The 114209-nt window shown below is 37.8% G+C and carries 123 protein-coding genes, 6 pseudogenes and 1 riboswitch (1 of these 130 cut by a window edge); of the genes and pseudogenes, 96 read left to right on the top strand and 33 right to left on the bottom strand.

Annotation, left to right across the window (positions count from 1 at the left end; translation table 11 throughout):
- The 4 genes from H1D32_RS02515 to H1D32_RS02530 all read right to left on the bottom strand — a co-directional run.
- Positions 1-324, bottom strand: the 5' portion of a protein-coding gene (locus tag H1D32_RS02515; protein WP_261176584.1) for a DMT family transporter. Its footprint begins 18 nt before the window's first position; the window shows 324 of its 342 coding nt (coding positions 1-324); it begins with the start codon at positions 322-324; its stop codon lies beyond the left edge, outside the window.
- A 63-nt stretch (positions 325-387) separates the two neighbouring features.
- Positions 388-484: riboswitch (guanidine-I (ykkC/yxkD leader) on the bottom strand.
- Positions 485-1258: 774 nt separating this feature from the next.
- Entirely contained in the window at positions 1259-1669 is a 411-nt protein-coding gene (locus tag H1D32_RS02520; protein WP_261176585.1) for a hypothetical protein, read from the bottom strand.
- Positions 1624-2724 carry an NADP-dependent isocitrate dehydrogenase gene (locus H1D32_RS02525; RefSeq protein ID WP_261176586.1) on the bottom strand — a complete coding sequence of 367 codons (1101 nt, stop codon included), beginning with the start codon at positions 2722-2724 and terminating at the stop codon, positions 1624-1626. Before H1D32_RS02525 ends, H1D32_RS02520 begins: the two co-directional genes overlap by 46 nt.
- A gap of 127 nt (positions 2725-2851) precedes the next feature.
- A complete protein-coding gene (locus H1D32_RS02530; protein ID WP_261176587.1) occupies positions 2852-3436 on the bottom strand; it encodes a TetR/AcrR family transcriptional regulator in 585 nt (194 codons plus the stop codon).
- A 331-nt stretch (positions 3437-3767) separates the two neighbouring features.
- Here H1D32_RS02530 and H1D32_RS02535 point away from each other — a divergent pair, with 331 nt between their 5' ends.
- Positions 3768-4670: an ABC transporter ATP-binding protein gene (locus H1D32_RS02535; RefSeq protein WP_261176588.1), complete on the top strand. Its 903-nt coding sequence runs from the start codon at positions 3768-3770 to the stop codon at positions 4668-4670.
- Positions 4670-6272, top strand: a pseudogene (locus H1D32_RS02540) (ABC transporter permease). Before H1D32_RS02535 ends, H1D32_RS02540 begins: the two are co-directional and overlap by 1 nt.
- A 394-nt stretch (positions 6273-6666) precedes the next feature.
- Here the strand turns inward: H1D32_RS02540 and H1D32_RS02545 are convergent.
- Positions 6667-7683, bottom strand: coding sequence for a DUF3231 family protein (locus tag H1D32_RS02545; protein ID WP_261176589.1), 1017 nt, complete (start codon positions 7681-7683; stop codon positions 6667-6669).
- Positions 7684-8125: 442 nt separating this feature from the next.
- On the opposite strand from H1D32_RS02545, the gene H1D32_RS02550 reads away from it, so the two are divergent.
- The gene (locus H1D32_RS02550; protein ID WP_261176590.1) at positions 8126-8257 is read left to right on the top strand and encodes a hypothetical protein; all 132 of its coding nucleotides are present in this window, start codon (positions 8126-8128) and stop codon (positions 8255-8257) included.
- Positions 8258-8603: 346 nt separating this feature from the next.
- Here H1D32_RS02550 and H1D32_RS02555 read toward each other — a convergent pair whose 3' ends face one another.
- The gene (locus H1D32_RS02555) at positions 8604-9014 is read right to left on the bottom strand and encodes a hypothetical protein (protein WP_261176591.1); all 411 of its coding nucleotides are present in this window, start codon (positions 9012-9014) and stop codon (positions 8604-8606) included.
- 271 nt (positions 9015-9285) lie between these two features.
- Here H1D32_RS02555 and H1D32_RS02560 point away from each other — a divergent pair, with 271 nt between their 5' ends.
- The 8 genes from H1D32_RS02560 (at position 9286) to H1D32_RS02595 (ending at position 15470) form a co-directional block, all read left to right on the top strand.
- Positions 9286-9873 (top strand): hypothetical protein, encoded by a 588-nt coding sequence (locus H1D32_RS02560; protein ID WP_261176592.1) that lies wholly within the window; start codon positions 9286-9288, stop codon positions 9871-9873.
- A gap of 561 nt (positions 9874-10434) precedes the next feature.
- A complete protein-coding gene (locus tag H1D32_RS02565) occupies positions 10435-11127 on the top strand; it encodes a response regulator transcription factor (protein WP_261176593.1) in 693 nt (230 codons plus the stop codon).
- Positions 11127-12560, top strand: coding sequence for a sensor histidine kinase (locus H1D32_RS02570; protein ID WP_261176594.1), 1434 nt, complete (start codon positions 11127-11129; stop codon positions 12558-12560). The genes H1D32_RS02565 and H1D32_RS02570 overlap by 1 nt, the downstream gene beginning before the upstream one ends.
- A 218-nt stretch (positions 12561-12778) precedes the next feature.
- Positions 12779-12931, top strand: a complete 153-nt coding sequence (locus tag H1D32_RS02575) for a DUF6407 family protein (RefSeq protein ID WP_261176595.1) — start codon at positions 12779-12781, stop codon at positions 12929-12931.
- The gene (locus H1D32_RS02580; protein ID WP_261176596.1) at positions 12924-13058 is read left to right on the top strand and encodes a DUF6407 family protein; all 135 of its coding nucleotides are present in this window, start codon (positions 12924-12926) and stop codon (positions 13056-13058) included. Before H1D32_RS02575 ends, H1D32_RS02580 begins: the two co-directional genes overlap by 8 nt.
- A gap of 187 nt (positions 13059-13245) precedes the next feature.
- Positions 13246-13608: a PadR family transcriptional regulator gene (locus H1D32_RS02585; protein WP_261176597.1), complete on the top strand. Its 363-nt coding sequence runs from the start codon at positions 13246-13248 to the stop codon at positions 13606-13608.
- Complete coding sequence (locus H1D32_RS25240; RefSeq protein WP_396126128.1) at positions 13595-14113, top strand: HAAS signaling domain-containing protein; 519 nt, start codon at positions 13595-13597, stop codon at positions 14111-14113. The genes H1D32_RS02585 and H1D32_RS25240 overlap by 14 nt, the downstream gene beginning before the upstream one ends.
- An 853-nt stretch (positions 14114-14966) precedes the next feature.
- A complete protein-coding gene (locus H1D32_RS02595) occupies positions 14967-15470 on the top strand; it encodes a hypothetical protein (protein ID WP_261176599.1) in 504 nt (167 codons plus the stop codon).
- A 214-nt stretch (positions 15471-15684) separates the two neighbouring features.
- Here the strand turns inward: H1D32_RS02595 and H1D32_RS02600 are convergent, their stop codons facing one another.
- Positions 15685-16119 carry a YndM family protein gene (locus tag H1D32_RS02600; protein ID WP_261176600.1) on the bottom strand — a complete coding sequence of 145 codons (435 nt, stop codon included), beginning with the start codon at positions 16117-16119 and terminating at the stop codon, positions 15685-15687.
- Between the two features lie 601 nt (positions 16120-16720).
- Between H1D32_RS02600 and H1D32_RS02605 the strand changes: the two genes are divergently transcribed.
- From H1D32_RS02605 to H1D32_RS02615, 3 genes are all read left to right on the top strand, one after another.
- Positions 16721-17050: a hypothetical protein gene (locus tag H1D32_RS02605; protein WP_261176602.1), complete on the top strand. Its 330-nt coding sequence runs from the start codon at positions 16721-16723 to the stop codon at positions 17048-17050.
- Positions 17051-17206: 156 nt separating this feature from the next.
- The gene (locus H1D32_RS02610) at positions 17207-17722 is read left to right on the top strand and encodes a zinc ribbon domain-containing protein (RefSeq protein WP_261176603.1); all 516 of its coding nucleotides are present in this window, start codon (positions 17207-17209) and stop codon (positions 17720-17722) included.
- Positions 17723-18143: 421 nt separating this feature from the next.
- A complete protein-coding gene (locus H1D32_RS02615) occupies positions 18144-18842 on the top strand; it encodes a hypothetical protein (RefSeq protein WP_261176604.1) in 699 nt (232 codons plus the stop codon).
- A gap of 92 nt (positions 18843-18934) precedes the next feature.
- Here H1D32_RS02615 and hpaB read toward each other — a convergent pair whose 3' ends face one another.
- Positions 18935-20386 carry a 4-hydroxyphenylacetate 3-monooxygenase, oxygenase component gene (gene hpaB, locus H1D32_RS02620; RefSeq protein ID WP_261176605.1) on the bottom strand — a complete coding sequence of 484 codons (1452 nt, stop codon included), beginning with the start codon at positions 20384-20386 and terminating at the stop codon, positions 18935-18937.
- A gap of 207 nt (positions 20387-20593) precedes the next feature.
- Between hpaB and H1D32_RS02625 the strand changes: the two genes are divergently transcribed.
- From H1D32_RS02625 to H1D32_RS02650, 6 genes are all read left to right on the top strand, one after another.
- Positions 20594-21091 (top strand): small multi-drug export protein, encoded by a 498-nt coding sequence (locus H1D32_RS02625; protein WP_261176606.1) that lies wholly within the window; start codon positions 20594-20596, stop codon positions 21089-21091.
- A 26-nt stretch (positions 21092-21117) separates the two neighbouring features.
- Entirely contained in the window at positions 21118-21858 is a 741-nt protein-coding gene (locus H1D32_RS02630; RefSeq protein WP_261176607.1) for a hypothetical protein, read from the top strand.
- 15 nt (positions 21859-21873) lie between these two features.
- A complete protein-coding gene (locus H1D32_RS02635; RefSeq protein WP_261176608.1) occupies positions 21874-22260 on the top strand; it encodes a GntR family transcriptional regulator in 387 nt (128 codons plus the stop codon).
- 11 nt (positions 22261-22271) lie between these two features.
- Positions 22272-23159, top strand: a complete 888-nt coding sequence (locus H1D32_RS02640; protein WP_261176609.1) for an ABC transporter ATP-binding protein — start codon at positions 22272-22274, stop codon at positions 23157-23159.
- 88 nt (positions 23160-23247) lie between these two features.
- Entirely contained in the window at positions 23248-23445 is a 198-nt protein-coding gene (locus tag H1D32_RS02645) for a hypothetical protein (RefSeq protein WP_261176611.1), read from the top strand.
- Between the two features lie 219 nt (positions 23446-23664).
- Positions 23665-24996 carry an MFS transporter gene (locus H1D32_RS02650; protein WP_261176612.1) on the top strand — a complete coding sequence of 444 codons (1332 nt, stop codon included), beginning with the start codon at positions 23665-23667 and terminating at the stop codon, positions 24994-24996.
- A gap of 199 nt (positions 24997-25195) precedes the next feature.
- Here H1D32_RS02650 and H1D32_RS02655 read toward each other — a convergent pair whose 3' ends face one another.
- The 3 genes from H1D32_RS02655 to H1D32_RS02660 form a co-directional block, all read right to left on the bottom strand.
- Positions 25196-25618, bottom strand: a complete 423-nt coding sequence (locus H1D32_RS02655; RefSeq protein WP_261176613.1) for an RDD family protein — start codon at positions 25616-25618, stop codon at positions 25196-25198.
- 220 nt (positions 25619-25838) lie between these two features.
- A complete protein-coding gene (locus H1D32_RS25245; protein ID WP_396126140.1) occupies positions 25839-26084 on the bottom strand; it encodes a hypothetical protein in 246 nt (81 codons plus the stop codon).
- On the bottom strand, positions 26015-26332 hold the full coding sequence (locus tag H1D32_RS02660; RefSeq protein ID WP_261176614.1) for a hypothetical protein: 318 nt from the start codon (positions 26330-26332) through the stop codon (positions 26015-26017). Before H1D32_RS02660 ends, H1D32_RS25245 begins: the two co-directional genes overlap by 70 nt.
- Before the next feature lie 150 nt (positions 26333-26482).
- Here H1D32_RS02660 and H1D32_RS02665 point away from each other — a divergent pair, with 150 nt between their 5' ends.
- Both H1D32_RS02665 and H1D32_RS02670 read left to right on the top strand, forming a co-directional pair.
- On the top strand, positions 26483-27751 hold the full coding sequence (locus H1D32_RS02665) for a TolB family protein (protein WP_261176615.1): 1269 nt from the start codon (positions 26483-26485) through the stop codon (positions 27749-27751).
- 556 nt (positions 27752-28307) lie between these two features.
- On the top strand, positions 28308-29702 hold the full coding sequence (locus H1D32_RS02670) for a tetratricopeptide repeat protein (RefSeq protein ID WP_261176616.1): 1395 nt from the start codon (positions 28308-28310) through the stop codon (positions 29700-29702).
- A 6-nt stretch (positions 29703-29708) separates the two neighbouring features.
- Here H1D32_RS02670 and H1D32_RS02675 read toward each other — a convergent pair whose 3' ends face one another.
- Positions 29709-29915 (bottom strand): hypothetical protein, encoded by a 207-nt coding sequence (locus H1D32_RS02675; RefSeq protein ID WP_261176617.1) that lies wholly within the window; start codon positions 29913-29915, stop codon positions 29709-29711.
- Between the two features lie 191 nt (positions 29916-30106).
- Here H1D32_RS02675 and H1D32_RS02680 point away from each other — a divergent pair, with 191 nt between their 5' ends.
- From H1D32_RS02680 to H1D32_RS02690, 3 genes are all read left to right on the top strand, one after another.
- Positions 30107-30316, top strand: a complete 210-nt coding sequence (locus H1D32_RS02680; RefSeq protein WP_261176618.1) for a hypothetical protein — start codon at positions 30107-30109, stop codon at positions 30314-30316.
- Between the two features lie 62 nt (positions 30317-30378).
- Positions 30379-30867: an RNA polymerase sigma factor gene (locus H1D32_RS02685; RefSeq protein WP_261176619.1), complete on the top strand. Its 489-nt coding sequence runs from the start codon at positions 30379-30381 to the stop codon at positions 30865-30867.
- Entirely contained in the window at positions 30860-31465 is a 606-nt protein-coding gene (locus H1D32_RS02690) for a zf-HC2 domain-containing protein (RefSeq protein WP_261176620.1), read from the top strand. The genes H1D32_RS02685 and H1D32_RS02690 overlap by 8 nt, the downstream gene beginning before the upstream one ends.
- Here the strand turns inward: H1D32_RS02690 and H1D32_RS25250 are convergent.
- Positions 31394-31825, bottom strand: coding sequence for a BC1872 family protein (locus tag H1D32_RS25250; RefSeq protein WP_396126129.1), 432 nt, complete (start codon positions 31823-31825; stop codon positions 31394-31396). The genes H1D32_RS02690 and H1D32_RS25250 overlap by 72 nt on opposite strands.
- Before the next feature lie 529 nt (positions 31826-32354).
- Here H1D32_RS25250 and H1D32_RS02700 point away from each other — a divergent pair.
- From H1D32_RS02700 to H1D32_RS02735, 8 genes are all read left to right on the top strand, one after another.
- A complete protein-coding gene (locus tag H1D32_RS02700) occupies positions 32355-32921 on the top strand; it encodes a GNAT family N-acetyltransferase (protein WP_261176621.1) in 567 nt (188 codons plus the stop codon).
- A complete protein-coding gene (locus H1D32_RS02705) occupies positions 32918-33277 on the top strand; it encodes a hypothetical protein (protein WP_261176622.1) in 360 nt (119 codons plus the stop codon). The genes H1D32_RS02700 and H1D32_RS02705 overlap by 4 nt, the downstream gene beginning before the upstream one ends.
- A gap of 23 nt (positions 33278-33300) precedes the next feature.
- Positions 33301-33450 carry a hypothetical protein gene (locus tag H1D32_RS02710; protein ID WP_261176623.1) on the top strand — a complete coding sequence of 50 codons (150 nt, stop codon included), beginning with the start codon at positions 33301-33303 and terminating at the stop codon, positions 33448-33450.
- 218 nt (positions 33451-33668) lie between these two features.
- A complete protein-coding gene (locus H1D32_RS02715; RefSeq protein ID WP_261176624.1) occupies positions 33669-34649 on the top strand; it encodes a CAP domain-containing protein in 981 nt (326 codons plus the stop codon).
- Between the two features lie 179 nt (positions 34650-34828).
- Positions 34829-35317, top strand: a complete 489-nt coding sequence (locus H1D32_RS02720) for a hypothetical protein (RefSeq protein WP_261176625.1) — start codon at positions 34829-34831, stop codon at positions 35315-35317.
- A gap of 177 nt (positions 35318-35494) precedes the next feature.
- Positions 35495-36559, top strand: coding sequence for a dual-specificity RNA methyltransferase RlmN (gene rlmN, locus H1D32_RS02725; RefSeq protein WP_261176626.1), 1065 nt, complete (start codon positions 35495-35497; stop codon positions 36557-36559).
- A gap of 107 nt (positions 36560-36666) precedes the next feature.
- On the top strand, positions 36667-37113 hold the full coding sequence (locus tag H1D32_RS02730; protein WP_261176627.1) for a hypothetical protein: 447 nt from the start codon (positions 36667-36669) through the stop codon (positions 37111-37113).
- 150 nt (positions 37114-37263) lie between these two features.
- Entirely contained in the window at positions 37264-37659 is a 396-nt protein-coding gene (locus tag H1D32_RS02735) for a hypothetical protein (RefSeq protein WP_261176628.1), read from the top strand.
- A gap of 19 nt (positions 37660-37678) precedes the next feature.
- Here the strand turns inward: H1D32_RS02735 and H1D32_RS02740 are convergent, their stop codons facing one another.
- Positions 37679-38401, bottom strand: coding sequence for a DUF421 domain-containing protein (locus H1D32_RS02740; RefSeq protein WP_261176629.1), 723 nt, complete (start codon positions 38399-38401; stop codon positions 37679-37681).
- Between the two features lie 118 nt (positions 38402-38519).
- Between H1D32_RS02740 and H1D32_RS02745 the strand changes: the two genes are divergently transcribed.
- The 4 genes from H1D32_RS02745 (at position 38520) to H1D32_RS02760 (ending at position 40289) form a co-directional block, all read left to right on the top strand.
- The gene (locus H1D32_RS02745) at positions 38520-38837 is read left to right on the top strand and encodes a DUF3784 domain-containing protein (protein ID WP_261176630.1); all 318 of its coding nucleotides are present in this window, start codon (positions 38520-38522) and stop codon (positions 38835-38837) included.
- Positions 38834-39178 carry a hypothetical protein gene (locus H1D32_RS02750; protein ID WP_261176631.1) on the top strand — a complete coding sequence of 115 codons (345 nt, stop codon included), beginning with the start codon at positions 38834-38836 and terminating at the stop codon, positions 39176-39178. The genes H1D32_RS02745 and H1D32_RS02750 overlap by 4 nt, the downstream gene beginning before the upstream one ends.
- 148 nt (positions 39179-39326) lie before the next feature.
- Positions 39327-39632: a hypothetical protein gene (locus H1D32_RS02755; RefSeq protein ID WP_261176632.1), complete on the top strand. Its 306-nt coding sequence runs from the start codon at positions 39327-39329 to the stop codon at positions 39630-39632.
- Positions 39633-39788: 156 nt separating this feature from the next.
- On the top strand, positions 39789-40289 hold the full coding sequence (locus H1D32_RS02760) for a hypothetical protein (protein WP_396126141.1): 501 nt from the start codon (positions 39789-39791) through the stop codon (positions 40287-40289).
- Between the two features lie 61 nt (positions 40290-40350).
- On the opposite strand, the gene H1D32_RS02765 is transcribed toward H1D32_RS02760, so the two are convergent.
- The gene (locus H1D32_RS02765) at positions 40351-41604 is read right to left on the bottom strand and encodes an erythromycin esterase family protein (RefSeq protein ID WP_261176634.1); all 1254 of its coding nucleotides are present in this window, start codon (positions 41602-41604) and stop codon (positions 40351-40353) included.
- Positions 41605-41711: 107 nt separating this feature from the next.
- Here H1D32_RS02765 and H1D32_RS02770 point away from each other — a divergent pair, with 107 nt between their 5' ends.
- The 4 genes from H1D32_RS02770 (at position 41712) to H1D32_RS02785 (ending at position 43882) form a co-directional block, all read left to right on the top strand.
- Positions 41712-41903, top strand: a complete 192-nt coding sequence (locus tag H1D32_RS02770) for a hypothetical protein (protein ID WP_261176635.1) — start codon at positions 41712-41714, stop codon at positions 41901-41903.
- Between the two features lies 1 nt (position 41904).
- Positions 41905-42021, top strand: a complete 117-nt coding sequence (locus H1D32_RS02775; RefSeq protein ID WP_261176636.1) for a DUF6254 family protein — start codon at positions 41905-41907, stop codon at positions 42019-42021.
- Between the two features lie 203 nt (positions 42022-42224).
- Complete coding sequence (locus H1D32_RS02780; protein ID WP_261176914.1) at positions 42225-42683, top strand: RNA polymerase sigma factor; 459 nt, start codon at positions 42225-42227, stop codon at positions 42681-42683.
- Positions 42683-43882, top strand: a complete 1200-nt coding sequence (locus H1D32_RS02785; protein WP_261176637.1) for a hypothetical protein — start codon at positions 42683-42685, stop codon at positions 43880-43882. The genes H1D32_RS02780 and H1D32_RS02785 overlap by 1 nt, the downstream gene beginning before the upstream one ends.
- Before the next feature lie 49 nt (positions 43883-43931).
- Here the strand turns inward: H1D32_RS02785 and H1D32_RS02790 are convergent, their stop codons facing one another.
- Complete coding sequence (locus tag H1D32_RS02790; RefSeq protein ID WP_261176638.1) at positions 43932-44888, bottom strand: arsenic resistance protein; 957 nt, start codon at positions 44886-44888, stop codon at positions 43932-43934.
- A gap of 140 nt (positions 44889-45028) precedes the next feature.
- Between H1D32_RS02790 and H1D32_RS02795 the strand changes: the two genes are divergently transcribed.
- From H1D32_RS02795 to H1D32_RS02870, 16 genes are all read left to right on the top strand, one after another.
- Positions 45029-46432 carry a Na+/H+ antiporter NhaC family protein gene (locus H1D32_RS02795; protein WP_261176639.1) on the top strand — a complete coding sequence of 468 codons (1404 nt, stop codon included), beginning with the start codon at positions 45029-45031 and terminating at the stop codon, positions 46430-46432.
- A 204-nt stretch (positions 46433-46636) separates the two neighbouring features.
- A complete protein-coding gene (gene hutP, locus H1D32_RS02800) occupies positions 46637-47086 on the top strand; it encodes a histidine utilization transcription antiterminator HutP (protein ID WP_261176640.1) in 450 nt (149 codons plus the stop codon).
- Between the two features lie 121 nt (positions 47087-47207).
- Positions 47208-48716, top strand: a complete 1509-nt coding sequence (gene hutH, locus H1D32_RS02805; protein WP_261176641.1) for a histidine ammonia-lyase — start codon at positions 47208-47210, stop codon at positions 48714-48716.
- Between the two features lie 85 nt (positions 48717-48801).
- Positions 48802-50472 (top strand): urocanate hydratase, encoded by a 1671-nt coding sequence (gene hutU / locus H1D32_RS02810; RefSeq protein WP_261176642.1) that lies wholly within the window; start codon positions 48802-48804, stop codon positions 50470-50472.
- Complete coding sequence (hutI, locus tag H1D32_RS02815) at positions 50469-51725, top strand: imidazolonepropionase (protein ID WP_261176643.1); 1257 nt, start codon at positions 50469-50471, stop codon at positions 51723-51725. Before hutU ends, hutI begins: the two co-directional genes overlap by 4 nt.
- On the top strand, positions 51718-52677 hold the full coding sequence (gene hutG / locus H1D32_RS02820) for a formimidoylglutamase (protein WP_261176644.1): 960 nt from the start codon (positions 51718-51720) through the stop codon (positions 52675-52677). The genes hutI and hutG overlap by 8 nt, the downstream gene beginning before the upstream one ends.
- Before the next feature lie 172 nt (positions 52678-52849).
- A complete protein-coding gene (locus H1D32_RS02825; RefSeq protein WP_261176645.1) occupies positions 52850-53272 on the top strand; it encodes a hypothetical protein in 423 nt (140 codons plus the stop codon).
- 20 nt (positions 53273-53292) lie between these two features.
- Complete coding sequence (locus H1D32_RS02830) at positions 53293-53907, top strand: cache domain-containing protein (protein WP_396126142.1); 615 nt, start codon at positions 53293-53295, stop codon at positions 53905-53907.
- Positions 53904-55190 (top strand): putative bifunctional diguanylate cyclase/phosphodiesterase, encoded by a 1287-nt coding sequence (locus tag H1D32_RS02835; RefSeq protein WP_261176646.1) that lies wholly within the window; start codon positions 53904-53906, stop codon positions 55188-55190. The genes H1D32_RS02830 and H1D32_RS02835 overlap by 4 nt, the downstream gene beginning before the upstream one ends.
- A 265-nt stretch (positions 55191-55455) precedes the next feature.
- Positions 55456-57681 (top strand): GGDEF domain-containing protein, encoded by a 2226-nt coding sequence (locus tag H1D32_RS02840; protein ID WP_261176647.1) that lies wholly within the window; start codon positions 55456-55458, stop codon positions 57679-57681.
- A gap of 580 nt (positions 57682-58261) precedes the next feature.
- On the top strand, positions 58262-58426 hold the full coding sequence (locus H1D32_RS02845; RefSeq protein WP_261176648.1) for a hypothetical protein: 165 nt from the start codon (positions 58262-58264) through the stop codon (positions 58424-58426).
- A gap of 75 nt (positions 58427-58501) precedes the next feature.
- Positions 58502-58975: a hypothetical protein gene (locus H1D32_RS02850; RefSeq protein WP_261176649.1), complete on the top strand. Its 474-nt coding sequence runs from the start codon at positions 58502-58504 to the stop codon at positions 58973-58975.
- 106 nt (positions 58976-59081) lie between these two features.
- A complete protein-coding gene (locus H1D32_RS02855; RefSeq protein WP_261176650.1) occupies positions 59082-59276 on the top strand; it encodes a hypothetical protein in 195 nt (64 codons plus the stop codon).
- A gap of 126 nt (positions 59277-59402) precedes the next feature.
- Complete coding sequence (locus H1D32_RS02860) at positions 59403-59600, top strand: DUF2281 domain-containing protein (RefSeq protein WP_261176651.1); 198 nt, start codon at positions 59403-59405, stop codon at positions 59598-59600.
- Positions 59590-59928 (top strand): type II toxin-antitoxin system PemK/MazF family toxin, encoded by a 339-nt coding sequence (locus H1D32_RS02865; protein ID WP_261176652.1) that lies wholly within the window; start codon positions 59590-59592, stop codon positions 59926-59928. The genes H1D32_RS02860 and H1D32_RS02865 overlap by 11 nt, the downstream gene beginning before the upstream one ends.
- Positions 59929-60343: 415 nt before the next feature.
- On the top strand, positions 60344-61765 hold the full coding sequence (locus H1D32_RS02870; RefSeq protein ID WP_261176653.1) for a hypothetical protein: 1422 nt from the start codon (positions 60344-60346) through the stop codon (positions 61763-61765).
- A gap of 145 nt (positions 61766-61910) precedes the next feature.
- Here the strand turns inward: H1D32_RS02870 and H1D32_RS02875 are convergent, their stop codons facing one another.
- Entirely contained in the window at positions 61911-62105 is a 195-nt protein-coding gene (locus H1D32_RS02875; RefSeq protein WP_261176654.1) for an alpha/beta-type small acid-soluble spore protein, read from the bottom strand.
- Between the two features lie 197 nt (positions 62106-62302).
- Between H1D32_RS02875 and H1D32_RS02880 the strand changes: the two genes are divergently transcribed.
- The 14 genes and pseudogenes from H1D32_RS02880 to H1D32_RS24855 all read left to right on the top strand — a co-directional run bounded on the left by H1D32_RS02880 (position 62303) and on the right by H1D32_RS24855 (position 76691).
- Positions 62303-63292, top strand: coding sequence for a sodium-dependent bicarbonate transport family permease (locus tag H1D32_RS02880; protein WP_261176655.1), 990 nt, complete (start codon positions 62303-62305; stop codon positions 63290-63292).
- 31 nt (positions 63293-63323) lie between these two features.
- On the top strand, positions 63324-63545 hold the full coding sequence (locus H1D32_RS02885; RefSeq protein WP_261176656.1) for a YdbC family protein: 222 nt from the start codon (positions 63324-63326) through the stop codon (positions 63543-63545).
- 236 nt (positions 63546-63781) lie between these two features.
- Positions 63782-67024 (top strand): winged helix-turn-helix domain-containing protein, encoded by a 3243-nt coding sequence (locus tag H1D32_RS02890; protein WP_261176657.1) that lies wholly within the window; start codon positions 63782-63784, stop codon positions 67022-67024.
- A gap of 255 nt (positions 67025-67279) precedes the next feature.
- Positions 67280-68539 carry a substrate-binding domain-containing protein gene (locus tag H1D32_RS02895; protein ID WP_261176658.1) on the top strand — a complete coding sequence of 420 codons (1260 nt, stop codon included), beginning with the start codon at positions 67280-67282 and terminating at the stop codon, positions 68537-68539.
- A 100-nt stretch (positions 68540-68639) separates the two neighbouring features.
- Positions 68640-69404, top strand: coding sequence for an ABC transporter ATP-binding protein (locus tag H1D32_RS02900; RefSeq protein WP_261176659.1), 765 nt, complete (start codon positions 68640-68642; stop codon positions 69402-69404).
- The gene (locus tag H1D32_RS02905; protein WP_261176660.1) at positions 69391-70095 is read left to right on the top strand and encodes an ABC transporter ATP-binding protein; all 705 of its coding nucleotides are present in this window, start codon (positions 69391-69393) and stop codon (positions 70093-70095) included. The genes H1D32_RS02900 and H1D32_RS02905 overlap by 14 nt, the downstream gene beginning before the upstream one ends.
- Before the next feature lie 171 nt (positions 70096-70266).
- The gene (locus H1D32_RS02910; RefSeq protein ID WP_261176661.1) at positions 70267-71136 is read left to right on the top strand and encodes a branched-chain amino acid ABC transporter permease; all 870 of its coding nucleotides are present in this window, start codon (positions 70267-70269) and stop codon (positions 71134-71136) included.
- Positions 71133-72158: a branched-chain amino acid ABC transporter permease gene (locus H1D32_RS02915; RefSeq protein ID WP_261176662.1), complete on the top strand. Its 1026-nt coding sequence runs from the start codon at positions 71133-71135 to the stop codon at positions 72156-72158. Before H1D32_RS02910 ends, H1D32_RS02915 begins: the two co-directional genes overlap by 4 nt.
- Before the next feature lie 14 nt (positions 72159-72172).
- A complete protein-coding gene (locus H1D32_RS02920) occupies positions 72173-72352 on the top strand; it encodes a hypothetical protein (protein WP_261176663.1) in 180 nt (59 codons plus the stop codon).
- A gap of 6 nt (positions 72353-72358) precedes the next feature.
- Complete coding sequence (locus tag H1D32_RS02925) at positions 72359-73393, top strand: 3-oxoacyl-ACP synthase (protein WP_261176664.1); 1035 nt, start codon at positions 72359-72361, stop codon at positions 73391-73393.
- Between the two features lie 39 nt (positions 73394-73432).
- Complete coding sequence (gene phaZ / locus H1D32_RS02930; RefSeq protein ID WP_261176665.1) at positions 73433-74332, top strand: intracellular short-chain-length polyhydroxyalkanoate depolymerase; 900 nt, start codon at positions 73433-73435, stop codon at positions 74330-74332.
- A gap of 20 nt (positions 74333-74352) precedes the next feature.
- Positions 74353-75093 carry a 3-oxoacyl-ACP reductase FabG gene (gene fabG, locus H1D32_RS02935; protein ID WP_261176666.1) on the top strand — a complete coding sequence of 247 codons (741 nt, stop codon included), beginning with the start codon at positions 74353-74355 and terminating at the stop codon, positions 75091-75093.
- Positions 75094-75208: 115 nt separating this feature from the next.
- Positions 75209-76395 (top strand): annotated as a pseudogene (locus tag H1D32_RS02940) (AMP-binding protein).
- On the top strand, positions 76392-76691 hold the full coding sequence (locus H1D32_RS24855) for an AMP-binding enzyme (protein WP_314733324.1): 300 nt from the start codon (positions 76392-76394) through the stop codon (positions 76689-76691). Before H1D32_RS02940 ends, H1D32_RS24855 begins: the two are co-directional and overlap by 4 nt.
- 91 nt (positions 76692-76782) lie before the next feature.
- Here the strand turns inward: H1D32_RS24855 and H1D32_RS02945 are convergent, their stop codons facing one another.
- Together H1D32_RS02945 and H1D32_RS02950 are read right to left on the bottom strand one after the other, a co-directional pair.
- Positions 76783-77619 carry a 1,4-dihydroxy-6-naphtoate synthase gene (locus H1D32_RS02945; RefSeq protein ID WP_261176667.1) on the bottom strand — a complete coding sequence of 279 codons (837 nt, stop codon included), beginning with the start codon at positions 77617-77619 and terminating at the stop codon, positions 76783-76785.
- A gap of 3 nt (positions 77620-77622) precedes the next feature.
- Complete coding sequence (locus tag H1D32_RS02950; protein WP_261176668.1) at positions 77623-78261, bottom strand: futalosine hydrolase; 639 nt, start codon at positions 78259-78261, stop codon at positions 77623-77625.
- 245 nt (positions 78262-78506) lie between these two features.
- On the opposite strand from H1D32_RS02950, the gene H1D32_RS02955 reads away from it, so the two are divergent.
- Positions 78507-78947 (top strand): hypothetical protein, encoded by a 441-nt coding sequence (locus tag H1D32_RS02955; RefSeq protein ID WP_261176669.1) that lies wholly within the window; start codon positions 78507-78509, stop codon positions 78945-78947.
- 82 nt (positions 78948-79029) lie between these two features.
- Here H1D32_RS02955 and H1D32_RS02960 read toward each other — a convergent pair whose 3' ends face one another.
- Entirely contained in the window at positions 79030-79209 is a 180-nt protein-coding gene (locus tag H1D32_RS02960; protein ID WP_261176670.1) for a hypothetical protein, read from the bottom strand.
- Positions 79210-79421: 212 nt separating this feature from the next.
- Between H1D32_RS02960 and H1D32_RS02965 the strand changes: the two genes are divergently transcribed.
- The 3 genes and pseudogenes from H1D32_RS02965 to H1D32_RS02975 all read left to right on the top strand — a co-directional run bounded on the left by H1D32_RS02965 (position 79422) and on the right by H1D32_RS02975 (position 81007).
- Complete coding sequence (locus tag H1D32_RS02965; protein WP_261176671.1) at positions 79422-80318, top strand: aspartate-alanine antiporter-like transporter; 897 nt, start codon at positions 79422-79424, stop codon at positions 80316-80318.
- Positions 80291-80386, top strand: a pseudogene (locus tag H1D32_RS02970) (hypothetical protein); the annotation flags it as partial. The gene H1D32_RS02965 and the pseudogene H1D32_RS02970, both read left to right, overlap by 28 nt.
- Before the next feature lie 135 nt (positions 80387-80521).
- On the top strand, positions 80522-81007 hold the full coding sequence (locus H1D32_RS02975) for an aspartate-alanine antiporter-like transporter (protein WP_261176672.1): 486 nt from the start codon (positions 80522-80524) through the stop codon (positions 81005-81007).
- Positions 81008-81108: 101 nt separating this feature from the next.
- On the opposite strand, the gene H1D32_RS02980 is transcribed toward H1D32_RS02975, so the two are convergent.
- A complete protein-coding gene (locus tag H1D32_RS02980) occupies positions 81109-81522 on the bottom strand; it encodes an HIT family protein (RefSeq protein WP_261176673.1) in 414 nt (137 codons plus the stop codon).
- A 170-nt stretch (positions 81523-81692) separates the two neighbouring features.
- Here H1D32_RS02980 and H1D32_RS02985 point away from each other — a divergent pair, with 170 nt between their 5' ends.
- Together H1D32_RS02985 and H1D32_RS02990 are read left to right on the top strand one after the other, a co-directional pair.
- A complete protein-coding gene (locus H1D32_RS02985) occupies positions 81693-82085 on the top strand; it encodes a CidA/LrgA family protein (RefSeq protein ID WP_261176674.1) in 393 nt (130 codons plus the stop codon).
- Positions 82060-82746: an LrgB family protein gene (locus H1D32_RS02990; RefSeq protein ID WP_261176675.1), complete on the top strand. Its 687-nt coding sequence runs from the start codon at positions 82060-82062 to the stop codon at positions 82744-82746. The genes H1D32_RS02985 and H1D32_RS02990 overlap by 26 nt, the downstream gene beginning before the upstream one ends.
- Positions 82747-83607: 861 nt before the next feature.
- Here H1D32_RS02990 and cbiQ read toward each other — a convergent pair.
- The 3 genes from cbiQ to H1D32_RS03005 all read right to left on the bottom strand — a co-directional run bounded on the left by cbiQ (position 83608) and on the right by H1D32_RS03005 (position 85410).
- Entirely contained in the window at positions 83608-84354 is a 747-nt protein-coding gene (cbiQ, locus tag H1D32_RS02995; RefSeq protein WP_261176677.1) for a cobalt ECF transporter T component CbiQ, read from the bottom strand.
- A gap of 5 nt (positions 84355-84359) precedes the next feature.
- Positions 84360-84968 (bottom strand): CbiM family transporter, encoded by a 609-nt coding sequence (locus H1D32_RS03000; protein WP_261176678.1) that lies wholly within the window; start codon positions 84966-84968, stop codon positions 84360-84362.
- A 121-nt stretch (positions 84969-85089) separates the two neighbouring features.
- The gene (locus H1D32_RS03005; protein ID WP_261176679.1) at positions 85090-85410 is read right to left on the bottom strand and encodes a DUF4870 domain-containing protein; all 321 of its coding nucleotides are present in this window, start codon (positions 85408-85410) and stop codon (positions 85090-85092) included.
- A 109-nt stretch (positions 85411-85519) separates the two neighbouring features.
- On the opposite strand from H1D32_RS03005, the pseudogene H1D32_RS03010 reads away from it, so the two are divergent.
- The 3 genes and pseudogenes from H1D32_RS03010 (at position 85520) to H1D32_RS03020 (ending at position 89697) form a co-directional block, all read left to right on the top strand.
- Positions 85520-87413, top strand: a pseudogene (locus tag H1D32_RS03010) (ABC-F family ATP-binding cassette domain-containing protein).
- A 129-nt stretch (positions 87414-87542) separates the two neighbouring features.
- Positions 87543-88277, top strand: a complete 735-nt coding sequence (locus tag H1D32_RS03015) for a YkgJ family cysteine cluster protein (protein ID WP_261176680.1) — start codon at positions 87543-87545, stop codon at positions 88275-88277.
- A 157-nt stretch (positions 88278-88434) separates the two neighbouring features.
- Positions 88435-89697, top strand: coding sequence for an SEC-C domain-containing protein (locus tag H1D32_RS03020; protein ID WP_261176681.1), 1263 nt, complete (start codon positions 88435-88437; stop codon positions 89695-89697).
- Positions 89698-89764: 67 nt separating this feature from the next.
- Here the strand turns inward: H1D32_RS03020 and H1D32_RS03025 are convergent, their stop codons facing one another.
- Complete coding sequence (locus tag H1D32_RS03025; protein WP_261176683.1) at positions 89765-90955, bottom strand: GTP-binding protein; 1191 nt, start codon at positions 90953-90955, stop codon at positions 89765-89767.
- A gap of 150 nt (positions 90956-91105) precedes the next feature.
- On the opposite strand from H1D32_RS03025, the gene H1D32_RS03030 reads away from it, so the two are divergent.
- The gene (locus tag H1D32_RS03030) at positions 91106-92254 is read left to right on the top strand and encodes an FAD-dependent oxidoreductase (RefSeq protein ID WP_261176684.1); all 1149 of its coding nucleotides are present in this window, start codon (positions 91106-91108) and stop codon (positions 92252-92254) included.
- Between the two features lie 713 nt (positions 92255-92967).
- Here H1D32_RS03030 and H1D32_RS03035 read toward each other — a convergent pair.
- Both H1D32_RS03035 and H1D32_RS03040 read right to left on the bottom strand, forming a co-directional pair.
- The gene (locus H1D32_RS03035) at positions 92968-93324 is read right to left on the bottom strand and encodes a sterol carrier protein domain-containing protein (protein WP_261176685.1); all 357 of its coding nucleotides are present in this window, start codon (positions 93322-93324) and stop codon (positions 92968-92970) included.
- A gap of 26 nt (positions 93325-93350) precedes the next feature.
- Positions 93351-94145, bottom strand: coding sequence for a GNAT family N-acetyltransferase (locus H1D32_RS03040; RefSeq protein ID WP_261176686.1), 795 nt, complete (start codon positions 94143-94145; stop codon positions 93351-93353).
- A gap of 174 nt (positions 94146-94319) precedes the next feature.
- Here H1D32_RS03040 and H1D32_RS03045 point away from each other — a divergent pair, with 174 nt between their 5' ends.
- The 4 genes and pseudogenes from H1D32_RS03045 (at position 94320) to odhB (ending at position 101642) form a co-directional block, all read left to right on the top strand.
- Positions 94320-94547: a hypothetical protein gene (locus H1D32_RS03045; protein WP_261176687.1), complete on the top strand. Its 228-nt coding sequence runs from the start codon at positions 94320-94322 to the stop codon at positions 94545-94547.
- Positions 94548-94604: 57 nt separating this feature from the next.
- A complete protein-coding gene (adhE, locus tag H1D32_RS03050; RefSeq protein WP_261176688.1) occupies positions 94605-97208 on the top strand; it encodes a bifunctional acetaldehyde-CoA/alcohol dehydrogenase in 2604 nt (867 codons plus the stop codon).
- Positions 97209-97594: 386 nt separating this feature from the next.
- Positions 97595-100413: pseudogene (locus H1D32_RS03055) on the top strand (2-oxoglutarate dehydrogenase E1 component).
- Positions 100410-101642 carry a 2-oxoglutarate dehydrogenase complex dihydrolipoyllysine-residue succinyltransferase gene (gene odhB / locus H1D32_RS03060; RefSeq protein ID WP_261176689.1) on the top strand — a complete coding sequence of 411 codons (1233 nt, stop codon included), beginning with the start codon at positions 100410-100412 and terminating at the stop codon, positions 101640-101642. Before H1D32_RS03055 ends, odhB begins: the two are co-directional and overlap by 4 nt.
- 73 nt (positions 101643-101715) lie before the next feature.
- On the opposite strand, the gene H1D32_RS03065 is transcribed toward odhB, so the two are convergent.
- Both H1D32_RS03065 and H1D32_RS03070 read right to left on the bottom strand, forming a co-directional pair.
- Positions 101716-102939, bottom strand: a complete 1224-nt coding sequence (locus tag H1D32_RS03065; protein ID WP_261176690.1) for a hypothetical protein — start codon at positions 102937-102939, stop codon at positions 101716-101718.
- On the bottom strand, positions 102923-103468 hold the full coding sequence (locus tag H1D32_RS03070) for an RNA polymerase sigma factor (RefSeq protein ID WP_261176691.1): 546 nt from the start codon (positions 103466-103468) through the stop codon (positions 102923-102925). The genes H1D32_RS03065 and H1D32_RS03070 overlap by 17 nt, the downstream gene beginning before the upstream one ends.
- 150 nt (positions 103469-103618) lie before the next feature.
- Here H1D32_RS03070 and H1D32_RS03075 point away from each other — a divergent pair, with 150 nt between their 5' ends.
- The 3 genes from H1D32_RS03075 (at position 103619) to H1D32_RS03085 (ending at position 104694) form a co-directional block, all read left to right on the top strand.
- Positions 103619-103777 (top strand): small, acid-soluble spore protein L, encoded by a 159-nt coding sequence (locus H1D32_RS03075; RefSeq protein ID WP_261176692.1) that lies wholly within the window; start codon positions 103619-103621, stop codon positions 103775-103777.
- Between the two features lie 183 nt (positions 103778-103960).
- Positions 103961-104125 (top strand): hypothetical protein, encoded by a 165-nt coding sequence (locus H1D32_RS03080; protein ID WP_261176693.1) that lies wholly within the window; start codon positions 103961-103963, stop codon positions 104123-104125.
- Between the two features lie 59 nt (positions 104126-104184).
- Positions 104185-104694, top strand: coding sequence for a lysophospholipid acyltransferase family protein (locus H1D32_RS03085; protein ID WP_261176916.1), 510 nt, complete (start codon positions 104185-104187; stop codon positions 104692-104694).
- A 107-nt stretch (positions 104695-104801) separates the two neighbouring features.
- Here H1D32_RS03085 and H1D32_RS03090 read toward each other — a convergent pair.
- Positions 104802-105918: pseudogene (locus tag H1D32_RS03090) on the bottom strand (RNA-guided endonuclease TnpB family protein).
- Between the two features lie 513 nt (positions 105919-106431).
- On the opposite strand from H1D32_RS03090, the gene H1D32_RS03095 reads away from it, so the two are divergent.
- The gene (locus tag H1D32_RS03095) at positions 106432-106764 is read left to right on the top strand and encodes an SCP2 sterol-binding domain-containing protein (RefSeq protein ID WP_261176694.1); all 333 of its coding nucleotides are present in this window, start codon (positions 106432-106434) and stop codon (positions 106762-106764) included.
- Positions 106765-106837: 73 nt separating this feature from the next.
- Here H1D32_RS03095 and H1D32_RS03100 read toward each other — a convergent pair whose 3' ends face one another.
- Positions 106838-106975, bottom strand: coding sequence for an FbpB family small basic protein (locus H1D32_RS03100; protein WP_261176695.1), 138 nt, complete (start codon positions 106973-106975; stop codon positions 106838-106840).
- A gap of 209 nt (positions 106976-107184) precedes the next feature.
- On the opposite strand from H1D32_RS03100, the gene H1D32_RS03105 reads away from it, so the two are divergent.
- The 7 genes from H1D32_RS03105 to cspD all read left to right on the top strand — a co-directional run bounded on the left by H1D32_RS03105 (position 107185) and on the right by cspD (position 112930).
- On the top strand, positions 107185-107685 hold the full coding sequence (locus tag H1D32_RS03105) for a ferritin-like domain-containing protein (protein WP_261176696.1): 501 nt from the start codon (positions 107185-107187) through the stop codon (positions 107683-107685).
- A gap of 338 nt (positions 107686-108023) precedes the next feature.
- On the top strand, positions 108024-108173 hold the full coding sequence (locus H1D32_RS03110) for a hypothetical protein (protein ID WP_261176697.1): 150 nt from the start codon (positions 108024-108026) through the stop codon (positions 108171-108173).
- 284 nt (positions 108174-108457) lie between these two features.
- On the top strand, positions 108458-109423 hold the full coding sequence (locus tag H1D32_RS03115; RefSeq protein WP_261176698.1) for an MBL fold metallo-hydrolase: 966 nt from the start codon (positions 108458-108460) through the stop codon (positions 109421-109423).
- 115 nt (positions 109424-109538) lie between these two features.
- Positions 109539-109931, top strand: a complete 393-nt coding sequence (locus H1D32_RS03120) for a hypothetical protein (protein ID WP_261176699.1) — start codon at positions 109539-109541, stop codon at positions 109929-109931.
- 421 nt (positions 109932-110352) lie between these two features.
- Entirely contained in the window at positions 110353-111411 is a 1059-nt protein-coding gene (locus tag H1D32_RS03125) for a Cj0069 family protein (protein WP_261176700.1), read from the top strand.
- A gap of 391 nt (positions 111412-111802) precedes the next feature.
- The gene (locus H1D32_RS03130; protein WP_261176701.1) at positions 111803-112591 is read left to right on the top strand and encodes a VLRF1 family aeRF1-type release factor; all 789 of its coding nucleotides are present in this window, start codon (positions 111803-111805) and stop codon (positions 112589-112591) included.
- Between the two features lie 138 nt (positions 112592-112729).
- Positions 112730-112930 (top strand): cold-shock protein CspD, encoded by a 201-nt coding sequence (gene cspD / locus H1D32_RS03135; RefSeq protein ID WP_261176702.1) that lies wholly within the window; start codon positions 112730-112732, stop codon positions 112928-112930.
- A 54-nt stretch (positions 112931-112984) separates the two neighbouring features.
- Here the strand turns inward: cspD and H1D32_RS24860 are convergent, their stop codons facing one another.
- Positions 112985-113533 carry an MFS transporter gene (locus H1D32_RS24860; protein ID WP_314733325.1) on the bottom strand — a complete coding sequence of 183 codons (549 nt, stop codon included), beginning with the start codon at positions 113531-113533 and terminating at the stop codon, positions 112985-112987.
- On the bottom strand, positions 113518-114189 hold the full coding sequence (locus H1D32_RS24865) for an MFS transporter (protein ID WP_314733326.1): 672 nt from the start codon (positions 114187-114189) through the stop codon (positions 113518-113520). The genes H1D32_RS24860 and H1D32_RS24865 overlap by 16 nt, the downstream gene beginning before the upstream one ends.
- Positions 114190-114209: the final 20 nt, after the last annotated feature.

Below are 114209 nucleotides of genomic sequence, written 5' to 3' on the forward strand. Positions count from 1 at the left end.
TTTAACATCTTCTTTTGTCACTAGCTTCAAACCAATGACACCGGATAATAAAATGAGAATGAGCAATATTTTTTCAACTTTAAATGGTTCACCAAAAAACATAATATCCGAAAAAACGGTCCCGGCAGTCCCAAGGCCTACAAAAACAGCATAAACGGTTCCAACCGGTAGCTTTCTGGCTGCCATGATCATTAAATAAAAGCTGACTATGATTGAAATAACCGTCACACTCCAACTCCAAAAACCAGTGGCATACTTTAAGCCGATGACCCAAAAGACCTCAAAAAAAGCAGCAATGAATACTTTAAGCCAATCTCTATTCATTAAAAAAACCCCCTAATGATATTCTTATCAAAAAATACAAAAAAAACGAGAGACCTGTAAAAGATCTCCCGGGCTTTTTTCCCTCCGTGCCACAGCTAAGCTGTGGGTTTTCTCTCGGACCAGACCAATAGTATATTGCGGAACCCTAGAAAACCTTTCATTAGAATTATACAAGAAGGAAGGACAAAGCGAAAGAGTGTGGACACTATGCGAGACTGGGTGTTACTTATTTTAGGGGGAGGGCTTATAGATCGATTCTACGTGACTGGATATCACATATTTTAGGGGGGTGGCTCGTAAGACGATTTTGTGAGACTGAATTTTACATATTTTAGGAAGTTCCGGCGCGTAAAACGATTTTGCAAGACTAGATTTTACATATTTTAGGAGGTTTTGGCACATAAAACGATTTTGTGAGACTGAATTTTACATATTTTAGGAAGTTCCGGCGCGTAAAACGATTTTGCAAGACTAGATTTTACATATTTTAGGAGGCTTTGGCACATAAAACGATTTTGTGAGACTAAATTTTACATATTTTAGGGAGTTGTGGCACATAAAATGATTTTGCAAGACTAGATTTTACATATTTTAGGAGGTTTCGGCACATAAAACGATTTTGCGAGACTGAATTTTACATATTTTAGGAAGTTCCGGCGCGTAAAACGATTTTGCAAGACTAGATTTTACATATTTTAGGAGGTTTTGGCACATAAAACGATTTTGTGAGACTGGATTTTACATATTTTAGGAAGTTGCGGCACATAAAACGATTTTGTGAGACTGGATTTTACATATTTGGGGAGATTGCGGCACATAGGACCGTTCTACGTGACTGAATTTTATATTTTTCAGGAGGTTGCGGTCCGTAGGAACTTATAAATGTAAATTTCTATAGGCAAAAAGGCTGACTATACCAAAGTCAGCCTCTTTCTTATTGTCCTTGCCCTAATGAATATCCTAACTCGCCGTTAAAGCGGTAGAGGTTTTCGATTTTAATGAAATCTAAGCCTGCTTGTTGAACACGGCTTAAAAGTTTCAAGATATCCTCGTTTGTGATTGATTTTTGCTCGGGATTGATTTGAAAGCGGCAGCGCCAGTGGTCGGTAGTGAAGGTTTCTGGGAAACCACCTGGATATACTTTAACGCCGCGATTTGTAATGACAGCGAGAGAAAACTCCGGTCCAGCTACTGCTTCTAGTTTTTCCCCGATCTCATCGGAAACAAGTTCGTTGTTAAATAAGAATACATCAACACCATCTAGTTCGCGAACGACTTCTGCTTTAGGTCGATCTTTCACTAATGGAGCAAGTTTAAATCGATCCTCGTCTGCTGAAGCTTCCACTTTTTATATTCGACTGGGTTAAATGTTGATGGAAGCTGCCCTAGTCTTGCGATGACAGCATCGGCAAATTCTTTTGTACCGACAGCAAAGCGACCTTTGGCAATATCTCCTGTAAAGACCTCGTCTTCAATAGTCTTCAACCAGGCGTTATGTATTCGTGCCGCCACATCTGTTTGACCTATATGCACTAACATCATAATTGCACCGTGTATTAACCCAGACGGATTTGCGATTCCTTTGCCGGCTATATCTGGTGCACTCCCGTGAATTGCCTCGAACATCGCTACCTGATCACCGATGTTTGCTGATCCAGCAAGTCCAACACTACCAGTAACTTGTGCTGCAACATCTGAAGCAATGTCTCCATATAAATTTGGAATTACAATGACATCAAATTCTTGTGGCGTATCAGCGATTTTGGCCATACCGATGTCTATAATCCAATGCTCGGTTTCAATGTCGGGGTATTCAACAGCAATCTCGCGGAATACTTTATGAAAAAGACCATCAGTTAATTTCATAATGTTATCTTTGGTAAAGCAGGTAACTTTTTTACGATTATTTTTACGGGCATATTCAAACGCATAACGGACGATTTTTTCTGTGCCAGGACGGGTTATTAGCTTTAAGCATTGGACAACCTCTGGTGTTTGCTGATGCTCAATGCCAGCATATAGATCTTCTTCGTTTTCACGAATGATGACCATATTCATGTCTGGATGTTTGGTTTGTACGAATGGGGCATAGGATACATTAGGTCGTACATTTGCATATAGGCCTAGCGTTTTACGGATCGTTACATTTAAGCTTTTATATCCACCACCCTGTGGTGTGGTAATCGGGCTTTTTAAGAAAACCTTTGTACGTCTCAGGGACTCCCAAGCGTCATCTGAAATTCCTGATGTTTGTCCACTTAAGTATACTTTCTCACCAATATCAATAAACTCAGGTTCGATCATTGCCCCAGCATGGTCTAAAATTCTTAGCGTAGCATCCATAATCTCCGGGCCAATTCCATCTCCACGAGCAACGGTAATCGCGCGTTTTTCTGTCATAACGATCTCCCTTTCATAGTTAGTTTACAAACTAAGTTGTATTTTACCATATTTTAACTTAATAACGCTATTAAGGTGATTTACCTCGCAAAAAAACCTCCAGCCAATGGAGGTCAGCATGTAGTATTTATTCTTCCCGTTTTCCCATCATTCCATAAAAGAAGATGTTTGTAATGTCCTCAGTCAACGGCAGGACTTTTTGATAGACCTCTTCCTTTTGCATATAATCCTTTAACATGTTGATGTAAAAGAGGATGGCTTCATTTGAAAGGTTTGGGTCAATATAGCCTTTTTCCTTACCCTCTAGGAATAACTGGTTAAAATAAGGAATCGCCTTCTCGGCATAGATCTTTTCAATGTAGTTACCTTCAGAATATTCCTTCATCAAGTATTGATAAAATTCTTCGTTGATTTGAGTAGCCACTTCTTTTTTATTAAAAATAAGTTTCTGTATCTTTTCGGGAAAAGTGATATTTGCATGAATAACCTTTTCAAAATCCTCAACAGCTTTATCTACATAATAGATGAAAATTTCATGAATTAGATTATGTTTGCTTTCAAAATAATTATAGATCGTCACCTGCGATACCTTTGCTTCTTTGGCAATTTCGGCAATAGAGACTTTTTGGACGCCGTGCTTCATAAAAAGATCTAAAGCGGCCTCAAGGATATTTCGTTTCTTTTGTTCACGTCGTCGTTGGAAACCGTCCATGTTTTTCACCTCACTCTTAGTGTAATAAAAATTATGTAATAAAACAATGAAAAGAGTTCATAAACTATTGTCAGGAGTATTGTTTTTGTATATTATGAACTATATAAGTAAAAATATTTCATTTTTTTAAAAGGCTGTTTTTGTAAACTTTGTTTCTTTTAGGTCGTCTTTTGAGAATATATAAGCTTTTTGGGACAAATATATTTGTCCGAATGGCTTTTTATTCTCAAAAGCTTCACGCAAAGCGTGAAGAACCAAGCATTCGCTTGGTTACGACAACAATCTTTTAGAAAAGAGCGTTTAAAAAAGATCCTATAGAGGAGGATTTACGATGACCATATTAAAAACAGTCAATGTCTCAAAACGGTTTGGTAAGTTCGCAGCATTAGATGGTGTAAACATGGAAGTGAAGAGTGGCGAAGTATTTGGTTTTATCGGTCCAAATGGGGCGGGGAAATCAACAACGATTCGAATTTTACTCGGCATCTTAAAAGCGAGCGAAGGAGATGCAACGATTTTTGGTATGGATGCTTGGAAAAATGCAGTTGAAATTCACAAGCGATTATCGTATGTACCAGGAGATGTGAACCTCTGGCCCAATTTAACTGGTGGTGAAGTAATTGACTTATTTATGATGATGCGTGGGTCATCGAACCAAAAACGTCGTGAGGAGTTAATTGAAAAATTTGATTTAGATCCTTCAAAAAAATGTCGCACCTACTCAAAAGGAAACCGACAAAAGGTAGCTTTAGTGGCTGCATTTTCATCCGATGCCGATTTATTTATCTTAGATGAGCCGACATCTGGGCTTGATCCACTCATGGAAAAGGTGTTCCAGGATTGTATCATCGATGCGAAACGGGCCGGGAAAAGTGTCCTGCTCTCAAGTCATATTCTATCTGAGGTCGAACGGTTATGTGACAGGGTCGGAATTATTCGCCAAGGGAAGATCATTGAAACGGGAACACTTCAAGAGCTACGTCACTTAACAAGAACGAATTTGTTGGTGGAGACGAAGCAACCTGTGACCGCTTTACATGAGTTAAAAGGGGTGCATGATCTAACGACGAAAGACCAAGCCTTATCCTTCCAAGTCGATCCAGAGGAATTGGATGCGGTCATGAAGTACGTAAGTCAGTTCGGCTTACTCAGATTAGAAAGCTCACCACCGAAGTTAGAGGATTTATTTATGCGCCACTACGAAACAGATACAGGAGCGGGAGGTGCATCCTAATGTGGAAGCAGCTGTACAATCAGACAGGGAGACTGTCAAGATTTATTGTCAGGCGTGATCGCATCCGTCTTCCAATTTGGTTATTTTCAATAACAGCCATTACGCTCCTGACGGCCAATGCCTTTACGGGATTATACCAAAGTGACTTAGAACGTCAGGCAATTGCTGAAACTATGAAAAATCCGGCGATGACAGCAATGGTTGGTCCTGGGTTTGGATTAGATAATTATACATTCGGAGCAATGATGGCTCATCAAATGCTGTTATTTACTGCAATCGCAGTTGCAATCATGAGTATTTTATTAGTTACTCGCCATACACGTGCCGATGAGGAAGAAGGACGAATTGAATTAATTCGTTCGTTTCCAGTTGGAAGGCTGTCTAACTTAAGTGCCACTGTGCTTGTCCTGTTTGGTGCCAATCTGCTATTAGCATTGCTAGTTGGTTTTGGACTGTTTGCTTTAGGCATTGAAAGTTTCGACTTAAATGGCTCGCTTCTTTACGGAGCAGGGTTAGGCGCAACGGGGATGTTCTTTACAGCTATTACTGCTTTGTTTGCCCAAGCATCAGGAAATACCCGCGGCACGATTGGGTTTTCTTTTGCAATTTTGTTAGGGCGTACCTCGTTCGAGCAGTTGGAGATGTCAGTAATGAGCTCCTTTCCTGGTTTTCACCGCTAGGTTGGATTTTAGGAACAGAAGTGTATGTCAATAACTACTGGTGGCCAATTCTTCTAACGGTTGTGGCTTCAGTTGTAGTGGTAGCGATCGCCTTGTACTTAAATGCAATTCGTGATTTAGGTGCGGGATTGCTCCCGGCAAAGCCAGGTAAAAAACACGCGTCACGTTTTTTGAAAAGCACGATTGGACTACCATTTAGACTACAACGAACAGGAATTATTGCGTGGGCGATTGGGATGTTCATATTAGGAACGTCCTATGGCTCGGTGTTAGGTGACTTAGAAGCCTTTTTAGAAAGCTCTGAAATGATGCGAGAAATGTTACAAGCTACTGAAGGGCTTACGCTAACGGAACAATATTTAACGATGCTAATGTCCGTGATATCAATGATTTGTACGATCCCTGCCCTAATGCTGATCTCAAAGCTTAGAGGCGAGGAGAAGCGAAATCACCTTGAACATATTCTAGCTCGTGCAGTTTCACGCACAAGGTTAATGGCGAGTTACGTATTCCTATCTGTGTTTTTGGATTTATCATGCTATTTTTAGCTGTTATTGGCTTGTGGTCGGCAGCGGCCGCTGTGATGGATGATCCAATTTCTTTCACAACGATCTTTCAGGCAGCGATGGCTTATTTACCAGCTATGTGGATTTTGATTGGTGTAGCGGTGGTGCTCATTGGTTTTTATCCAACGATGACAAGCTTCACATGGCTATACCTAGGCTATTCCTTCTTTATTGTTTATTTAGGAGGCTTGCTGCAATTCCCAGAATGGCTTGGAAAACTTTCACCATTTGGGCAAACCCCTAAGCTTCCAGTTGAAGATTTAGACGTATTTAAGATTTCGGTGCTGACAGGTGTGGCTGTCGTTCTGATCGTCATTGGCTTCATCGGCTTTAAAAAACGGGATCTAACCCTGTAAATAGTTCAGTCTTAGAAAGTTCACTTTCTCTTATCAAGTACAGGTAGAGTAAATCAAATTTACATCCCTAATGGTGAAAGTGACCTTTCATTGGGATCTAACCATATAGAAATAATGTAAACGGTCATCACGTTGAGATGACCGTTTTGTCTTTAAAAACTAACATAAAAAACTAGCTCTCCCTGAATGGAAGAGCCAGTATATTCAGACTTATCCTAACGGAAAATTAGGTTGTGGTTAAGTCTGAGGAGGTATAAAAAGCTTAATAAGTTTAAACGCATTTGATGAAGCATTCGCATCACATTTGGAAAGAGTGCCTTAACCAGAAACGTTATGATTATTAGCATTTGTCTCGCCTCCTTAAGATAAGTTTTTACACTTGGTAGGATAATTATTAGGAGTTTTTATGATAAGCTAGTTTTTCTTTATCAGTAGTGCCAGGTGGTTGTTCAAGCCAATTATTCTCAATCATAATATTTGCGCCAGTTTTCGCATATTGACCAATTTCTATGGAGAGTCGTTCGTAATTTAGAACGATATCACTTCGTTGGCTTGCCGAGGCTGCTAACGCGTAATTTCCAGTCCCCGTAGCACTCAATAACGACATATGGAACATCATTAGTTTATCTGAGAAAGGCGGTATCGTTGAATCGGTTATACAGACGTCAGAGCTAATAGGTGATGGAATATGATTATCAAGGAGTGTTCCTGAAAAAACCTTAACATGTTTTTGAGATATCTCACTACCTCTTATCATAAATTCCTGGACGGCTTTAAGGGGAGAGGTTTGTGCAAAGCTTAAGGCAAGTTTCATCCCGATTAAATTTGTTTGGATGTTCATAAATAAATGAGAAATTTCGATAGAGTTTAGTGGTCGTTGTTTGTTTAAAAAACTAAATCCACTAAAATAATTTTTCTTGTCGATAAAATCAATCTTTTGCGGAACTGGAATATAAGGAGAACGGACGTATACCCCTTTCTCAAGTGCAATCTTTGTCCCTTGATTATACAATTTAGTTGTTTCTACAAGCGCCGAAGTATAGAAATCAATGAGATCCTCTCGTGCACTCATTGATAAAAATCCACTATTTCCTAGCATGCCGACCTTTGCCATGTGGTTAATATAGGTCAAACAGAATGTATCTGTATAAAGACTTGGAGCATTTGGATTGAGATCACTTTCAGTAAAACCAGTGGGAATCGCATAGTTTTCTGCTTGAAACAGTAGTGTCAACTTTTCTAAATGAGCCTTTGTTAGGGTAAGTGCTTGTTCAATGACAGGATAAATATCTTCATCATGAACATGCTTGATCATAAAGCTTAATACGCATTTTGACATACTATCATTCATATAAGAGGTCCATAACGAACCAATTTCAGAAGAAGTAAGGGATATATTTTCTTTAGGCATGTTGAAAACCTCCGCAGAATAGTGTTCTTAGGAATAGTTTTAGATAGAAACTACTTTTTATTCAAGGACACTTCCGTAAACGATATGGTTTTATGCTAATATGTTACGTTTACAACCTTCAAATATTAGCTTAGATATATCTTGTTATTACTGCTTATATAAGCAAAATTTTCCCTTATTCAAAGTGCATTGAAATTCAATTTAAAACCGAACTGTAGTTGCGAATGGTTTTTACGTGAAATTCCTTAAGGTCTTTAATTTTTCATGCTTCGTTAAAAAACCTTTCTTACTTTGGTCATAATTTGATCACATTTTTCCTGTAAATTGTAATTAGATCCAAAAGCGATCAAATTTCTGACATACGAGAGGGGTATTTTAAAATGAAAAAGAAACTTTTATTAGTGTTATCAAGTATATTATTATCAATCGTTTTACTAGTAGGTTGTACGGATGGCGAACCAGGTTTGAGGATGAGCAACCAACAGAAAACTTTGATCCAACTGAAGCTGATGTAGAGTTTAACGAAGATGAAGAATTTGATGAAACAGAAGAAGATGAAGAGACTACTAACTAGGTAGTATCATAAAGAAAACACTAGGAGGCTTCCTAGTGTTTTTTTCTCTTAAAAATTGGAGAATGTAGAAGGTTAAAAGAGTGTTGATCGGAATAAAAAATAGTAATACAAAAATACCTAAACTCCCAAACAACCCAGAAGTCTGTTATGAAAGGTTTGGACATCAAATATAAAAAGGAGGACTATTACGATTGATAAAAAAGGAGTATTGGTGAAAAAAGCAACAAATAAAGCAAACCACTTGTTATTGTTCTTTTTATTAATCAATAGGCTGACCGTAGTAGAAACGAGCAGAGAAAATACGATTAAACCTAATAGTAAAATATTCAGTAAAATCAATCCGTCTTTACCTACCCATGTAATATCCGGTACCGAAAAACTCTTCTTGATTTTCATCAAGAACATAGAAGGCACCCTTTATTTCATCAAGTCCTACGACAATATACGAATTTTTATAGTCAGTCCGATCGTCTGTTTTTTTAATTGTTATCACCGTATCTTTACTTGATGATTGCACCTCAACTAAATCTAGTCGTGTTCCTGGCTTTCCTAGAGAAATAACTACCGCTTTTTTACCTTCTGAAATCGTGAACACTTTATAGCCCTTATACATAACTCTTTCAGTTTGTAATTCGTTCACATAGCTTTCGATCTCAGATAACTCCCCTAAGCGATGGTCCTCTAAAACCCAAGAGTTGTTTCCACACGCTGTAAGGAAAACCAAAGCAAGTAGTAATAAGAAACTTAATTTTTTCATAGTATTCAACTCCTTTAGCATTCTTTTTTACCTTAACATAAAATTCAAATATTTAGCTTTTTTATTTTAGTGAACTTCATAATTACCTTAATCGAGCTATCATCTATAATTAGTTGCGAAAATAATGAATTAGAAAATCATCAAAAAAATTGTTAATAGTTCCTTTAAAAATGTTCTTATTACGGTCATAGTTTGATCATAATTTTCTTCTATAGTTAAACCTAAGCAGCATAGAGCCAGCATACTTAGAGCAAAAAATGAGGAGGAAAAAATGATGAACATAAATCCAAAGCATGGAACAGAAAAAAACACGAGAACACCAATCGTAAAAAAAATGTTACCAGCCTTATTGTCAACGACACTAATAGTTGGAAGCTTAGTAGCTGGTGGATATTCAGCTTCTGCCAATGGTTTGCCTCTTGGAAAAACAGATGTAACTCAATCGCTTGAATCCTCAATGAAACATGGTTCACCTGATACACATTCGGGAGGACTAAAAGCAACGCAGGCAATCTCTACTGGTACTGAGACGGCAGTTTCTGCAGACGTAAAAATCAGCGAACAGCCTTGGCTTATGGCCAAATTCCATAGTTTCATAGGTTTATTTACACTGCTTGTTAATAAAGTAGTAACAACAGAAATCGAAGCAGAAAAGAAAGTAACAGCTGATGCGGATACGACATATAGTGAACAAAAGTCAGAAACGACTACTGAAAAAGTAGAGAAAGAAAACAAAGCGCAAACTAAACAAACAAGCGGAAGTATCAAGCTCCAAAATGAAGCTTCGGCAAACATACAAACTGGAACCACCAAACAGAGCGAGTACTACAAGAGACGGTTGAAAATACGAAGGACGTAACCTTACCAATCCTTGAAAAGACAACAGAATATCGTCCTTTAAGTAATCTTGAGGCTGAGCTCACTCTAAGTGTCAAACAAGAAAATTCAACACGGTAAGAGGAAACAGTAGAGATAAAGATCCTCTCCCGTTTTATATAGATTTCCTTCCTGATTTACAACAGCCCATTTGCATGTAGAACCCAGATTAAGGGTTCTTTTTTTTGTTTTTTTTTACTAGGCTGTTTTCACAAAGTTTGTTGCTTTCGTAAAAATCCCAAAAGCCGGATTTTTACACAAAATACTAAGAATTCACCACTAATTTAGTAAGTATTGCTCTTTTCTTACTTTTTATTGGTGATATCTTCATCTAAGGTATTTTTCCGATTATTTTAGAGTAAAAAAGCAACAAGTTTTTTTGTGTGACGAGTAACCGCAAGAGCAATGTTTACGAAAAGAGCCTTTTACTAAAAAAACAATGATTATAGTAGAAACTTTTTTGTCCCCCCTAAAAATGAAGTTCCCACCGTAAAGATATAATAGGTATTATTTTTTTGCGAAATTGTTGGGAGGAGTGAAAATCATGCAACGGTATAAGGCCTTAGTAATTGATGATGATTCCAATGTTCGTGAGATTATCCGAATTTACTTTAAGCAGCAACAAATCGACTTAGTGGAGGCCGATAACGGGCTGGTCGCACTTGATTTAGTTGAAAAGGAATTACCCGATATTATTCTTTTAGATGTGATGATGCCCCAAATGGATGGGTTTGAGGTCTGTCGTGAACTTCGAAAGAAATTCGATATCCCGATTATTATGTTAACAGCTAAGACAGAAGAGTTTGACCGTGTCCTAGGCTTAGAGCTAGGTGCGGATGATTATGTTAGCAAACCGTTTAGTCCGAGGGAATTAGTTGCTCGGATCAAAGCTATTTTTCGCCGAATGCAACCTAAAGAACAACCTAACAGTGAGAATCAGGCTCTCAAATTTGAGGATCTTATTATTAATATTGATCGTCGTGAAGTACTTGTTAATGGTGAAAAAGTGACGCTTCGGCCGAAGGAATTTGATCTATTAGTTCATCTGGCCAAATCTACAGGCAATGTATTTACAAGAGAACAGCTCCTTGAGCAAGTGTGGGGCTATGACTTTATTGGAGATATCCGAACTGTCGATGTTCATATAAAGAAGCTACGACAAAAGCTCCAACTTTTACAAAAAGAATGCCTACAAACCGTCTGGGGAGTCGGCTATAAATTTGAGGTTGAAGCCTAATGCTAGGCATGAAAAAAAGTATCTTCCGCCGTCTCATCCTAAGCTATATGTTTACGATTGTTCTGGGGATTGGGATTGTCGGAATCCTGATGTTCTACTTTGGTAATAATTATATTTATAGTGCCAAGCAGGAGGAGCTACTCCGTCAAAGCAGGACTGTAAATTCAAATATTCAAGATACGAGATGGATTAATGAAGAAAAGCAAGAAATCTTAGAGTTCTTAAATCAGACGTTTGGCTCACAAATTTGGATTTTTAACGAAAAGGGTGAGATCATTGCCACCTCGACACAGGATGAGGTGTCGATTGGAAAATCTGTGGCAGTATCAATCGTTGAAAAAACACTTCAAGGCGAGAATGTTGTCAGTCGCCTAAAATTCGAGGGATTATCGGAGCCGATGTTGTCTGTTGTGGTTCCCTGGGGCAAGCAGGATAATGTTTATGGTGGAATTGTTCTGCATTCACCGCTACGAGGCTTAAACGATATTGTCGGGAAAATCAGGGAGACTATCCTGTGGGCAACCTTGTTTGGGATTTTATTTTCGACAGCTATGGTTTCGTACCATTCCTGGACAATTTCCCGTCCCTTGCAAAAAATTGATCGTGCCACCTCTAGGATGGCAATGGGAGATTTTCGAGAACGGATCGAGATTAAATCTGAAGATGAAATTGGGGATCTCGCCAATACGATTAATATGATGGCTGAAAAGCTAGAAAAAATTGAGGTCGAACGCCACCGACTTGATAATATCCGAAGTGATTTTTTGGCGAATATCTCACATGAATTACGAACCCCTTTAACAACCATGCAGGGGTTTTTAGAGGCCCTTCAGGATGGTCTTATAGAGGACGAAGGCAGGAAAAGGTATTATGATGTGATGTACGATGAAACGATTCATATGAACCGTCTCGTCGATGATCTATTAGATTTAATTAAGCTAGAAAATAATGAAATTACCCTATCAAAGTATCATGTTGATACGAAATCGATTCTTGAAAAACAAAAGTTTAAGTTTGAAAGAGAGGCTGCTGAAAAAGGTGTTGCGTTAACTCTAACCTTAGGGGAATCACTACCAAATGCGTATACTGATCCTGTACGATTTGAACAAATTATTAATAATATTTTGAAGAACGCAGTCAAGTTTACTGAAACAGGTGAAATATCAATAACAGCAGAAAAAGATGGCCCGTTCTTACTACTGGTAATTACTGATACAGGAATTGGTATTTCAGAAGTAGATCAAGAATTCATCTGGGAACGCTTCTATAAAGTCGATCGTGGCCGTTCTAAACAAAATAAAGGAACCGGTCTAGGGCTGGCGATTGTAAAAAAATTAGTTGAATTACACGACGGGAAAATCACCGTCCAAAGCCAAATTGGCCAGGGCACTACATTTAAAATCTGGATGCCATCAGAAGAAAAACTTAAATAGAAATATATTCTAATAATTATTCTACAAGGCTCTTTTCGTCAACTAGGGTTGCTGCTTGGTTCGTATAATTCCTGTATGTCTTAGCATAGATGTTACAGGTATAGACGAACTAGTCGTAAAACAAAAATCGATGCGAGAACAGCCTTATTCAAGACTAGAGAACAGAAACTTCTATTTGATCCTAAATATCTTACACTTATCAAAGGGAGTTGTGTATTATGACATTAAAACAATTTGTATTAGAAACTATCAATAAAATTCATGATTTCGATGCGAAAAATAGAAAAAGTATCAAGAAGCTAATTAGATTAGCAATTGAAGATCTTCAATTCAGAACCGTTGCAAAAGTAGAGGGGAGTCGAGGTGTTTGAGGTCTTATACTTAGCATCAGGCGTAGAAGAGAAGCTGCTTGCAAAAATCACTGAGTTCGCGATAGGTAACGAAGAAGAGGCAAGTATTGATTCCGTCTATGACGGCTATGTAGTTCGTAATTATTAGATTGATAGAGTTACTCAAAAAAACCTGAGCGCATTGTGCCCTCAGGTTCTTTGCTTTTATTCAAGCTAGAAACTCGACTTTGAACTATCGCTCTGAATACGGACTGTTTTACCGTACCAATTGTCCATTAATGTATTCTTTACAATAGTGTATAACACACAGTATAATGAGAATAGGAGTTGATACCATGAGCGATGTTAATGAAATAGTTGAAAAAATGCTACAGGAATTACGGCGTGGAACAATTTCAATTGGTGTGCTGAGTTTGCTTACCAAGCCTCAGTATGGCTATTCACTTGTTACAATGCTTGCTGATAAGGGCATTCAGGTTGAAGCAGGGACGTTGTATCCACTGTTAAGACGACTAGAGAAGCAAGGGTTATTGGAAAGTGAATGGGATACAAATGAAGCTAGACCGCGCAAATACTATTTGCTTAGTCCAATAGGTAAAGAGGTGTACCAACGCATATGCATCGAGTGGAGAGCAATTGTTAAGAGTTTAGACGGCTTATTAAATGATGAGGGAGGGGTACGTAATGGAGTTGATTAATCGCTATATTTATGCTGTAACCGAACGACTTCCAGAAGCGCAGCGAGCGGATATCGCTAAAGAGCTAAGGGGCTTAATTGAAGATATGCTAGAGGAGCGAGTCGGTGGGGGTGACCCTGCAAAAGGTGATATTGAAGAGGTTCTACTTGAACTCGGTGATCCTGTTTCCTTTGCAGATAAATACCGTGGTACAAAAAGATATTTAATAGGACCGGATTTATTTACTCCTTATTACACAATTTTAAAGATTGTCCTGTTTGCTATAGCAGTAGCGATGAGTGTTGTGTTAGTGATTGAAGTCATCTTTGAACCAACCACTGTTCCAACGCATATATTCAGTTTGTTACCTCGCTCATTAATGCTAGTGCGATGGCTTTTGCCTGGGTCACAGCCGGATTTGCCATTGCAGAATATAAGGGAGTTATTCCAAAAGATCTATCGAATGAACTTGATGACTGGAAGCCTTCTGAGCTTCCGCCAGTTCCTGAACAGCAAAAGCAAATAAAGCGCGGGGAAGTTATAGCGGGTATCGTTTTTACGGTTATCGCGCTAGGGTTTGTCTCCATTTCCAGCCACCTAATTGGGATTCCGATTGTATTGAACAATGAATTTGTGACAATTATTCCGATTTTTAACCGTGAGGCTTTTGTAAGCATACTTCCACTTATTTACCTATTTTTTGGAATTGGTCTTCTCAAGGAATGCTTGAAACTAATCTCTGGCCAGTGGACAAATAAATTAGCCTTCTCGACTCTTATACTCAATGCCATCACAATAGGATTAGTCTTCATTGTTTTTAAAAATGATGCGATTTGGAATCCGAACTTTATGGCTGAAATGAGTCGTCTAACTGGAGTTCAAGGGGAAGCATATCTGACCATCGATCAAATTTGGCAACGTACAACTTTATCGATCTATATTCTTTTTACGATAATTTTGATAGCTGATACAATTACTGCTTTTTATAAGTCCTATAAACGGTAACCAAAAAATCACATGGTAAATACCCATGTGATTTTTTTGATATGCATTGTTAATAATTGGACTGGATATATATGTTAATATGTTAATGAGGAATTCGTGTTTTATTCGTAAGCAATCTTTCATTACTAGATATTTTAAAAGCATCAATGTTTTAGAAAGGCATTTTTCGTAAACTTTGTTGCTTTTGGGTCGTCTTTTGAATAAATAAGCTATTTGGGTCAAATTTATTTGTCACAATGGCTTATTTATTCTTAAAAGCTTCACGCAAAGCGTGAAGAACCAAGCATTCGCTTGGTTACGACCTAAAAGCTTATAGCAACAATATTTAAGAAAAGAGCGTTTAGAAAAGATCCTTGAGAAAAAACGGAGGTATAATGTTGAAAAAGTTAATGGTTCACTTAATGGTACTAAGCGTAATTTTTTTTGGAGTAGTCGGTTGTGGGACGGGTAGTAATACGGAAAATAATAGCGGTGAAGAACCAAAAGGATCTGTAGCAACTAAGCTGGTGGATGATTTCGAGGTATCCATCAATGTGGACGATCGTGAAAATGACCCTATTGTTTATGCGACTATCACTTACCTAGGAGAAGATGCAGAAACAGATATTTATCATGGTGGAAGTATTTTTTTCTTTAATATCTATCAGATAGATGGTGACTTTGAGTACATGGGAGCGATGGACCTACCACTTATTACAACGAGTTTAAAGCGGAATGAGCCACACAATGTACAACTCATGGATAAGTCACTTAAAGCACTAGAAACAGGAACATATGAATTTGAAGCGATTGCAGATTTCTCCTTAGATATCGATGATATGGTTAATACAAGAATGAAGATAGAAGTTTCAACTATACATGAAATTGGCGGGAAGTAAATTTGGTCGCCTAATTGCTAGCGTGTGGAATATTGAGATTTCATTCGAGAAACGATAAAAATTTGAAACTTCAAAAAAAAAATGACGTAGATATAGCATACGCATAAACGGTCCTAAAGAGTTCGCAAGTATAAGTAAGTATCTTCCTTGATTGATAACAAGGTTGACGGAAAACAAAAAAGGACTTTACGAAGTCCTTTCTTATTAAATCTCTCTACTTTTCTTTTGTTGGGTCCGGATCTTTTTCTTCAGCGAATTCAAATGCGAAACTTTGGTTGAAGGTTCGCTGTTTTTCTCGGACGAGAGGTTTTACATTTTTTAAGATATAGGAATGAACAAACACTTCTGAACCTGCAATAAGGGTTGCCGAAATAATACTTCCCCAAGCAATTTGTAGGTAGCTATGTAAGAAAATCGCGCCAAATACCCAGACGATTATGTAGGTTAAGAAAAAGTCAGCGACAACTGAGTTCATTTTTCCGATTCGTGGAAGAAGAATTTGGTCGCCAATAAAATATGAAACAATGGTAACTAGTAAACTAAATGAAATAATTACCGCAAGGCTTGCTTCGAAGAATAAGCCTAAGCTAATCCAGAATACAATAACTGAAGTAACAAACTTAATTAATAGGATATTTAAATGCTTCATGTGTGAATCTCCTTTTTTAAAAGATTAGAAACTATAAATGTTTTAGTACTTGATGTCTAGCTCCATCACCCAGCCCCTCGAGGTCAATTAACCTTCGAGAGAAAAAGTGAACTTCCTTTTTCCTAGAATAAAAGTGAAAGAGCACACTTTTTTCTCGAAGAACATTTGCTTGTCGGGGCTAAAATGGGCGCTTGCGCTTTTCTTATTAGTTTGTGCAAATTGATGAAAAACCATACCTTCAAAGGAGAAGAAAATATGAAACATGATAATAGTGGAAGTCTTTATCTACATATAACTTTTGGTTCAGTAGGTATCATTCTGATCTATGGGTATTTTTGAGTTTCTTAAAACAGTAGAGAGTACATCGGGCTATGTTTTGACATTAGTAGGTTTTGTGATAACGGTTCATTATATATACCATTTGGAAAGGAAAGTCGGGCTTAGTAACAAGGTAATTTGGATTAAAGCAATAATTCTTATTTTAATTTTGGGTAGTATTTATTATTTCCCTTAAGAGTTAAATATTGAATCTAGCAAATAAAATACTAATAACAAATAAAAAAGTAAAGGCGAAACGTCTTTAAAAAATGGAGGTTTTCGGATGTCAAAGCAGATCGTTTACTGTGACAAGTGTTCGCGAGAAATTACGGATAGAGAAGATTTAGTAACAGCAGTATTCCTCTTTTCAGTTGTTCCGTATCATGACAATTGCTACTCGAAGGATTTGAAGGGAGCCAAAACACTGTTCTTAGATAATCAACCGCTCAACGGCTTTTCTGGTAATTTTATCTTTATCATTTCTATCATCATGGCGATTCTTTGGTTCCTTTTTGCTGATGCTAAAATCTATTCATTTCTTGCAATCCTACCAATTGGATACAGATTATATTCTTATTTTATGTATGAAAGACATACGGAAAAATATTATTGAAAAGCTGCTTTCTCAAGGTTGTTAAAAGTAATAAAGTAAAAGTTACTAGCAGGATAATTGATCCTTCAGCTAATTTTCAACAAAAAATAAAGGGACTTTTCAGAGAAGTGAGGACTAAATGTATTCATTACTAAAAAATTTGAAAGGATGTCAAAAATGGGACAAAAAAACTTTATTCCTGAGCAACACGTAAAAGCACGATCATTTTTCAGATTACTAGGTCCTGTCCTTCTTCTCATAGGAGGTGCGTGTATGCTTGTGGCCTTAGTCGACTTTTTTACAATTCAAGGTTTTGAAGAACCAAAGTTTTTCTGGTTATTTTTTGTAGCCATTCCATTCATCTTTAGTGGTTTTGTTGTTTCGGGACTTGGGTATGGTGGGACCGTTGCCAAATATCAAAGTAGAGAATATGCACCTGTAGCAAAAGATACCTTCAATTACTTGGCAAAGGAAACGACTTCAGGAGTAAAAGACATTACGAATGCTATTCAGCAGGGCGTTGGCTCAAAACAAGAGTTAACCTGCCATAGCTGTCAACACCCAAATGCTAGTCATGCTAAATTTTGCAGTGAATGCGGCGAAAAGTTGGCGCAAGTTTGTGGTCAGTGTGAACAAGTCAATTCACAAGAGGCCAAGTATTGTAACAGCTGTGGGAACACACTAGAAAAATAAACATGGAACGGTGCATATTTTCAATTAATAGATACGCTTTTATACTAGTAACAAGGCAAAAACGAATTGGTCATTAGGAGGGAAAAAAATGGGGAAAGCGGTGAATTTGCTACGAAGTTTGTTTATATTATTCGCTTTCATATTTTTTGGTAGTCTACTAGTATTTTATATAGCCCAAATCTATCTATTAGCTGGCTTTAATGTAGATAGTTTCTTGTGGCTAATAAATGTAGGGATTTATATTCTCTGTTTTGTTTTTTATCGGAATAAAGTACAGTTTGCTAGAAAGAAACTAACCAAGAACACATCGAATTCTCTTCTTTTGCTCTCTCTCCTGTTAATGCTATCACCCCTGCTATTAAATTTTTTTCTAGTACATCAGTTAGCGAATAATTTGGAACACTAAATTGAGGTGTTTCTTATGAAGAAATATATGATTGTAGCAATCGCCATTCTTTTGTTTGTAGTCCCGACTAGAACGGATGCAACAATTGAAGGGCACAAAATTGTTGCAAGGGTAAATAATGAGGATATCACGTTATATGCTAAGGAAGTGAATGGGTACTTCCAGGACTTTAAAATTGAGTTCAAAGGTGGAATACTCTCAAGATCATTTTGGGTAAACGAAGGAAATCCTACCTGGGCTCCAGAGATGATGTATGAAGATATTAACCAGGACGGCATGAAGGAGTTAACAATTATCTTGACCAGAGGGCATGGCACAGGGGTGTTAGAACAAGAGGCTTATATTTTTCACATCGAAACAAAAGAATTAGGAGAGGCTCTTGTTGAAGTACCAGTTGAGGTGCTTATTGACAATCCAATGGCAATTATATTAAAAAATGTGAGGACAACTTTAACCCCTGAAATTGCGACGATAAAAGTTGGTGACAAGCCTTATTCAATTGAACTTCAGCGTTTAAACATTCAACCTGAACACTTATTTCATGATGTTTCCTTTGGTAATATCACGAAATTTGAAGTAACCGATAACCAGTTGAAAGCTAAAATTGCAGCGCAAATTTCTCCTACAGGCTTTATTGGTGAGGTAGTCATCAAATATGAATTTCGAGATAAAATGTACCAAGCAAAATCAATTGAATTTAGTGAATACCATTGAAGAACATAAGAAAGCATTGCTGCACCTACAACAGCAATGCTTTTCTCCTATGAGTAACAAAAAGCCATACTTCGAAGCACTACTAAAGCATTCTACACTTCACTCTCTAACCGTAAGAACTTTTGAATTAGTTTGACATAATCGTCTTTTGGATAGGTTTTAGATAATAAGCTTGAAATACGGATCGGGTCGCCAAAAAAGTAACGTTCATAGTGGGTTTGTCTCGTTCCAAACGAACTCATGGTCAGGTCCCAGGCCAAGCGAAATAGTTTGACTCGATCTGCTGCTGATTTATTTGCTCCTTGAAGGTAATGGGTCAGGTCTGTTTGAATAACCGATGAAAAAGCTTTTTCGGTAGGTAGGGTTACCATGCCACTAGCTCCAATTAACTGAATAATTTCGCTGAAGCGAGGGTAAATTTTGGGGGAAATGTTACTAGCAACCTGAAGTGGAATAAGACTCGGGCGCATATAGCCCCATTCATCGACTTTTGCATCATTCTCCGATTTCTCCAACAGCGCTTTCTTCGTTTCAAGCCCGATTATAATCTCTGATAGTTTTTCTTGGATATGCTGGTATTCACCAACGTTAATCGTTTCGATCAGTAACTCCGCTACACCTAAGAAAAATTCCGTTTTGGCAATTTGCCTTGTCAACACTTGGTGAGTTGCGAAATGATGAAAGGAGCTTTGGATTAAAAAATCACGAGCTGCTTCGACATTGTCATAAAAGAATACCCGATTCCATGGAACTAAGACATTGTCAAAGACGATCAACGAATCCATTTCTTCATAGCGTGAACTAAGTGGATGATTAAAATGAGACTCTCCTCCGACAAAGCTTTCCCTGCATATAAATTTAACACCTTTTGTATTCGATGGAATAGCAAATGCGAAAGCTTCATCTTTGTCAAAGAACATACTAGGAGCACTGAATACTAGTACTTCATCCGTTAAACCGCCTTGAGTAGCGAGGAGACGTGCCCCCTTAATGACCAGTCCATCTTTCGTTCGTTCAATAACTTTTGCGGAAATAGGCTCTTTAGAATATTCAAAATAGACCTGGGAACGATTTACTTGAGGCGTAATAAATGTATGAGTAAACGAAAGGTCTTTTTCCCTAGCTTCTTCATAAAGTGCTTGGATATTTTCAGGAAAACAATTGTCTTTATCTTTCAACATTTTTTGTGAGGAGGCAAAGCTCATTAGAACAGTATTAAGATAGTCAGGGCTTCTTCCTAGCATGCCATTCGTATGTTTCGCCCATCGATCAATCATTTTTCTCCTTCTTACTAAATCGTCCTTCGTCTTCGGTTGGAGGTAGGACAGGCCAATCGGTTCGTTTGTTTTTGGTGATGAGAACGTCATCTCGGATTTTAATTCCGGTTTGCATTGCAAATCGTAAAGAGATGCTTTTGTTTGAAGTAGGCCCTTAAATGTGGGGTGTTCAGAGATTTTTCCCTCAACTTTTTCCCCGTCTAACCAAATCTTATTATTCAATCGGTCTAAGCGGTTGAGAAAATCCTCTCCGTTAATTGCTCCCATGTTACCACTCCCATGCGGATAAATAGCTGTATTTTTCTAGATGTTTCATTTTATTAGGGACTAAGTTAACTTGTTCCACATTTATAGAGCGGGCTAAGCCTAAACTAAGGAAAGCAGCCTCTATTTGAAAGGCTCTTTTCAAATAATTAGCTTAGTGTTATAGTGTATATATTGATATACACACTATAACATCTGGAGGGATACTAAATGAGCTTTTTCGAATTATTATGGGCCTATGCTCTTGTATTTTTATTATCGGCAATTCCATTTTTTGAAGCTTACGCGACTATACCACTTGGGATCATTGCGGGATTATCAGTCATACCAGCGTTAGTTATCGGTTTGGCAGGAAACATACTGACGGTAATACTTTTAATTATTTTTATAAATAAAATAAAGGACTGGCGCAAAAAACGTAAAAATGAAACGGAAGAGAATCAGCCGAGTAAACGGTCGCTTAGAGCACAAAAGCTATGGAAAAAGTACGGTTTACCCGGGCTAGCAATGATTGGACCACTATTTGTCGGAAGCCATTTAACGGCTTTTATGAGTGTCACCTTAGGTGGAACGAAAAAACGAACGGTGTATTGGATGATCACTAGTATCACGATCTGGAGTCTACTATTTTCAATCCTAGCTCATTTTGGAATTGACCTTTTTGGAGACAGAGATCATAGTTTTCTAGAGGATTTTATGAATAGATAGTTATTGAAGGGGAGGAGAAGTAAACAATGCTCAAGCAAGCTTTTTGGTTAGCGAAAAGGGAATTAAAAAACAATTGGATAGCATTTTTTTTCACAATGATCGCAACCGTTTTATTTGCGGGCTTCACAACCTTGCTTCTTGATCAATTAGCTAGATCGCTTTTTGGAACGGAAGCAATTCTTTACAACGATCTTCTGCTCGATATTATGTTTGTCGCGATCACACCATCATTAGCAGCAATTTTTATGTCTGGTCCATATTTGAGCTTTAGGACAGTTACCGAAGACCCTTTTAACAAACGAATGGCCTTACTTCGTTCATTACCAATTCCATTAAAAACATTAGCGTTAAGTCGGACGTTGATGATGTTATTGACTTTGTTGGTCATGTCGACAGTTTTTTATACTACCATAGTTTTCGCTTTACCTACTCATTTTTACGAATTGATCACGCGTAGTGAGCTACTCATCTTTATTCTCTTCTGGTTTGGCTATACATTAGCCTTAGGAGGAATCAATCCATTCATTGAGTATGGGACAAACGGGAAAATTTTGCATCTAACTCCATTTATATTACTGGTAGTAATTTTCATTACGATGGTCATTTATCGTAGCATCTTCGAGTACAGCATTGTTGAAATGAGTTTTCTGTTCGTGAAAGACTACAGGTGGAATCTCGTGACCATTTCGTTAATCGTTGGAGTAGTTGGCTGTTGGACTTGGAACCGATTGTTGGCGATGCGACTTCAGAAGAAAGACTTTATGTGATGGGGGGAAGGAACTATGAGGTTACCAATCCGTGTCTCTGAAGATAGTAGAGAACCGATTTATCATCAAATAGAAACGCAAGTGAAGTCGCTCATAGTCAGTGGTCAATTGCCACCAGGGACTCCGCTTCCTTCCATCCGTGCCCTTTCTATTGATTTAGCCTGTAGTGTGATCACGACAAGAAGGGCTTACCAAAACCTTGAAAGCAATGGTTTAATCAAAACAGTTCAGGGTAAAGGTACGTTTGTGAAGGAGATTGAGACCATAAGGAAAACAGAAACAAAGCACAAGGTAGCGTATGACTCGTTGATAAAGGCGATCGAACAAGCGGAGCGAATCGGCTGTACCGAAGAGGAAATCCGCATAATTTTTGATGAAATTTTCACACAACGAAAGCAATAAGGAGGATGAGCATGAACATGAACACCTCAATGGCAACAATAAAGAGTTTAACAAAACAATATAAAAAGTTTACGCTTGGTCCACTTGATTTTCAGATAGAAAAAGGGACTGCAATCGCCTTAGTCGGTCCAAATGGTTCTGGTAAAAGTACGTTTTTTCGATTGCTATTAAATATCATTCAGCATGATGGCGGAACGATTCAATTGTTTGGTAAAGATATAGTTGAAAATGAGACGGAAATTAAACAGAAGGTAGGTTATGTCGGTGACCTTTTAGAACCTTTCGCTCATGTCACCATTAAAGAACTTGCTACTCTAATCTCTTATTGGTATCCAAGTTGGAATCAGAAACAATATGTTCACTTTCTTCAAAGGTATAACATTGATGAAACAGCCAAATATGGAAAGTGCTCAAAAGGAACGAAGAAGAAAGTAGAATTTATTTTTTCTTTGTGTCACAGTCCAGAGTTGTTACTGCTCGACGAACCGACGGCTGGTGTCGATATTGGTTCGCAGCGAAAAATAAAGGAAGACTTACTTAATTTTATGGAGGACGGAGACAAAAGCCTAATCTTAGCCACGCATTCAGTAGATGAGATCAAGCAGCTTTGTGATTACATTACCATTTTGCACGAAGGAAAAATCATCCATTCTCTAAATAAGGATGAGATCTATGAACGCTGGTCAAGGGTGTGGGTATCAGAGGTAACTGATCCAATTAGAAGCCATCCGAATGTCTTAGATATCGACGGACCTCCGTTGCAAATCGTCACCAATGATCGTACAACATTAGAAGTAGCGCTAAAAAACGAGTTGATTTCAATCACCCATACGCAGCGCTTATCATTAGAAGAAGTCATCGAACATCTTATAGAAACGAATAAATCATCAACTGAATAGTTTTTGACATGTTTTGTAGATTTTTTAGGAGAAATGTCTTACTATGGAACCATGTAATAAATGAGTACAGGAAAAATCGGAGGAAGCCATGAAACAAAATCATCGTCAAAATAAATTTTATCAAGAGCTTTGGTTTGCTTGGGCAGGTTTGTTATTAATGCCACCTGTTGGGATATATGCATTATGGAAGTTTGGCCATTATCCAAAAGGTCTCCGAATTGCCTTAACGCTTGTTTTCGGTTTATTTTTCTTATATGTCATTACAGGCGACGAACTAAGGTTTTAAGTTTAGATAAGCAAGATAAAACGCATGGATCAATGATCATGCGTTTTTTTGTTACCTACCATTCAGCTAAATATTTGGTTTTATCTAATTGCCCATAAATTACCTCTTCCTCCGCCTGTAGGCTGAGGAGAAAATCAATCTATGGCTGGTTTTGGTGGAGGGAGTCTGATTTTATAATGAACGTATAGGATGGGAATATAACGAAGGAAGGTAATAGATATGTATAATAAAAGTTTTAAAATGTTTGTATTGATTTGGGTGGGGCAATTCGTTTCGGTTATTGGTACGAGTTTAACTTCGTTTGCTTTAGGATTTTGGGTGTTAACGGAAACTGGCTCGGTTACGCAGTTTTCGATGATCATTCTTTCTTTAGTTCTGCCAACGGTTATTGTTTCTCCTTTTGCTGGAGTGATTATTGATCGATTTTCAAGAAAAAAATTAATGATCCTAAGTAACTGTGTTGCAGCCTTTTCGACATTGATCATCCTTTTATTAGTGCTGACGAACAGTTTAGAAATTTGGCATATCTATGTAACTACGGCGTTCGCCTCGGCCTTTAATACGTTCCTTATGCCTGCTTATCAGTCTGTTATTTCGCTCTTAGTCCCGAATAAGCAGTTGGGACGCGCCAATGGAATGATCCAAGTAGGGGAGTCTGCCTCGATTATTATTGCCCCAACTGTTGCAGGTTTTCTCCTTCATTCAAATGGGTTACAAGCAGTCATTTTTGTTGATTTACTAGCTTTCACGGTTGCCCTTACAACCTTAATTTTTGCAAAAATACCAGAGCTACCAGTCAAGCAAACAACGAAACTAAACACGAAACAGTTTTTCGCTGATGCAAGAGAGGGCTGGAATTATCTCATGAGGCAACCTGCATTTAAATGGCTATTAATCTTCTTTGCCATTATCAATTTGTTACTTGGCTTCGTAAATGTGTTGCTTCAACCATTGATCATCTCGTTGTCTTCTGAACAGACTCTTGGTATGGTTTTATCTGTGACAGGATTTGGAATGTTGCTAGGTGGAATTTTGATTAGTGCCTGGGGTGGGCCAAAAAATAGAATAAACGGGATCTTTCTCAGCTGTGGGTTCGCAGGTCTTTTAATTGCTCTAGCTGGTTTCACGACATCGATTGTTTTCATTACCGCTTGTTTTTTCTTGTTCCTTTTCTTTATACCGATTGTAAATTCGTGCAGTCAAGCGCTATGGCAAAGTAAAGTAGAGCCGACGATTCAAGGTCGAGTGTTTACCATAAGGAGAATGCTTGGAGTTTCCTTATATCCACTCGCGATCATTATCGCTGGTCCGTTAGTAGATCAGGTATTTAATCCAATGATGGAGTCGAATGGAGTCCTAGCAGGAAGTATTGGACAAATGATTGGAGTGGGAGAAGGACGGGGAATCGGATTATTGTTTATAATTATTGGTTTATTATTTATGGTTGTCACTGCTGCCATCTACCTACAGCCTAAAGTACGAAATATGGAAAAAGAAATTCCTGATGCCTTAGTGGAGAGGAAGCATGGGGACGGTTCTAGTGCTTCCTGAAATAGTTGGAACCATGGGGCGCTAGGGAGAAATCTCTTGCGCTTTTGGTGATTAATTAAATTAAGGAATAGGATCGAACTTTTTAATAGAGAAAAACAAAAGGAGTTTGAATTAAAATTAAAATTAGTTAGTGATTTTTTCACTAGTATCGGCTTCTTGGCCGAAGAGCGGGGAAGCAGGAGAACCGCCCCACGCTTCTTTAGTCTGGAGTATGAAATGTAACAATGGTGCCAGCAATAAGATCGTGGATGGCACGCTTATCTTCTCTAAATATCACCATGAAAAAACTAACAATAGATCCAATCCCAAATGTTAATGTATAAATAAGTCCTGAGACGAGATTTCGTAGTAGCATCGTACCAATTCCAACTTGGTCACCGTTCATCTTTACGATCCTGATCCCCATAATTTTTTTTCCGACAGTGTAGCCCTTCCAAACGACTGGAAGGATGATACCATACAAAAACATTAAGATATCAAAGGGGAGAGTAAGTTCTCCGGAAATAGTATAACTTAGAATGCCAATTGGAAGAAAAATGATAAGGAAATCTAATATCTGGGCAAAAAATCTTTCCCCAAATCCAGCAGGATTTTCGTGAGCTGGGGTCTGGTTACTGTGCATAATACCACCTCATAGGTTTATTTTCATATTTCAGAGTGGTTCTAGTAGGTTGCTAGATCTTCTATGAAATCTCATAAGTTTACAGACTATTTTATCATAAAATTGGTAAAATGTGAGAACTAACTTTTCATTTAGGAAGTGCGGGGAAGCAGGAGAACCGTCCCCACGCTTCCAAAAGCTAAGGCACAGAGTTTATCTCTGTGCCTTTCGCTTCCATTTCCTAGTCTACAGTAAAAACGATTGTTTGATTATACGTATTCTCTAGATCTGAATCTAACCAAACCTCTAGTTCATAGGTTCCTTTCTCATAACCGTATAGAATAATAGTAGCTGAAATAGATTCCCCGGCAGAGATTACTTGATTAGTTTCAATCTCTTGAGTGGCAGCTTTCTCACTTACTTCATTACCTTCCTCATCTCGAACGATATAACTAAATCCACCGTTCTCACTGAAGGGAACTTCGATATTTTCCTTTGTATTATTTCTAACTTCATAAACAAATGTTTTTTATCTTTATCAGAAGTTGTTTCTGTAAGTGTAGCCGATAAATCTTCTGTGATTACGCCTGTATTATTTGAACCTTGTTCATTGCTTTCTGTATTTTTGGTTTCGCTGTTATTAATCGGAGCGTTTTGTACTTCCTCTGTAGCTCCACAAGCAACCAATAAAGCTAGAAAACTAATAACTAAAAAAGATACGATTCCTTTTTTCATGTGTACACCTCAAATAGTTTATTTTTAATTTGTTGTTTCTACATTCATTTGACGGCACAGGTATGAATTTCGTTTTAGCAATTAGAGAAAAAAATTTCAGGGAATATTAGTAATAGCTTTTATGTTTTCCTGACAAAAGTAGGAAATATTATGGGAAGGATTTTCGAAGGGAATGATGACAGTCAAATGAAAAAAATACTCTGTTTTCTGCTAATTTTACTTGCTATAGTTCCTTCAATAGCAGTAGCTTCAAAAGAACAACCTTTAAAAGCAGCATTTGTAAGAAACGATGATTTATGGGTGAAAATCGGTGAGGATGAGAAACAAATTACGAATGGAGATTATATCAGATATCCGAAGTGGTCTTATGATGGAAGTTGGATTGCCTATTTAAAAGGGGAAAAAAGTGACTTTCCATTTTATGAAGGTGAACTTTGGCTTTACAACCTCTCTCTAGAAAAACATATAAGACTTTCTGAAACTATAAACCGAAATTTCCAATGGTCTCCTAATAAAAATGCCATTGCCTTTCAATCTAGGCATTTCTTATATAAAAGTGATGAACCGTCATTTAATCTGATTTATCCCATCGGCTCTGGTATAAACAACTTTTCATGGTTGCCTAGTGGAGAAGGAGTTTTAACTTCAACAAAAACAGGATCCCAGCTAGATGCTGATATCCTGCTATCAAAAGTATTTTTTGATGGGTCACTAAATGAGAAAATCACGCAACCACTCTATACAATCCCAGTCTCAAAAGAAGAGTACTTCATCACGACAAGTTCTTTTCAATGGTCAGATGATCAGCAGTGGCTTGCTTTTTTGTTAACCCCAACTGCATCAGCGTCGGCGGACTCAAATACGCTCAGTATTCTTTCTGCTGATGGAAAAACATTTATGAAAATGGATGAAATGTTAAATTATGAAGAGTGGCTTCAATGGGCACCAAGTAAATCGCTCCTTGGCTATATTGGTGGTGGTGTTCGGGAGGCAACTAGAAATAAGAAAGTAAAGGTTTTGAACGTACTTGAACAATCATCTAAGGTTTACACTCCAAAAGGCTTTGTTGATCGAGATTTTACCTGGCTTACTGAACATCTCATGATTACTTCAAGGGCATTAGAAAGCGAGTGGGTAGAAGTTAATCAGAGACCATTACCAGCCTTATATAAAATTAATCTGCTGACAAATGAGCAAACAAAGGTAACCTTTCCTTTACAAAAGCAAGGCGACTTTTACCCGCAATATAGTGACGGTCAGCTGATCTGGATTAGGACCGATCGTCGTGCTGCTGATGTTTGGATAGCAAACCCAGATGGATCGAACTCTAAAAAGTGGATCCAAAATCTCGATGTTGGAAGTGGCTATTATGAAAAGTGGGATTGGGGTGGAGTTTTCGAAGCATGGGGACGGTTCTAGTGCTTCCTTAGATTAATCGAGGCGATCTCAATCCAGGTCTTAGAATGGAAAGAGGCTGTCCTAAAATTGTCTGACACTTTGTTTTGGGACAGCCTCTATTGCATCTTATTTATATTGTTTGCATTTGTTAATATGTAATAGAGGTTGCATTGGAAGAATTAATCAAACGTTTGATTAATTTTACCTTTTTGGCTTTTAGTGGAATTCAGGGGACGGTCCTGCCGCTTCCTCGAGGCTACATACACATTAATGAAGCAGCAGAACCGTCCCCGCGCTTCCCCACGCTTCATTTTTTTCTTTTTCTATTTTTGTATAAGTATATGAGGACTGAAACAATAGTTATCTTAAGTATGAGGTAACAGAAAAAGAATAATAGCTGATCTTTAATGTAATTTATCAAGCTATTCCCCTCCTTATCATTATTATTTCGCTATTCGAAGTGAATTTCCCTTTTATTTTAAAAGTTTTAATTTATCCAAAGAAGAACCGTTACGACACTGCGAGGATTTTTATACTAAAATATGGTATACTAAGGGTAATGATAGGAGGTTATGATATGAGCCAAAATCAATTTTTGCTACATGATCATCAAACACCGATCCGCCTGCAAGCAGAGAGAGTCGCACTGTATCGACAAGGCGAGATAATTGAAGCTTATAATGAAAAAAATGAGGTTTATTATTTGTTTTTCTATAAATGCAAGTTTCTTACCGCTGCTAAGCCAAACAGACTCAGACGCAAGTCTTACATTGAGCATGCTTTTAAAAAAGGTATGGTCTTTCAAGCGCCACATCCGTTTATCAGCCAAATACTTTCGACTAATGACTCTTTCCATATCCTCAGTCTCCAACAATTAGTAAAAAAACTTACTGCTACTTACACCCCACAAGAAAAGGTATTCATCCTAACCTTCTTTGAATCGTTCTTTCCAAAAAAGCATTTGTTTACTGAAATGACTTCGACCTTTTATGAATATCGCCGCAACGGGCAGATGTTTTTGGGCTACCAAATTGTTCGCATTTTAATGGATTTTGCTCCGAAAAATAGTTTGGTGAAACAGCTTGCTAGCGATGTGAATTTTAGTAAATATACTACTCTTTATAACCAAAACTCCAAAGAGATTATTGCAAAAGATCATATCTTTGTTGAAAAGACACTTTATGCCCAGATAGAAAACGAGCAATGTTTTCTTCAGCTTGCCGCTCACCTTAAAAAAGAGTTCCGCTGGCTCGATTTGATTGCTTTATATCTAACTAAATTAGCAAACACTCCTTCTACTGCTTATTATCAGCCACTAATCAATTTGCTTGAACATCATTTTAATAAACAAGAAATTGAATTGATCCTTGAACAGCTTTCCTGCCAACTACCTACGTTTCTCCCATTGCAACAAGATTTATTTAATTACTATGTACAAACGCATAACGTTGAGGCTGTTTTAAAGATGATGAAAACTCATCACTTTAAGCTAACTAGCACTCAAGCACGGACTCTAGGCGACATACTTGAACAGATAGATGTTGATGCCGAAGTTATACATCCAGAATTGCTAACGACGTTGTTGAAAGCAGTACTGAAACACTTTCCGCAAAAAGCTGAGCAGTTACTTACGAAATACGTCATCGCATTACTTAAAACACAGGAACTATCCTATATCAAAGATTGGCTCAATTCGTTTAAAGAAGATCATAAAAATCTACAGATCATAAGAAAAATTGATACAATGCAACGTCTAAATGACAACCTCGAGGACATGTATTCACTTGGGGAATTATATTATCAATTAAAACAGCATGAAAAAGCGGTTGAATGCTTCAGCTGGGAAATGGAGTTAAATCCGACTGACCCAAAACCATTACAATGGTTAGCAAAGCTCTATCGGGAAATGGGAATGGAGCATCAATCAGAAGGCTACCGCCAGCTCTGTATCAACATTCAAAAACGGGCGTAATAGTATCTAGCTTGTCTTTTTTTTCATTAGGTTTGTTTTACGATTTAACGCAGCGGCAAGTAAGTCGTCAAATTGCAGCTTGCTGTCTGCTTTTGATGAAGGGCAAGTGTTGTTTAGTACTTGTAGCCTGTGGCGTTGGTCAGTACTTGCTTGTATTTGACTTGCGCTAGTTATAGATGATTGTCTTCGGAAATACATTACAGTTGAGTTCATGTTCTTCTCCTAAGTTTACGGATTGTCTTCAAATATCTATACGAATGTAACTTATTTTTTAGAGGGGATTCTCTAGTAAACTAATAGAAGGGAAACCGTAGACCTTTGTTGAATGTAAAGGCTAACGAATCAATTAAGCTATGGTGGGCTTGTATGAAACAAAAGATCAATAGTAACTGGAGGAAGAAATATTGTTCAATGGAATTGTCTTTATTATTATCATCGCAATTGTTACGTTTACAGCCAGTAAAGTTAGCTTAGAGTATGGATTTAATGCTCTTTTATTGAGTTTTATTTTCTTTAACTTTTATTTGCTACTCCATATTAATAAGATTAAAAAGAAAAAAGCTCGTAACTATAATCAATTAGCCGCCATTAACTGGTGGCTATTGTTCATTTAATTTTAATTTTTTGTAACGAAACCTGTTTTTTTCGGATATATAGGGCGAAAGGAGGGGGAAATTTGAGAGATCTTTCTGAGATTTATCAACAATATGCGAATGATGTACTGAAGTATTTAATGTGTCTCTGTCATGATGCTGACTTGTCAGAGGAACTAACACAAGAGACCTTTTTTCAAGCGGTGAAATCAATTGAAAGATACAACGGTGAATGTAAGATGTCGGTCTGGTTGTGTCAAATTGCAAAGCACTCCTATTATAAGTATTTGGAAAAGGATCATAAGCAAAAGAAACAACAATGGAATTCACAAGAAACCATTTCTTTTACGACACCAGAGTCTGAATTGATCCGTTCTGAGGATAAGATGTCTTTGTACCGTAAAATACACTTACTTAACGACCCTTATAAAGAGGTTTTCCTATTAAGAACTTTAGGTGATCTTAGTTTCAGAGAGATTGGTGAGATCCAAGAGAAAAATGAAAACTGGGCAAGGGTTACTTTTTATCGAGCGAAATTGAAATTACAAGAAGGGGGTTATGACCGTGCGTAATCAATGTGGAATTGTTCGTGATTTACTTCCATCCTATATTGATGGACTTTGTAGCAATGAGAGCAAAGAGTTTATTGAAATACATAATAAGAGTTGTGATGCATGTAGGGAAGTTCTTAACCAAATGAAGACAGAGGTTTCATTCCCAAATGAAAAAGATCGTGTAGAAAGATTAACAGCGAAAAAACCATTTAAGAAGTTAAAGAATATTTTAATAATCTCTATTAGTAGTCTGCTCATCCTAGCAGTTATCCTAACAGCTATTGTTTTTGAGTATCTGAATCAGCCGCGACCGGTTGATACAAATTCTATCATTATCCAAGAAATTGTTATCGAAAATAATCAACTGACAGTTATAGGGGATACCGCACATAGCGCATTATGGTATTCTGGTGAATACGAAATTAACTATGATGGGGTGGAAACTCTATATTTAATTCCTAGGTATCGTCAAGTGAGTAAAGAAAACTCTTCTGGACGTTTTGTAATTAACCATGAATTTCGAGGAGAACTACTCGAGTTAGACTTAGCGAGTATTAATAAAATATACCTTCAGGGGAAAAATCCAAGCGATATCAGGCTTATTTGGGAGCGATAGAAAAAATAGCTTAGATGACAAAACCCACATTCCATAGGAGTGTGGGTCTTGGTTTTTAAAACCAATCATCAGCGATCGGGTTATTTTCAGCGATTGAGTAGGCGGCATTTGTAATGGCTTCTGCAAGAGTATTGCCAGTAGCACAAACCTCATTAAAGCAAACCTCAGTATCGCCTTTTTTTGTATAGGTAATTCCGAACTCTTTAGGCTATCAACAATGATCATTGCTTGTTCAAGATTTTGATCAGGTTGAAATTTAGAGACATGAATTAGTGTATTTTTTTCAAAGTCATACCAATTACCTGAACTATTTAATTTCCAACCTAATAATCTTCGTGCAATTATTTCTATCTTGTTCATATTTATGTCCCCCTACTTTTCTATATTTTTTTATTTTACCATTTTCTTTGAAGTACTCTGTATAATATTTTTTTAAAAGGCTGTTTTCGCAAATTTTTAAGAAATAAGTTTGGAGAATAAATTCTCTAGGCTTTTATTTTTAAAGATAATGTATAAAATATCGTCTTAAAAAATGTCTAGCTCCAAGACACATCAATGAAGTTACTTCATTGCAGGTTTTGCGACGAGTAAACGTAGTGACGCAGGAGCATCGCACAGCCCCTCGAGGTCAAATAACCTTGTTCATTAAATGCTGCCTCTGTGGTCCAGTAGGTCCTCGAGGCAAAGCTTCATGTAGTAACTCTAGAAGTAACACACGTTGTGAACGAGGTCAGTAGCTTTTGTCGGGGCTAAATGGGTGCTTGCGCTTTTCTTGTTATTTAGAAGTTTAAATAAATGGATAAATATGTTAAATTAAAAGGTAGGAGGGTCATTTTTTTCTATTCATGTTAGCTAGATAGACAACCTTCGGAGTTAGGAGAGTTTTAAGATGGAAATGTTATGTGGTCAAAGGATATCATTGGAGTTTGCTAAACAAAACGATAAAAAGTTAGTCTTTGATATGCTTGTTTCACAAGAGGTAATAGAGTTCATGTTTAATGACGAGCATCCAGCTCCTTCATGGGAGGAGTTCAATGAAGGGGAACCTGACACATATTTTTCTGGGGTGCCAAGTGAAGTTGGGAATTATTTGCTCATTAAGGCCAACGGTGAAACCATTGGATCTATTAGTTACTCATTAAGTAAGGGAAAAAAAAGCGCTGCTGAGTTAGACATTTGGATTTCTTCCTCAAAAAATCTTGGCAAAGGCTATGGAAGAGAAGCCTTAAACATGATTGTCGATTTTATACATACTCACTACAAACTTACGACATTTATCATTAGACCATGGATAAAAAATTCGAATGCCATAAAAGCCTATAAAAAATGCGGCTTTAAAGAAATGGATGTATTTAATATGGAAGATTATTATTCAGAGGAAGATATTGCTCTATACGGCGAAGGTGATTATGGTTCAGGTGAAACGATCAATCTGGTTAAGGAAATAGTTATATGAAAAAAGTCATTTTGGTTGCTTTTTTAGCGTCTTTAGCAGTTATAATCACAATCTGGTACACTTTACCGAAACACCATGATGAAACCTTCGAAGGAATTTTGTATCAATTAGGTTCGGAAAATAGAGGGTTGGAAGAAGCGGTGACTATAGAGGTCAATGGAAAAATCCGAAACACGCTATTAGGAAAAAAGATATTCACCGGAACGCTAAAACTAAATGGTGAAGTCATTCCCCACCCAAATGCAGAGGGAAATTTGGAAATTGAATTTCAAAGTTACGGAAACGGAATGATTAGCTATTGGGTTAACACAGATGCTACGATTGAAGGCAATTATTATTTTGGAGATCTCTTATAAATAATGACCTAAGTGCCCTGACAATGACAAAGCACGAACAATTTGATGGAGGTTCGACATGGGAAGGAAATAACGGTTTCTTAATTTCTGCTCCTTCAACCAACAGAACAGAAGCGATCATGATTTCAAATGAATTAATGAAGGATTTTTTACGTGGATACACATTAGAATAAGAACGGGTGGGCTACTTAAGCCCGTTTTTTTGTTTTTTTAAGTAACTTTATCTAAATCATAGAAGGTAGAACTGTGGTTTATTTCGGTTTGTTTATTCCTTTTTCAGGAAGAAGCCCTGGTAAGTCTGCTTCGAAATCTCTTTATTTTCCACCAATAGTTTTTATTTAAATGAAGAAACTATAAGAAAAATAACATCTTTAAAAAAGGAGCAATAGACATGAAACAAAAATTTCTTGGTTTATTTATATTGTGTGTATTATTAGTTTCAATTATTGGGTGTAACGGCAATCAACAAGCGCTAGATACTCGAAGTGTACAACCACTTGGAGATTTTGGTAATATCAATAGACAAACCCAAACTTTTGATGATTACCGTATAAATGAGGAAGAACAGCTAATGGGACGTAGTCAGGTGGACGCCCAAGCAAATCCATATGGTAACATTTCAAATGCAAATACGGATATCCCAAGTAGTCAATACCCACATACGAAAGCGATTCAAATTCAAGAGGCAAAATACAAATTCGTCGTTGATGGTAGTACGAATCAAGCAAAGCAATGGGCTGGAAAGGTTACAGATTGGGCAAAACAAAGAGCATCACAAGGTGCAGCACCAGCCCGACAGCAACCGGAAGCAACAACACCTGCTCCAGCACAACAACAACCAACCGAGCAACAACCAGAAGCAGCGACACCAGCACCAACGGAGCAACAGCGACCAGAAGCAACGCCAACACCAGCACCAGCGGAGCAACAGCAACCAGAAGCAGCAACACCTGCTCCAGCCGAGCAACAACAGAAACAAGCTCCTACTGCAGGAATTAGTGATGCAGCAGCAAAAGTAATTGAACTGACAAATGCTGAAAGAAGAAAAAATGGATTACCTGATTACCAAGCTGATGCTCAATTAAGTGGCGTCGCGAAAGTGAAATCAGATGATATGCAACAAAATAACTATTTTTCTCACACAAGTCCTACTCATGGTTCGCCTTTCGACATGATCAGAGACCATGGTGTTTCTTATAACTCTGCTGGTGAAAATATTGCCAAAGGGCAACAGACTCCTGAACAAGTCGTCCAGTCGTGGATGAACAGTGAAGGTCATCGTAAAAATATTTTAAGCGCTGATTTCACGCACATTGGTGTAGGGTATAATGAACAAGGGCACTACTGGACACAGATGTTTATTCGTAAATAAATAGTAATAAATGTTGGTGGCTCAATTTTCGAGCCGCCTTTTTCTTTTTTATAGTACTAAAAGAGATGAATATTAAATAGACCTCTTGAATATGATCATAAAGATAGTCTTCAATCACATTCCTCTAGTACATTCCATAGTGGATTACAATTCAAATTTTGAATAGGGAGAGGGTGTAAATGAGATTTACTGTGCATTATATTCCATTAAATAAGATCAAGCCCGATTCTTCGATAAAAGTGACAGGTCAAATTAAAAAGCTGCAACGTTTGATGTGGGATTGTATGAATTTGATTGTTGTGAAAAAAAACAGCAAAGACGGTAGCTACACCATTTTAAGTGGAACTGACCGTTTTGAATACTTAAAGCAGCAGACGAAAAACATCTATGCTCCCTGTATTATTGATAACAGCAGTTCCTCTGGAATTAAAGCCTTCTTTGACCGTTTCCGTAACAAGCAACCTCTTGATGATTTTCCAATGGCTCCAAAAAGCTGGTCGATCGTTCGTTCTTTTTTTAAAGAAGAGCCTCGCTTTCAACAACTGTCCCGAACGCAACAACTAAAAGTCTTGATCTTAGCGGTCCGTTATAAGCATACCGTTATTTCATCAATGAAAACAAAAGTCGACCATATCCTAAAGGATGATAAGAGTTCGAAAAGGCGATAGTAGGAGAAGAACACACCGCCCCTGGGATAGGTGTGTTTTACTTATGGCATATTAAAGTGTATAGACTGCACAACGTTTGCTTGTCTCAGCGCTTTTCAGTAGAATAGGAATGATCTGTTCAATCGACAAAATCCGGGTGGTGACAGGCACCGCCCATAGCTGAAATGAGGAAAACCAATGAATAAACCATCCATTTATGGATTAACATTAGAGCAATTAACAGCCTGGCTGTTAGAATATGGGCACAAAAAAGGACGAGCATTGCAGGTATGGGATTGGCTATATGTTAAACGGGTCAATAGCTTTTTCGATATGACTGATGTAAATCAAGAGTGCCTCACGTTACTTGATCAACATTTTGCAATTAAAACGTTCATGGAGCATATCAAACAAGAAGCATCGGACGGTACAACAAAGTTTTTGTTTAAGCTTCAAGATGGAAACTTAATCGAGACAGTCTTAATGCGCCAGCGGTATGGATTATCAGTGTGCGTCACGACACAGGTTGGCTGTAATATTGGATGCAGCTTTTGTGCAAGCGGATTACTGACAAAAACTCGTGATTTATCGACCGCTGAAATCGTTGAGCAAATTATGATGGTTCAAAATCATTTAGATGAGAACGACCTAGGAAAAGAAGTAACCCATGTAGTCGTAATGGGTATTGGAGAGCCTTTCGATAACTTTGAAAACTTGGTTGCTTTTCTACAGATAATTAAAGACCAAAGAGGGCTTGAAATAGCACCGAAAAATATTACAGTTTCAACGAGCGGACTTTCTGAGAAAATATATGAATTTGCTGATTTGAATTTGCAGGTTCATCTAGCTATTTCGCTCCATGCTCCAAATAACGAACTACGGACTAAGATCATGAAAATCAATCGCGCAATTCCATTAGAAAAGCTAATGGAGGCAATGGATTATTATATCGAAAAAACAAATCGACGTATCATGTTGGAGTATATTATGCTACAGGGTGTTAATGATCAACCAGAACATGCCCGTGAGCTAGTTGAACTAGTTGGCGACTATGACAAAAAAATATCAATCAATCTAATTCCATATAATCCAGTTGATGAACATGATCAATACCAAAGAAGTCTTCAAGAAGACGTTTTTGCCTTCTATACGATACTACGTGAAAAGGCGATTAGCGCAAGTATTCGACAGGAACATGGGACAGATATTGATGCTGCTTGTGGACAGCTACGTAGTAAACAAATAAAGAAAAACAAGCGTTAATTTACAAGAGGGAAAGCCAATGTGAAACCAGTTCTTAACAAAAATTTAACACATGAGCTACTACGAATCCGGGGAAAGTAAGAATAAAAAGGTGGTATAGATAACGAATGCCTAATGTAATTCGCTTATTAATGCTCACGGTTCCTTGGTTTTCAATTGCAGTACTTCCCAAAAAGTCCTTCCGTGAATACTTACCGGTATCTGCCTTTACTTCGCTACTTGTCTGTTGCATGTGTTTAGCAGCTGTAAAAAACAAATGGTGGATTGTAAGAGGTGGTTGGAAATCGACCTTATTTAACGATTTCAGTTTCGTATTTGGCCCATTCTTTATCGGGACCCTATGGGTGTTTCATTTTACGTTTGGAAATTTTAAACGCTATCTTTTGGCTAATTTAATAATGGATCTAGTATTTTCCTATCCGTTAAATTACCTCCTACAACGCTTAGGTCTTTATAAACTGGTTAACTTTAAACCTAAGCATATATTTGCTATGTTTTCGGTCTTTTCGGTAACGATTTATGGCTGTCAGCTGCTTTTTAATCGACTTCGATAACTTCTAAACAGCGTTTCATCAGAAGCGCTTTTTTTTGCGTGTGAATATAGATTGAATTTTCTGACAAATTATGGAGCAAGAATAAAATATTGTCCATATATTGTAGTACGAACTATTATTCTTCTAAAAAGTAGAGAGGAGTGCATCGGTATGCAAAATCGAATGATATATGGAATGGCGATCCTTTTTAGTCTTGTCATTTATCTCTTTTTTGTAATGCCTTTAGACTTTTCACAGTTATTACTCACCGATACACTGATGAAAGTTGGAATTCTGATTGTTATCTTAGTTTTTCCAATGCTCCTAGCCTGGTTAAAGATCACGCGAGGCAATCGAGTCTTTATGTTTGCCCTACCGTTTCATCTGATAGGCTTGTTTTTCCTCCATCGGGGATTGTATTTAGAAGGTCAAATCGTTGTGTTCAAGTACTCTTTTAAAGAATATGGGAGCTCATTAGTAGGGATCGAAAACTTTATTCTTTATCTTGCAATTAGTCTACTTGGACTCATCATAGCACTAGTTTTTCTAGAGCCAAATCAACGCTAGGTTGAATTCATGCCTAGCGTTAATGTAGTATTGGTGGTATTTTAAGGTTTTGGTCATTTTTTAGAGAAATATGCAATTGCAGATCACGATTTACCGCTGCGAAAAATACAGTTTTTTGATCGTATACTCCTTTTTTCTGAAGCTCTTGATTTAGCCATGCCTCAGTTAGATTGAAGTTGCGAAGGACATTGGTATAAACGGTTCCTTCAACCAAAACTGGAAAGGTGATCTGGGAGTTTGTTTTGACAATGTTTAAATCTTCACGAATTACTGGACTTTTACTTGGTTTTTTTAAGACACTAATCGCCCCATTGGCTTCAATAATGGCAGTTTCAACCTCGTTAAGGTCAAAGACATCTTTTTCACGTAGCATTTGCAAAATATTATCAATTGAAAAGCGAATTTTTTTGAGATTTTCATCAAGAAACTTGCCGTTTTGAACAACGACGGTTGGTTCAAAAGTAATAAGTCTACCTATTTTTCGATTTGAAATTTTTAAGTTTGCGACAACTCTTTGGAAAAGCCCAATTAACACGATAGCGACAGCAGTTGGGAAATGATGAATGCTAGGGTCAGCAATGTCAGCACCGACGACAGCCCCAAGTGTTACAATAATTAGGAAATCAAAGATCGGCAATTCACCAATCGCACGCTTTCCCATATAAATCGTCATCAGCAATAATAATGGGATAATTGTAATGATTCTTCCAAAAATAAGTAGTATCTCCTTTATGGTTTCCAAAGTTAGTACGCTCCTTTATTCAACAATGAGCTTATTTTTCCCATTACACAAAGAGAACATGAATAAATTGGTGCCTATTTCTTGTGAATTTGTATAATAGTATTAAGAGGTGAAGAAAATGGTTGTATTAGTAATGGTTCAGCTTTTAACTATAGCTATGTTTTTATTGTTTGGCTGGTTAATTTTAAAAAAAGAAATGTATGGATTAATTTCAGGATTTGCGATGAAAAGTGAAGAAGAACAGCAGGAATTGATTAACAATGGCTATCCACAGGCTAGTGCTAAGGGATTATTAAATTCCGGGTACATTTTGCTGATTGGGCTACTATTAGCATTATTTAAAGTGCCGTTTGTGATTGAACTATCATGGGCTGTCATGCTCGTTTATTTATTTGGATACTTGCTGTCTATCAATAAACTTGAAGCAAAAAAGTGAGAAAGCGTAACTTTCTTATGTTAATGGGGACTATCGTTTTTACATTCGCAATTATTGGTGGGGCGTTTTATGTTGGTCAATCATCAAATGTTTTAACGATTTCAAAAGATGAATTGCACATTAGTGGTACATATGGCGTCGATTGGCAACTTGAAGAAATTACAAACATCGAACTAGTTGAAGAGTTACCAGAGATAAAGATGCGAACTAACGGTTATTCCTTTGGAGGTCGGTTGAAAGGACGCTTTCGACTAGAGGAGCTTGGTAACGGCAGACTTTTATTTACAGAGACAATCCCCCTTTTATCTACATTGAAAAAGGAGAAGATTACTTATTTATAAACTCAAAGCAGCAAGAAGAAACATTATTATGGTATGAATCTGCCAAAGAAGCGTTAAGGTAAGCAAAGTCACATGGGAACATCTCATGTGATTTTTTATTGAATCTGGTCATACTAACTTACATAATTGATGAAAGGAGAGGGTATGTATGCCACGAAAAATAGCGTCAATTACCGAGGATCCCGATCCAAATGTTGAAGAGACGAACGCCGGTGAGGTTGGGAAATTAAATGGTTGGTTGGCTGCGGTCTTAAATTACTTATCAGATGATGACGTAGAAGAAATCGATATCGAATATCTCCTGAAAAATACGGAAGGGTTACAAGAGTGGTGGGATAACTATCGAGAAAGTAATCGTCAACAAATTGAGGAAGAAATCAAGAATGCATTAGGAGATTTAAGCTTAGAAGAATTAGAAGCCATCCGTGAAAAGATCAAAGAAAAAGAAAGTTGAACCAAAAGCGCGATTCCTTTTCGTGCTTTTTTTGTTTAGGGCTTTAAGTACAAATGGTGCCCCTAATTTGCACGCTAGAAGCTTTCGTAAAAACAGCGTGAAACTAAATGTAACATTTTATCGTCTTTTCGTAGTGAGGGGGGACTTATTTTGATCATGAAAAGGCTTGTTACGATATGTCTGGTTTCATTAGTACTCATAGGTATGGTAGGCTGCTTACAAAAACCATCTGATGAAGTCCATACTAAAGTACCAACGGATTTTAATTTTTCGTTGGAATATGGTACTTATGGAAAACAAAAAATCGATACGTTTAACCAGATCATTGTAAAGGATCTGGTCATTGATGGAACGGTAGAAGCGAACATAGCTTTTACAGTGGAAGAAATGAAAGCTATTTATGAGAGAATGGTCAGTATCAATATTATGGGAAACCTCGATTTAGAAAAGGAGAAGGAATGTGGAGTTACCCCAGAGTCTTACTCTAGTTGGACAATTGAAATGAATGGAGAATCCAAGAAGATATTTTACAAGGATTATTGTGAGTATCCAAGGGATGTCCTGAACTTACTAAGGCTTGAAGACTATATCCATAACCTTTTAACCGAAAAAGCTGAATATAAAGAGCTACCGGCATCGAACGGATATTATGAATAAATTCTTAAGTACAAAAAAAGGTGAAACAAAGGCAATGCCTGTTGTTCACCTTTTTTCTAAGTTAAAGGTTGAATGGTGTTAATGCTTTTGTTTCTTCTATATGAATAAACGCATCATAGCGGTCGGAGATTCGTGAAGGAACATAGTTTCCATGGTGTTCATATCCGGGGTGATAGACGACACCGATGGCGCGATGGCCGATAATCTCCCGAAAATGCTTCTGGTTTTCTTTCGTAAAAATCATATATTTTGAAAATGCTCCAGCTTTATGAAGAATATCCTCCCAGCTTCCGGCTGCAGCCGTTGGCACTGTCATAACTTCAGCTTTAGCACCCCATTTAGTTCCGGCAATGACTGTCCCATGATGAGTACCAAAACCAATTGCAAAGATATTTTCCTGCCCGTACTGTTCACGTGTTATTTGTCCGACATTGATCATTCCTTCGCTCGCCATATCTGTAGCTCTAGCATCTCCTATATGGGTGTTATGTTCCCAAATGATGCCTTTGGCTTTTTGACCATAGTAGTTGCCGATATGGTGAAGTGCCTCTGCCATATGGCGATCACGAATGTTCCATGATTCATGATCATTTGTCACCATTGTATGGTAATAATGCTCAGCATTACTTGCGGCAATTGCATTTAATTTTAAGCTAAGTAATGCCTCTGGGTCGTCTTCGTAGGTCTTTTTGTTTTGCTGAATTGTTTGTAAAAGTTCCATAATTTCACTCATACAATCCTCACCGTAAAACGCTGCTGAAATTCCGTATTGTTCTGGTTTACGGTGAAAGGGCTCAAAGCATTCAATCGCATTCAGTGCCTTAGCTAGATCAGGAGACTTAATTTTTTCAAGATATTGAACGATTGCCTCCATCGATTCCCAAAGGCTATAGACATCGAGTCCGTAAAAGCCTATCTTCTGCTCACGCGACTGGTTGTACTCGTACAACCAATCAATTAACTCAACCATTTCATGGTTAGCCCACATCCACGAAGGCCACCGATTAAATGAATTTTGTAAAACATCTTGAGCACTTGAATATTCAGGTGCTAACCCTTTAATATAGCGATTTACTTCGTAACAAGCAGGCCAATCGCCTTCAACAGCGACGAAGGAATAGCCGTGCTCTTTAATTAACGTTTTCGTCAGATCAGCACGAAATGTGTAAAACTCAGAGGTACCATGGCTGGCTTCTCCCAATAAAACGTATTTAGCATGACTCGCTGCTTGAATTAATGGATGTAGTTCTGCTGACTCTGTAAAACGGACAGAATGCTTAGCGATATGGTCTAACATGTGATCGGTTTTAATCATCTGACTCACCTCGTTATTAGTATGAACGTAACGAAAGAAATTTCTCCAACACTTTTCGTTTGTCATTCGTTATCTTAGTGAAATAACTACTAATGACGGGGGAATGAATGATGTATCCGTTTGAAGAATATAGCATGAAACAACGAATGATTGAGTTACAGGAGGAAGCAAGACAATATCAGCTAAGTCGGCATTATCGAAAAGATGACAAAAGTTGGTTTCGAGGCTTGAATATTTTAAAAAGCTTTTCGGCAAAATACGATTCAGATATAAAAAAACACCAAAGTAAGGTGGGATAGTATGACACAGTCAAAATCGCAAGAAGACCGACAATTCCGAGCGCGTAAAGAAGCTCAAAACCCTCATGGTAAAGTAAAGTCATTCAAACGTTTGGCTAATGAGGCGAAAAAAGAATAGTAAGCGTAGCCTACCGACACCGGTAGGTTCTTTTATTGGTTAGAGATATAGATCTTTTAGGCTATTGAAAAATATTATTAAAAAAATTATTTTTCCCCCAACACTTTGCCTCTCTCATCCGTTATCTAGATGAGAATGGCCATTGTGGACACTTAGGATAATAACTAAAATAAAAGTAAAAAAGTGAGTTGGTTACGTTGGAAGTGAGTGATTTATACGAGAAGCTGAAAGATGATCTTCACCGTTTTGCGAAATCAATCGCAAGACATGAACAGGAGGCGTATGATCTTGTTCAAGACGCTTTGGTAAAAGCATTAAAGGAAGAAAAGCTTTTAAACTTAGCGGATTATAAGCAGCGCGCCTGGTTTTTTCGTGTTATGAAGAACCAACTCATTGATGAGCGGAGAAAGGATAGGCGGTTAACCGAGTGGGAGGACGACCTAGATTTTCCAATGCAAGGCCTTGCTATTAACCACCTTGAAATGACGGAGCTTTTATCGAACCTACCACAGGAATTAAGTGATCTCATTTTTAAACGATATTGGCTCGGGCTGTCTAGTCAGGAAATGAGTAAACAATTTGGGGTTCCAGCCTCAACCATCCGTTATAAGCTACACATGGCTATCAAAAGATTAAGAGTAATCCTAGAGGAGGAAAAATAATGAATCAACGTATCGGTAATGTAGGGGTATTAAATTTAACAAATGCGACGGCAGAAAGTATTCAAGGAATTGAACGAATTGAAAATGTAGGTATCGTCTTTTACAAAAAAGAGACAGCTCCTCTTCTTTCGGCATTAAACATAGGCAATATTGGATCAAGTGTTGAAATACCAGAAGGATTTCAGGTATTGAACGGTGTCTTACATGTTAATGGGGCATACCTAGAAGGGATAACAGGGCCTGTTCACCTAATGGTCAACGGAAATGTGATTATCGACAAAGACGTTCGCGAAGATCAGCTCAAAAAGGAGCAACTTCAGCTTATTGTGAATGGAAAGATCTATGCTCCAGATCACCTAGCAAGTTCGATTAATCGTCTCTTAAAAAATGGTTCAGGAAATGTGACTACGTATCAAGATGCACCGCCGCGCTTTGAAAATGGAATTTTCACAGTCTCAAACTCCTTTTTAGAATCAATTGAGGAGCCGCTAACATTAGTCGTGAATGGCATTGTTGAATTAGAAAAAGAGTTGGATTTAGCCTTGTTTACAGAAAAGATTAGCAAGCTTGAAGTGAATGGGATTGCTTTCCTTCATCAAGAGCAAGAAGCCACTTTATATAAAAAAGTTGCCTCTTTTACAAGTTGTCGTAAGGAAGTTATTCCCGCAGGCTTTGACTATATAAAAAAATTACCTCGTTTAAATGCTCGGTCCATTCGCCGGTTTACGAATAAAAACGTATTTACGAAAAAACCAGTCATCATTGAAGCTGATGTTACAAGAGAGATGTTGACGAATGCTTTTGCTGGAATTAATACAAAATCTGTAATCATCTGTCATGAGCAACTAGAAGACTTAGTTTATGAATTAACAAACGTAGAAGCAGAGGTTTTGTCTTATGAGACTAACTTTGTCATGATCGAAGGAGAAGAAGTTTGGTCAAATGATCAGTTCCTAGCATTAAAAACACCAACCAATTTTATTGTAAAAGGACAACTTACTTTAGATCAGGATGTAACAGAGGAAGTTCTGTTTGAGAAAGTGGCGACCCTAGACGTCCTTGGTGAAGTCATCGTCTCAGAAAAGAAGGTAAAAGGTAGTTTGCAAAACATGATAAGGGTTTGTACTGGTAGGATCGGCGAAGCATTTTCGAATGAGACTAGCGCTACACTCAATAATGTTGGGGAATTGTCGTTATAATTGTTGAAGAGACTCAGGCCGGTTGCCTGAGTCTTTCTGGAAATAGAGGCTAGCTTGCCAAATATCCTTTTCGTTTAAACAATAGAAACTGAGTGATGATAGCAAGAAGAGGTAATTCTAACAACGGCCCAATCACAAGAGTTAAAGCGAGTAATGGTAGATCTGGAAAAGCGGTCAAAGCAATGGCTAAAGCAATTGGTGAATTGCGAGCTAACGTCGTTAAGCTTAGGCTTGCGCCATCTTGATACGGGAAATTTAACTTCTGAGCCACTTTTTGAGTGAAGATAAAATTAACCGAAAAAAATATGAGGATAGGAATAGTTAATTTCCACATTAAATCTAAGTTTTCCAGCAGTAGCTGTCCTTGAGAGGCGAACATTGCAACGATTGCAAGACTTAAGAAGAGTATTGGTAATACACTTATTTTAGTTATGATATTGTTTCGAAGTTGTTGTCTATTTTTTAAAGTGACCTTTGTAATAAGTGCTAGAAATAATGGTATACATAAAACGAATAAAATGCTTTCTAACAAAGGCTTAAACTCAATAACCCCGGTGGTTCCCCCAAAAATGAGTAAGTAAATAGGTAATAACACAACCTGCAAAAGTAGATTAATTGGCAAGATTGCCGTTGATAATCCCACATTTCCTTTAGCCATTCCAGTAAAGATTATGTACCAATCTGTACATGGTGTAACCATTAGCATAATAAAACCAAGATATAATACGGGATTGTCACCCAAAAATAATAAAGCTAGTAACCAAGCAAAAATAGGAGTCCAAATAAAGTTTATAAAGACAGAAATTGAAGTAAACCGAATGTTCTTAAACGCCTTTTTTACGTCTTCAATGGGAACTTGCAAGAATGAAATATACAGCATAGCAACTAATAAAGGGAAAATAAAACTTTCTGCATTCGATTGAATTGTTTGAGATTGTCCTAAAACTATGCCAAGAACGACTGCTAGAAAAATAATACCAGTATAAAGTTTTTCAAGAACATTCATTAGAGGTATTCACACCAATCGGTTTAGTTTTTTCAACCGTAATTTTACCATAGTTAATTTGTAAAGATGTCAAATGTTCTTACATAAAATCACTCTTATATCACAACCTAATGTAATCATGTGTAAAGTAGGTGATTTGATTGGATGCAAGTTGGTTATCGATACTGCCGTTTTTAGTCGTGATTCCAATTGCTATTTTTACAAAAGAGGTGCTACCAGGTCTAATCGCTGGATTGATGGTGGGTTGTTACTTAATCTCACCTTCGTTGCTTGGGGGGATGCAGACATTTCTATTTTATGTTGTTCAAGCACTAATTGACGAGAATAATATTAAGATTGTGGTATTTCTATATTCATTTGCCGGTCTTGTTGGCATGATTAAAGTGACAGGAGGAATTAAGGGCTTTGTCGAAAAAGCCGCTGAAAAAATCACAACAAAAAAACAGGCGCTCGCTATTACATATATCTCTACACTTGGAACATTTATAGCGCCAACATTTCGTTTTGTCACGATTACCCCGATCATGAAAGCATTATTAAAGAAAGTGAAGATGTCAACAAAAGAACTTGGATTTGTCATTGAATCTACGGCAACACCGCTGATTGTCTTAATTCCAGTTGCAACAGCGTTTGTCGGATATATGGTTTCTGTCATTCAAATTTCAGTTGAAAACGTCGGGGGCGAGATTGAACCGTACTCTTTATTTATTCAGAGTATCCCCTACAACTTTTTTGCCATTACGATCATTATTGTAGGTATTTACCTGAGTTTCTTTCACCCTTCACACACCGATGCCCCCACTGAAATTGAGGAGGAGAAGGAAGAAGAGGATTGGCATGAATGTCACCCAGCTGTTTCCAAAGACTTGCCGACAAAACCTTGGAACTTAATTGTGCCAATTATACTTGTGATCAGCTTAACGTTATTTTTAACTTGGTGGGATGGAGCATTACAAGGCTATTCTTTTTTTGATGCGTTTATTAATGCAAATGTGTTGCAAGCAATGGTTGTTGCCTTGTTAATTACCGTTTTTGTCTCAATCGCCTTTTTTCTTTTTCAGCGGTTTACTTTATCAGGGATCATCAATAGCTTTATCTCTGGTGGGAATGATTTAATGTCCGTCATTGTCTTATTATCAGTGGTGTGGGGATTGTCCTCAGTCACGGATGACTTAGGCTTTACTGGCTTTGTTACAGCACATACAAACTGGATTCCTGCTAACTTTATCACGCCACTAATGTTTGCCTTTGGGGCTTTAATTTCATATTTCATCGGATCGGCTTGGGGAACGTGGGGTATTCTAATGCCGTTAGGGGTGTCACTTTCGATTGCTGGTGATGTCTCACTGCCATTGATTATTGGTGCTGTTTTTGCGAGTGGTTCGTTTGGAGCCTTTGCCTCTCCTTTAAGTGATGATACCAATACGATTGCGAAGATTTTAGGCCTTTCTGTCATGGACTATGCTCGCTTTAAATTGAAACCGGCCCTGATTGCAGCAGGCATAACCGTTCTTTTATATACAGGTGCCTCGTTTTTGTTATAGATCTCAAATTTGGAAACGTAAGGACCCTCGCTTCTTTTTAAGACGGGGGTTTTTATCTTCTATGTTGAATTGTAGGAATGAATCAAACTTAAAATAGTACGAATATTCAATTGACTTTACATTATGAAACGCTTACAATTAATGTTAAAGTTACTAGTTTTTTAGACTTTAGACACTTTAGACAAATGAGAGAGTTGTTACGATATGACATCATTTAGTAAAGACCGACGTATTGGCAGATTAGCTATGTTACTTTTACTTAGTGACCAGGACCAAGCGGAGCAGCAGAAGTTTATTAGTGAGTTAGGCTGGAAAGGCTGTACTGGAAAGGTTGGTTCAATGGAAGCGCACAAGGTTGTCGCTGCAATTGAAACAGCTGCGAAGAAAAATGGCGTCATTAAAACAGATGTATACCGTGAATCACATGCCTTGTACCATGCAATTATGGAAGCGTTAAGCGGAGTTACGAGGGGACAGGTTCAAATTGGCTCTGTGTTACGAACCGTAGGGCTAAGCTTCTCAATTTTACGAGGTAATCCTTATGAAAATGAGGATGAAGGTGACTGGCTTGCAGTATGCCTTTACGGCACAATTGGCGCACCAGTAAAAGGCTCGGAGCATGAAACGGTTGGTTTAGGAATCAACCATATCTAAATTATATATTTGCCCATAGTAAATTAGTTATTTAGGGGGCTATATCAGTGAAATCAGCGTGATTTCCTTGATATAGTCCCTTTTCTATTGTGACTTTAGTTTGATAAAGGGGAGAAGTAGGATGGTTACATTAACGGGTCAAACATTAACATTTTCCGAAATTGAACAAATTCTTTTTGGAGGTGCAAAGGTTAAGCCTTCCGATGAGAGTATCGAAAAAGTTAAAGCAAGCCGAAAAGCAGTGGAAAAAATTGTTCAAGAAGAAAAAGTTGTGTATGGCATTACTACAGGGTTCGGTAAATTCAGTGATGTCTTTATCGATAAAGAGCATGTTGAAGCTCTCCAACTAAATCTGATTTACTCGCATGCTTGTGGTGTTGGTGATCCATTTCCGGAGGTTGTCTCAAGAGCAATGGTCCTTCTCCGGGCAAACGCACTTTTAAAAGGGTTTTCAGGTGTTCGCCCAATCGTCATTGAACAGTTATTAAAATTAGTCAATGCTCATATACATCCTATCATTCCGCAGCAAGGCTCGCTTGGTGCGAGTGGTGATCTCGCGCCATTATCACATTTAGCACTTGTATTGATTGGTGAGGGAGAAGTGTTTTATAAAGGTGAAAAAACAACTGCGATGAAGGCGTTAACAAGTGAAGGGATTTTTCCTATTACACTCACAGCGAAAGAAGGTTTGGCGCTTATCAATGGTACTCAAGCAATGACTGCGATGGGGGTAGTTGCCTACTTAGAAGCAGAAAAAATCGCTCGACAATCAGAGCTTATTGCTTCGTTAACCATGGAAGGTTTGCAAGGGATTATTGATGCATTTGATGAAAACATTCATCTTGCTCGTGGCTACCAAGAGCAAGTCGACGTTGCTAAACGAATTCGTACGTATTTGGCTGACAGTAAACTAACGACGAGACAAGGAGAAATTCGTGTTCAAGATGCGTATTCACTGCGCTGTATTCCTCAAGTACACGGGGCTACGTGGCAAACATTAAATTATGTAAAGGAAAAATTAGAAATCGAAATGAATGCAGCTACAGACAATCCGTTAATTTTTGATAATGGTGAAAAAGTAATTTCAGGTGGAAACTTCCATGGTCAACCAATTGCCTTTGCCATGGACTTCATAAAGATAGCGATGGCTGAGCTTGCCAATATTTCAGAGCGAAGGATTGAAAGACTCGTAAATCCACAATTAAATGATTTGCCGCCATTTTTAAGTCCAGAGCCAGGTCTTCAATCAGGGGCAATGATTATGCAATATGTAGCAGCCGCCTTAGTTTCAGAGAATAAAACACTCGCACACCCTGCAAGTGTAGATTCGATCCCGTCTTCAGCAAACCAGGAGGATCATGTAAGTATGGGAACGATAGGTTCTCGCCATGCCTATCAAATTATTACCAATGTCCGCCGTGTACTAGCTATCGAAGCGATTTGTGCCATGCAAGCTTGTGAAATTCGTGGTGTCGAAAAAATGGCCTCCGCAACTAAGCAATTTCTAGATGAAGGACGAAAAGTTGTACCGTTTATAACGGCTGATCGCATATTTGCAAAGGATATTGAATCCTTAACTGCTTCGTTAAAAGAGCAGTTTTCGGAATTTATGAATTTCATTAAAATTTAATAGCTGAGGATTATAGATACTTGAAATTCATCTAAACTATGAAACTATTGACCAAATTTTAAAAAAAAAAGAGGAAGTGGCATAAATGACTGAAACCAAAAACCGTGTAATTAAAGCGAAACGTGGAGTCGAATTGCAGTGTAAGGGATGGGAACAGGAAGCAGTCTTACGAATGCTTTGCAATAATCTTGATCCTGAGGTTGCTGAAAAGCCAGAGGATCTCGTTGTCTATGGAGGCATTGGTAAGGCAGCTCGTAATTGGGAATCCTTTGATGCGATTGTTGAGCAGTTAAAAACATTAGAAGCCGACGAAACCTTATTAATACAATCGGGAAAACCAGTTGGACGCTTTCGTACTCACGATCAAGCACCGAGAGTATTGCTTTCTAACTCTGTGTTAGTACCGAAATGGGCGAACTGGGAGCATTTTAATCACCTTGAGAAGCAAGGATTAATGATGTACGGACAAATGACGGCTGGAAGCTGGATTTATATTGGAACACAAGGGATTTTACAAGGTACGTATGAAACGTTTGCAGCAATTGCAAAAAAACATTTTAACAATACCTTAAGAGGAACGTTAACCTTAACGGCTGGACTTGGTGGAATGGGTGGCGCACAGCCGCTCGCAGTTACGATGAATGATGGAGTCGTTATAACCGTTGACGTTGATCAGGAACGGATCCAAAAACGAATTGATACGAAGTATTGTGATCAAATGACCAATTCATTAGATGAAGCTCTTGAGTGGGCCTTAGCTGCTAAAGAGGCCGGAACGCCACTATCCATTGGACTTGTTGGAAATGCGGCAGAGGTTCATCATGAAATCTTAGAACGCGGTGTCAAAATTGATATAGTTACAGATCAAACATCAGCACATGATCCGCTAAATGGCTATGTTCCAGTAGGCTATTCCATCACTGAAGCGGATCAACTTCGAAAAGAAAATCCAGAACTTTATGTTCAGCTTGCAAACCAAAGCATGAAGAAGCATGTCGAAGCCATGCTAATGTTCCAACAAAGAGGTTCGATCGTGTTTGACTATGGAAATAACATTCGCCAAGTAGCCAAAGATGAAGGGCTAGAAAACGCTTTTGATTTTCCTGGATTTGTACCCGCCTATATTCGACCGCTTTTTTGTGAAGGAAAAGGCCCATTCCGTTGGGTTGCATTATCAGGTGATCCTGAGGATATTTACCGGACAGATCGCTTAATTAAGGAACTGTTCCCTGAGAACGAAGCCTTAAATCGTTGGATTGACATGGCACAAGAACGAGTTGCTTTCCAAGGCTTACCTTCACGGATTTGCTGGTTAGGTTACGGCGAACGTGTAAAAATGGGGCTTGCAATGAATGAGCTAGTCAAAAACGGTGAGTTAAAAGCTCCGATTGTCATTGGCCGTGATCATTTAGATTGTGGTTCGGTCGCATCACCAAACCGTGAAACAGAAGCAATGCTAGATGGTAGTGATGCAGTTGGTGATTGGGCAATATTAAATGCTTTAGTTAATACATCAGCTGGTGCTAGCTGGGTATCGGTACACCATGGTGGTGGAGTTGGCATGGGGTATTCTCTTCATGCAGGAATGGTCGTTGTTGCAGATGGTAGTGACCGCGCCAAGGCAAGGCTTGAGCGTGTCTTAAATACAGACCCTGGGATGGGTGTGATCCGCCATGCTGATGCCGGTTATGAGCTTGCGAAAGAGGTTGCAAAAGAAAAAAATATCGTGATCCCAATGGATGGAGGTAAAGAATGACATTACATGTAGATCTCTTATTAACAAACATCGGGCAGCTATTACCGATGCGTTCGGATGGCCCACGCAGCGGCAAAGCGATGCAGGAACTTGTGGTAATTGAGGGAGCAGTTCTTGGGATTAAAGCTGGAGAAATTGCGTATATTGGTACCGATGATTCTGAAGTAACAGCTGATACAATCATCGATTGCGAAGGGAAACTTGTGACTCCTGGGCTGGTTGATCCACATACTCATGTTGTTTTTGGTGGTTCAAGAGAGCATGAAATGGCTTTAAAGCAACAGGGAGTTCCGTATTTAGAAATCTTAGCGCGCGGTGGCGGGATTCTTTCAACAGTTCAAGCAACTAGAAATGCTACAATGGAGGAACTTTATGAGAAGGCCAGTTTTCATCTCGATCGTATGATGACGTACGGTACGACAACAGTTGAAGCAAAAAGTGGCTATGGACTTGATCGTGAAACTGAGCTGAAGCAGTTGAAAGTAGCCAAAGAACTTCAGGAAAATCATCAAATTGATCTGGTCTCGACATTTTTAGGAGCTCATGCAATTCCACAAACACATAAGGAAAATCCAGAGCAATTTTTAGAAGAAATGCTTGCGCTTTTAACTGAAATAAAAGAACAACAGTTAGCGGAATTTGTTGATATTTTTACCGAAACAGGTGTCTTTACCGTCGATCAATCTAGGGAATATTTACGAAAAGCAAAAGAAAAAGGCTTTCGATTGAAAATTCATGCGGACGAAATAGATCCTCTTGGTGGCACGGAAATGGCAGCAGCTCTTGGAGCCACTTCAGCTGATCACCTCGTTGGTGCGTCGGACGAGGGAATTCGAATGCTTGCAGAAACAGGGACAATTGCTGTTTTGTTACCAGGAACGACTTTTTATTTAGGGAAGAGCTCGTTTGCTAGAGCTCGTGAGATGATTGAACAGGGAGTCACGGTTGCGTTAGCGACAGACTTTAACCCAGGTAGCTCACCAACGGAAAACCTTCAGTTAATCATGTCGATTGCAGCGCTACAGTTAAAGATGTCTCCAGAGGAAATTTGGAACGCTGTAACAGTAAACGCGGCTTATGCGATCGGACGTGGTGAGGAAGCAGGGCAGTTAGAAATTGGACGTAAAGCTGACGTCGTGATCTGGGATGCGCCAAACTATTTGTACATTCCTTATCATTATGGTGTCAATCACGTCAACAAAGTCATCAAAAATGGAAAGCTGGTTGCTGAAAGGATGGGAATTCGTGACTAACTTTCAATATTTGAAACCATCTGGTTCCCCTTTTGTTGATCGGCATGTAACAAGATTTTCAGACATTGTTCATACATGGGATGGTCGTGAGCTTCTAGGGGTAGGTCTGATTGGTGCGCCACTTTCAAAATCATCGATTAGTCACTCCGGTGCACATCTTGCACCAGGAACGATTCGAAAGGCCTTTGCAGCTTTTTCTACCTATTCAATTGAGGAGGATTTTGAGTTAGATAAGTGGGACATTAAGGATCTCGGTGATATTGTCATGCATGTGACTGACATTGTTCAATCTCAAGAACGAATATTTACAACGCTTGCTGAAGTTTACGAGCAACATCCGAATTTTTTACCGATTATCCTTGGTGGTGATAACTCAATCACCTATCCGACGGTCAAGGCTTTAGCGAAGGCAAAAGGTAGAGTAGGTGTCATTCAATTTGATGCTCATCACGATGTTCGTAACTTAGAGGATGGTGGTCCTTCAAATGGAACTCCATTCCGCAGTTTGCTAGAAACACAAACAATCAACGGAAATCATCTAGTTCAAATTGGAATTCGTGATTTTTCGAATGGAAAGGCATACCGGACGTATGCAACAGAACACGGAGTAACAATCTATACGATGAAAGATGTTCGTGAACGTCCAATTAAAGCTCTGATCAAAGAGGCAATTGAGCAGTTGCAGAATGAAGTCGATGTCATTTATGTGTCACTTGATATGGATGTTGTTGATCAAGCTGAAGCTCCGGGGTGCCCGGCGATTGGACCTGGTGGAATGAGTGCATCGACGTTAATTGAAGCAATCACTTACTTAGGTGAACAGCCGATGGTCAAAGGCTTAGAAATTGTCGAAATAGACCCAACAGTAGATTTCAGAAATATGACAAGTAGATTAGCAGCCCATGTTGTCTTGCACTTTTTAAAAGGGAAGGAAAAAGCAGGGTTGCGATAATGACCAAAGAGACAGTGCGTAATGATACGCCTGTCTTTTTGTGTTTTAAGTACTGTCGAAGTTTTCAGAAAAATATTACAAAAATCCACAAAAAACGACAAGTATCGAGTATAATAAAGTAACATTAAGTTATTTAGTACATAATTTGCCATCACGATTGGAGATCTAGAGAGTGAATATAAAATCGATTAGAAGTCAGATGCTCATATATTTATTAGGTGGTATGCTTATTTTATTTGGCCTTTTAATCTATGCCGTCAATCAAGAGTTAAATAAATTACCAGAACATATGATGGTTCAATATCAAGAAATTACCAATGCTAGAGCGGATGAAGTTAATAAAGAACTTGAGAAGTTTGCTCAAGAGATTAAGATGATTTCACAGTCTCCAATTGTTAGGTCGATGGATCTGGAAAAAATCCAGGCGTATTTACCAAATCTAGTTATCGAAGGACAGCATCGAAACATGACAATCGCTACACTTGATGGGCATGGCTGGACAACCTTTGGTAGTTTTATCGATATAAGTGAACAGGAGCAATTTGTAAAATTATCAAAGAAGGACAACAATCGTGGATCTCACAACCGTTTCTAAGCCCTTATGCAGAAGCTCAAATACCAATTGTCATTATTTCTCATGAAGTAAGAAGAGATGAAGGGTTAGTTGGTTTAGTCAATATTGTGATCGAAAATACCTTCTTAAATAGTGTTGCCAAATCAATAAACCTTGGAAAAACGGGCTACGCTTGGATTGTTGATCAAGATGGAAGAGTTGTTGCCCATCCGGACAACACGATTGGAGAGAACCGACATATAACTGAACTAGTTCCAATTAATCAAGAGAACATTGCTGCCTTTAACAAAGAAGATAGTATAGGTTGGTTAGAACTGGAGTCCAATTTAGGTGAACAAACGTTTATTTTTTACAAAGGGATTGAAGGCTCCCCGGGATGGACGTTATTACTTTCAATTAACAAAGAAGAGGTACTAGGAGAATTAAGTAGTGCCCGTGTGAAAATTATTTTGTTTTTTATCATGGGACTTATTTTAATGAGTATCTTTGCTTTTTATTATGCAACGACAATTTCCAAACCGATTTTAGAACTCAAAAAGGTGTTTGAAAAAGCGGAAACAGGAGATTTGAATGTTGTTGCTGATGTCAGAGTGAAAAATGAAGTAGGGGCAGCTGCCAAGAGCTTTAATCAAATGCTGAGGCAAATAAAAAGTTGACTTATTATGACTCATTAACGAATTTATACAATCTAAATGGGTTTTTAGTAGATTTACCTCAACGGGCGATCCAACTTCGGAAAAAATATCCTGTCATCGCGATCGCAGTGATCTCCATTGATGACTTTAAGAGGATTAATAGCATCAGTGGCTACATCGGAGGAAATCTAGTCCTTCAAAAGTTAGCTGATCAGCTTTCTCAATTTATTGAAAAGGAGGAAGGGATTGGTCGCTATTTTGGCGATGAGTTTATCTTACTCCTAAAGGAAGAGTCGCTAGAGAAACTAGAGGAACGAATTAAGTTGCTTTGGGAACAGTGTAGTACGGAGATGATCATTAACGATCAGGAATATCGCTTAAAAATCTCGATTGGGGTCGCCATAACGAATAGTTCACTAATTAAAGTTGAGGAAATCGTCAATCAAGCCAATATTGCCAAGGTTCAAGCGAAAAAACAAGGTGGTAATCGCTATCAGTATTACGATATAAACGTGAATGAAGTGATTAAGATGGAGCAAAAGATCGAAAATGCTCTCTACCATGCGATCACGAAAAATGAGTTATACCTCGTTTTTCAACCGATAGTTAATCTGAAAACGAACTCGATCATAGGTTCAGAGGCGCTAATTAGATGGAACAATAAACAATTTAGCAAAGTATCACCACTGAAAATTATTGAAGTAGCAGAACAATCGGGAATGATTGTAGATATCGGAAAATGGGTGCTCAGCGAAGCCTTAAAACAAAACAAACGTTGGCATGATTTAGGCTACAACAACATGTTTGTATCTGTGAATATTTCAGCGATACAATTTGAACAACCAAATTTTTTGGATATGTTAAAAGCCATTTTAGAAGAAACAGCGATGGCTCCACAGTTTCTTGAGCTTGAGGTTACTGAAACGAATGCGATGACAATGGTCGAAGAAAAGCTTGAAAAAATGAGCAAGCTAAAGGAAATGGGGATTCGTATTGCCATTGATGACTTTGGGACAGGCTACTCTTCGTTAGCTTATTTTACAAGATTTCCAATAAATACCCTTAAAATCGATCGCTCTTTTGTCAATGAAATCTACAAAGACGAAAATGCAAAAACGATTATTACGACGATCATAAACATGGCGAAAACCATCAATATTGCAACGACTGCCGAAGGAGTCGAGACGATAGAGCAAGTCAAATTTTTAGAAGAGCAAGGCTGCGACAAAATCCAAGGGTACTTAATCAGTAGACCTGTAAATCCAAATCAAATTGAAGAACTTTTACTTCGGGAAGCCAAATAAGCAAAGGTCAGCATCACATGAAAAGTAGTGGAGCTGACTTTTGTGACTATATGAAAGAGACGACAATTAAGTATTGATTTTACCAGTGGTTTTCATGTATAAGGCTTAATAATAAAGGTAAATTAATAATTAAAAATTGCTTGCGTAACGTGTTTTTTTGGAAAATCCAAAAAAAAATAACTAAATAGTTTAAAAGTTTAGTATAATTACTTAAAATAGATAGGTAGGTTATTTTTACAGTTTTAAAGTAAGTGGAGGGAAAACTTTGAAGGCGATAATAGAAGAATATGAGCCCTTACTCCTTAACTGTTGCGGTTCGGAAGAGAAAATCCGTATCCTAAACCAACTTTCGGAAGACCTTGAACGTAGAAAGCCCCTTCATTCCTTAGCTTTATCTAGGAAGGCTTATGAAATGGCATCATTGCTAGATGGGAATGAGAAAGGTGTAGTAAAGAGTCTTTTACACATAGGAAGAAGCTTGTGGTTAACAGGAGATTTAGAACAAGCATTAGAAGAACTAATTGAGGGATTAAAAAGAGTTCAGAAAATAAATGAAAATGAATATGAGGTTGAATTCCTTAATGCTCTCGGCAACGTTAACATTTATTTAAAAATATACGATAAGGCTCTTGAATATTATGGTCAAGCTTTAAACTTAGCAACCGCTATTAAGTACGATAGATTAATTGCTGGACTATTAAATAATATCGGTGAAATCCACTATCGACTTCAAGATTATACGATTTCATTAAAGTATTATGAAGAAAGCCTCAAAAAGTTTGAAAAGCAGAATGAACTTATGCAAATGACTGTCCCGCTAATCAATTTAGGGGCTGTCTATTTTGCTTTAGATAATTATGTCGAATCCCAAAAGTATCTAGAAAAAAGTTTACTCATTAGTAATCAGGAAAAGGATGGGCTTGGACAAGTAGGTTCTTTGCACTTTCTTGGAAAGCTGGCTTATAAAAAGGGAAACCTAGAGGACGCTATCAGTTGTTTTGAGCAATGCTTAGAAATCAATCGCGAAGTTGGTGATGTTTTTCTAGAGGTAGAGCTTTATATTGATTATTTTCATGTAGTAAAAGATCTAAAACAGAATGACATTGGAATTTCATATTTACGTAGAGGCCTAGAACTGGCTGAAAAAATTAAAGCAAAGGACTTTGTTTCTCAAATTAGTTCCTTATTAGCTAGTATCTATGAAAGCATGGGCGACGTAGAGGAAACAATTTTCTATTATAAAAAGTTCCATGACCAAACAAAAGAGGTTACCAACCTTGAACAGGAAAGTAAGTTAAGAGGGATTGCGATTCAACTAAAGGCTGAGGAATCCCAAAGGAAAAACAAAGCTTTTGAAATCTTGACTGAGAAACTTGAGCAAAAAACCCATGAATTGTCTCGATCTTACACCCAAATGAAAATCATTAGCGAAATTGGGCGTAGTATTACAGCAACCCTAGACGTGAACAAGGTTTTTAGACGCATTTATGAGAATATTAATAGCTTAATGGATGCAACTGTTTTAGGAATTGGCATGTACAATAAACAAAGAGACGCCATTGAATATAAGCTCTACATTGAAGAAGGCGAAAATGCACCTAATTTTGATATTCCCTTAAGTAGTAAATCGAGCTGGGCTGTCTGGTGTTTCAAGAATAAGCAAGAAATCATGGTAAATGACACAGAACAAGAATACCCAAAGTATTTAGAAGGACTAAAAAGTACGTTTGGAACTGTAAGACCTTCAGTCATTTTTTGCCCACTGATTTTAGAAGGGGAAATCATCGGGGTTGTAACAGTTCAGAGTAAAGAAAAAAATGCTTATGATCAGCATGCTCTCGAGTCTATTCGAGCTCTGGTTTCTTATATCGTTATTGCGATAAATAATGCAGAAAAATCCGAGAAGCTCGCTGAAGAAGTTGCTATTCGAAAGCGATCAGAGTTAGAGCTTGTCAAACTAAACAATAAGCTTGTGAAGCTTTCAGAGCAAGATGGCTTAACGGAAATTGCAAACCGAAGAAGATTTGATCAACTGTATATCGAGGAGTGGGAAAGAGCGCGAAGAGACCAACTGCCGCTTTCTGTCATTCTCATCGATGTCGACCAATTCAAGGAATATAACGATCACTATGGGCACCAAGAAGGGGATCGGGTACTTTGCCGAGTAGCCAAGACTCTAAAAAAGGTCCCAAAACGTAAAACCGATTTTGTTGCTAGATATGGTGGAGATGAATTCGTTGCTGTTATACCTAACACAGATATCGATGGAGCTATCAGAGTAGGAAGTAATATGATCAATAATATTACTTCCTTACAAATTGGTCATGAATATTCCCAGGTGGCAAATCATATTACGTTAACGGTTGGAGCAGCTACAATTACGCCGCAACTGGGCATGGATCGTGAAGAATTACTACGCATGGCGGATAAAGCGTTATACCGAGCAAAGGATAAGGGGCGTAATCGCGTCGAACACTTTGCTAGAAAATAGTGGGTATAAATATTATAGGTAGACCAGAGTGCGAATCAGGAGATTCGTACTCTTTTTTTGTAGATTGTCACGTATAAGATTCCTATGAACATTTATCACCTTAAAATGTAAAAACCTAGTAATCATTGCTATTAACAGTAAATTAGCATTATAAAAAGCAAGGGAATTGGTAATTCCTTTGCTTTTTGTTCTCTATGCAATTTGGTGATTATTATGATAGTTATTAAGGTTTATTGGATATATATGTTAATATATTAGTGTAAACTACATTGTCTTTGTGAAAGGCTGTTTTCGTAAACTTTGTTGCTTTTAGGTCGTCTTTTGAGAATAAATAAGCTTTTTGGGACAAATTTATTTGTCCCAATGGCTTATTTATTCTCAAAAGCTTCACGCAAAGCGTGAAGAACCAAGCATTCGCTTGGTTACGACCTAAAAGCAAATAGCAACAATCTTTTAGAAAAGAACGTTGTGAATAGATGTACTTACACTAACGAAGCAGAAGAGTTGAACAATTAAGTATCGAAAATAGTAAACCCATTGAAGAGTTGGGGAGTTTCCCTATAAAAGAGGAGGAATGTTTATGGCTCAAGAAATGTTTTTAATTATTTTTATTTTGTTAATGTTTGTTGGTATAGTTGGCGGAGTAATACTAATCTTCTTTTGGATGAAAAGCAGTTATAGAAAAAAAGATTTAAAAATCAAAGAGCTTCAAAAAGAAATTGAGGAATTAAAAGGAAAGAAATAATTCCGAAATAGGAATGCCAGTTCGTTAATTGAAAAAGGCACAGAGTTTTTGTGGGTAATTTTAGGGAGGGATTTAATGAAACAAAATAAAAAATACAAAGACATTTTGGTGGAAAATAAAGGGAATGTAACTTCTTTATATGTTGGACTGATGTTGGTGTTTTATCTGGGGTATGTTTTATTGGATAATTATCGCTTAAATAAATCTGAACATTGGTTAAGTACCAATTACCTTACTCAAGAAGATATTCAACGTATTCAAGGGTTAGGAACATGGACATCCGTTGTTGAATTCTTATTTTTAGGTTTATTTATACTCACAGCTATAACACTCTTTTATTATCGAAAAAAAAGAAGTGCGTTAAGCTATTTTATAATTTTACAACTATGCTTGTTTCTTGCCATATTTGGATTAGGTTACGTTTTATCATTTCTCCTAACCACACCTATTGGAAATTTAACACAGCCCTTAATAATAGCAACGTTTCTATTACTAATAATAGTGATTTATGCTATTTTTGTTAGGTTAAGAGGGCAATTAGAGAATTAAATAAATTACTATATGTTGTTGTGCTAACGGGAGCTATTCTTTAAGAAGGAGAATGGCTTTTTCTTGTTGAAGTAAAAAACAGGACAAAATTGTTAAGGAGGCGGGAATGAATAAAATTAATAAACTCAAAAAGGGAACTAAAAAATTTCTTATAGTCTTTGTTCCACTTGGAATTATAACTGTTTCACTAGACAACCAAGGATTTTGGCAAATTTCAAGTTTTATGCCTCTTTTAGCAATTAGTATATTTTGGGGTTGGATAATTATCGACGAAAAGTACCGCAATCAAAAACAAAAGTGAAGAAAATCAAACTGTTATTTAAGACGTTTCCCTTGAGCTAACGGAGCTTAACTTAAACCCCAATGGCTTGAAGTTTTATAAAGTGATATAATTAGATAAAATATTCATGGAAGAGGTGATGACATCATGAATACTGCTAAAGAACGATTACTAAAAATTATTGATGAAATTCCAGATCGAGAAGTGGATAAAATTTTAGACTTTGCTGAATATCTAAAGGCAAAAAAAGAAAAAAGCTTATCAGAAGATTTAACAAAAGCGAGCGAAAGTAGCCTTGATTTTTGGGATAATAACATAGACGATGAGGTTTGGAATGATGCATAAACAAGGTGACATTGTTTTAATTCCAGTACCATTCAGTGACTTATCAAATAGAAAACAACGTCCTGTTCTCATCATTTCAAACGATGATTATAATCAGATGACTGATGATATTCTTGTTGTTGCTATTACATCACAATTAAAGGACCTTGATTATTCTGTTATAATTGAACAAAGAGACTTAGACGAAGGTGCCCTTAAAGTTACATCAGCAGTGAGAGCAGACAAAGTTTATACACTTTCAAAAGGAATTATTAGAAAAAGATTTGGTAAAGTAAATACTAAAGTATTGAATAGTGTTAGAACTAAAATAGAACAATTAATAAAGTAGTAATTATACTTGTATTAATGGGCTACGATAAGCAGTCCTTTTTGATTATCAAACGGTACTAAAACTAAAATATATCCATTATGAATATGTTCACTTAAATTAACGAATGCGTTAGTAAAAAACAAATATTAAACAAAAGTACAAACCTCTTGGGAATTTCCCAAGAGGTTTGTTGCTTTCTATGAGTAGATATTCAATTATTGCATAATCCCAATAGGTGAGCAGTAGTTCGATTGCCACAATATAGTACCAATCTGCAATTAATTTATTAGTCCATTTATTCCATCGAATTAGCACCATAATTTAAATTTTCTACTTCAAAACCGCCCCCCTTTTTCTTCTTCACCAATCTGGGTATATGCACATATTATATATTCAAATCTGAGCACGACCAAAGTAAAAGGAGGACAATATCTTGACATTAACAATGGCTCATTGGATATATGGTATCGTTACACTAGCAATCATTGTAACGATGATCTTCAGAAAAGGTGTAGTATTACCAACATTATTAGGAACTTTTCTTGTAGCTACTGTCTATAACGGAAGTATTGTAAGTGGGTTTACTTCTGTATTTAATGCCAATTTAACCGCTGCGCAAGAGCTATTTAGTATTTTTCTAATCATTACTTTTATGGTAGCCTTGTTGCATTCGTTAAAGGATTTAGGTGCAGATAAGCAAATGATTGCGCCAATCCAAAAGTTTATGACCAATGGGCATGTTGCATATTTCATACTCATTGGTGTTACTTTCATTATTTCATTATTTTTCTGGCCAACACCGGCTGTTCCACTAATCTGTGCTTTACTAGTTCCTGCTGCAGTAAGAGCGGGTCTTCCATTAATGGGGGCAGCTATGGCTGTTGCTCTTGCAGGTCAGGGGATGGCTTTATCGTCAGATTATGTTATGCAAATTGCTCCGGGTTTAAGTGCAAGGTCCGCGGGAATTGATACCGCGCTTGTAGCGGATAAAGCCTTAGTGTTGTCGTTAATCTCTGGTGGGGTTGCGCTTTTCATTGCCTACCTTAGTTTTCGAACAAAAATGAGGAAACCTGATAGTCCGCTGATCGAAAAAGAGTTGATTTTACTTCAAGGTAATGAAGAAAAGAAAAAAATTCTAGTAAAGGCTGACAAAAAATGGAGTAAACCTTTTGCAATATTGGTTCCTCTTTCAATGCTCATCGTGATGATATATATGATTTATACGAAAGCTAGTGGCGGTAGAATGGGTGGCTTTGAAGGTGGAGATGGTGCTGCATTTATTGGTGGGGTTGCTGTACTTTTACTAAGTCTTGCGACTATTACCTATAACAAAGCTGAGGCACTAGAAGTAATTAGTGAGCATATCACAGATGGTTTCGTGTTTGCCTTTAAAGCGATGGGTCCTGTTATTCCAATTGCTGGTTTCTTCTTTTTAGGAAGTGGAGAATTCGCAGGAAGTATTCTTTCTCTTGGTGACACAGCACCTCCAGCTTTCTTATTTGATTTAGTGCAGTCAGCCCAAAATTTCATACCAGATAATAGTATTCTTTCAGCCTTTGGAATTTTAATTATTGGGATCATTACTGGACTAGATGGATCAGGATTTTCCGGCCTTCCATTAACGGGTGCTTTATCTGGAGCCTTTGCTTCAAGTTCAATGGATGCTTCAACATTAGCAGCTATCGGGCAAATGGGTTCAATTTGGACTGGGGGAGGTACTTTAATTGCTTGGTCTTCACTCGTAGCAGTAGCTGGACTTTGTGGTGTTTCAGTCATGGAGCTTGTTCGGAAAAATTTCTTCCCGGTTATCATTGGTTTAATTGTATCTACAATTGTCGCTTTGCTAATTTGGTAACAGCTAGTTGTGAATTCTAAACTAGAAGGTTTTTAAAATTTGAGATTGAGAAAAGGCAAGGGGTTGAGCCCTTGCCCTTCTTCTTTAGCCAGAGGTAGGATAGCTTAGCATCTTTCCTCTTGTTGTGGAGGTAGGTAGAAATTAATTAACGTCCTAGTTGTTGCTCAGCCATTTGTACAAGACGTTTTGTGATTTCACCACCAACTGAACCATTGGCACGCGCAGTTGCATCTGGTCCAAGTTGAACACCAAACTCCTGAGCGATTTCATACTTCATTTGGTCTAGTGCTTGTTGTACTCCAGGAACTAAAAGTTGATTATTGTTCGAGTTGTTTGCCATGCTGTTCGACCTCCTTTCGTATGTTGTGAGTTTATAATGTGTAGATCGAGAGTTTCTATGCATGATATAACTATATTTTTATATTGGTAATTTTTTGAAAGCTAAATGGAAGTTTTCACTGTAGACGATAAATTGTACTAGTGTTATTGTGATAATAAGAAATTTTTTGAGAAAACTTTACATACAGAGGTGTTCAGATGGGACAAATTGTTGAAATTGCTTATGCGAATTTATTATCGCCAATGATTTTATTTTTTCTAATTGGTATTGTAGCAGTGATCGTTAACTCCGATTTAAAAGTTCCGTCTGCCTTTTATACTGGTTACACCATGATTATTTTGTTTACGATTGGTATAAAAGGTGGTGTCGAGCTTAGAAATGTTTCATTTATGGAAATGCTACCGACAATCATTGCAGCACTTTTATTAAGTGTGGGGATGCTTTTTATTTCATATCTGGTGGTAGCCAAGCTCTTTAAATTTTCAGTGACGGAATCTTGGGCGATTGCTGCTCATTACGGTTCAGTAAGTGCGGTTACCTTTATCGCAGGATTAGCCTTCCTTGAAAAAATTGAAGTTTATTATGAAGTGTATATGTCAGCAATCCTTGTTGTGATGGAAGGACCTGCGATTATCTTAGGGATTATCTTTTATAAGATGTATGCACAAAAACAAGGGCAAAACATGGACAACCCGAATGCAAGTTTGAGCCATGTTATGAAAGAAGCATTCTTCGGGAAAAGTATTTTCTTATTATTGGGCGGTATTTTTATTGGTTTCGTCGCTCATGAAGATGGGCTTGCGAAAATCACTCCATTATTTGGAGATTTATTTTACGGACTGCTTTGTATCTTCTTATTACATATGGGGTTGATTGCAACACAGAGTATTAAAAAAATTGAGAAGTTAAAATTGTCTTCGTTTTTATTTGCGTTTATTTTGCCAGTGATTGGTGGAACAATAGGAATTCTTGTTGGAAGCTTTATCGGTTTATCAATGGGTGGGGCATTTATTCTAGCGATCTTATCAGGAAGCGCGTCATATATTGCAGCACCAGCTGCTGTTGAACAAGCTATACCAAAAGCAAATTCTGGCATTTATTTAGGGTCAGCGCTTGGGTTGACACTACCATTTAATTTAGTGGTTGGAATCCCTTATTTTTACTGGTTTGCAACAATCATCTATTAAGGGGAAATCTCATGAAAAAGGTTGTGATTTTATGGCTGAAATAAAGTATGAAATTCTAGAACAGTATGGACATATTTCAGAAAGTGCAAAGGGTTGGAAAAAAGAGTTAAACTTAATTAGCTGGAATGAACGTTCTGCAAAATATGATCTCCGTGAATGGGATCCAGACCATCAAAAGATGGGAAAAGGTTTAACATTATCAAAAGAAGAGTTGAAGACTTTAAAAGAGTTGTTAAATAAAATGGAATTATAACAGTCGAAACGGGTATGAGAAACTCCTCATACTCGTTTTTTTGTAATTTTATTTGTTAATGAATTTCAACCTTCATTATTTTTGCAACTACAATTAGCTTGACTAAGGTAATTATGAAATTCAGTCACATCTCCAAGTATTTCCACTGTTTGTTGCATATAATTTACTAGTTTAAAATATCCTATGGTAAAATATAGAATATTAAGAAAACTTAACGGTGAATGGGGGGAAGGTCGGTGCGAAAGAGATATCCATTTATAAGAACAAAATTTATTCCACCGCTGGTAAAAGATACAAATCTGTATAGACCAGTATTAAGTAAAAAATTGAGAAGAATACTTGATGTACCAATCACCTTAATCCACTCTGGCCCAGGCTATGGAAAAAGTTCATCAATTGCATCTTTCTTAGAAAATCACAAGGGACGCTACTGCTGGTATACCCTATCGAAACAGGAGGATCATTTCATTCCGTTCCTTGTCCAAATGATATATGCAGTCCAAGTAACTTTTCCATCGTTTGGTCAGAGCTTACTTGAGTTTTTAGTAAATGAGAATATTGACAATATGGACGAAGAAATTGAGTTTCTATGTTCTGAGTTTATTAATGAACTAGTTGGCATGGACGAGTCTGTGATCATTGTTTTGGATGATATTCATTACTTAGAATCCTCTAGCAGCAGTATTAGGTGGTTAAGTTTATTAATACAATATCTACCAAAAAAAATTCATCTGGTCTTAAGTGGAAGAATACGACCGACATGGGACATTCTGACGAGGTTACTTGTCCATGGCGAGCTCCTTGAAATTACTGAGGCCGACTTGGCTTTCACGAAAGAGGAGGTTGAAGTATTATTTGGAGATTTTTATCATCTCGAGTTAAATGAATCGCAAATAAATTATGTTTATGAATTAACAGAAGGATGGATAATTGCCATTCAAATGATCTGGCAGCAATTTAAGATTACTGGTGATCTTGAGGTCAAGGCACATTTACATATACGATCACTAGAAGAACTTTTTCGGTATTTAGCCATGGAAGTATTTTCAAAGCAACCGAGCGATATTCGACAGTTTTTACTTGCTACTTGTATCTTTGACGATTTTAATAACCCGTTCTGTAATGCTGTTTTAAAGCGGCAAGATTCTCAAGGAATGATAGCGAACTTGCTCTCCCAAAACCTATTTATCATTCCTATTGGAACGGAACAGTATCGTTATCATCCTTTGTTTAAGGACTTTTTAATCAAGCAATTGCGACAGGATGAAGAATGTTTTTATGAGTATCAGAACCAGGCGGCCATCTATTTTCTCGCAAAAGAGGATTATGAACGAGCGATCTACCATTATCAGAAAATTGATGAGAATAAAAAGATTGGTTGTATTTTAGAGGAGTATGGCCAAACCCTTCTTCAGCAAGGCAAGATTGATGCTGTTTCAAAAATGCTTGAACGACTTACAACAAATATCAAAATGGAATATCGTAAGCTTTGGTTTATTGAAGGTGAAATTAATCGCTATTTTTGCCATTATGAGAGAGCGCTTACTTGCTACCGGCAGCTTGAAGAATTGGCAGATCTTAATGAAGATGTACGAGCGGGCAGCTTGGCACATGAAGGAAAAGCAAAAATATACCTAGACACAATTCAGCCAGCAAAAGCCGATAGTCATTTGAGTCAATCAATTTGGTTAATGGAACAAGAACAAGAAAATCCGGATCGGCAAATACAACTATATAGTCTAATGGCTGAAAATCTAGTGAATCTAGGGAAAATGAAAGAAGCGTTGCAGTGGTTAAATAAATGCAAGGCGGTTCAAGCAGATTTTACAAAGGTAGAGTTAGTGTCTCGCTATTTTTTACGTATTGGCGAGCTACACCAAGCGAAAACATTAATTGAGACGTCAACGGCAAATCAAGTAAGTGAAAATCCGCTTACCCAGTCACATAGGGAAACAGATCTTATACTTTCAATCATCTGTTCGTTTATGGGAGAGTTAGATAAAGGAAAAAGGCTAGCTGAACGAGCGATCCTAAGAGGGACTATCCGAAAGTCTCCATTTGTAGAAGCTTGTGGCTGGATCAGAATGGGCCATGTTGTACAGCTAGATTCGAAATATAGTCATGAGTTAGCGATCCAATGCTATGAAACAGCATTAGGGTTAATGGAAAAAATCAATATGTCTCGAGGCAAGTCCGAGGCCTACATGGGCTTAACAGTACTTTATGGAAGGTTAGGAAACTATGAAATGGCTCAAAAGATGTCGCTCATGGCTATTGAAGAACCAAATCGGGTCAAAGACCAATGGTTAGCCGCTTTTGTACATGTTTCTCAAGCAATCGCCGCAATATATTGTAAGGAATTTGAACAAGCAAAACGTTTATTACTAGAGGCTGCCACAGGCTTTGAGAAATGTGATGGAAAATATGGTCGCACAGTTACATTTTTTTGGTTAGCAAAAATTGCTCATGATGAAGAAAATTGGCTAGATTTTGCAACTAATATGGAAAAGTTTTTGCAATTGGTTCATGAATACGACTATGAATTCTTCGTAACTAGTAAAACATTGTTTGGTCCTAAAGATTTGCAATTGATCATCCCCATGCTACTGAAAGCTAAAGAACTAGAAATTATGAGCTCAAATCGTTTACTAGCGACGCTTGGATTAGAGCACTTAACCTTTCATCCAGGATACTCGATTAAAGTGAAAACGTTAGGTGATTTTCAGGTGTGGTTGGGGCACGAAAAAATCCATGAAAAAAGTTGGAAGCGTGAAAAAGCCAAAGAATTATTTCAGGTTTTTGTGACCTATAAAACAAAGATGTTCCCAAAAGGTGAATTGTTACAATTGCTTTGGCATGAACTTGATGAGGATTCAGCACAACGAGATTTTAAAGTGGCACTAAATGCACTCAATAAAGCGATTGAACCAGGGCGTCAAGCTAGAAGTAATCCATATTTTATTCAACGAGAAGATTCTTTATATGGAATTAATAAAGAGGCTGTTTTGGAAGTTGATTCGGAGATTTTCGAACTAACGATCGAAAAAGGTCTAAAGGAAAAAGGAAATAAAGAAGCAATTGAAATTCTAACTCAAGGGCTAACTTTATATGAAGGTGACTATCTACCAACTCGTCGCTATGATGACTGGTGTGTAGAAGAACGAGAACGATTACAGGTCTTATTCTTACGTGGAGCTGAGAAATTAGCGCAATTATACCTTGAAAATGAAGGGTACGATGAGGCGATTTATTGGAGTGAAGCAATTCTTGTTAAGGATGTTTGCTGGGAAGAGGCATACCGAATTTTGATGTATGCCTACTATAAAAAGAAAAATCGAACCTACGCTCTACGAATTTATGAAAGGTGCTGTAAAGTACTTCAGGAAGAATTAGGAATTGAGCCGATTGATGCAACAAAGCAAATCTATAAGAGAATAAAAAAGAACGCTAATGTTGAATTAAATAGTATGGCTTTGTAGAAGGCTGTGGTATGTTTTGATGCTTGAGATTACTCGAACTTATCACCAGAAAAATCCCGAGAAACTATTTTGTAACTAAGATGTAACTTCGTATTTGTATAGTAAGGATGAAATGAAAAGTAAAAAATAGGAGGTTAGCGGAGTTCAAGTGAGTAGGTTATACTGCACTCTTAAAAGACTGAATATTTAAAAATGTAACTTATTTGTAACCTTCATCCTTAATACTGAAGATATCACAAAAAAGGGGGATTTAAGATGAGATTGAAGAAAACGTGGCTTGGGTTTCTGTTTGCACTACTTGCTTTCGTAATGCTTGCAGCGTGTAGCTCTAGTGATACAGGTGGCGAACAAGAAAAACCAAATGAAGAAACACCAAAAGCGCCGACAGAAGTGAAAGAGGAGCAGGAAGTAGTCAAAATTGGGTTATTAACATCATTAACAGGTGCGCTAGAAGCGTATGGTGCGCAAACAGTAAAAGGTTTTGAACTTGGGCTGGAATATGCAACTGGTGGCACAATGGAAGTTGCCGGGAAGAAAATTGAATTCATTATTGAGGATACAGAAACCCAAGCAGATGTAGCAGTTCAAAAGGCTACGAGATTACTAGAGGATCATAAAGTCGACTTTATTGTTGGTTCTTCTTCGTCTGGTGATACATTAGCCGTTTTACCATTAATGGAAGAGTATAAAAAAATAATGGTTGTTGAACCTGCTGTCGCTGACAGTATCACAGGGGCAAACTGGAACAAGTACATTTTCCGTACAGGTAGAAGCTCGTCACAGGATGCTGTTGCCGGTGCTGCTGCGATTGCCAAAGAAGGTGTAAAGATCGCGACGTTGGCACAAGATTTCGCATTTGGTATAGATGGAGTTGCAGCGTTTAAAAAGGCTGCAGAAGATCTGGGGGCAACTATCATTCATGAAGAGTTTGCGGATCCAGCAGGTGTTGACTTTTCTTCGAATATTCAACGAATTATTAATGCACAGCCAGATTACTTATTTGTTATTTGGGCGGGCGCTAATAATCCTTGGGGACAACTAGAGGATATGAGAATTCAAGATCGCGGTATTAAAATCTCGACAGGAGCTCCAGATATTGCAGCCCTACGTACCATGCAAGATGTTGTTGGTATGGAAGGCTTCACTGTTTACCACCATAGTCTACCAAATAATGAAGTGAACGATTGGTTAGTTAATGAACATCAAAAGCGCCATAATGGCGAGATGCCAGATTTATTTACACCTGGTGGCTTTGCGGCAGCAATGGCAATCGTCGCAGCACTAGAAAAAACAAATGGTGATGTTGATACGGAAACTTTAATTACAGCTATGGAAGGAATGACGTTTGATACTCCAAAAGGACCAATGACATTCCGTCCGGAGGATCACCAAGCTTTACAAACAATGTATGCGATTACACTCGAAATGACGGATGAGTTTGATTATCCGGTACCAGTCTTGAAGCGTGAACTTTCACCAGAAGAAACAGCACCTGTAATTCAAAATAGTCGCTAATTAAAATAAAGGTGGAGCACGATGATTTCAATGCGTGCTCCGCTTTTTTAAAAGGGAGTTTAAGTTTTAACAAGAAAGCTCGAACAGAGGGGTGAGATTGGTGGAAACAATACTAGAAACAAAAGACTTAACAATTGCCTTTGGCGGCCATATCGCCGTAAGTGATGTAAACGTAGAAATTGAACGGAACCAGCTTAAATCAATTATTGGTCCGAATGGAGCGGGTAAGACGACGTTTTTTAATATGATCAGTGGCCAGCTAAAACCGACAAAAGGGCAAGTCTTTTTTAAAGGTCAAGACATAACAAAATTGTCGCCAACAGAACGAACTAGATTAGGAATCGGCAGGTCGTTTCAGATAACCAATGTGTTCCCTCATTTAACCTGTCATGAGAATGTGAGACTCGCAGTGCAATCGCAAATGGGAATTTTTTATAATATGATCTCTCATTTTAAAAGTTTAAAAGAAGTGAACGAAAAAGCTTCTGAGTTTTTGAAAACAGTCATGCTTGAAGACAAGGAGAATGAGTTGGCTGTAAATCTAGCTCATGGAGAAAAAAGAAAGTTAGAGATTGCGATGCTGCTTGCCTTAGAAACCGAAGTGTTACTTTTAGATGAACCAACAGCAGGAATGTCTTTAGAAGAGGTTCCAATGATCCTCGATGTCATTCGTGCAATTCGTGATGAACGTAAACGGACAATTGTGCTAATCGAGCACAAAATGGATATGATCCTCGATTTATCAGACAGCATTATGGTTTTATTCCACGGTAAGCTACTTGCTGATGGGGAACCAGAGGAGATTATGCAGAACGAACAGGTTCAAAGAGCCTATTTAGGAGGTTTGCACAATGACGCTTCTTAAAGTGGAAAACATTCATACCTATATTCAGCAGTATCACATTTTACAAGGCGTTTCATTTGAAGTAAAGCAAGGGGAAGTAACGGTATTGTTAGGTCGAAATGGAGCGGGGAAAACGACGACACTTCGATCAATCATGGGGTTAAATCAAGTGAAGTCAGGGAGTATCACTTTTAAAGGCGAAGCGATTCATACGTGGCCGACGCACAAAATTGCCAATGCGGGAATTGGCTATGTTCCTGAGGATCAGGGGATATTTGGATCATTAACTGTCGAAGAAAATATGAAGGTTGCGATGAAGAAAAAGGATGAGGCGACTCTAGAACGCATGGACTGGATTCTCGACTTGTTTCCGGATTTAAAGCAATTTTGGAAAAAGAATGGTGGTCACTTAAGTGGGGGGCAAAAGCAAATGTTATCGATCGCAAGAGCTTATATCAATGACAATGCGATGCTACTCATTGATGAACCTAGTAAGGGATTAGCACCTATTATTGTCGAGAAGGTAATGGATTCGATCAATCAAATGAAGGAGAAAACGACGGTCGTACTTGTTGAACAAAATTTCATGATGGCAAGTGCTATTGGGGATCGCTTTTACATTATCGATGACGGTCATTCTGTTTATGACGGAGCGATGGAAGAACTAAAGCATGACGAACAATTAAAAAGAAAATATTTAGGAATTGCTTAATAGGAGAGTGAATTTCCTAAATACCTTAACCGAGCTATATCAATCTAGATACAGTTGCAATTGGTTTTTACGAAACTAAGACTTAATAGCGAAAATAATGTAATGATGAAATTCACTAAGGAGACAAAACTTTTGGCAGAAGCCATGTACTACAGAAAGTAGGTGAAGCAATTGGAAATGCTGATAAACATTACGATCAATGGTTTGGCTACTGGGATGCTAATCTTTCTACTTGCTGCAGGGTTAACACTTATTTTTGGGTTGATGGACGTTTTAAACTTCGCCCATGGAGCCCTGTTTTTATGGGGGGCATATGTAGGAATTTGGGGTTATACAACCACTGGAAGCTTTTTACTTGGAATTTTGATGGCCATTATCGCGTGCGGAATTTTAGGATATTTATTAGAGCGGTTTATCGTCAAACCTGTGTATGGAAATCACATTCAACAAATATTGATTACCTTGGGTGCGATGCTTGTGCTAAGTGAGCTCGTAAAAGTTGTCTGGGGACCTAATATTATTCAGGCTAGAGCTCCTGAATGGCTTCGTGGTAGCTGGGAAGTTGGCGATGTATTTCTCATAAAGTACCGAATTTTTATTATCTTTGTGGGATTAGTTGTTTTTGGTGGATTGTTATTTTTATTAAATCGAACGAAACTGGGGCTCGTCGTGAGAGCGGGTGTTATGGATAAAGAAATGGTGCAGGCGTTAGGGATAAATATTCGTAGAGTCTTCTTATTCGTTTTTATCCTAGGAGCATCAATGGCTGGTTTAGGAGGAATGCTGTTTGGTCCATACTCAGGGGTCATTTATGCGGAGATAGGATTAGAGTATGGTATTTTAGCATTTATTGTTGTTGTCATAGGCGGTATGGGTAGCGTGTTGGGCTCAATGATTGCAGCACTATTAGTCGGTTTACTAGGTTCTTATGCAGCTTATTTTTTACCTGAAATTGCTTTAGCGGTTAATTTTCTGCTGATGATCGGAATCTTAGTATTTAGGCCTTCAGGGATTATGGGTATGAAGGAGGCACTAAAATGAGTCGACTGAAACAGATCTCGAAATTTAAGTTTAGCTTATCGGTCGTCGCGATTGGCATGCTGATGCTACCTTTTGTGAATGACTCTCGGACAGCAATGATCATGTTAACGAAGATCTTTATTTTTGCGGTCTTTGCGATGAGCTATGACTTGTTATTGGGTTATACAGGAATTGTATCCTTTGGTCATGCGATGTTCTTTGGGATTGGTGCGTATACAGTAGCGATTTGCTTAAAGGCTTTTGGTCCTACCGTGCCGGTCGTTTTATTAGCGACAGTTATTACGATTATCTTTACCGCGATTGTTAGTTTCCTAGTTGGACTACTAACCCTCCGATTAAAAGCTCATTTCTTTGCGATGTTGACGTTGGCTGTTGCTGCTTTATTTTTGGTAATTGCTGAAAAGTGGCGCTCGGTAACAATGGGGAATGATGGGTTTACGTTTGCCATTCCTGAGATTTTCCGTGATCGAGTCTCGTTTTATTTCATTGCCTTGATCTTTATGATCCTTGTGTACTTGTTCTTAGAACGGTTTACGCAGTCACCGATGGGGCGAGTTTTGCAGGCAATTCGAGAAAATGAGCCTCGGGTCGAGTCACTAGGCTACCGCGTCATGCATTATAAAATTACTGCTAACGTTATCGCCGGAGTTGTTGCAGGTTTAGCAGGAATTCTGTATGCAATGAGTTTACGTTTTGTTAATACAGCGGTTTTCGCAACTGAGTTAACATTAGATGCACTGTTAATCACGATCATCGGTGGGGTCGGAACTTTGTTTGGGGCAATTGTTGGTGCGGCGCTTGTCGAGTATGCCAGACATGCCTTAATGGACTTAGCGAGTGTTCACTGGATCTTCGGGCGCTGGGTCATCCTTCTTGGAACCGTTTTTATCCTGGTTGTCATGTTCTTCCCAAAAGGTATTGTTGGATCAACGAAATATTGGTGGGCGAAACGACAAATGGCGAAAGCAAATAAAATACAAAGTGCATCGTCCAGTAAAAATCTCGATCGAGATGTGAGCTAAGGAGAGAGACAGCTATGGAGTCACAATCTCAAGTGAAGTCATTCGTGATCAGAGTACAGACCGTAGAGGATGATAATCAGTCACGTGATCAGAGTTTACGAATAAAGGTGAAACATGTTCAATCAGACGAAGAGGCTACTTATGCAACGTTGGAGGAGGTCTTCGATTATATCAAGGACGTAATTGGGGAGTGAAACTGAGTGAAACAAGAGACGGAAGCGATTGGAATTGTTAGTACAGGAGTGTACCTACCGGATCGGCGCATGAGTGGTCGTGATATTGCAACTTTATCTGGAATACCGCTAGAAGTAGTTGAGTTGAAAATGGGGATTAAGGAGAAAATAGTTCCCGGTCCCAATGATCATACGTGCCAGATGGGAGTACTTGCAGCTAAAGAAGCGTTAAAAAAAGCTGACCTTGATCCTCGTGAGCTTGATTTAATTATTTATATTGGAGAAGAACACAAAGAATATCCACTTTGGACAGCTGGAATTAAACTCCAACAAGAAATTGGTGCAGTTAATGCTTGGGCGTTTGATGTGGCGATGCGTTGCGGTACAACGGTGATGGCGTTGAAAGTAGCCAAAGATATGATGAAGGCGGACCCGGAGATTCGGACTGTATTGCTGGCTGGTGGGTATCGAAATGTCGATTTTATTGATTATGAGAATCCGAGAACAAGGTTCATGTATAACCTTTCTGCTGGAGGAGGGGCAATCATCCTTCAGAGAGGATATCAGAAAAACGAACTATTAGAAACGTCACTAATGACAGATGGGTCTTTCTCAGAAGATGTCGTTGTTGTCGCTGGAGGAACGAAACATCCGATCACTGCAGATGCCATTGAAAAACGCCTTAATTATTTGGAGGTGCTTGATCCAGCTGGAATGAAAGCACGACTTGAGGAAAAATCAATGCGAAACTTCTTGCAGGTGATTAGACAATCCTTAAAGAAAAGTGGTCTTTCAGAAGTAGACATTGATTATTTAGCTATTCTGCATATGAAACGTTCGGCACACGAGTATGTTTTACGAGAATTACAATTACAGGAGGAACAGTCAGTCTATTTAGAAGATTACGGTCATATCGGCCAAATAGATCAAATTTTATCGGTAGAACTAGCCCTTGAACAAGGCAAAATAGCTACAGGTGATGTTGTCGTGCTCGTTAGTGCTGGAATTGGCTACGCATGGGGAGCAACAACGATTCGCTGGGGTAAGAAAATAGCTTACTAGATGCTATCAGAATTGAAAAAACGATAGGAGGAAAGTTATATGGCGGAAGTGACCTTAAAGTCCGTAACAATCGAGAATGGAGAAACAATTGCCTATCGCGAACGTACCGGTGGTGAGGAAGTATTGCTTTTGGTTCATGGCAATATGACTTCTTCAAAGCATTGGGACTTATTAATAGATACATTAGATGAAAAATATAAAATTTATGCAATAGATTTACGAGGGTTTGGCGGGTCGAGTTATCATCAAGCGATCAATTCGATCAAAGATTTTAGCGATGATTTAAAGCAACTTGTCGATGTCATAGGTTTAGAGAGATTTTCCCTCATGGGTTGGTCGACGGGTGGAGCAGTTTCGATGCAGTTTACGATTGATCACCATGAACAAGTGAATCGTCTAATTCTCCTCGCATCAGCTTCGACTAGAGGATATCCTTTCGTACAAGTAAATCCAGCTGGTGAAGTCGTTCGATGTAAGTCGAAGGAAGAGATCGAACAAGACACAACAAAGTCACTTCCAGTTCTTAAAGCCTATGAAACTAGAAATAAAGAGTTCCTTAGAGCTCTTTGGAATGCGGTCATCTATACGACTAAGCAACCGCCTGAAGACTTATACGACCAATATACGGAAGATATGTTGACGCAGCGTAATCTCACTGATGTCTATCATGCTTTAAATACATTTAATATTAGTGATGTTCATAATGGCTTATCAGCAGGAACTGGAAGAGTGAAGGAGATTGGGGTACCTACACTTGTTTTATGGGGTGAAAATGATTTAGTAGTCACCGAACAAATGACAAAGGAGATAAGCGAAGATTTAGGAAAGGTAGCCAAAGTTGTTTATTTACAAGGTTGTGGACATTCCCCGTTGGTAGATAATTTAAAGCTATTAAAGCATGAGGTTGAATGCTTTCTTGAAGGTTATAGATTGATATAGAGATTGAGAGGAGAAATTTTATGCGTTTAAGAGATAAAGTTGCGATTGTGACAGGTGGAGGAAATGGTATTGGAAGAGAGACAGTATTAACTTTTGTAAGAGAAGGTGCAAAGGTAGTCATTGCTGATTTTAATGAAGAAGCAGGTTCGCAAGTATTGCAAGAGGTAAACGATCTTGGAGGAACTGCGTTTTTTCAGAAGGTGAATGTTGCAGATCAAGAGAGTGTGAAACAATTAGTGGAAACAACGATCGAAACATTTGGGGTAGTGTCGATTTTGGTAAATAACGCTGGAATTACGGCTGATGCGATGACCCACAAAATGACCCCTGATGCTTGGCAAAAAGTAATTGATGTGAATTTATCTGGTGTCTTTTACTGTACACAGGCAGTGATCGGAAAAATGCTTGAACAGGGAAAAGGGAAGATTATTAATACCTCGAGTGTTTCTGGTATTTATGGGAATGTTGGGCAAGCCAATTATGCAGCTACGAAAGCGGGCGTGGTCGGCATGACGAAAACCTGGGCAAAGGAGTATGGAGGCAAGGGAATTAACGTCAATGCCGTCGCTCCAGGATTTATTGAAACCGCTATGGTTGCGAAGGTGCCAGAGAAGGTCATTGAGAAAATGAAAGCAATCATTCCTTTGAAAAGACTAGGAAGTCCAACTGATATTGCAAATGCTTATCTTTATCTAGCATCTGATGAATCGAACTACGTTAATGGTACCGTTCTCCACGTTGATGGTGGGATCATGATGTGATCTCCTAATCTGTAACTTGAATGCAACTCTTTTTTTATATATTGGTATAAGAAAAACATTGTGCGCGAACTTGTTAGATTGCGCAAATGATAACAAAAGTAAAGGGGGAGGTAAGATGAGCTGGGATATTGATTGGTTGCAAAAACGAGCTCGGATTACTCCGGACCGAGTTGCAGTTGTTGATGGGGAAACGAGAGAGCGGTGGACGTACCAAAGTTTAAATGAACGTGCAGAACGTTTTGCTTCATATTTAGTTGAGAATGGAATTACCAAAGGAGATCGAGTAGCGCTACTCTCTCCAAATCACGTTTGCTATTTTGATTTATTGTTTGCTTGTACGAAACTAGGAGCGATTTTCGTTCCGTTAAACTGGAGACTTTCAAACAACGAAGTCGAATATATCCTAAATGATTGTCAGCCCAAATTAATCGCATTTGCGGAAAAACTACAGTCATTACTTCCAAAAGAATACAAGGGATCATTGTTTAATATAAGTCAACAGTATGAGTTGATCGTCAAACATCCTATTACCCGAAGCAATTACGCTCAAGTGAATGAGTGTGATCCACTAGCGATTATTTATACGGGTGGAACAACAGGGAAGCCCAAAGGAGCAGTTCTTACTCACCAGTCGATTTTCTTTAATGCAATTAATACGATTATAAGCTGGAATTTAACATCTGAAGATACGACGGTCACCTATTTACCAATGTTTCATACCGGGGGACTAAACGCCTTATCACTCCCGTTATTACATATTGGGGGAAAAGTGGTGATTGGTGATAGATTTGAAGCAAAGCGGATTATCAAAGTGATTAATGAGGAAAAGTGTACGATTCTCCTTTAGTACCAACGATGTACCATGTCTTAACAGAAACAAAACTATTTCAAAAAACGTCATTTCCAACGATGCATACATTTTTATCTGGTGGAGCACCGTGTTCTTATCGGATTTATGAAGCTTTTGCCAAAAAAGGTTTAGCGTTTAAAGAAGGTTATGGGTTAACGGAAGCAGGGCCAAATAACTTTTATATTAATCCAAGTGAGGTCTTGCAGAAGAGAGGATCGGTCGGTAAACCAATGCTTTATAATGACGTCAAAATCGTAGACGATTGTGGCAGAGAGGTTCGTAGTAGTGAGGTTGGTGAAATTATCATCAGCGGCCATCATCTTTTTGCTCATTATTGGAACAATCCTTCTGTAACTGCCGAAACGAAAAAGGATGGTTGGCTTTATACTGGTGACCTAGGGAAATTTGATGAAGAAGGCTATTTTATATTGTTGGTCGAAAAAAAGACATGATCATCACGGGTGGTGAAAATGTTTTTCCTTTAGAAGTAGAGCATGTCATTGCCGAACATGATGAGGTAGCTGAAGTCGCCGTTGTTGGCATCGGTGATGAAAAATGGGGTGAGGTTGTGACAGCTTTTATCGTCCCAAAAGATAAAGCAGTTATAACAGAAACAGATATTGAGATCCACTGTAAAGCCTACCTTGGCGGCTATAAAGTGCCAAAGATCATTCGTTTTGTTACCCAATTACCGAAAACCGCTGTTGGCAAAATTGATAAGAAGCAATTAGTAGAGATGAAGGCTTGAGATGATTTTCTCAAGCCTTTCTGGTCATAAAAAACTTCCTCGAAATTACATTCAATACCTCAACTCAAAACTCATAACCAAAAAACTCAAACTATCTCCAACGTAAGCTTTCTAAATCGATTTCGGGAATAAGCCCTTCTTTCGCCGCTCGTCCAAGCAAAGCGAAAACGGCCGCGTATCCATCTTCCCCTAAATTTGCCGAAAACTCATTTACATATAAATCAATATGAGCTTGGGTTACTTCTGGAGAAAGCTCCTGAGCGTGACACATGACATAGTCACGAGAGGCTTCTGGATTAGCCCAAGCGTATTCTACTGATTGTCGGATCCAATTAGAGATCTCTGTTAAGTTTAACGAGCGTTTTGCAATAATGGCTCCGAGCGGAATTGGAAGATTTGTATCCTCCTCCCACCAGTTTCCTAGGTCTGTTAAAAGTGACAAACCATAGGTTTGGTATGTGAAACGCGCTTCATGGATAACTAAACCAGCATCGACTAACCCGTCACGAACAGCTGGCATGATTTCATGAAATGGCATGACTACGATTTCACCTACACCACCTGGTACTTGTTGTGCCGTCCATAACCTGAATAATAAATACGCAGTTGAACGTTCGCTTGGAACAGCGACTCGTTTTCCGGCTAATGCTGCTGGTGTCATGGCTTGATCATTAGTTAAAACTAACGGACCACAACCTCTTCCTAAGGCACCACCGCATGGTAATAAGGCGTAATCAGGATGTGCCCATGGAAGAGCGGCGTAGGAAATTTTCATAATTTCCGGTCCGTCAGGCTGGACCGCTAATGTATTGGTAATATCAATGTCTGCGTAGGTTACATCAAGCTTAGGAGCTCCTGGGACGAGACCGTGCACTAACGCATGAAAAATAAAGGTATCATTTGGACATGGTGAAAAAACGATTTTCATAAACTAAAGCACCTCCGCTATAATTGAACTTGCTTTTTCTAACATATGTAACGCTTCTTTGATTTTCCAAGCTCCTTTATCACGTGGACCGACGGGGTTGGAAATCGTCCGAATTTCGAGTATTGGTACATTTGCATCACTTGCTGCAAGAGCCACACCGAATCCTTCCATTGCTTCAACCGTTGCTCCCGGAACACGTGTAGCTAATTGATCCGCAGTTTCCTTAGTACCTGTGACCGTTGCTAAGGTGAGAATTGGTCCACTATGTGTCGGAAGTCCTGCTGTTTTTAGAGCTGTGGCAACCTTGTTAGCAAACCGTTGATCAACGGCAACACGGGATGTACCAAAACCTAGTTGTTCAATACTCGCAAAACCTTCACCAGTTTCAGCACCAAGGTCCGCTGCAATAATTTCAGTAGCGACGACCACTGAACCAATTTCGGCTTGTTCGGAGAATCCGCCACCAATTCCGGCATTAATAACGAGGTCATATTTATTAGTGGCTAAAACCTTAGCTGTACTTATTGCTGCAGCAACAGGCCCAACTCCTGCAACAACAACATCAAAGCGAGGGGCGTTGTCGATACCACGAAGGACTGCTTCCTGCTCGGCAGCAACGGCAGTCATGACTAATATACGCATATTGTTAATCTCCCTTTAAAAACGATTGATAAGAATGAATTTCATCTCCCTTTTTTCCTTTAGCTCGATGTGCTAATTGGTTGGAATAATGAAATTGAGCTTTATGTGTAAATTATACAATAATATAACTTGATTGACAGTTTTAACAAGTTTTTAATGTCGAAAAACAGTATTGAAATACCCATCAAAGTAGAAGACTTGGCTGATCTATGATAAGGTTATATTAGTTGTTAAGGAGGTTGAAGATGGACAAGAAAAGCATTTATATCATCGGTGGTATTTTTATCTTATTTTATTTTATGATCTTCTTTAAGAGTCCGTCAGAAATACCGACGGATGTTCGTGCGGATATTTGGGATACGAGTTATGAGATTATGGTTGAGGTATTAGTTGATTCGTCACCATATGAACCATTAAATGAAGATACATATGAAGCATTTAACACGTTCGTTGATAGCTATAGTGCTGAGGCGACAGTCAATGATCCTCTAACAGAAAATGAAAAAGAAATACTCTATCATATTAAGGGTTTAGTATACCACGCCCAGCAATTTCGAACTCTTTACCAAGAATGTGGCGATTGTTTTACTGACGCTGCCAATGAGCAATTAAACAAAATGGTTGAAGCAGAATTTGAGCTTCTTCGTATCTATAATATCAATGCCGTTGATTTCTATGAACAATAAAAAATGAGGCTACCCAAATGTATGGGTGAGCCTCATTTTTTTGAGGGAGGGGGAGCCCTCTATATCGAAATAACCTTCGTCATCATCTTTTTTTCTTTTTGAGTCTCGAGCCTATTGCTCTGATTTGTTCTTCCATTTCTTTTGTGGTTATTTTTCCTTGGATATATTTTTCGTGAATTTTTTCCTTCATAAGTGCCTTATTTAAGCGATCTGTATAGTCCATTTCATAACCACACCTTTCTAGTAATCTACTAAACATCATTGCCAACTCTTTCTTTATGTATACCAATCCCTTACAAAAGTTTTTGGTGAATTAGGATATGCTACAAATAGCTAAGTTGTGGCATTTTTTTGTATTTTAATAATGTAAGCCTTTGCAATTAAAGAGTTAACGAAGTTGTGAAAAATAGTTGCGATGGTATTTGCTATAATAAGACACCGGAAATTAATTTTCATTCAAATCTGGAGGGTACTATGACGTTTTTAGATGATCCATTGATACTAATATTTGTCATTTTGTTTGTGGGGTCTTTTATTGGTCAGTTAGAGATTAAGGGAATTAACCTTGGGGCATCTGGTGTTTTACTTTTTGCCATGGTCTTAGGGCACTTTGGTTATCAAATCCCAGCAATTGTACAGAACTTAGGGTTAAGTTTGTTTATTGTTGCGGTAGGGCTTCAGGCAGGTCCACGATTTTTTCGAATGTTGAAAAGTAGTGGTTTAGTTTTTGCAATCTTAGGTTTTCTAATCATTGTAATTGCGTCAATTACGACCGTGATTGTCTCAAAAGTTTTCAATTTATCTGCACCATTAAGTATTGGGTTGATGACTGGTGCATTAACGAGTACGCCTGGATTAGCGGCAGGACTTGAGGCGACAAAGGATCCGATTGTCTCGGTAGGATATGGGATTGCCTATCCTTTTGGGGTCATTGCGGTCGTTTTATTTGTTCAGCTTTTTCCAAGGGTATTAAAAGTTGATTTACAAAAGGACTTGCAAAAAACAGTTAGTCCAATTAAGCATAAAAGTTCCTTAAAAAAAATGACAGTGTTGATTGATAAAGACGAGGCTCATAAAAAAACATTAAAGGAGCTACAACGAAATATAAAAAGTTCTGCAATTATTAGTCGGGTGATTCGCGGCGACCGGAATTTTTTAGGGCGCAATGATACGGTGCTGTTAAAAGGCGACGAAGTAATTGTCGTCGGCTACCCTGAGGAATTAAATAAATTTAGAGATGCTGTCGGTCGTGAGGTTACGACCGATGTTAATATTCGCGCCAATATTCGAATGCATCGCGTTGTTGTGGATGCCGAAGAATTAATCGGGAAAGTCTTCGCGAGATCCACCTTAGGGAAAGATACAGCGTAACTGTTACTAGGCTTGAGCGTGCTGGCTTTGAATTTCCTCCTACTGCGACGTGGCGCTTTGAACGTGGAGATGTACTGACTGTTGTATGTAGTCCGGAACGAATTAAAGCAGTTGAAGAGTTATTTGGTACGAGACAGCATAAAGAGGCAAATATTCATATTTTTTCATTAAGCCTAATTTTGTTATTAGGGATTTTAGTTGGAATGATGCCAATCCATGTTCCCGGTTTAGGGAGCATGACACTAGGCGTTGCAGGAGGACCATTGTTAATTGCCATCATTATTGGTCACTTTGGGAAACTTGGTCCTATCCAAGCGAGGTTTTATCAACCGTCAAATCGAGTCATCCGTGATGTGGGCTTAGTATTATTTTTAGCAGGGGCAGGAACAACGGCTGGTTCTGGCTTAGTTGAGGTCGTCCTGCGAGAAGGTGTCGGATTAATTATCGGGGGAGCTATCATTACAATTGTTCCTATGTTTACAGCTTTTATTATTGCAAAAAAACTCTTTCACCTAAGTATTATTCATTCTTTAGGAGCTATATGTGGGGGGATGACAAGTACACCAGGACTTGGCGCATGTAATAACTTAGTTGAAACTGAGGACCCAGCCATTGCTTATGCGGCCGCGTATCCGATTGCACTAATCTTTGTCGCAATATCAGCGCAGGTATTGGTGCTGATTTTGTAAAAGTCATCTTCAATGCTTGCCCTCAGTAAAAGGCTAAGAGAAGTTTTTTCTCTTAGCCTTTTATTCAGATGCATCTTTGTAAATAGCGGTGGTATCATAGTTTATTGTTGTTTACGTGTTTCTCGTTTATTTACTGGTTGCTTCAACCAGTAACGAATTCCCCTACCAGCTAAAGGTTCGTCGCTATACCTAGGTATTACATGAAGATGACTATGCATAATAGATTGATTTGAAACCTCGCCGACATTCCAGCCGAGTGTATAACCATTCGGTGAATACTTTCCATCAAGAAACTCCTTAGCGCTCTGTAGAAGTTCATATGTATCGTTCCATTCTTCTTTTGTTAATTCAAACGCATGAACTCGATGTTTCTTCGGGACAATTACACCGCATCCTTCCAATACATCTTGCTGAAGGTTGTGCTGTAGAAAATAGCACGTCTCATTTTCAAAAACAATATTCTGTTCCGTGTCTTTTTCTGGGTTACAAAAAGGACAATTTTCTTCGTAAGCCATATGTACCTCCTGAGTAGTAGATCATTCACTTTCTTACATTAACATAAAATTCCAATAACGATCAAGAAGATTGCTAGACTAGTAGGACAGGCAAAATATCACATTCTACTCGGGTATTTTTTATGCTAAAATAGTTTAGTTGATACATCAAAGATAGGAGTTTTACAGCAATGAAAAAAATCTTAGTCATTGTTATTCAGTTATTTTTTCTCTGGCTTTTAAACGAACTAGGCTATTTTATTGTAGAAGCTCTAAATCTACCTTTGCCAGGAAACGTTCTCGGCATGGTGATTTTATTCGGGCTTTTAATGACGGGTGTTGTCTCACTGAAGTGGGTGGAAGCGGCTTCCTCATTATTGATTAAGCACTTAGCGTTTTTCTTTATTCCAATTGCAGTTGGCTTAATGAATTTCGGGCCATTATTTTTACAAAATGGAGTTTCACTATTGATTGTGATCGTCGGTAGTGCAGCTATCGGAATTTATGCAACAGGTGCTATTTCACAGTCATTAGCTGAAAAGAAAGAAGGTGCTGAACGTGGTCATACTCGTGACTCTGCTTAGTATTGCAATAACAGTAGGAGCCTATCTACTCTCAAAGGTCGTCGGAAAACGTTATCCGTCGCCGTTTACAACGCCTGTATTCTTTAGTACAGCTATTATTATCGTTTTTTTATTAACATTTGGTTATAGTTTTGAAGATTACACAGTTGCAAAAGAAATTATGACATTTTTATTAGGCCCAGCGACCGTTGCCTTAGCTGTGCCATTATTTAAAAATCGAGAAATTATAAAAAAACATAGTGGTCCTGCATTAGTTGGTATAATTTTAGGGGCCATGTCAACAATTATCGGCGCTGTTTTACTAGCCAAACTACTATCACTATCAAATGAAATACTTGCTTCAGTCAGTGTAAAATCGGTTACTGTTCCTGTAGCCATTGAGATTGCCAACATCATTGGCGGTGATCCCGCGCTAACGGCAGCATTCGTGGTTGCCACAGGAATACTAGGAACGATGATTGGTCCATGGTTAATGACCATAACAAACATTACTCATCCGCTTTCGAGGGGGTTAGCTCTAGGGACCATTTCTCACGGCCAAGGAACAGCTCAGGCGGCAACAGAAGGTGAACTTCAAGGAGCGGTAGCAGGTGTTGCAATGGGATTATCAGCGATTTTTACAGCAATCGCGGCACCGATTATTGTCCCGTTTTTTGTTTAAATAAGGATATCCGAATAAAAAGTCGAGTGAACCGATAAGGTGGACTCGATTTTTGTTTATATTGAAAGATAAAAAATAACCGTTTTTAGAATATGATGTCTAGCTCAAGACGCTATCGTATCGAGGTCACTTAACGCTGCCCTCTGTGGTCCAGTAGGTCCTCGAGGCAAAGCTGCATAGTAACTCTAGAAATAACACATATTGTGAACGAGGTTATTCCACTCTGTTTCATGTTCGAATCGGGGCGAATCGAACATGATTTATACAATACCAACCTGATCCAAGTTCGATTCCCATCGAATCGAACATGATTTATACAATACCAACCTGATCCAAGTTCGATTCCCATCGAATCGAACATGATTTATACAATACCAACCTGATCCAAGTTCGATTCCCATCGAATCGAACCTCTTTTTTATTGTTCCACCCTGTTTCGTGTTCGAATCGGGGCGAATCGAACATGATTTATACAATACCAACCTGATCTAAGTTCGATTCCCATCGAATCGAACCTCTTTTTTATTGTTCCACCCTGTTTCGTGTTCGAATCGTGGCGAATCGAACATGATTTATACAATTCCAACCTGATCTAAGTTCGATTCCCATTGAATCGAACCTCTTTTTTATTGTTCCACCCTGTTTCATGTTCGAATCGGGGCGAATCGAACATGATTTATACAATTCCACCCTGATCCAAGTTCAATTCCCATTGAATCGAACCTCTTTCTTATTCCTTACTAGGGAGGATAAAGATAAGAGAACAAGCCAAAGTATAAGAGTTGTCCCAAGTAATTGTGAAAAACTTTAAATAGGATGAAGTCGAATTAAAGTGCCTACTTGTACCTTAAACCTGAACTATTACGTTGTCATCCGCTCTATTGTTATGATTGCGATAATGATTAGAAGGGGGATCAATGTCTTTAGTACATCCCAGCGTGTAAGCTGACGCTTTTCCCGAAAGCGAATTGTACCATTGAAGCAGCGTGCGTTCATCGCATTGTAGACATTTTCAGCGCGGTTTAACGATTTAATTAGTAATCCACCAGTGAGTTGCCCATAAACCTTGAGATTACGGATGGAAATTCCACCGGAAAAAAATCGTGATCTTGCTGCTAATTGCATTTTTTGAATATCATCAAAAAATAAAAAAACATAGCGGTAGGATAATAACAAAATGGTTATTACGATTGGCGGAACTTTTAAATGAGCGAGGCTATCCATAAATTCATCGATTGTTTGGGTATGCAACAAAATGGTCATAACAGTCATGCAAGTAATGGCCTTTAGGAGGATGAGACTAGCGAATGAAACTCGGTCAAGGTCGAGTGGAAAACCACCACCAAGAATTAATGGAACCGTCATGAGTAGTAAAAATGGCAATATGATTAGATATCTTTTTACAAGTAATAGGATAGAAATTCCCATCGCTAATGATCCGATAAAAGCAATTGCATACGCAATCAAGGCGATTGATGGTGTTTGTAAACTGATAACACCAAAAATAAAGATGACAACTGCCACTAATTTTGCCCGAGCTTCCCATGAAATTGCCCAAGCTGAAATGCCGTCTAATTCTGACTGAATATCCCCTTGTGTTTTTGCCAATGTACTCACCGTCCTTTTTTAGCAAATAGACTAGGTCGGGCTGTGTAAAGATATTTCACAGAAAACCCAGTTAAAAAACCTTCTAAAATGGCAAGTGGTAAATAAGCAACTAACAATAAATTAACCACTGAAAATGTCCCTTCTCCGTAACGTTGATCTGAGAAAAGTAGTAAGAACATTAGTAAAATGACCCCACCACAAATTGCCAAAAAACCAGCAAAAAATCCTTTTAGAAAAGGCGATATTTTATGAAAGAAAGTAGAAAGTCCATAGACTGCTAAAGCAGGAATTGACATGAGTAAAGTATTAGCTCCTAATGTACTTAAGCCACCATGCTGAAATAAGGTTGCTTGGAGTACAAGCCCAATGAATATCCCTAAAGGAGCTCTACGACCAAGGACTAAACCTAGGAAACCACCTAAGAGTGGGTGGACTGAGGCAGGTCCAATTGGGATGTTAATAAGTGAGGATACAAAGAACGCTCCTGTGAGTAAGCTGATTTTTGGCACTTCCTCTTCTTTTATTCCTTTAATTGAATAGGCGACTAACCCAATAGCTGCAGCTGATGTCGCAACTGCCATAGAAACATTAAGCACCCCATCTGCAATATGCATAATTCTCCCACTCCTTCCCCTACTATTTTTATGGTTCCTATTGAGGGAATATGCTTTAAGGTGTCTGACACCAAAAAAGAACAAAAAACAAAAAAAGTCCACGCCAGGTGGACTTTTGCAACTAAAGGATTCTAAAGATAAATGGGAAACGGTAATATTCTCCGTCGTAGGCTTTAATGGCTGCAACAATTGTAAAAATAAACGCTGCAATACCAACAATAGCAAGTAAGAATGCTCCGATAATTACAATAATTAGAATGCCGCTAATAATAAAGTAAACTGTGTATGAGATCAAAAAGTTAAAATATTCTCTGCCGTGATGGTCAATGAAGTCTGACTCATCCTTTTTCAAGAGCCAAATGACAAGTGGACCAATGAACGTTGTAAAAAAACTAATAACATAAATCAACATGGCGAGGGTACGATCATCTTTTTCAACCAAGGTATTCACCTCCTTTAGATATTATTTGATATAATAGAGAATACTTGAGTGAATTACCAAATGTTAATAACCTTCACTATACTATACGAAAAAATAAGGAATGAGTTTCATGAGTATACTTTCTGTTGAAAATTTATATAAAACCTATGGTGACAAAACGCTTTTTGACCAGTTATCATTTACAATTCTGAAAAGGACCGCATTGGTCTAATCGGAGTTAATGGTACAGGTAAATCAACATTGTTAAAAATCATTGCTGGGCTCGAGTCAAAGGATAACGGCAAAATTATCCATGCAAATCAGTTTCATATTGAATATTTGCCTCAACAGCCAGAGTTAGACAATTCGTTAACTGTTCTTGAACAAATTTATTACGGAGATTCGGCAATTATGCTTGCAATGCGAGAATATGAAAAGGCATTAGCGGAATTAGAAAAAAATCCAGCCGATGAAAAGCTACAGACACGCCTTTTTCAACGTCAACAAAAAATGGACGAGTTGGATGCATGGGAAGCAAATACGGTTGCAAAAACAGTCTTAACGAGGTTGGGGATTACTGATTTCACGAAAAATGTGAGTCTCTTATCAGGTGGGCAAAAAAAGCGGGTTGCGATTGCCAAAGCATTAATTCAGCGGGCAGATCTGTTGATTTTAGATGAGCCAACGAACCATCTCGACAATGAAACGATTGAATGGTTGGAAGGTTTCTTGTCTCAATATAAAGGGGCATTGATGCTTGTTACCCATGATCGTTACTTTTTAAATCGTGTTACTAATCAGATTTTTGAATTAGATGGTGGTCAGCTTTACACCTATGAAGGAAATTATGAGATATTTTAGAGAAAAAAGCCGAACGTGAATTAGTAGCGGAACAAAACGAAGATAAACGTCAAAATATTTTACGTCGTGAATTAGCTTGGCTACGTCGTGGCGCCAAGGCTAGGACAACTAAGCAAAAAGCGCGTATTCAGCGTGTCGAAGAAATTCAAAATCAAAAAGCTCCAACTACACATCAAAATGTAGAATTTTCGATCGGTTCCCAACGCTTGGGGGATAAAGTGATTGAGGTTGAGCGAATCTCAAAAACCTTGGGTGGATTAAAATTGTTTCAAGACTTTAGCTATCTAGTCGTTCCAGGGGAGCGACTTGGAATTATCGGACCAAATGGAAGTGGAAAGACGACACTCTTAAATATTTTAGCAGGCCGGATGAAAGTTGATAGCGGGGTAATTGAAGTCGGTGAGACTGTAAAAGTTGGCTATTACACACAGGGTGATGAGGAGATGAATGGCGATTTAAGGGTTGTCGAATTCATCAAAGAAGTAGCTGAAGTTGTTCATACGACGGGAGGACAAACGATTACTGCCGAGCAAATGCTCGAACGCTTTTTATTCTCACGGCCGATGCAATGGACATATATCCGTAGACTTTCAGGTGGGGAGCGACGTCGTCTATACTTATTAAAAATATTGATGTCAGAGCCTAACGTCTTATTTTTAGATGAACCTACCAACGATTTAGATATTCAAACATTAAGTATTTTAGAAGACTATTTAGATCAATTTCCAGGTGTAGTTATTACTGTATCACATGATCGCTATTTTTTAGATCGAGTCGTCGATCGTCTCCTTGTTTTTCAGGATGGTAAAATTAGTCGCTTTCAAGGAAGTTATTCTGATTTTATGGAAGAAGAAAAAGAGAAGCGTGAGTTAGAAGCAAGTATTAACGTACCTGCAGCAAAACAGGAGCAACAGCCCCGTAAAGAAAAAAAGAAAAAGTTATCTTATAAAGAACAGCAGGAATGGAACCAAATTGAAGACAGGATTGCAGCTCTTGAGGAAAAGAAGGAATTGCTTGAGACCGAAATTGTAGCTGCAGGAAGCGATATTGGTAAAATTAATGAATTGTTTGCTAAGCAAAAGCAGGTAGAAGCGGACCTTGAAGCAGCGATGGAACGCTGGGAAGAGCTATCTTTATTAATTGAGGAAATTGAGAACAACTAATAATTGGGGATCTAACTTTTGTTAGGTCCTTTGCTATTGGAAAGAACCACTTCTAGATTTTAGCAGGCAATTGTTTTACACTTATATGGGAAGTGGTCTAATTAGGCCAATTGGTAAGGAGTGGAGTTATTGAAACAATACCTAACGATAAAAGATATGGAGAGAATATGCCAAGAGATTAACAAGAAGCATATTCCTGATGATAGTAGATTTATGCAAGCAATCGATGATCAGTATGATGAATATGGTGATGCAGATCTTGATTTGTTTGTTACTACGGCATTTAAGCGAATGTTAGCAGTATTAGATCACGAGATTACGATAATTGAAACAAAGGTAGGGATTGAGTCGAGTTGCCAATCAGGTTGTGCCCACTGTTGTTATTTTCCAGTAATTCTAACAAGAATGGAAGCTAAACTGATTGCCGAGTATATAGAACATTTACCTAAAGAAGAGCACGCGAAGGTACTAGAGCATTTAGGAAATTATTACGCAAATGCAGATTTACAAGTGGTAGACGAACTCGACTTTCAAGCAGATCCTTATTACAAAGAAAAATATATAACTAAGCATATCCCATGCCCATTACTAGATCAAACAACGAATTCGTGTTTGGCCTATGAAGTACGGCCGGTGGCTTGTCGTACCCATTTCAATTATTGTCATCCTCAAGTTTGTGCTGATCAGCCAATCCCGGATGAAGTGTTTAGTTATGAATTTTTATATGAATATTATATGTATGCGTTAGTGAACACCATCCAAGAGGCTGTTTTAGAAGAGGGACACGCTTCTATTAAGCTACCAGGTGATGTTTATGAAGCCGATTATTTGATTAAACTATTAAAAAAAGGATTGATACGGTAACTTAGGAGAGGGAGGCTAGTAACGTGACAATTGATATCGTAATTGCTATATTGGCTATTTTTATTTTTCGTGAGCTTGTAAAAACCAAAGGTGAACTAAAGGAAATCAAGGAATACGTCAAGAAAATTTCCGAAAAGGAATAATGGAGTGAAGCGTTATGAAGAGAAATGAAACGTGTCTATGTGGCAGTGGGAAAAAGTACAAGCATTGCTGTGCAGCTGCGAAACCAGCAGAAATTCACCAATTAGTAGAAGGGGATTTCTTCGAGTTGCAACAGGACATTTATGATTTTTCAACTAATAACTATGAGGAAGAGATCAACGGATGTATTAATGATGTCTTTGGTGAAGTGTTCATTGAAGATGAGGAACAATTTGAACGAGCTGGGTTCCTCTTGGTGCTGTGGGTAATCTTTTCTCTACCGATCGCAGAAAACGGACAAACAATACTAGAAACATATATTAAAAAGCGTAGTAAACGCATTAAACGGCCGGCACTGAAAGAAGCAATAATTAATTGGCAAAGTGCGGTGCCATCCATCTATAAAGTAATCAAGGATGAACAAGATGTGATTGAAGTAGTCGATATTTTCACAAATGAGGCTAAGCACATTCAGGTGGGAGGCCTAAGTGACGAAAACAGAACTCTTTCAATAGAGGGTAGCTACGTAATGGGTACTGTCATTGAATATCGGAATCGTGCTTTCTTCTTTGCAACTTTTTACCCAATCAATAATCCTGTTATCATTGAAGAGGTAAAAGGACTTTATAACCTCCATGCAAGTGAATTCACACCGCAAAAATTCCTGGATGAATTTTATCCTGAGGTGGTGGAGTTAGTTTTTGGGACGCCATTCAGTTTAGAAGACATTCCCTGGGATACCGATCAGCAAAAGCAGGTCATTGAACTGGTAAGAGCAAAGCTTAACTATCCTAAGGATGTTCTAAAGCCGATTGAAGGGATTGCTGTTACTTTATGGAAAATCTATTGTGAAAAAACCGGGGCAAATATTCGTAGTATTTCAAACTATGCTGCTGCGCTTCATTATCATGCTAGCTTCTTTTCATTGTTTTTCGGTGAGGATGAAATTTCTAAAGATGAATTAACGAAGCTGTATAATGTGAAGAGGCGTGCACTTACTGACACCATCAACAAGTTAGACGAAATATTAGAAGATGATATTGATCAGATGATTGATGAAATGACGTTTGGATTTGAAGACGATGAGTTTGATGATGAAGACGATGATGACTTTGTTTTTGGTTTTGGCGATGACTTTGATGAAGACGATGAGGATGAATTTGACGACGACGACTTTGAAGTAGATTTTGATAGCCTTTTTCTTGAGGAAACAACATCGAAACCAATCATTGATGAACTAGCGAAAAAACGTGCTGAGAAACAGAAACTAAAAAAATAAGAATAGGCTGTCGCAGTGTAAGCGACAGCCTATTCTTATTTTGTTATGGAAACTAGTAAGCACCTTTTTATAACTCCATAAACTCTGGTAGGGGATCATGAAACTTACTCCACTCACCATCCATTTCTTCATCGGTTAATAAACAGGCATTTAATTTGCTAACGATGTCTTCCTTATTAAAGCGTATCCCGATCAATACTAACTCTGTAATTCGGTCACCGTACTTAGGATCCCACAATTCTTTTAATTCTGGCTCTTCTTGTAAAGTAGCTTCTTGTTCTTCCGTTGGCAGAGAAGCAACCCAGTACCCAGCAGGTTCGAAGGATACTGAGGGACCTGCTTGACTCATTAAGGCAATGATGTTGTTTCTAGTTGCTAACCAAATTAACCCCTTAGCACGGACAATCTCCTTTGGCCACTGTTCAATCCATTGGAGGAGGCGCTCAGGGTGAAATGGTTTGCGTGCTCGGTACACAAAAGAAGAGATCCCGTATTCTTCAGTTTCAGGAACATGTTCATGCTGTAATTCTTGTAACCAACCAGCAGATTGACTTGCTTCCTCTAGATTAAATAAACCAGTATTTAAAATATCATTGGCATAAACTTGAGCATGGGAAGAGCGGATAAATTTTGCTCTCGGCTGTAATTTTCGTAGGATCCCTTCTAACACATCCAAGTTCTCCTTACTTACCAAATCACATTTGTTAATGATTAACACATCGCAAAATTCAATCTGATCAATCAGTAGATCAACAATCTCACGTTCATCTTCCTCATTAGCGGCTTGCTTACGGTCCATTAGTGTTTCTCCTGATGAGAAGTCATGCCAAAAACGATTGGCGTCAACAACAGTAACCATCGTATCTAAACGACAATAGTCGGTAAGATCAATTCCACTTTCTTCATCAACATATGAGAAGGTTTGTGCGATGGGCAAGGGTTCACCTATGCCAGTTGATTCAATGAGAATGTAATCGTATTTGTGTTCGTCAGCTAGTCGTTTCACTTCGACTAACAGATCTTCTCGGAGCGTACAACAAATGCAACCATTAGACATTTCGACGAGTTTTTCATCAATACGGGAAATAGCAGAGCCTTCTTTAATAAGATTAGAATCTATATTTACTTCGCTCAAATCGTTAACAATAACTGCAACCTTTAGACCTTCGCGGTTATTTAAAACGTTATTTAAAATTGTTGTTTTACCTGAGCCAAGATAGCCAGTTAAAACTGTGACTGGAATCCGATGATCTGTCATAGAGGATCAACTACTTTCTATCAAAATCGTAATTATTACGTTTTACATTTTACCATATAGTAAGTTTTTCATCAAACTTGCATTTTTTCTATTTCGTTTGTATAGTGTCTAAATAGTAATGATTTCGTTTTATAAAAGGAGATTATCAGCATGAAAAAATGGCTCATCATCGGGGGCGGAATCCAAGGTTGTACAATGGCAAGCTATTTAAGAAAGAGATTAGGTATAAATGAAACTGAGATGACAATTGTTGACTTAAAAGATAAGCCATTAATGAATTGGCGATTGTTCACAAAAAGAGTAGGAATGTCGTATTTACGATCACCATCGATCCATCATTTAGATCCAAGCCCATTTGCACTTGAGAAATTTGCAAAACAAAATGGTTGTAAGGATCATCTGCACTTTCATGCACCATACGATCGTCCAGATTTACAACTATTTAATCAACATTGTGATGAAATTTTCGAACAAATTGATATTGAAAAAAGTTGGGTTCAAGGTCGTGTTGTAGCGCTAACTAAATCTAATCATCATTGGATTGTAACGTTAGCAGATGGTACTGACTTTCATGCGGAAAATGTTGTGATTGCGATTGGATTAAGTGAGCAGCTAAATTGGCCAGAGTGGGCAAAAGAAGGGAAAAAGTCCGGTGCGAATATTGCTCATGTATTTGATGATAAGGAACCAACAATTACTGATTCTGTTGTGATCGTAGGTGGAGGAATAAGCGCAGCTCATGCAGCGCTCCAATGGAGCAAACTACGACCAAATAAAGTGACCTTGCTACCCCGTCATCCTTTAACTGTTCATCAATTTGACTCTGATCCGGGTTGGTTAGGACCTAAGTATATGAACAAGTTTAGCAAAATTGGTTGTTATGAGGAGCGGAGAAAAGTTATTAAAACTGCCCGCCATCCAGGCTCTTTACCTTCAGAATTGAAAACTGAGATTGAAAGACACAGAAAACTAGGAACCTTACAAGTGAAAATAGATGAAGTAATTGAAATTCAACGGGATACGTTATTGTTGAAATCAGGAGGGGACTTAACAACAAGTGGGATCTTATTAGCTACTGGTTTTGAACAAAAGCCGCCTGGTATGGATTGGTTACAAACGCTTATTCAAACCTATTGCTTACCATGTGCATCCTGCGGGTACCCTATTCCTAAGCCATCGTTAGAATGGGAGGAGGGACTTTATTTGCTGGGAGCTTTAGCAGAACTACAATTAGGGCCAGTTGCTAGAAATATTTCAGGAGCAAGAAGAGGGGCAGAACGAATTATCTCGTCGTTTTAAAAGGCTCTTTTCTAAAAGCTCTTTTCGTAAACATTGTCGCTTTTTAATGATAAATAATTAAAAAATTCCTTAGATGAAGATATCACTCAATAAATTGAGTAAGAAAAGAGCGCTACTTGCTAAATAAGTTGTGAAATCTTAGTATTTTTGTGTGAAAATCTGGCTTTTGGGATTTTTACGAAAGCAACAAACTTTGCGAAAACAGCCGTCTTAAAACATTATTGCTTTTTAACCTAAATATATTGGAGAATTTTTAGATGGAGATTTCACCCAATAAGTTAATAGTATGTATGTTAAAAATCCATATTTTGTAATTTTATTTTTACGAAACAGCCTTTTAAAAATTAGTTCATAAAATGTGACTGTTTTCATAGCGGTATCTTTTGGAAGTAATGTATCTTAGTAAGAAAAGCGCAAGCGCCCTGATAAGCCCCGACTAGCAAATGTTCTTCGAGAAAAAAAGTGTGCTCTTTCACTTTTATTCTCGAAGGTTATTTGACCGGTGAAGCTAGACAGTTATTACATTGAAATTTTATACATTCTTATATAGTAAAAAAGGAGGCCTCTTTTGGCCTCCGCTATGAAAGAATTATAATGGAAAGAAGGAAAGCTAATGTCAAAGAAAAGAAGTCTCCCTAAATTATTAACAGCATTTATTGTTGCACTGTTATTTATTATTGGATTGTTTATTTTTTAAGTCTATGGAGCATGCCTTAAAAAAAGTCGAAAAGTGCAGGTGCTTTTGCTGGGATTGCTTTTTCAAGTAATGTTATTTCTGTTTCTTTACCCGAGATTGCATCGAACTTAAGCAGTGTTGTTGGAGTTTGATAGTTTAGTAACATCGTTGTTAAGCTTTGAATCGAGCAAGAAATTCCTCGTTTTGGAGGGTGAATACATGAGGACCCTTCTTTCGTCATTTGAAACTTTCTCACTTCGTCTTTAGTAACAAAGTAAGTTCCTGTATTCCATTCGCAAAATTGGTCTTCGATATGAAGCACGATCGTCTCATCTTCGCCTAAGTGAAATGGATACAATGAGAGAAAAGGCTCTACATCAACAATCCGTGCCATGAAGTAAGCCTCTAGTTTTTGATCGACTAGTGGGTTATCAATAAAAACAAAGCAGGGTCATGAGCGGAAGTTGAATATTCAACAGTTTCAACCATCGAGTCATGGTTTGAAATAAAGTGCCAAAGAGATTTCCAAGCTTCGGTGGTTAAATAAGTCAATTCATATACTATCATCTTTCGTTGTTTGACATCATAGGCAATATAACCTTGAGCTTCCCCTTGTTGGTCAAAATAAACTGCACATTGACCTTTCATATTAGGGAAGAGTCGTTTCTCCCACCAGTTTTTGTCACGCACTAACATTCCGTTAAAATTTAATGCAAAACGGTGATAAATTGAATTTAGTAGATGAACTTCCGGTTTCACACGGCGAATCGAACCCAAACCTCGTTGAAAGTCAGGAAATTGGTCTTTTTTAACAGTGACTTTTTTTCTGTCAGTAAATAGCTCCCATCCATACTTTCGGTAAAATGGAATTGAAAATGGAAACAAGTAAGAAATCGTTTGACCTTTTTTTTTCATTTCCTCTAAGCTTTTCTTCAGTAATGTTTTTACTAAACCGCCTCTACGGTGCTCTGGCCAGGTGACGACACCTGAGACAGCACCCATCTTAAATTCCTGTCCTTGAATATAAGTTTTAAAAGGAAGCACAGTTACTTTCGAAATAATTAATTCATTTTCTTCGATAACCCATGTATCTTCAGGATCAATCATTTCTTTCCGAATGCTTCGTTGTTCTTCAGTTAACTCTAATTGAAAGGCAAATTCAGACATAGAAATGCTAAAATCTATTTCTTCCGAAGTTAATTTTCGGATCTTCATAGCAGCTCACCCCACATAAATTTGTGAAAACAGTACTTATAATTTCGCCATTTGTAAAAATAATCCTTTATTAGCAATAATGAAAACGGTTTAAAAACGGTCAAAGTTTGTTCACTGTTTCACAAACTTTTCTATGCTACAATAAAGTCAAGAAAAGAAAAGGAGTTGAGCTAAATGATCTTATGTCAATGGAAAGACTTCTCAACAGATACAGAAACATACTCACAACAAATGTTTGAAGAACTTGTTGGAGATGAATTTGAAGCGATGATGTTCGAAGAGGGAAAAGAAATTCCTGCCTATATTTGGACTGTGAATTATGTTTGTATTATTAAGTCCAATTCAAAGTTGTACAATGATATCTCGATAACAAAAATTCAAAGAAACCCTGTTTGTGAATAATAAAAATTTTTTTGTGGAGTTATGCTCAACACTTCACAATCTATAGGAGGTTTTACGATGGCGGTAGTAGAGAAAGAAATGAAAAAACAAGATGATGTATCAAAAATGATTATGTCTTTAGTAGAAAATGGGCAAGTGGCATTAAAAGAGTTTTTAAGTTTTGATCAAGAAACAGTCGATACCATTGTGAAGGAAATGGCGTTAGCTGGCCTTGATCAGCACATGCCATTAGCAAAACTCGCCATTGAAGAAACAAAGCGTGGCGTCTACGAGGACAAAATCATCAAGAATATGTTCGCAACAGAATACGTGTACCACAACATTAAGTACGACAAAACAGTTGGAGTCATTGACGATAATGAACATGAGGGTGTTGTTCAAATTGCCGAGCCAGTTGGGGTTGTGGCAGGTGTTACGCCGGTAACGAATCCAACATCGACGACGATGTTTAAAGCATTAATTGCAATGAAAACAAGAAACCCAATTATTTTTGCCTTTCATCCGTCTGCTCAAAAATGTAGCAGTGAAGCAGCACGAATTGTAAGAGATGCAGCGATTAAAGCAGGAGCGCCAAAGCATTGTATTCAATGGATCGAAGCGCCTTCTATTGAGGCGACGCAACAGTTAATGAATCATCCAGGCGTTGCACTTGTTCTTGCGACTGGTGGAGCGGGAATGGTGAAATCAGCATATAGTACTGGAAAACCAGCCTTAGGTGTTGGTCCAGGAAATGTTCCTTGTTATATCGAAAAAACAGCGATTTTGAAACGTGCTGTAAATGACTTAATTCTCTCAAAAACCTTTGATAACGGGATGATTTGCGCCTCTGAACAAGCAGCGATTGTTGATCAAGAGATATATGAAGAAGTAAAAGAAGAAATGAAAGCAAACAACTGCCATTTTCTAAGTGAAGCAGAAAAGGCGAAGGTTGAAAAGCTAGTAATAAGTGAGAAAACATGTGCGGTAAATCCTGATATCGTTGGGAAATCTCCCTACTATATTGCAAAACTTGCAGGAGTGAAAGTGCCTGAAGATACAAAAATCTTAATTGCCGAACTAACAGGTGTTGGTCCAGAGTTCCCGTTATCTAGAGAAAAATTAAGTCCAGTTCTTGCATTCTATAAAGCAACTACTACAGAAGAAGGCTTAACTCTTGCAGAAGAAATGCTAGAGTTTGGTGGTCTAGGTCACTCGGCGGTTATCCACTCAAACGATGATGCGGTTATTACCGAATTTGGCAAACGTATGAAGGCAGGACGTTTAATTGTGAACGCACCGTCAAGTCAGGGAGCTATCGGCGATATTTACAATGCATTTATGCCTTCGTTAACTTTAGGTTGTGGTTCATACGGTCGTAATTCAGTTTCCTCAAACGTTAGTGCAGTTCATTTGTTAAATATTAAACGGTTAGCGAGAAGGAATACAAATATGCAATGGTTTAAAGTTCCACCAAAAATCTATTTCGAGAAACACTCTACACAATATCTATCAAAAATGCCGAACATCTCAAAAGCAATTATTGTCACTGACCCAGGGATGGTAAAGCTAGGCTATGTTGACAAAGTTCTTTATTATTTAAGAAAACGTGCAGACTATGTTCATTGTGAGATATTCGCGGATGTTGAGCCAGATCCATCAATTGAAACGGTAATGAAAGGTGCAGAAATGATGCACAACTTCCAACCAGATGTTGTAATCGCTTTAGGTGGGGGTTCCGCGATGGATGCAGCTAAGGGAATGTGGTTATTTTATGAGCATCCAGAAACTGATTTTAACGGCTTAAAACAAAAGTTTTTAGATATCCGTAAGCGAGTGTTTAAATATCCAAGTCTCGGTGGAAAGGCACAATTTGTAGCAATTCCAACTACTTCTGGAACAGGTTCTGAAGTTACATCTTTTTCAGTAATTACGGACAAAGAAAATAATGTAAAGTATCCATTAGCAGATTATGAGTTAACACCAGATGTCGCCATAATTGATCCGCAATTTGTAATGACTGTTCCAAAGCATGTGACTGCCGACACTGGAATGGATGTATTAACCCATGCGATTGAGGCGTATGTATCAATAATGGCCAATGACTATACGGACGGGCTTGCGATGAAAGCTATTCAATTGGTATTTAAGCACTTGCCGACTGCTTATCGAAATGGCAGTGATGAAGTTGCTCGCGAAAAAATGCATAATGCTTCGACAATTGCAGGAATGGCGTTTGCTAATGCATTCTTAGGAATTAATCATAGCTTAGCACACAAACTAGGAGCTGAATTTCATATTCCACATGGACGTGCAAACACGATCTTAATGCCGCATGTCATTCGCTACAATGCAACGAAACCGAAGAAGTTCACAGCCTTCCCTAAATACGAGCATTTCATCGCTGATGAGCGTTATGCTGAGATTGCTAGAATGCTTGGTTTACCTTCTAGAACGACAGAAGAGGGTGTTGAAAGCTTAATCCAGGCAATCATTAAATTAGCCAAAGAATTAGACATTCCAATGAGCATTCAGGCTTGTGGAGTCACGCAAAAGGACTTTGAAGCAAAAGTTGGTCAGCTTTCGGATCGAGCTTTTGAAGATCAGTGTACAACAGCAAATCCAAAGCTACCATTAGTTACAGAATTAGCAGACATTTACCGCAAGGCTTTTATAGGGGTATAACAAAATGAAGTCAATCTTTAGGTAATTGAAACTAAGGGTTGGCTTTTTTTGTTGTTATAAAGAAGCTTCCCGAGTAGTATTTGTGCATATATTTTTAATAAAACCTGCTGACAAACTATTGTTCTAGATGAATTAATCATTTTTGTACTAAGTCAATACTTAAAAAAAATATTACCAAAAAAAGCGTTTTCTTTTGAAAAACAATTAACACTATGATAATGTTGTTAACGTAAAATAGTTATAATAGTGTAATTTTTTGTTAGTAAATGAGCAATGTATATGTATGTTAATGAATTTCATCATTCATTACTTTTGCCATTAAGTTGTTGCGTAAAGGTATTTTGAAATTCAATCATGTATGTTTAAAAATTTGGAGGGTTTCTGGGATGGGAAGAACATTTAATAGCAACGAAGATCCTTGGCAAAGCTTTTCAGGTCCGAATTTAGCCTATCTTATGGATGTTTACGATTTGTATCTAAAGGATGCAAATCAGGTAGATGAGGAATTAAGAACTTTATTTGATAAATGGGGTCCGCCTCTATCATTGAATGCGAATGAAGAGAGTCCACAATTAGCCGAAGCAATTAAGAGCACAGATATCAGGAAAGTAGTTTCTGCTACGAAATTAGCTGACCATATCCGTCAATTCGGGCACTTATATGCTGATTTAGATCCAATTCATAAGGAACGTAAAAAGCTGGAATTAAACTTGGCAGATTTCGAACTAACAAGAATGGATTTAGAGAAGTTACCCGCAGACATCATTTGTGCCGTTGCTCCAACGCGATTAAATAATGCTTATGAAGCAATTCTATATTTAAAAGATTGTTATACAAAAACAATAGGTTTTGAGTTAAGTCATGTTCATAAGGACAATGAAAAACAATGGTTAACTGAAAAAATTGAAACAGGTGCCCTGTATCATAATTTTTCTACCGATAAGAAATTAAACCTTCTCAAGAAGTTAACAGAAGTTGAGGAATTTGAAAACTTCCTCCAACGGACATTCGTTGGACAAAAGCGGTTTTCTGTAGAAGGGTTAGATTCTCTTATTCCAATGCTCCAGGAAGTCATTCAACAATCGGTTCAAGACGGTGTCACAAATGTAATGATTGGTATGGCACACCGTGGTAGGTTAAGTGTTCTCGCTCATGTACTAAACAAACCATATGAGAAGATTTTTGCTGAATTCCAGCAAGCGCCAAATAGAGAACTTGTTCCTTCAGAAGGTTCGACAGGAATTAACTTCGGATGGACTGGAGATGTAAAGTATCATCTAGGTGCAGATTTAGAAGTCCAAAAAAAGCTAAAGTGACATTGGCGAATAACCCAAGTCACCTAGAATTTGTTGCACCGATTGTGCAAGGCTTTACGAGAGCGGTTCAGGATGATCGTTCAACAAAAGGATATCCTGTTCAAGACACATCTAAAGCTTATTCCATTATTATACACGGTGATGCTGCGTTCCCAGGACAAGGAATTGTCTCAGAAACATTGAATTTAAGTCGCCTTAAAGGATATTCAATTGGCGGTAGTATTCATTTAATTGCAAATAATAATATTGGTTTTACGACAGATAGTAGTGACTCAAGATCTACGCTATATGCTAGTGACTTAGCTAAAGGATTTGAGGTACCAATTATTCATGTAAATGCTGATGATCCAGAAGCGTGTCTATCGGCAATTTTGTTCGCCTTTGAATATCGTAAAACGTTTAAGCAAGATTTTATCATCGATCTAATCGGTTACCGTCGTTACGGTCATAATGAAATGGATGAACCGGCAACAACTCAACCGAAAATGTATGACATTATTCGTCAGCATCCAACGGTAAAAACAATTTATAAAAATACATTAGTGAACCAAGGTCTATTAAAAGAAGACTTTAAAGAATACGAACAAGACGCAAAACAACAGCTTCAGGAAAGTTATGAAACTGTGAAGAAGCTTGGGAATGAAAAGGTGGCAAATATCAAACGATCTGGAAATGTCATTTTCCCATTCGATGATATCGAAACAAAAGCATCGAAAGAGCTTCTTAATGAGATTAACGAACAACTACTTCAATGGCCGAAAGAATTCTCAGTGTTTCCTAAGTTAGGTAACATTCTAAGTAGGAGAAAAACGGCTTTAGGTGATGAGGGTAAAATCGATTGGGGATTAGCTGAAACGTTAGCTTTTGCTACGATTTTACATGATGGAACGCCAATTAGGTTAACGGGTCAAGACTCAGAGCGCGGAACATTTGCGCAACGACACGTGGTTTTAAATGACTATAAAACAGGAAAGAAATTTTCACCACTGCATCTACTGAACACAAGCAACGCATCTTTTGCTGTTCATAATAGTCCGTTATCAGAAATGGCAGTTGTCGGCTATGATTACGGCTACAATGTCATTGCTGAAGAGACACTCGTTCTATGGGAGGCTCAATACGGTGATTTTGCGAATGGAGCCCAAGTATTATTTGACCAATTTATTGCTGCTGGAAGAGCCAAGTGGGAGCAAAAGTCTGGTTTAGTAGTGCTATTGCCACATGGATATGAGGGGCAAGGCCCAGAGCATTCTAGTGCAAGGTTGGAACGTTTCTTACAATTAGCTGCAGAGAATAACTGGACTGTTGGAAACTTAACGAGTTCTGCGCAATACTTCCATATTCTTAGAAGGCAAGCCGCGACTTTAGGAAAGGATTTTGTACGTCCGCTCGTTCTAATGACACCAAAAAGTTTACTACGTCACCGCTTAACAGCTTCTACTGGTTTGGAATTAGCAGAAGGAAAGTTCCAACCGATTATAGAGGATGAGGTTTCTACACAAACGGAAGCTGTGAAACGTCTTGTATTATGTAGCGGGAAAATTGCGATTGATCTCAAGGAGACATTAATGGAACAACCGTCTAATACTGATTGGCTTCATATTGTCAGGGTGGAGGAACTCTATCCCTTCCCGAAAGAAAAGATCAAAGAGGTTATTTCCCGTTTCCCAGCACTAGAAGAGATTGCTTGGGTTCAAGAAGAACCACAAAATATGGGGGCATGGTCATACATGAATTTAAAAATTCGTGCCGCTGCTCCTGAAAATATGAAGATTCGCTATATTGGTCGACCATACCGTTCAAGTCCAGCTGAAGGAGATCCTACAGCCCATAAATTAGAGCAAAAAAGAATTATAGCTGAAACGTTAAAGGGAGGGCATCAAGGATGATAGAAATCATTGTTCCACAACTTGCAGAATCCGTTACGGAAGGAACAATTGCCGCTTGGTTAAAACAGCCAGGAGATAGAATTAACGCTGGTGATTATATCGTTGAGCTAGAAACTGATAAAGTAAATGTTGAGATTAATGCTGAAACTTCTGGGTTCCTGAAGGAAGTGTTGAAGCAACCTGGTGATACTGTTCAGGTAGGCGAGGTCATCGCGTATATCGTTGAAAGTGAAGAAACTACTGCTAACCTTGAGCCGAAAGCTGTTGAAGAAGTTAAGGAAGTGAAAGAAGCTCCTAAGGCATTAGATGAGTTAGCTAAACAGGAAGGTAGACCGCTGGCATTCCCTGCAGCGCGAAAGCTGGCACGTGAAAAGGGGATTGACTTAGGGGCAGTTGCAACTAATGATCCGCTTGGAAGAGTTAGAAAACAGGATGTAGAGTCTTATAAAGCTCCTACACCTCAACCATCAGCTCCAGCCCCCGTAGCGAAACAAGAGGAAGCCGTGAAACCGTTGAACGTTAGTTCGTCTAAACCGGTTGAAAGAATGAAGATGTCACGACGTCGCCAAACAATTGCCAAGCGCTTAGTTGAGGCACAACAAACAGCTGCAATGTTGACGACTTATAACGAAGTTGATATGTCAGCTTTATTAGACTTACGCAAACGCCGTAAAGATCAATTTTTTGAACAAAATGGCGTGAAACTTGGCTTTATGTCATTCTTTACAAAAGCATGTATCATTGCTTTGAAAAAGTTCCCATTAGTAAACGCGGAAATTCAAGGTGACGAAATTGTTTTGAAAAAATTCTATGACATTGGTGTTGCGGTATCAACTGACGAAGGCTTAGTTGTTCCAGTTGTCAGAGAAGCAGACCGCTTAGGTTTTGCTGAAATTGAGCGTGAAATTGGTGACCTTGCGAAAAAAGCTAGAGATAATAAACTTAAGCTTGATGATCTTCAAGGTGGTACATTTACAATTACAAACGGTGGTGTATTTGGATCGTTATGGTCAACACCAATCCTTAATGCTCCTCAAGTAGGAATATTGGGGATGCACAAAATTCAAATGCGTCCTGTTGCAATTGATGATGATCATTTTGAAAATCGACCAATGATGTACCTTGCTCTATCATATGATCACCGTATTATTGATGGAAAAGAGGCAGTTGGTTTCTTAGTTAAGGTAAAAGAACTACTAGAGGACCCAGAATCACTGTTTCTAGGTTAAATATTTAAGGGGTCTGACCCCCACCGCTTTAAAGCGCTGGGGGTCAGACCCCTTTTTCCCTTTATTTCTTTTTTTAATCTAGCACTCCCAAAGTGGGGTGAATGTGGACCTCGATAGAACTTGATAGTTGATAGCGTGGGAAGTAAAGAACAATGTTGCCATCCCAGGTTGATAAATAGTAAGGTTGGTCTTTTTTTATGTTTAATTCGTCGGTGTTTACATTCTCAAATTTTTTATCGTATTTTAGCATTGTACGAATTTTTTCCTCTAGATTTTCAAGTTCCTTCTCTGAAATGAAATCGAGTAACTCCATGGCTCGCCCTTTACCCAAATCAAATGTAAGAAATGAAGACATGGCATATGGATGTGCTAATTCGTCTGAACTCCATTCAGTTCTAAACTGAATACTAATTAGCTTATCAATTTCATAGATAATCGAGCCTGTAACATTCCCATGCAAGCCTAGCTCGTTGTCATAAGAAGCGAGAACAGCCCTGTTTTGAATTAACATATTTAACTCGTCAATGCTACTACTTTCACCAATTCCTTTTAATTGTCCTTGAAAGTAAGGAATAACGACGCTAGCTCCGTTTACATCAATCAATTTCTTTTGCACAAAGTAGCGGTTCATATTTTTCATCGGGTCATAAACATATTCTCCGTTACCTGCGAGAACATATTCAAACTCTAATTGGTCACCGGAAAAATTAACGTATTGAACTGTCACAAAAAAATCGGGCTCAGCCAAACTACGTTCAACGTTGGTCACCTTCATGGTGGAAAGATCAACATTTTCTTTCACGTAAGTAAGTAGTTTCTCAACGATTTCCATTTTTTCATAGTCAGAAAAAAAGCCATGTTGTTCGATAATTCCTGCATCATTTCTTACTAAACCGTAGTGATAAGCTATGAAGACATTGGCCCCTTCTTCAGATACGCCAAAGTTAATGAGTGCCTCATGCATTTCTTTTAGAGTCGTGTTTTCACTTTTAAAATCTACGTCTGTTTCTACTTTTTCTTCTGCAATTACCGCATAGTCAGCTTTCTCGGAGGTCTTAGGAAGACTAGATTCAACTCCTGTGTTCTTATCAGATAAGAGTAGCTCGACAGGATTAATTAAGATAAGTAATAAGAGAACTGCAACCATTCCTAGCCGAAATTTCCAACTAGCCATTGATCTTCTTCGTTTTACTTCTTCAAACATCTTTTGATGTAAACTTTCTTCAAATTCTTTTCTCGGCGATATACTCGGTCGTTTTCGTAATGGTTCTAGAAAATCATCATTGGGCATCTTCATGGAACAAAAAGCCTCCTTCCGCATTTTTAGAAATGTATTTTTGTAGCTGCTTTAACGCGCGGTGGTAATCAACCTTCACTTTAGATTCCTTCCAATTCAAAATTTCGGCCGTTTCCTTTATGCTTAATTCTTTTAACCCACGTAAGATAACGACATTTCGAAAATCAGGTTTTAACTTCAATAACGCCCATTGAATCTGCTCCCATTCTTCGATACCTTCATATCTCCCTTCAGGATTGTCAAAGGTTGAAGGAGAAAGGCGCGAAAATAACTCGGGGAGATAGTGTTGAATTTTTCTCTTTCGAAAATAGTCGATGGTCGTATGACGAGCAATAGATAAAATCCATGTTTTCGCGGAAGAGTGACCTTGAAAAGAATGGAAGTTTTTCATCACTTTCATAAAAGTATCTTGAGTTAAATCTTCAGCCTCGGATTGGCTATTCGTAAAATACAAACAATATTGGTAAACATCGTCTAAATACTCATGATATAATTGCTGAATCGTTTCTTTATGATCATCGTACGGCAAAAAACTTTCCTCCTTTCAGTATCTTTTCACTATATAGTCGTTTAGCGCTGTAAAATGGTTTCAGTTCCTAAAAACAAAGTTCACTTTTTAATAAATAGGAAAATTACAGGGTAAGTTATGTATGTAAAAATAGTAGGAGGTGAAAGCATCATGGCAAGAAAGCCAAGACCGACAAAAGGGAATAGAGATACCGCGATTCCTGGTGAACCAAGCGTTAACCCAATGGGAGTATCCCCGGATCATGAATTCTCAACTGAGCCTTTAAGTAAAGGAGCTCTAAAGGCGAAAAAGAGTAATACAAAAATATAATTCAAATTTGCAGTATATAGAGAGGCCAGTCCTAATTTTCATTGGGACTGGCTTTGTTTGGAGATAAGAAATATAAATTACTTACGTGATGTTAAGTTCTTGGGCTTTTTTTTATGAAATTTGTCGTTCAAAAATCTCTAATTACTAGTATAATATAAGTTATTATTATTTTTGGAGGTCATTATGGTTCGAACAGTTATTTGGTTTGCTTACTTTTGGTATCGTTTAATTATTACATATCCAGCACTACTTAAGGCTAAAAAATTGTACAAAAATGGACAAACAAAAGAGATGGAACAGCTTATTTCAATACAGCAGAAAAATGGGCATATAGCCTTGTTAAACTGACAGGTTCTACAATTGAGGTAAGAGGAAGAGAAAATTTACCTGAGACAGGCCCTTTTGTCATTGTCAGTAATCATCAAGGGAATTTTGACATCCCAATCTTACTAGGTTTCTTAGAACGACCTATTGGCTTCATCTCAAAAGTTGAAGTGAAAAAGTTACCAATCGTTAGGGATTGGATGGTTTATATGAACTGCGTGTTCCTTGACCGTCAAGATCGTCGTCAAGCGATAAAGGCGATAAATCAAGGAGCTGAAAATATAAAAAAAGGTACGTCTATCGTTATTTTTCCAGAAGGAACTAGGAGTAAAGGAATGGAGATGAATCCTTTTAAGTCTGGTAGCTTTAAATTAGCGCAAAAAGCAGAGGCTACGATAGTTCCGATCGCCATTAATGGTTCATATAGGATAATGGAGAAAAACGGCAATCGCATAAAACCAGCAAAGGTTACTGTGACAATCTTACCTAATATTCAACCAGAAGTTTATCAACAGAAAGATTTGAAGGAACTTGCACTTGAAGTTCATGAGTTAATTAATAACGAGGTGAACTACCCGCCACTTAAATTCTAACGAATTTTGAAGTGGGGGCTTCTCGAATAATAGGTGCTTTTACTAGCCACCCAAATTGACCGAGCTATCCCCGCTGAACCAGCGGTTCGAAATTATAATCAACTAGGCTATTTCGTTTCTGAAAGTAGTCTTTTTCCTTCGTTTTCAATATTTTTTGCAGCATTTTCGTCACGGTCAGATTCATGACCACAAGAACACTTATATATTCTTTCTGAAAGTGATAGTTGTTCTTTGACTTCGCCACATCTTGAACACGTCTTTGAAGAAGGGAACCATTTATCAATCTTGATAAATGCCTTCCCTCGGTCCTCAAATTTGTACTTTAAGAATGTAGTGAACATACCCCAACCGTTATCTAGCACGCTTTTCCCAAATTTTAGAGCCTTTGACATGCCCTTCATATTAAGGTCTTCAACAACAACGGCATCGTAATTATTAGCTAAAGCATAACTCTTTTTATGAAGAAAATCACGACGTTGATTGGCGGTTTTTTCTTGTAGTTTCGCTATTTTCTTCTTTGTTTATACCAACGATTGGAGCCCTTTTTACGGCGTGACAAAACACGCTGTTCTTTGGCTAATTTTTCGAGAGATTGACGATAGAAGCGAGGGTAATTGGCTCTCTCACCATCACTTGTCACGTACAAATCAGTCATTGAAAAATCCAAACCAACAACGTTTTTCGGTTCGACTTTTCCACATTTTCTTCAAATTCAGTCAGAACAGATGCATAGACCTTTCCAGAACTAGTCATCGAAATTGTTACAGATTTCAATTGGTGTGTTACTGGTATTTCTCTGTGTTGTTTAAGTTTGACCCTTCTCATTTTAGGTAACTTGATATGACCTTCCAAAATTTCAATATTCCCGTTCACAACATTAGTTGTATATGTTTGTTTATGTTTTTTGCTCTTGAATTTTGGAAACTTTGCATTCTTTTTGAAGAAAGATTTATAGGCTTTGTCTAAGTTCATTTGAGCGTTTGCCAAAGAAAGGCTATCTACTTCTTTCAAAAATGGATATTCCTTTTTGTATTTAGCTGGCGTAGGATGTTTATGCTTCAATAATTCATCCTTATTCTCTTTGAACTGTTCGTAATTTTCGATTCTATCATTCAGCATTTTGTTGTACACAAAACGTACGCAACCAAAGGTTTTCTTCAATAGAGTCAACTGCTTTTCTGTTGGATATAATCGAAATTTGAATGCTTTGTTCTTTTTAGCCATAGCAAGTCACCCCTCGAACGTATGTTCTAGGGTTATTTTACTAAAACTATGTCTAGTTGTCTTTGTTTTGCTTTTTCTTTTCCAAAACAAATAAAAAAAAGAGCCATTCATCTCCCACCTACCGCTAACGCGCTTGAGGAAGGAGAATTCTGGCTATAAGTTGTTAAAAAAATAATATTAAAAAGCTTTGAGGCAAAGAACGTCTCAAAGCTTTTTAATATTGGGCTGTTTTCGGCAAAGTTTGTTGCTTTCAACACACGAATATAAAATTTCACTACTTAGTTAGTAAAGTAGTGCTCTTTTCTTACTAAATTTATTGAGTCTCTCCTTTCAAGAGATTTTTCCAATTATTTTAAGTTAAATAGCAACAAGTTTTTTTGTGCGACGAGTAACCGCAGGAGCAATGTTTTAGAAAAGAGCCTTATATTTTTAGAAAAGTTAAAAAATAAAAAGGGATTTCCACATCTATAGCTAATTATATTACTATAAGTTTAGATTTCTAGGAGGTTCACGATGATGACAGTAAAAGAAACGTTGAACATGCTTGCCCAAAAAATGAATGACCATTCAGAGGGCATTAAGGGAGTTAATACAGCCTATCAGTTTGATTTAAGTGGTGAAGAACAAGGTACCTTTCAAGTCATAATTAAAGATGAGCAGGTCCAAGTTTTTGATGAGGTAAAAAGAGAGCCAAATTGTACCCTTCAACTATCTGATCAAAATTTATTAAAATTAATTGCTGGGAACTTAAATCCTACAGTAGCGTATATGAGCGGTAAGCTGAAAATAAAGGGCGAATTAGGTTTGGCCTTAAAGCTGCAATCAATTTTAAAAAAATATGAATGATAAAAAGAAAGCATGCCAAATGGCATGCTTTCAATACTTTTATAACAATTTAAAAAATTAATTAAACGTTTGATTAATTCTTCTTTGAATAATCTACGTGCTTTTTATCTAATTTACTTTCAATTTTCTTTATCGCGTCTGGGTCACTTAGTAGCTGTTTTTTATTTTCCGCTACAAGTTCTTCAAATGATTTACCAAATATTTTACGCATATGCATCGTTCCTTTAAGTTGTATTTGACTCTTTCATTATAACGCATGTAAGTAGGTACTAACTTAATCAATTGTTACAATAATTTGAATTATCAGTAAAAAACTTTTCTTTCTGTCTATATCGTTATATTCACCTATGCAAAAAAAAAACATACTGTATACATATATTAGTTTTTGGATACTCAGTTTTGAAAGGTGAGTGTGTATACATGTATTACCATAACTATCTGCAAACGTCTTCCAAGGACATCTCGAATATGCTAACGTTGGTTATTGAAGTTGTTAGATTTGAAGCGATCACTGAATTGACCTTTGATTATTTGAAGGTGATTGCCCCTTCTAATGAAGATAGTAAGTTTCTACAAGCGATGCTAGATGATGAACGTGAGCACTTTGATGAATTAAAAAAAATATACTTTGCTTTAACAGGACAACAACCTGCCGGAGATCCACCAACTTTTGAAGTCCCAGAATCATATAGTAAAGGCATAAATGATTTGTTTCTCCAAAAATTAGAAATAATTGCGATTTATAAAAAGATCAGAAAATTATCTCCGTTTTTAGCTGTAAGAGAAAAAGTAGCCGATTTTATCCACGATGAATTAAGACATTTGCCAATGTTAAATCATATTCTCATCAACAAATATGACGGCGAAAGGTTTTATGATTATCGAACCATACCTAATCATTATCCACCAACATACTCATAAAAGAAAAGGAGTTTATGCCAGTAGGGTATAAATTCCTTTTATCAACTGTGGATAAGAAGAATAATATCAACAAGCTTATGCACAGGTTGAATCGTTAATAGGACAAGCATTGTTAATTATTATTCACAGTTAAACACAAAAAACATAAAGTTATCAACAAAGTTATCCCCAATCCTAACAGTTACTAACAATTTTCGTTCACAAAAGTGTCATAATTGTAATCGTTTACAGCGTTAAATCGCTATTTACAATTACATTTTAATTTATTAGAATATTCACATAAATAGAAAAATTACCTTAGAAACGAATACTAAACAAAAAAAGAGGAGGACATCTAAATGACGGTAACAATTGATGTAAAAGTTCTTGAGGAAATGGAACGGAAAATTGAGCGTTTAAGTAAGGAACTAAAGGAGCTTAGAAAACCTGAAGTCAATAGTTTTGAGAAACTAGAGACAGACGTCTTCCTAACAGAAGCATATAATTAAAGAGCTTAACAAATGTTGAGCTCAGAGTGATGTGAACCCCCTGTTTGAAAATAAAAAATAGGGGGTTCTTTTATTTGCAATAAACAGCTAACTATCTGTCCTGAGCAGCTGCGCGATTGGCCTAACCAAGAGCAAGAAATCTACGATAGGCTAAACTGGCTGTTGTCTTTGTTTTCTAACTAAGTTTAAGCTTTTTAAATTAAAGTTGGTTTCTAAAGTGAAATACTAACAATTCATTGGTTATTATTGTAAAATAGATATATCTATACGAGTAGGAGGAAACTATGATTTCAAAAACAACGGAAATTGAAAAAATTGTATTACCAACTCCATTTTTAGTTGGACCAGTCAATGTCTATGTTATTAAAGGGGACTCACTAACACTAGTTGATACAGGACCAAATACATTAGAAGCAAAAGAATACTTGACGAAGGCTTTAAATAACTTAGGTTTCACACCTACTGATATTGAACAAGTCATTTTGACCCACCACCATCCTGATCATGTAGGATTAATTGAAGAACTTTTTTCTCATGCTAAGATCATTGGTCATGAAAAATGTGATCTGTGGTTACGAAAAGATTTAACGTTTGTATCAGCTATTGAGGATTACTTTTATCGATTCTTTAAAAGTCATAGTGTCTCAGAAGAGTTAATTAAAAAAATGGTCAAAGCTAATCGGTACTTTTTATCATTTACGGGTAAAAAGGGCCTTGATATGAAAGTAAAAGAAGGAGATACCATCCCGGGGCTTCCAGGTTGGAAAGTGATTGAAACACCTGGACATGCTCAGAGTCATATCTCACTATTCCACGAAGCTGAACGTCTTTTAATTGGTGGAGATCATATCATTGCTCATATCTCTTCTAATGCGATTTTAGAACCGCCTTATAATAAAGGAGAAGATAGACCATTAACATTACTGCAATATAGAGAGGCACTAAAAAAATGTTTAAATCTGAATGTGAGTAAGGTTTACTCAGGTCATGGTGAGACTGTTGAAGACTTGAAAGGATTATTAGATATTCGCTTTATGGAACATGAAGAAAAAGCGTTGCGTTTAAAAGGTATGATACCTAAAGAAGGCATTACAAGCTTTGAATTATGTCAATTATACTTCCGTCATATCTATTTGAAAGAACCAATGTTAACAATGTCTGAAATCATTGGGCACTTAGATTTATTGGAAGTGCGCGAAGAGATTGAAACAAGATCAAGAAATGGGATTATTTTTTATTTTAAAAAATGAGTGGTTATTCATTCACTATTTACTATTACTCTTCACTTTGAAAATATTGTACGAGTTGATATGATTATTGTTAAAATATAACTATGCATTTAGTTACGATAGGGGTGTGGGGAGTTTGGATGAAAATAAAAAGAAGCTTTTAATTCGTAGTGTAGTGATCGGTGGTATTGTTGGCTCACTTGCAGTTGCTTTTAAGTCAAAGGCAAAAGTGTGCACCTGTGTCACAAATTGCTACGAGAAAACAACAGAAGTTTTGAAATTCGTTAATGAGAACCGAACGGAAATCATTGAGCAATTAAAAACGACTAGTGATAAAGTAACGAAGACGATTGATGAAACAAATCATGATTTAAAGGCTATCACGGAAAACATAAAGCACTTAAAAGATAGCTCTTCCCAAATGATCTCAACCGTACAAGAAACGAAAGATCATCTTGTGACGATGTATGAAACATGTAGAGAGAAATTCGATGAAGGCCAAGAAATAGCCGACAAAAAAGATGCATAACTTCTTTCAAGTTTGCACATTATAATGAGCGAGGAGGGCGTTTCAGTCCTCCTTATAAAAACCATATACACTAGCCAATCATTCGGAACGATGTAAGGAAAGTTAGAACTGTTTTTTGAAGCAACATCTCAAATTGAGAGGTGTGATAACCTTGAACATGGTAGTGCAACATTAGCAATTACCAATGAAAGAGGTGTTACCAGCAGACAAAAACCGCTACGGCCCTAGAACATCAATTTTGAATAGGCAGTAATGTGCTTATGGTTTTAAGAAGGTAATCACATGCCGTGGTTGCCTTCTTTTTTATCACGATTTTCTACATTATTGCTACAGATTTGTAACAGGCTAATCTATACAAAAGCTAATTTCTTCTATAAATTGAAAGTAGATAGACGTTAGTAAATGGAGATTGGGGTGCTTTATGAAAAAGCATGTAGTATTTTTAGAAGTAGAAGGTGGAAATGATAAGGGTCCAGATGGTCTAAGACCAGATACGATGCCAATGATTAACTCATTGAAAAAAATGGGATGGACTGCTGAAGTTATTTTTTATAGAGAAGCTAAGAAGTCAGAGATTCTACAGACCATTGTCGAGTCAGCTGATGCTTATGTGAGTAGGATAAATCCTGGGAATTTAGAAGATGAAACAAGTTATTTTGATATGCTGACTAGCTTAACTAATCAAGGTGTTATTGGTATGGAACGTCCAGAGGTAATGATGAGCTATGGTGCGAAAGATGTTCTAGTTAAGCTTCGTGATACAAGCTTGGTACCTTCAAATACGTATGTTTATTATACAATGTCTGATTTTATAACCAATTTCCCAAAAGAGTTGGCTAAAGGAGAAAGAGTCCTGAAACAAAACCGTGGCTCTACAGGTGAAGGTATTTGGCGTGTGGAGTTGTTGAACCAAAATGAAGTTGATGAAAATGGTGCCTTATTTTCAGCGAATGTTCAATGCACAGAAGCGAAAGATAACCAAGTTCATCAATTTCAGTTGGGAGAGTTTCTAAACTTCTGTGAGCAATATATTGAAGGCGAAAATGGGATGCTTGTGGATATGCCATTTCTACCAAGAATTGTTGAGGGAGAAATTCGCATATTGATGATCAATGACAAACCAGTAAATGTAGTACACAAAAAGCCAGCAGCAGAAGAACATGCCTTTTCAGCAACCTTATTTTCCGGTGCTAGTTACCGCTACGATTCACCTTCTGAATGGCCTAATTTAATAAGCTTGTTTCAACAAAAATTACCAATGGTTGTTGAGATTTTAGGTAATTATGACTTACCGCTCATTTGGACGGCAGATTTCATCTTAGATACGGATGAAAATGGGCAGGACAAATATATCTTAGGCGAAATGAATTGTTCTTGCGTAGGCTTTACATCTCACCTCGAATTAAGTGATGACGTCGCAGAAGCAATTATCAAGCTTGTTACCAAAAACAAAAGTAAAGAATTAGATAGACAATTCTAAGTGAAAACCCCTTAGGTATAATGCATGTGCCTAAGGGGTTTTCTTGTTGTTAAGAAAAGTATAAGTTTTTTACTAAAGGGGTATATCAAATGAAATATTGTCCTTAAGCCACATTGATTACCAAAGGTTGTTTTCAAAAGTTTATTGCTTAAGTAAATACTAAGATTTCACTACTTATTTAGATAAGTAGTGCTCTTTTCTAACTCAATTTATTGGGTGATATCTTCATCTAAGGTTCTGTTTATTTTTAGGTTAAAAAGCAACAAGTTTTTTTGTGCGACGAGTAACCGCAGGAGCAATGTTTTAGAAAAGAGCCATAAATAAAAAAGATGTTTTAAAAACGGTGATCTAGGTTAAAGAATGGTAATCCGCTAGTTAAAGGAGGCACCAAATGGGATTACAAAATGTGGTTGAAAAGTTAAGAAGTAATGAGTATAAAGGGAGTGTACTAACGATTTACTTAAATACTGACAGAGGTGAGTGTCAGAACAGCTCCTGGAAAATTAGATTAAAAAACGGCTTAAAGAGGCTTGAGGAATATGTTGCTCTAAGTTATGGTGAGAAAGAACGAAAACGGTTAAAAAAATTAACCAAAAAAGTAGAGAAAACTATCTATGATGCAAGGACAAATCTCCAAAAAAGCGTTGTTATTTTTGCTTCAGAAGAGGACAAGCTTTTCTCGGTGCATTATTTGCAAGTTTCCGTTGAAAATGAATTTTTCTTTGAAGGAAGCCCGGAGCTGTCACAGATTGAAAAAATACAGAAAAACTACGAAAGAAGTGGAGTCATCATCGCTAATGAAGCGGAGATTATATTAATGCACTCGGAATTAGGGGATCTTGAGGTAATAAACAAGTTTGAGTTCGAGGCTTATACAGATGACTGGCGATTGTTTGAAGGTACAACCGCATCGGAAAGAATGGGAACACGAGCAAATCACCGTGACCATTATCAGGAAAGATATGAAGCTAATCAACAACGTTGGCTGAGGAGTATCATTTCGGTCATTGAAAAAAGTGCCAGTCAACAAAAATGGAGTCATGTTCATATTATTGGACAAGCCAATTACCTAGCATTATTAGAAAATGAGTTGAATATTCCGATCAAAAATGTACTTCGGAAAACGGTTTCAACAATTAATCAGAAAAAAGTGATAAATAGAGAGATTTTGGCGATATAACGAATGAAAGTTTTGCATTTTAATAGATGCTATGCTAGTATTATATGTATCTAGAGCAATGCTTTAGTAGCTTTGCCAGTTAATGGTGAAGTAAAATCTAACATGTGTCAAGGCACGTATTTTAGGAGGCAATTTATAATGCAAAACGGTAAAGTAAAATGGTTTAACGCTGAAAAAGGTTTCGGATTTATCGAAGTTGAAGGTGGAAACGATGTATTCGTTCACTTCTCTGCTATCCAAGGCGACGGATTCAAATCTTTAGAAGAAGGTCAAGAAGTTTCTTTTGAAGTTGTTGAAGGTAACCGCGGACCTCAAGCTGCTAACGTAACTAAACTTTAATTTTTAAAAACAATAAACAACAGCTCTCACATTTGTGAGAGCTGTTTTCCGATTCTAGATGGCATTGTATTTTCTTTCATCGACTTCCTGTACCTCGGCCTTTTGAGTGAAAATCAAGCCTGCGACTAAGACGAATAAGAGCATTCCACTAATAGAATAGTAGATGCTACCAGTTTCAAATAGATCGATGAAAAATCCACCAACAACTGGTCCGGCGATACTCCCTAAAGCAAAGCAGATCGAAACCATCACATTTCCAGTAGGAATTAATGAGCTAGGAATTAAGTCAGCTAGATAAGCAATTCCTAACGAAAAGGTTGAACCTAAGAACATTCCGGCGACAATAAAGGAAATCAATAAACCAGTCATTGACGCTTCAAAAAAGGCCATCGAAACAAATGAAACGAAGCCAAGAAAAAGTACAGAAAGTAGGACGTTTTTCCGTCCAATCTTATCACTAAGCATCCCTAAAGGAAGCTGCGTGATTAAACTACCGAATACGAAGGATGGCAGTAGGATAGAGACCCATTCAATTGAAATCCCTGATCGCATGGCATAGACTGGGAAACTTCCATGTAGAGAAGCTTCTAATAGCCATAACAAAAACCTGGTAGCAACGCAAACCATGCTAATGAGAGGACTTTTTTGTATCTTGCAAACGTATTAAGGTGGGAACCAGTTTGAATTTCATTATCTGGCCACTCATTCCGCAGCAGCATAATAAAAATCCACGAAAACAAACTTGTAACTGAAGCAATAACAAACGGCAAATATTCATTAATTGAAAGTAAACGTGTCATTAAAGGACCAATTCCAAACCCAATCCCGAAGGCTAACCCATAAATTGATAAGTTTCGACCTCGCTTTGCTTTAGGACTAGTCGAGGTAATCCATACTTGGGTAGCATAATGAATGAGATTATCCCCAATCCCAACGATAACTCGAAGGATAAACCAAAACCAGAACACCTGCCAAAATGGGAACAACAGTAATGAAATAGCAACTAAAATTAACCCAGTAACAATGACTGGTTTGTATCCAAAAGTTCGTACAGGTTTTTCAATTAATGGTGAGATTAAAAGAATTCCAATGTAAAGGCCTGCTGCGTTCAGTCCGTTTAACGATGAAGAAACTCCAATTTGTTCGAGCATAATTGCAAGAAGAGGAAGAAGCATTCCTTGAGAAAAGCCTGCAATCATGACCATCCCAACTAACACCCAATAACGATAGACGGGATTATTTGGCTGTACGGCTTGCATATAAAAACCCCATTCGAGTA

Origin of the sequence: Anaerobacillus sp. CMMVII (assembly GCF_025377685.1) — a bacterium.
GTDB lineage: Bacteria > Bacillota > Bacilli > Bacillales > Anaerobacillaceae > Anaerobacillus.

What these genes read in the sequence shown, in the direction of transcription:
- H1D32_RS02600 (WP_261176600.1), bottom strand. Translation starts at nt 16,119, where the DNA reads ATGAAGCATTTAAATATCCTATTAATTAAGTTTGTTACTTCAGTTATT.
- H1D32_RS02845 (WP_261176648.1), top strand. Translation starts at nt 58,262, where the DNA reads ATGGCTCAAGAAATGTTTTTAATTATTTTTATTTTGTTAATGTTTGTT.
- H1D32_RS02790 (WP_261176638.1), bottom strand. Translation starts at nt 44,888, where the DNA reads ATGAATGTTCTTGAAAAACTTTATACTGGTATTATTTTTCTAGCAGTC.
- H1D32_RS03075 (WP_261176692.1), top strand. Translation starts at nt 103,619, where the DNA reads ATGGCAAGAAAGCCAAGACCGACAAAAGGGAATAGAGATACCGCGATT.
- H1D32_RS02850 (WP_261176649.1), top strand. Translation starts at nt 58,502, where the DNA reads ATGAAACAAAATAAAAAATACAAAGACATTTTGGTGGAAAATAAAGGG.
- H1D32_RS03040 (WP_261176686.1), bottom strand. Translation starts at nt 94,145, where the DNA reads ATGAAGATCCGAAAATTAACTTCGGAAGAAATAGATTTTAGCATTTCT.
- H1D32_RS02855 (WP_261176650.1), top strand. Translation starts at nt 59,082, where the DNA reads ATGAATAAAATTAATAAACTCAAAAAGGGAACTAAAAAATTTCTTATA.
- H1D32_RS02920 (WP_261176663.1), top strand. Translation starts at nt 72,173, where the DNA reads ATGGAGTCACAATCTCAAGTGAAGTCATTCGTGATCAGAGTACAGACC.
- H1D32_RS02545 (WP_261176589.1), bottom strand. Translation starts at nt 7,683, where the DNA reads ATGCCTAAAGAAAATATATCCCTTACTTCTTCTGAAATTGGTTCGTTA.
- H1D32_RS03035 (WP_261176685.1), bottom strand. Translation starts at nt 93,324, where the DNA reads ATGGCACGGATTGTTGATGTAGAGCCTTTTCTCTCATTGTATCCATTT.
- H1D32_RS02965 (WP_261176671.1), top strand. Translation starts at nt 79,422, where the DNA reads ATGACGTTTTTAGATGATCCATTGATACTAATATTTGTCATTTTGTTT.
- H1D32_RS02530 (WP_261176587.1), bottom strand. Translation starts at nt 3,436, where the DNA reads ATGGACGGTTTCCAACGACGACGTGAACAAAAGAAACGAAATATCCTT.
- H1D32_RS02775 (WP_261176636.1), top strand. Translation starts at nt 41,905, where the DNA reads ATGACACAGTCAAAATCGCAAGAAGACCGACAATTCCGAGCGCGTAAA.
- H1D32_RS02975 (WP_261176672.1), top strand. Translation starts at nt 80,522, where the DNA reads ATGATGCCAATCCATGTTCCCGGTTTAGGGAGCATGACACTAGGCGTT.
- H1D32_RS02645 (WP_261176611.1), top strand. Translation starts at nt 23,248, where the DNA reads ATGAAACAAAATCATCGTCAAAATAAATTTTATCAAGAGCTTTGGTTT.
- H1D32_RS02745 (WP_261176630.1), top strand. Translation starts at nt 38,520, where the DNA reads ATGGTTGTATTAGTAATGGTTCAGCTTTTAACTATAGCTATGTTTTTA.
- H1D32_RS02615 (WP_261176604.1), top strand. Translation starts at nt 18,144, where the DNA reads ATGAAGAAATATATGATTGTAGCAATCGCCATTCTTTTGTTTGTAGTC.
- H1D32_RS02905 (WP_261176660.1), top strand. Translation starts at nt 69,391, where the DNA reads ATGACGCTTCTTAAAGTGGAAAACATTCATACCTATATTCAGCAGTAT.
- H1D32_RS02730 (WP_261176627.1), top strand. Translation starts at nt 36,667, where the DNA reads ATGCCTAATGTAATTCGCTTATTAATGCTCACGGTTCCTTGGTTTTCA.
- H1D32_RS24865 (WP_314733326.1), bottom strand. Translation starts at nt 114,189, where the DNA reads ATGCAAGCCGTACAGCCAAATAATCCCGTCTATCGTTATTGGGTGTTA.
- H1D32_RS02565 (WP_261176593.1), top strand. Translation starts at nt 10,435, where the DNA reads ATGCAACGGTATAAGGCCTTAGTAATTGATGATGATTCCAATGTTCGT.
- H1D32_RS02595 (WP_261176599.1), top strand. Translation starts at nt 14,967, where the DNA reads ATGTTGAAAAAGTTAATGGTTCACTTAATGGTACTAAGCGTAATTTTT.
- H1D32_RS02860 (WP_261176651.1), top strand. Translation starts at nt 59,403, where the DNA reads ATGAATACTGCTAAAGAACGATTACTAAAAATTATTGATGAAATTCCA.
- H1D32_RS02735 (WP_261176628.1), top strand. Translation starts at nt 37,264, where the DNA reads ATGCAAAATCGAATGATATATGGAATGGCGATCCTTTTTAGTCTTGTC.
- H1D32_RS02880 (WP_261176655.1), top strand. Translation starts at nt 62,303, where the DNA reads ATGGGACAAATTGTTGAAATTGCTTATGCGAATTTATTATCGCCAATG.
- H1D32_RS02675 (WP_261176617.1), bottom strand. Translation starts at nt 29,915, where the DNA reads ATGAACTCAACTGTAATGTATTTCCGAAGACAATCATCTATAACTAGC.
- phaZ (WP_261176665.1), top strand. Translation starts at nt 73,433, where the DNA reads ATGGCGGAAGTGACCTTAAAGTCCGTAACAATCGAGAATGGAGAAACA.
- H1D32_RS02635 (WP_261176608.1), top strand. Translation starts at nt 21,874, where the DNA reads ATGAGGTTACCAATCCGTGTCTCTGAAGATAGTAGAGAACCGATTTAT.
- H1D32_RS03110 (WP_261176697.1), top strand. Translation starts at nt 108,024, where the DNA reads ATGACGGTAACAATTGATGTAAAAGTTCTTGAGGAAATGGAACGGAAA.
- H1D32_RS02605 (WP_261176602.1), top strand. Translation starts at nt 16,721, where the DNA reads ATGTCAAAGCAGATCGTTTACTGTGACAAGTGTTCGCGAGAAATTACG.
- H1D32_RS03045 (WP_261176687.1), top strand. Translation starts at nt 94,320, where the DNA reads ATGATCTTATGTCAATGGAAAGACTTCTCAACAGATACAGAAACATAC.
- H1D32_RS03115 (WP_261176698.1), top strand. Translation starts at nt 108,458, where the DNA reads ATGATTTCAAAAACAACGGAAATTGAAAAAATTGTATTACCAACTCCA.
- H1D32_RS02585 (WP_261176597.1), top strand. Translation starts at nt 13,246, where the DNA reads ATGAGCGATGTTAATGAAATAGTTGAAAAAATGCTACAGGAATTACGG.
- H1D32_RS02640 (WP_261176609.1), top strand. Translation starts at nt 22,272, where the DNA reads ATGAACATGAACACCTCAATGGCAACAATAAAGAGTTTAACAAAACAA.
- H1D32_RS02760 (WP_396126141.1), top strand. Translation starts at nt 39,789, where the DNA reads ATGAAAAGGCTTGTTACGATATGTCTGGTTTCATTAGTACTCATAGGT.
- H1D32_RS02670 (WP_261176616.1), top strand. Translation starts at nt 28,308, where the DNA reads ATGAGCCAAAATCAATTTTTGCTACATGATCATCAAACACCGATCCGC.
- H1D32_RS24855 (WP_314733324.1), top strand. Translation starts at nt 76,392, where the DNA reads ATGATCATCACGGGTGGTGAAAATGTTTTTCCTTTAGAAGTAGAGCAT.
- H1D32_RS03125 (WP_261176700.1), top strand. Translation starts at nt 110,353, where the DNA reads ATGAAAAAGCATGTAGTATTTTTAGAAGTAGAAGGTGGAAATGATAAG.
- H1D32_RS02765 (WP_261176634.1), bottom strand. Translation starts at nt 41,604, where the DNA reads ATGATTAAAACCGATCACATGTTAGACCATATCGCTAAGCATTCTGTC.
- H1D32_RS02950 (WP_261176668.1), bottom strand. Translation starts at nt 78,261, where the DNA reads ATGCGTATATTAGTCATGACTGCCGTTGCTGCCGAGCAGGAAGCAGTC.
- hutP (WP_261176640.1), top strand. Translation starts at nt 46,637, where the DNA reads ATGACATCATTTAGTAAAGACCGACGTATTGGCAGATTAGCTATGTTA.
- H1D32_RS02525 (WP_261176586.1), bottom strand. Translation starts at nt 2,724, where the DNA reads ATGACAGAAAAACGCGCGATTACCGTTGCTCGTGGAGATGGAATTGGC.
- H1D32_RS02625 (WP_261176606.1), top strand. Translation starts at nt 20,594, where the DNA reads ATGAGCTTTTTCGAATTATTATGGGCCTATGCTCTTGTATTTTTATTA.
- H1D32_RS02980 (WP_261176673.1), bottom strand. Translation starts at nt 81,522, where the DNA reads ATGGCTTACGAAGAAAATTGTCCTTTTTGTAACCCAGAAAAAGACACG.
- H1D32_RS03025 (WP_261176683.1), bottom strand. Translation starts at nt 90,955, where the DNA reads ATGACAGATCATCGGATTCCAGTCACAGTTTTAACTGGCTATCTTGGC.
- H1D32_RS02655 (WP_261176613.1), bottom strand. Translation starts at nt 25,618, where the DNA reads ATGCACAGTAACCAGACCCCAGCTCACGAAAATCCTGCTGGATTTGGG.
- H1D32_RS02770 (WP_261176635.1), top strand. Translation starts at nt 41,712, where the DNA reads ATGATGTATCCGTTTGAAGAATATAGCATGAAACAACGAATGATTGAG.
- hutU (WP_261176642.1), top strand. Translation starts at nt 48,802, where the DNA reads ATGACTGAAACCAAAAACCGTGTAATTAAAGCGAAACGTGGAGTCGAA.
- H1D32_RS25240 (WP_396126128.1), top strand. Translation starts at nt 13,595, where the DNA reads ATGGAGTTGATTAATCGCTATATTTATGCTGTAACCGAACGACTTCCA.
- H1D32_RS02665 (WP_261176615.1), top strand. Translation starts at nt 26,483, where the DNA reads ATGGGAAGGATTTTCGAAGGGAATGATGACAGTCAAATGAAAAAAATA.
- H1D32_RS02960 (WP_261176670.1), bottom strand. Translation starts at nt 79,209, where the DNA reads ATGATGTTTAGTAGATTACTAGAAAGGTGTGGTTATGAAATGGACTAT.
- H1D32_RS25250 (WP_396126129.1), bottom strand. Translation starts at nt 31,825, where the DNA reads ATGAACAAGATAGAAATAATTGCACGAAGATTATTAGGTTGGAAATTA.
- hpaB (WP_261176605.1), bottom strand. Translation starts at nt 20,386, where the DNA reads ATGGGAGCAATTAACGGAGAGGATTTTCTCAACCGCTTAGACCGATTG.
- adhE (WP_261176688.1), top strand. Translation starts at nt 94,605, where the DNA reads ATGGCGGTAGTAGAGAAAGAAATGAAAAAACAAGATGATGTATCAAAA.
- H1D32_RS03020 (WP_261176681.1), top strand. Translation starts at nt 88,435, where the DNA reads ATGAAGAGAAATGAAACGTGTCTATGTGGCAGTGGGAAAAAGTACAAG.
- hutH (WP_261176641.1), top strand. Translation starts at nt 47,208, where the DNA reads ATGGTTACATTAACGGGTCAAACATTAACATTTTCCGAAATTGAACAA.
- H1D32_RS02610 (WP_261176603.1), top strand. Translation starts at nt 17,207, where the DNA reads ATGGGACAAAAAAACTTTATTCCTGAGCAACACGTAAAAGCACGATCA.
- odhB (WP_261176689.1), top strand. Translation starts at nt 100,410, where the DNA reads ATGATAGAAATCATTGTTCCACAACTTGCAGAATCCGTTACGGAAGGA.
- H1D32_RS02710 (WP_261176623.1), top strand. Translation starts at nt 33,301, where the DNA reads ATGACAAAGCACGAACAATTTGATGGAGGTTCGACATGGGAAGGAAAT.
- H1D32_RS02660 (WP_261176614.1), bottom strand. Translation starts at nt 26,332, where the DNA reads ATGAAAAAAGGAATCGTATCTTTTTTAGTTATTAGTTTTCTAGCTTTA.
- H1D32_RS02560 (WP_261176592.1), top strand. Translation starts at nt 9,286, where the DNA reads ATGATGAACATAAATCCAAAGCATGGAACAGAAAAAAACACGAGAACA.
- rlmN (WP_261176626.1), top strand. Translation starts at nt 35,495, where the DNA reads ATGAATAAACCATCCATTTATGGATTAACATTAGAGCAATTAACAGCC.
- H1D32_RS02895 (WP_261176658.1), top strand. Translation starts at nt 67,280, where the DNA reads ATGAGATTGAAGAAAACGTGGCTTGGGTTTCTGTTTGCACTACTTGCT.
- H1D32_RS02875 (WP_261176654.1), bottom strand. Translation starts at nt 62,105, where the DNA reads ATGGCAAACAACTCGAACAATAATCAACTTTTAGTTCCTGGAGTACAA.
- H1D32_RS03100 (WP_261176695.1), bottom strand. Translation starts at nt 106,975, where the DNA reads ATGCGTAAAATATTTGGTAAATCATTTGAAGAACTTGTAGCGGAAAAT.
- fabG (WP_261176666.1), top strand. Translation starts at nt 74,353, where the DNA reads ATGCGTTTAAGAGATAAAGTTGCGATTGTGACAGGTGGAGGAAATGGT.
- H1D32_RS02985 (WP_261176674.1), top strand. Translation starts at nt 81,693, where the DNA reads ATGAAAAAAATCTTAGTCATTGTTATTCAGTTATTTTTTCTCTGGCTT.
- H1D32_RS02535 (WP_261176588.1), top strand. Translation starts at nt 3,768, where the DNA reads ATGACCATATTAAAAACAGTCAATGTCTCAAAACGGTTTGGTAAGTTC.
- H1D32_RS03130 (WP_261176701.1), top strand. Translation starts at nt 111,803, where the DNA reads ATGGGATTACAAAATGTGGTTGAAAAGTTAAGAAGTAATGAGTATAAA.
- H1D32_RS03065 (WP_261176690.1), bottom strand. Translation starts at nt 102,939, where the DNA reads ATGAAGATGCCCAATGATGATTTTCTAGAACCATTACGAAAACGACCG.
- H1D32_RS03000 (WP_261176678.1), bottom strand. Translation starts at nt 84,968, where the DNA reads ATGCATATTGCAGATGGGGTGCTTAATGTTTCTATGGCAGTTGCGACA.
- H1D32_RS03095 (WP_261176694.1), top strand. Translation starts at nt 106,432, where the DNA reads ATGATGACAGTAAAAGAAACGTTGAACATGCTTGCCCAAAAAATGAAT.
- H1D32_RS02915 (WP_261176662.1), top strand. Translation starts at nt 71,133, where the DNA reads ATGAGTCGACTGAAACAGATCTCGAAATTTAAGTTTAGCTTATCGGTC.
- H1D32_RS02650 (WP_261176612.1), top strand. Translation starts at nt 23,665, where the DNA reads ATGTATAATAAAAGTTTTAAAATGTTTGTATTGATTTGGGTGGGGCAA.
- H1D32_RS02715 (WP_261176624.1), top strand. Translation starts at nt 33,669, where the DNA reads ATGAAACAAAAATTTCTTGGTTTATTTATATTGTGTGTATTATTAGTT.
- H1D32_RS02755 (WP_261176632.1), top strand. Translation starts at nt 39,327, where the DNA reads ATGCCACGAAAAATAGCGTCAATTACCGAGGATCCCGATCCAAATGTT.
- H1D32_RS02630 (WP_261176607.1), top strand. Translation starts at nt 21,118, where the DNA reads ATGCTCAAGCAAGCTTTTTGGTTAGCGAAAAGGGAATTAAAAAACAAT.
- H1D32_RS02945 (WP_261176667.1), bottom strand. Translation starts at nt 77,619, where the DNA reads ATGAAAATCGTTTTTTCACCATGTCCAAATGATACCTTTATTTTTCAT.
- H1D32_RS02720 (WP_261176625.1), top strand. Translation starts at nt 34,829, where the DNA reads ATGAGATTTACTGTGCATTATATTCCATTAAATAAGATCAAGCCCGAT.
- H1D32_RS02570 (WP_261176594.1), top strand. Translation starts at nt 11,127, where the DNA reads ATGCTAGGCATGAAAAAAAGTATCTTCCGCCGTCTCATCCTAAGCTAT.
- cspD (WP_261176702.1), top strand. Translation starts at nt 112,730, where the DNA reads ATGCAAAACGGTAAAGTAAAATGGTTTAACGCTGAAAAAGGTTTCGGA.
- H1D32_RS02955 (WP_261176669.1), top strand. Translation starts at nt 78,507, where the DNA reads ATGGACAAGAAAAGCATTTATATCATCGGTGGTATTTTTATCTTATTT.
- H1D32_RS02700 (WP_261176621.1), top strand. Translation starts at nt 32,355, where the DNA reads ATGGAAATGTTATGTGGTCAAAGGATATCATTGGAGTTTGCTAAACAA.
- H1D32_RS03030 (WP_261176684.1), top strand. Translation starts at nt 91,106, where the DNA reads ATGAAAAAATGGCTCATCATCGGGGGCGGAATCCAAGGTTGTACAATG.
- hutI (WP_261176643.1), top strand. Translation starts at nt 50,469, where the DNA reads ATGACATTACATGTAGATCTCTTATTAACAAACATCGGGCAGCTATTA.
- H1D32_RS03105 (WP_261176696.1), top strand. Translation starts at nt 107,185, where the DNA reads ATGTATTACCATAACTATCTGCAAACGTCTTCCAAGGACATCTCGAAT.
- H1D32_RS02865 (WP_261176652.1), top strand. Translation starts at nt 59,590, where the DNA reads ATGATGCATAAACAAGGTGACATTGTTTTAATTCCAGTACCATTCAGT.
- H1D32_RS02575 (WP_261176595.1), top strand. Translation starts at nt 12,779, where the DNA reads ATGACATTAAAACAATTTGTATTAGAAACTATCAATAAAATTCATGAT.
- H1D32_RS02785 (WP_261176637.1), top strand. Translation starts at nt 42,683, where the DNA reads ATGAATCAACGTATCGGTAATGTAGGGGTATTAAATTTAACAAATGCG.
- H1D32_RS03080 (WP_261176693.1), top strand. Translation starts at nt 103,961, where the DNA reads ATGGTTCGAACAGTTATTTGGTTTGCTTACTTTTGGTATCGTTTAATT.
- H1D32_RS02555 (WP_261176591.1), bottom strand. Translation starts at nt 9,014, where the DNA reads ATGAAAAAATTAAGTTTCTTATTACTACTTGCTTTGGTTTTCCTTACA.
- H1D32_RS02885 (WP_261176656.1), top strand. Translation starts at nt 63,324, where the DNA reads ATGGCTGAAATAAAGTATGAAATTCTAGAACAGTATGGACATATTTCA.
- H1D32_RS02705 (WP_261176622.1), top strand. Translation starts at nt 32,918, where the DNA reads ATGAAAAAAGTCATTTTGGTTGCTTTTTTAGCGTCTTTAGCAGTTATA.